Here is a 101,349-nt window from a genome sequence, read left to right on the forward strand (position 1 = left end):
CTAAGATAGATGAAGGATTTATTTGCTAAAATATACAAGGATAAAGGACCATTAGGAAAGTGGGCATCACAAGCAGAAGGATATTTTGTTTTTCCGAAATTAGAAGGAGAAATTTCTAATCGAATGAAGTTTCAAGGAAAAGATGTCATTACTTGGAGTATTAATGATTACTTAGGTTTAGCAAACAATCCAGAAGTTCGTAAAGTAGATGCGGAAGCTGCAGCAGCTTATGGTTCAGCATACCCAATGGGTGCACGTATGATGTCTGGTCACACAGATTTACACGAACAATTACAAAATGAATTGGCGGAATTTGTAGGGAAAGAAGCTTCTTACTTATTAAACTTTGGATATCAAGGAATGGTGTCTACGGTAGATGCTTTAGTGTCTAAAGATGACATTATTGTGTATGATGTAGATTCACACGCATGTATTATTGATGGAGTGCGTTTGCACATGGGAAAACGTTTTACCTTTAAGCACAACGATATTGAAAGTTTAGAGAAAAACTTAGAAAGAGCTACGAAAATGGCAGAACAAACTGGCGGAGGAATCTTAGTGATTTCTGAAGGAGTTTTTGGAATGCGTGGAGAGCAAGGAAAATTAAAAGAAATTGTAGCACTTAAGAAAAAATATAACTTCCGTTTATTTGTTGATGATGCACATGGTTTTGGAACACTTGGAGCAACAGGTGCTGGTGCAGGACAAGAACAAGGTGTACAAGACGAGATTGATGTGTACTTTGCAACGTTTGCAAAATCAATGGCGAGTACAGGAGCATTTATTGCAGCCGACAAAGAAATCATTGACTATTTAAAATATAACTTGCGTTCGCAAATGTTTGCAAAATCATTGCAAATGCAATTGGTAGTTGGAGCGTTAAAGCGTTTAGATATGTTACGCACCATGCCAGAATTAAAGCAAAATCTTTGGAAGATTGTAAATGCCTTACAAAGCGGATTAAAAGAACGTGGATTTGACATAGGAAGCACACAAAGTTGTGTGACCCCTGTATACTTAAAAGGAAGTATTCCAGAAGCAATGGCCTTGGTAAAAGACTTGCGTGAAAATCACGGAATTTTCTGTTCAATTGTAGTATATCCAGTAATTCCTAAAGGATTAATTTTATTAAGAATGATCCCTACGGCATCACACACTTTACAAGACGTGGAAGAAACATTAGAAGCATTCTCAGCAATTCGTACGCGCCTAGAAGACGGAACTTACAAAAGAGTTTCTGCGAAGTTGATGGAGTTGATGGGAGAGTAGTTTTTAACGAAATAGAAATATAAAAAACCGTAACTAATCATAAGTTACGGTTTTTTTGTGGAAATAAGTAGAAGTTCTATTCAACTCACAAAGCCTCTTCAACCGCCTTTGCATTCTCAAAAACAATAAACTTTACTACTTTTCCTTTTGAATCTTTCTCAAAATCAAAGCGTAAAGGAGCTTCTTTAATAAAAAGTATCGTTTCAGGTTCCGCGAATAACTTAGCATCCATTTTACCAGCTTTTATACGTAATATATTCTCCTTGCTATAAATAGTTACCATTCCTGTATTTGGCGCTTTATAGGTCCCAAAAAATGATTTGGCTAAAGTTTCTGACAGTCCAATTCCTGATTTTGAACTACTAGCGGAAGCTTTTTGATGATCATAACTCAACACGTGTGACATGCGCCATGTTCCATTTTCGTTTTTCCATACATGTTCGAATTTAGCAGCTTTTGTAAGTCTTTCTTTTTTCCCGTTTTCGGCTAAATATAAAAGATGCTCGCCAGTAATAATAGCTGTAATCTGTTAGTAAATATATCTTTATAGTTTCTTTAATTGCTTCTCTGCGTAGTTTGGTATTCGGATCTACGCAAAGCGAAATTTTTACCAATTCGATCAACTTCTTTGAAGTCTTTATAAGTCCACCTTCATGATGATAAAACTCCAAATCGTCTATCAAAAACTGTTTAAAATTATCGACAGTACAAGAATTGTAAGCGTTCCAAAATTTGACGTCTAAGGACAAAATTTGTTTTTAAGATTTTGAGTTGTAGTTTGACTAATTGTGTAATTAGAAAATAAAAACATTCCCAAAGACAGAATGACAGATGTAAAATTTTTCATTTGTATTTTATGTTAATTGATGAAAATGTATATCCTTGAAATGACTCAATAATAGTTCTGTATTAAATTGTTATTACTAAATAGGAGCGTTTAAAATGGGTTTTTACGAAGTATTCTATGGGATATAATATAGAAAATAGAATTTCGGGTAGTTGTAAAGTGCAGAAAATCAAGTAAATAAAATGTTATTTTTAATTTAACTAAGATTAATTCTAAATAAGCTTGCTCAATTCAAATCCACATAATATATTTGCTGAAAAATTAGCAATACAAAAAAAACATAATGATGAAAAAAGCATTTTTAGGATTATTAGCTCTTGCAGCTTTTACATTTACATCATGTTCAAGCGATGATGATGGAGGAAATGTAGTAGATAATGATGTAGTAGCACCAGCTACATATACATTTAGTAGAAATGGAGCTACAACAGTAGATTACAATGGACAAACGACTAGAATCCAAATGGGAGAAGAGCTTATCACAGCTCTTAAAAATAACACTGCAACAGAGGCGCAATTAGATGGAATGTTCGCACACGTTGAAGGAAATAATGACTTCAGTAATGCAGACTTAAATGCATCTGGTAAAAGTATTCGTAGCAAAACAGCTGCTTCTTCTGATTATTTTTCAGCAAACTCAACCGATGCAAATGCAATCAAAGCAGATTTTGATTCTTGGATTGCGTCACAAGTTTCTGAAGTATTTCCAGCTTGGACAAACAATGCAACAGCAGGAAATGCAGGGCAGTTGCAAGAAGCAGGTGGAGGTTCTACACGTTACATCAGTGCAAAAGGTTTAGAGTACAATCAAGCTGTAAACAAAGGATTAATTGGAGCTTTAATGGCAGACCAAATGCTGAACAACTACTTAAGTACTTCTGTATTAGATGCTGCAACAAATAGAGCTGATAACGATGCAGGAACAGTTGCTGATGGTAAAAATTACACAACCATGGAGCATAAATGGGATGAGGCTTTCGGTTATCTTTATGGGACTGACAATGCAACTGCTCCAACCTTAAACGAAGATAGCTTTTTAAATAAATACTTAGCTAGAGTAGAAGGTGATACAGATTTCGCAGGAATTGCATCTGATGTATACGAAGCATTTAAATTAGGTAGAGCAGCAATCGTAGCTAAAAACTATACTGTACGTGATCAACAAGCAGATATCATCAGAGAAAAAATCTCTACAGTCATTGCTGTGAGAGCGGTATACTACTTACAACAAGGAAAAAATAATTTGGCATCTGATAAGGCAAGTGCTTTTCACGATTTATCTGAAGGATTCGGGTTTATTTACAGTTTACAATTTACACGTAAGCCAGGAACAAATGCACCATACTTTACAAAAGCCCAAGTTGATGGATTTATCTCTCAGTTAATGACTGGAAACGGTTTCTGGGATGTAACACCTGCAACATTAGACGAAATTTCTGATACAATTTCAGCAGAATTCAGCTTTACAACTGCTCAAGCAGGAAGCTAAGAGAAATTATTTAGAATTAGTATAAAAAAGTAGCGAATGTATTAGGATAACACTCGCTGCTTTTTTATTTTTGCATTGTTTATTTAGAATAAATAGAAATAAGAAAAGATGAAGAAATTTTTTACAGTAGTATTAGCAGCCCTATTTGTTGCGGCTTGTAGTTCAAGTGATGATTCTACAGATACAAACGAAGGCGGAAATGGAACTGCTTTTGACAGAGCAGCAATGTTAAGTAATGTAGCAGATAACATTATCATTCCTTCATATGAAGCACTAAATACAGAGTTAGAAGCTTTAGTAACAGCAAAAAATAACTTTAATGCAATACCAAATCAAACAAATTTAGAAGCACTTCGTACAGCATGGTTAACAGCTTATAAAGCGTGGCAACATGTAGAAGCATTCAACATTGGACTAGCAGAGCAAACATTATATTACTTTCAAATGAATACATACCCTGTAAATACTACAGATGTTGAAAATAATGTTTCTAGTGGAAGTTACGATTTAACACATCCAAATAATAATGATGCAGTTGGTTTTCCAGCTTTAGATTACATGTTATATGGATTAGATTTGTCAGACACAGCTATCATTGCGAAGTATGATACAAATGCCGATTCAAGTAAATACAAAACATATCTCTCTGATTTAGTAAACCAAATGAAAACATTGACGCAATCTGTGTTAAGTGATTGGACCACAACGTACAGAGATACATTTGTTGCTAGAACGGCAAATACAGCAACGAGCGCAACAAATAAATTTGTTAATGACTTTATTTTCTATTACGAAAAAGGATTAAGAGCGAATAAAATTGGAATTCCAGCAGGAAACTTTTCTTCAACATCTTTGCCAGATAGAGTAGAAGCATTTTACAACAAAGAAGTATCTAGAGAATTAGCTCTAGAAGGATTACAAGCAGTACAAAATATTTTTAATGGAACTCACTTTGGTGGTTCTTCAAATGGAGAAAGCTTTAGAACATATTTAATCTCGTTAGATAGATCAGATCTAGCTACACAAATTATCAATCAGTTCAATACTGCTAGAGGAAAAATTCAAGAATTAAACACAAATTTTGTGACACAAATAAACACTGATAATACTAAAATGACAGAAGCGTATGATGCGCTACAAGCCGCTGTTGTTTTGTTAAAAGTTGATATGCTACAAGCATTCAATATCAACGTTGATTTTGTAGACGCAGATGGAGACTAAATAGCCAGATTATTCCTAAAGCTAAGGTTGTCGAATGAAGACAACCTTTTTTTGTATAAATGGTAAATGCTTCTGTTCTGTCCATGAAGTAAATAGAAGAAATAATTAAAAGCATTTCGATATAAATTTCGGAATATTCAAATCTCGATTATCGAGTGAGTCGTTTTCAAACATATTTGCAACAGCAAACTAATGCAGCGCCATTAGCTGTATTTCGTATTGGTTTTGGGTTGATGATGTGTTATGGAATGATTCGTTTTTGGGCAAATGGTTGGATAGAAAGTCTATATCTAGAACCAAAATTCCATTTTTCATACTATGGTTTCGAATGGGTAAAACCAGTAGGAAACTATACTTACCTCATCTTTATTATCTGTGGTTTGTCTGCATTTTTTGTTGCGCTAGGACTCAAATATCGATTGGCAATTATCACATTCTTTTTGAGTTTTACCTATATCGAATTGATGGATAAAACCACATATCTCAATCATTACTATTTTATTAGTATCTTGAGTTTTTTGATGATTTTCCTCCCTGCGAATGCCACTTTCTCAGTAGATAATTTATGGAGAAAAAGACGTTATGAAGCAATTCCAAAATGGACGATTAACGCAATACAACTATTATTAGGAATTGTGTATTTCTATGCAGGTTTGGCAAAACTTAATTCTGATTGGTTATTTAAAGCACAACCGCTAAAGATTTGGCTTCCGTCAAAATTTGACTTACCAATCATAGGAGAAACACTGATGCAGCAGGATTGGTTTCATTACGCTATGAGTTGGTCAGGAATGTTGTATGATTTATGTATTCCATTCTTATTACTCTACAAAAGAACGCGCATGTTTGCCTTTGCATTAGTCGTTTTTTTCCATGTATTTACGCGTGTATTATTTCCTATCGGAATGTTTCCTTTTGTAATGATTGTTGGAACACTTATTTTCTTTGATGCTGGTTTTCATCAAAAAATCATAGCATTTATAAAAAAAGCGATCAATCGTGTCATAAAAATCAAAACAGAAACCATACAAACGATCTCAAATTACAATTTCTCCAATAAAACCGTGGTCATTCCTATTGTAGTTACGTTCTTTGCAATCCAAATATTATTTCCGTTTCGATATCTGTTATATCCAGGCGAATTATTTTGGACAGAAGAAGGCTATCGTTTTTCATGGCGTGTCATGTTGATGGAAAAGGCAGGAATTTCAACCTTTAAAATTGTTGATGCAGAAACTGAAAACTTTTTTTATGTAAAGAATCGAGACTTTTTAACGGAGTTTCAAGAGAAACAGATGAGTTTTCAACCTGATTTTATTTTAGAATATGCACACTATTTAGGCGATCACTTTACGAGTCAAGGACATAAAAATGTACAAGTATTTGTAGAAAGTTATGTAGCACTCAATGGACGTTTAAGTAAACCCTATATAGATACAACTGTTGACTTATATCAGCAAAAAGAATCATTCAAACACAAACATTGGATTTTACCATTTAAAGATGATGACATTAAAGGATTTTAGTACACTTATGATCATTTGTTTGTTCAGCATTTCCCTAGCTGCACAACAAAAAATTTCTGGAACTGTAACTGCAACTGATACCCAAAAACCGATTGCGAATGTTGATATTTACGATCAATCTTCGGGGAAGTTAGCCACGACAAATGCAGCAGGTTATTATGAATTTACAACAGAGGAAAAGAAATTAACCCTTATCTTTTTTTCGTACGAATATAATGTTGTTGAAAAGTCGATTACTACAGATAAAAATGTAGTTTTTGATGTTTTATTACAACCTCTAGGAGAACAATTGTCAGAGGTTGAATTGAATGTTAGAAAAACAAAAATTTTCGCGTTAAAGCGACTAAAAGATGTAGAAGAAACGGCAATTTATGCAGGAAAGAAAACAGAAGTAGTTTTGGTTGAACAATCAATGGCAAATTTGGCTTCCAACAATGCACGCCAAATCTACAGTCAAGTTGTAGGCTTGAATATTTACCAAAATGACGATGCAGGATTGCAATTAAATATTGGAGGTCGCGGTTTGGACCCAAACAGAACAGCAAACTTTAATACACGTCAAAATGGCTATGACATTAGCGCGGATGTATTAGGATATCCAGAAAGTTACTATTCGCCTGCATCAGAAGGTTTACAGGAAATTCAAATTATTCGTGGAGCAGCTTCGTTGCAGTACGGAACACAATTTGGAGGTTTGGTTAATTTTGTCATGAAAAAACCAAATCAAGCAAAACCATTTGAATTTATCACAAGAAATACATTAGGAAGCAATAACTTATACACCAACTTTACCAGTGTAAGTGGAACAACTGGGAAATTTAGTTACTATTCGTTTTTTAACTATAAAAAAGGAGATGGATTTCGTCCAAATTCTGAATTCGAATCTAAAAATGCCTACGCACATGTTGGCTATCAATTCAATGAACGTACAAAGTTTGAAGCAGAAGTTACCTATTTACGTTACTTAGCAAAGCAAGCTGGTGGATTAACAGATGCGATGTTTAATGAAAATCCTTTTCAGAGTAACAGAGAGCGTAACTGGTTTCAAATTGATTGGTTGTTATATAACTTAAAATTTGCACATAAATTCTCAAAAGACACGAATTTTACCTTTAACTTTTTTGGATTAAATGCAGAGCGTAATGCATTAGGTTTTAGAACAAATCGTGTGAATCAAGTAGATCCAGGTGGCGAACGTGACTTGATAAAAGGTGACTTTAATAACTTCGGATTTGAAGCACGTTTGTTGAGTAAGTACGAAATCTTTGGGAAGAAATCGACCTTTTTAATTGGTTCTAAATTTTACAAAGCTGATAACACTAGTGCACAAGGTCCGGGAAGCTCAGGAAGCGATCCGAATTTTGAATTCCAAACAGCAGATTTTCCAAACTATCAAAATCAATCTGCTTATGATTATCCAAACTTGAATATGGCAATTTTTGGAGAGAATATTTTTTATCTAAATGATAAATTATCAATCACACCAGGTTTCCGATTTGAACATATCAAAACTGAGAGTGACGGATTCTTTAAGCGAATCAACTTAGATGGTGCTGGAAATGTTATTTTAAATGAAACGGTTGACAATAGCGAAACCCGTGAACGTTCATTTGTATTATTTGGACTAGGGGCAAGTTACAAACCGACAGATGCGGTGGAAATCTATGGAAATATATCACAAAACTATCGATCGGTGACGTTTACTGATATCAGTATCATCAATCCTGCGTTTGCCATTAGTCCAACCATTGACGACGAAAAAGGAATGACGATCGATTTTGGAGTTCGTGGAAACTACAAAAACTTCCTTTCCTACGATGTTGGTGCTTTTGGATTATTCTATAATGACCGAATTGGTTTTGTACAACGTGCTTTTACTGATGGAAGTGTAAAAAGTGAGCGCGGAAATATTGGTGATGCTGTCATGTACGGTTTTGAATCCTTATTAGATTTCAACCTGAATGAGCTTTTAATCAAAAACAATGATTTCAGTTTCAACTATTTCATCAATGCGGCTATTACAAATTCAGAATACACAAAATCAGATGAAAATGGTGTAGAAGGGAAGAAAGTTGAATTTGTGCCAAACGTAAACTTAAAAACAGGAGTTCGTTTTGGATATAAAAACTTCTTATCAAACATTCAGTACACGTATTTATCACAACAATTCACAGATGCTTCTAATGCGGTAGAAAGCAACTTAAGTGGTGTTATTGGTGAAATTCCTGCGTATGATATTTTAGATATATCGCTATCATATACGTATAAAAACTTCAAACTAGAAGCTGGAGTAAACAATGTATTGGACAACGAATATTTTACACGACGAGCGACAGGATATCCTGGTCCTGGAATTATTCCATCAAACAATAGAAATTTTTATACGACATTACAGATAAAATTTTAGTTTTCATCTAAATGCGGATTGCCGTAATTGATTAATATTTAGTGTTTTTTTTTTGATAAGAACATTAAATATTTATTATAGGAAAATTAGAATCGAACAAACTAGCTTTAAACAAAGAATTAATTATTAATCTTTAATCAAATAATATTGAAATAGATATGCTGAATTGTTCTTTAGGAAAGAAGACTCAATGTGGATGTCATTAAACAAGAAAAGCGAGCCTACAAACGGTTCGCTTTTGTTTCTTGTTAAAGAAGGTTTTTACTCAAGCTTTTTAAGCAACCCTCTCGCTTTTTCATATTTATAATTTTCAGAATCTTTTACCAATTCACGTAAAATCCCTATGGCTTTATCTTTATTTTTCATTTTAAGATAGATCATAGCTGTATACCAATTTCCTTTTGAACGCTCGTAAGGATCTTCAACATTAGCCAATTTTTGAAAAGTAGTGATGGCGTTATCATTTTCATCCAATAGATCATAAGCTGCTCCTAAGTATTCTAGGCTATGTATATAAAATTCATGCGATGGTGTAACTTGTTGAAAAAATGTAATGGCTTCTTTATAGTTTTCTTGTTTAAAAGCAGTTTCTCCGTGAGAAAAATTATTTTGATCTTGTCCCTTTTCCACAAAAGATGGCAACTCTGACCAGTTGATATACTGTTCATAATACGAACGATACGAAGAATTCATTTGCGTAAAATAAATTCCAAAAAATACAATAATGACAGCAGCTAAAGCGATATAACGATAGTATTTGCGCAAAGGGCTGACTTTTGTTTGTTCTTCTAAATATGCGTTTTCTGCATTACGAATACAGGCTGACAAACCCTGGTATTCCTGACTTCTAAGTTTAGATGTAAGTTCATTCATACGTTCTTTATATTCAGATCGCTGAACCGCATGCCATTCTTCTTTGCCAAGAATATCAAATAGTTGTTGTTGCAAACGTACTTCTTCCTGAAGTTCGGGTTCGTTTTGTAAACGCTTTTCAAAAGCTTCCTTTTCAGAAGTTGATAGTGTATCTTTCAAATAACCATCAATTTGTGCTAATAACTGCTCAGTAAGTTTTATTGCCATTTCTTTAGTTTTTGAAACAGTTTATCTTCCTTTATTAGTTTTATGAGTTTAGTTCTACATTTAAAAACACGTTGGCGTATCGTATTGATAGATGCATAAGCGTATTCTGTTAGAAGTTCCTCATAGCTTAATCCATTAAAATAACTACCTAGAATTTCTTTGCAATTTTCAGAGAGCAAATCAAACTTTTCAATATAAAAGTCAAACAATTCTTGTTCAACCACAAAAGTGCTCAATGCTGACTCTTTATCTTCTAGTGTCAAAGTGTCGGATTTTATTACCTTATTTTTTAACGTTTTTTTCCAAATATTTTTACAAACCACAAATAAATAGGCTTCAAAGGACTTTATTTCGCTTCTTTTTTCCTTTTGTGATACGATTATATACATGAGTCCATCGTGAAAAACATCAGAAGCATCTTGGGAATCTCCTCTATTTTTAAGTACAAATGATTTAATTTTCGGAAATAATTTGACGTAAATTTCTTTCGTAATTTTCTCATTTCCAGTAATAAGGGCGTTAATATATCTTTCACTATCTTTCATGAATATAACTAAGGTTAAAAATATTGGGTAATGTTTTTCGTGTTTCTACCCCTATATGTAAACGCAAAAATTAAATATTATGAGAAATATACAAAAACTTATTGCATTTGTATTTGCAATAACAATTTGTTCATGTACTTCAGATGATATTCTGAGAAACGAAATTATTGAACAAGTATCAGGTAAAGTTACAGGAGCCATAAACGTAACAAGTAAATCCAGTTTTTTTCCAATGTATTCAGATACTGAATTAGTAGTGCAATTTAAGGAAGGCACAACAGATTCTGAAAAAGATAATATAAGAACAATTAATGGTGTACAAAACTATGAAGTATGCCATTGTACAAATAAAGACATTGAGCTTTGGTTTTTTGGAGGTGCCATAAATATTGAACCTAAAAGAAGATCTATTAAAGATCAAGTAGATGAAGAAAGTGATACAGGAGTTAAAGCAGTTGATTACGAATTTATTTTTGGAGTAGATATTTCGAATCCATTTATAGGAACTGCTATGGATACTGGATATATCTCCTATATAAAAGAAGAAAACACAGGTATTACAATAGCTGTAGTTGATTCGGGAATTGCTACAGGATTAACGGTATTTAATACAGGTACAATGGCAAATAAATTTTTATATAATGCAGATGGTGCCGCTGTAGAAGATGAAAAATCTGGTTGGGATTTTGTTCATGAAGACCCAAATACTTTTGATGATAATGAAGGAAAACATGGAAGTATTATTTCGAATATGATAACTGATGCATTGACTACAAATATGATCGATCATCAAATATTACCCATAAAAGTTTCGAATGCTTTTGGACAAGCTAGTTATTTTGACTTCTTATGCGGAACATTGTATGCTGCTGAAAGAGCAGATATAGTAAGCATCAGTATGGGATGGTATTATGATGGTGATGCAGAGTCTTTAGAATCTATTTTTTCAAACATAGTTGCTGCTAATCCAAATGTAATTTTTGTTACTTCTGCAGGAAATTTGAGTAGCGATAATGATACGTTAAGACACTTTCCCTCATCGTATGAACAAGTAAATATTATAGCTGTTGCAGCAGCGAATGAAGTATTATCAAATATTTCAGATTTTTCTAATTATGGAGTGTATGGTGTTGATTTTTTTGCGCAAGGAGAGGGAATTCCTTTTTACGAGGTTTTTGTAGAAGGAACTTCATTTGCTACACCTAATGTGACTGTAGAAGTTGCTAACATATTTGATGAATTAGGAATATTAACTCCAGAAGTATTGATGGATGAATTATTGAATAGAGGAACGGAAGTGTCTGACTTATTTATTACTATAGGTGGAGAAGAAAGAAATACTAAGTACAATAAATTGATTATTCCATTTGATTAATAATTTATGCTTATTTTAGGGAAAAAATGATTTTCTCCTTAAGAATCATATTTATATTTTCAATTCTTATTCCAGGAACTAGTTATGCTCAAAATAGTGATTTGTTAGATCGTATTAAAAGCATCAATAAGATATTCAATGCTAAAGAACGTGTAAAGGAATTTGAGGTGTTGATTGCCAACATTGATGTTTCTGAAACTAAAAAAACAAAAGCTGCGCTTTTTCATGAAATAGCAAGAAGTTATAATAAAGCTAAAGATTATGAAAAAGCATTGCTTTATCTAACCAAGGCGATTCAAATTAAAAGTCAACTAAAAGGTCAAACTTCGCTTAACAAAAGTCTATTTCTAAAAGCTTCTGTACATCAAAAATTGAAACATATAACAGAAGCATATACTGTTTTATTGCAAATTACAAAAGCTAATGGAAATGATAAGTATACATGCAATGCATATCGAAAATTGGCAAATATTGAAAGTGATAGAGGTGATTTTTATAAAGCGTTATATCATTTAAATGCAGGTCTTTCCAATAAAAAAATATCAAAAAATGCAGATTTTAGAAGGCTATTGTCAGGTGCTATAATTGCAATATATTCAGTAATTTATGCAACTTCATTTGAGGAGAAAAAAGATATTTCAGATTTAGAAATTGTAAAACTCCATCAAAGAAACATTGAAGAGAATCTTTATTTATTTGAATCATCAAAGGATAGACTAGCCGCAGTTTATACCAATTTAGCGGTTGTTTATGATAGTTTTCAAGAGTTAGAAGATGCATTGAAATTTTATAAAGAAGCACAAAAAATATATAAAGAAATTGAGTATTTGTATGAAGAAAGAGAAGTAGCTCTTAACATTGGAATAGTATATTCTAGGCAAAAGAAACACCAACTAGCCAATGAACTGTATGAAAGAATTATTAAAGAATCTGATGATTATGCTCAAATAGCTAATGCATATAATAGCAAAGGCTATTTTTTACTTACAAAATCTGCTGTAGAAAAACTTCCATTTTTAGAAAAAGCAGTTACTTATGGCGCGGATATAAACGAACAACTAAAAACTAATTTTCGCTTACCAACTTTAGCAGAAATCAAGAACTCTGAGAATACATTAGATGTGTTGACATATTTGATCGATTTAGCAGATCATTATGTAAAAGTGTTCAAGGTAGATAATGAAAAAACACATTTGCTCAAAGCCAAAGATGCTGTACTACTAATTGATCAGCTGGTATCCTTGATTAGATACGATGTTAACTCTGAAGCTTCTAAGTTGTTTTGGATAGAGAAAGGAGTAAATAGTTATATGCTCGCTGTAGAAATCTGCTATCTTTTAAATGATGTAGAAAATGCTTTCTATTTTATGGAAAAGAATAAAGCGTTACTACTTCAAGAAAATATTAAAACACTACAGACAAAATTGGGGTTCAATATTCCAAAAGAATTGTCTGAACACGAATACAAGTTGAATTACGAAGTATTTAATTTACAAACACAATTTCAGCAAGAAATTGATAACGACTCCATACAACAAGCATTTGCAGACAAAAAGGAAGAATTTCAAATTTTTATAGATTCTTTAAAGCGTATGTATCCTGAGTACGTAAAAATAAAGGAGGAAGTTGAAATCGTTTCATTAGCACAAACGATAAAAAACTATAAAAAAGAAAATGCTGCTTTTGTAGAATATATTTTGCATGATAAACAAGGATATGGAATTTACTATGAAGGAAAAGGTTCGATTATTTTTAAAATATCCAATATTGAGAAGTTTCAAAAACAAATAGAAACATTACGTATACTTATGTCCGAACGGGATATGGATACTAAAGAAAGAAAAGAGTTTCAAACAATCGGATTTCAACTGTTTCAGCAATTGTTTCCATTTAAGAATGCTTTGCAACGTTTGCAAAACAAAAAAATCACCATCATTCCAGATCATACTTTACAGTATATTCCGTTTGAATTATTGACAACCACAAAAGAAGGGAAACTCTCAGAGGCCTATCTTGTCAATACCACAGAAATTTCATATTTGCAGTCGTTTTCACTTTTTAAGCAAATTCAAAAGAAGCAAAATAATCCCACAAAAAAATTGCTAGCAATCACGCCAATTGAGTTTAAAAACAAGGAATTACCCTTACTATCTGAAGCAACGGAAGTATTTACCTCTTTTGTAAAAGATACAACTTCAGTAGTATTGCAAAAAGATCAAGCAACCAAAGCAAATTTTTTAAAACATAGAAAAGACTTTGAAATTATTCACCTCAATACGCATGCTGGTTTAGACAGTATTTCAACGACTCCTTGGATAGCTTTTTATGATAGTAACTTAACACTTACAGAGCTTTTTGGGCTTGAAAATCAGGCAGAATTAGTGGTGCTAGATGCTTGCAAAACAAACGATGGAGTGAACCTTTCTGGTGAAGGCATCATCAATCTTTCCAGAGGTTTTTTCTATAACGGAACACAAAGTGTATTGGCTTCACAATGGAATGTAAATGAAAAAACAGGAAATGAAATATTACAAACATTTTACAGTAAATTAGAAAACGGGTATTCCAAATCAAAAGCATTACAGTTAGCCAAAAAAAAATACCTACAAACGCATGATGACGCTAAGCAAGTTGCACCATATTATTGGGCAGCATTTACACTTACAGGAAGTACAAAAGTTGTGATAGCGCAATCATGGTTCAATATTACAACAATAACTATTGTAAGTATTATGTTCGTTTTAGTACTATTCTTATGGAAAAGAAAGAAAATATTTAAATAGTATAAAGTTTTTATTTATAGTTTGTTAAGTCGGTTTTTAAAAAAAACTGACTTTTTTATGTCTTATCGGGTAATGAATCTCTAAAAACATCCCATATAAATGAAGATATAAAGGGAGAACTCGAAAACCTTTAAAAGAGTAGAGATCATTATATAACTACAAAACTCAGTAAACAATTATCATCTACTACTAACAATCAACAATGACATATCTACAATAGATATATTAAACTAATAAGGGAAATATGTATAATAGATACATCCTCAGACCAACTGAAAATTGTATCAAATTTTTGCGTTGATTATGCATATGAAGAAAGGCTTTCTGTAATGGAGAGCCTTTTGGATATTTATAGAAGTACATAGAATTTAAAAATAGTAAATGTGTTCCATAAATTATTTATACTTTTATGCGTTGAATATTTACGAAGTATATCTATGAAGATACTTATCACGGGAATTGCAGGTTTTATTGGTTCGCATGTAGCAGAACATTTACATGATTTAGGTCATGAACTAGTAGGAATCGATAACTTTTCAGATTATTATCCAATAGCATTAAAAAATAAAAATGCAGCCACTTTAGAAGCGAAAGGAATCAAAATACTGTTAGCTGATTTACGTGAAACAACTTCTATTGATAAACTTCCTGCGTCCATTGATTATATCTTTCATTTTGCAGCACAACCTGGCATAGCAGCTACCTCAACGTTTGAAGATTATTTGACCAATAATGTGATTGCAACTCAAAACTTGTTGACGTATGCATTGAAGCAAGATTCTTTGAAACTTTTTGTAAATATCGGAACTTCGTCTATTTATGGTTTAAATGCAACATTTCCTGAAAGCGTAGCGCCACAACCTGCGTCACATTATGGTGTCACAAAATTAGCTGCGGAACAATTAGTTTTATGCAACTCAAGGTTGAACAAACTCAAAGCTTGTTCATTGCGATTATACTCTGTTTACGGTTCGCGAGAACGTCCAGACAAGCTTTTTACGAAACTTTTAGACTGTGGATTGAACGCAAAGGCGTTTCCGTTATTTCAAGGAAGCTTATCGCATCTGAGAAGCTTTACGCACGTTAGTGATATCGTAAAAGGAATTGTAAGCGTAATTGGAAGAGAAGAGGTTTGTAATGGAGAAATCTTCAATATTGGAACAGAAGCCGAATATACTACACAACAAGGAGTAGATGCTGTTGAAAAACTACTCAATACTACAATTATCTTTGACGAATTGCCACCACGTTCTGGTGATCAACAGCGTACAAAAGCAAATATTGATAAAGCAAGAGAGCTTTTAAACTACAATCCAACCGTAACTTTAGAAGAAGGTGTAGCCGAACAATTGGCTTGGTTTCGAAATCTATAACAATTGATTTTTAGGGTAGATTTTAACTAATTGTAATACAATGATTTAAATGTCTTGTTGTTCAGAGAATCATCATTTGTGTTTCAAGTATTGTTGTAGTGCCTAAAGTACTTTTATGGCAATATTAATCAAAACTTCATCACAATGAAAAAAAGAAAATTAAAGGATTATCATTGAACAAAAACCAAATCTCAAAAGTGGACAACGTATCAGGAGGAAGGTCACCATACGGGTCATCAGATTGGAGTCCAACAGAAGGTTGTATTGAAGATCCAGAACAAACTCCGGAAACATTACATCATACAAAATGTAATTGTGGTTCTAATTTCACCATGACCTGTGGTTCCGTAATTGGACATTGTTAAAAGCAACGGCGGACTTCGGTCCGCTTTTCCAACACTCAACACCTAATTCTTCGCCACCAAATACATATCAGTACGCAAACGATCTTTGTACCCTTTCTTGGAATCGTCAATCGGATTTAAATCGAACGTTTCTATATAGGTAATTGTATGATTAGGAAATGCTTTTTCAAGACTCTTCTTTGCACCAATCATTACCAAAGCCTTAAACTTAGCTTCTTTTGGAGCTTCTAAGGCGTGACTATGAAGTAACGGAACTTTTCCACCATAATCCCATACTAATTCTGGCGATTGAATATTGAACATATACACAGGAATTTGCTCCGTAGCTGCTTTTTGCGATATTTCTTGTAATGAATTGTACTTCGGATTTTCTAAAAAAGAATTCATCAAAGGAAAACTAAACGTAGTTACAGACATTAAAAAGGCAATAATTAAGTAAAAAACCAATTGAATTTTTCGCTGATAGAGATATTTTAAAGTGAAAAAACCAATCAAAACCAATACAATAGAAGTTACGGCAAAAGGAGTGTAAAATCCAGTAAGATTGTCTTTTAAAAAGATATATCCTGCAATAGGAAAAGCTACTCCTACCAATCCAATCAAACCAAAATTCAAATACACAGGAATACGTTCATACTTGTTCATTTGTTCTTTAAAAGCTCTGAAAACATACATAAAAAAGAAACTGGTAGTGTATGCCAACGGAATTAGAACGGGTAATAAGTAACGCGATTTCTTTTCTGGAATTAACGATAGTAAAACAACAGATGCCAACGTCCAAAATAAACTGAATTTATAGGCTTTTAAATTTTCAACGCGTGTTTTTAAATATGGATATAATAAACTTACAAAAGCAACAACTGTCCACGCTCCTGATTGCATAAAGAAACTCCAGTAATAGTAAAATGGACGTACATTACGATTTTGCCAAGCAGTAGTTTCTTTATCTGCGATTGCTCTGGCAGTTTCACCATCCATGATACTAATATAATACGGCCACCAAACAGAAATGGCAGCAGTCACAAGAATTAAACCAACCAAAGGCAACCATTTTTTCTTAAAGTTAGAATATTTATATACAATACTATAGGCTATTAAAAATGGTAAAAACAGCGCAAAATGCGATACAGGGCCTTTACTCATAAAGGATAAACCAATAAAGGTTCCTGCGACTAAGGCATTTCGCCAAATTTTTTCATCACTAGAAAAGAATTGAAAAATATAATAAATTCCAATAATCATGAATCCGTGTGCAAAAATGTCCCAAGTTCCATTTCTACCAGCAAAAACCACATAAAAAGAAGTTGCTAGGATCAAACCATTGATAAAGGCTTGTTTTTTATCTTTTAAGAAATACACTCCAAAACGATAGGAAAAAAGTACCAAAATCAAGGTGATAATTGCAGAAGGAACTCGCAATGCAATTAAGTTTTTAAAACCAAATAACATGCCGCCAAAAGCAGCTAACCAAGTTGGTAATGGTGGTTTTTCATAGCGTGGTTCGCCATTCATTGTGGTAAGTAGCCAACTATCATCGGATACCATTTCACGTGCAGTGATAAAGTTTCTCGCTTCCATGATATTAGGATACAACACATCAAGATTCATAAAAAAGATAAAAAAACATACTATAACGAGTATCCAAACGTAATTTTTCTCTTGTATCAAATTCATGACTGATTTCTTAAAAGCATTATATTTCTAACATAAGTAACAATACCAAATACATGGCCGGCAATCAAAATTGGATCTTTTCTAAAAATGGCATACGTAAAAATTAAACTTGCCCCAAGTAAGCTTAACGCCCAAAAACCTAGTGGCAAACTCGATTCTTTTTTTCGCTCCGAATAAATCCATTGATATACAAAGCGTAAGGTAAAAATAATTTGAGAAATGATTCCTAAATACAATAACCAATCTGGAATATCTTCACTGTTGAGGAGATTGTAAATATCTTGTTTGTTATTGTTATACCCAATGGCAATAATGATTAATGGAAAGATGATAATAAAAATTCGAATCAACTGATGCATGCGGCTCCATTCTCCTTGTAATTGCATGTTTCTAACGTAAATAAAATACGTTAATACTTGCCCAAGCATAATGGCAAAATCGTTTCGTAAATAACCGTATACAAAGAGTAAGAAGGAAGCAATTAAACTCAGTTTCCAAAACAATGCTGGAGTCAATACTTTTTTATTACGTTCAGAAATAACCCATTGCAATAAGGTTCTTGCCGAAAATAATAGTTGTGCAAGTCCGCCAATTCCATAAATGAGCCAAGTCATCATCCTTTCTTAGCTATAGAATAGTTGATGTACTTTTTCTTCATCCAAACATAGGCAAAACAATCCATTAGTGGACCAAACAAACGATTCCATAAACCGTATTTAGCTTCTCCTGCAATACGAGGAAAATGTTGCACAGGAATTTGCTTAATCTTCCCTTCTTGTAATAAAATCATAGCAGGTAAAAAGCGATGCAGACCTTTAAACATAGGAATGCGCTTGGCGTAATCTGTTTTTATGATTTTTAACGGACAACCTGTATCGTCCATACCATCTTTGGTAAATGCTCTACGAATACCATTGGCGATTTTTGAAGACATATTTTTGACAAATGAATCTTTTCGGTTGGCACGAACGCCAGTTACCAAATCGTATTCACCAATATGTTCTAGGAGCAAGTCAAAATCAGAAGGAGCTGTTTGCAAATCGGAATCAATATATCCTACTAAGCTTGTTTCTGTATGATCAAATCCAGCTTTAATAGCAGCACTCAATCCACGGTTTTCAGAAAAGCAAATGAAATTAAAAACCGTGCTATCTGCACAAATATTTTCAATCATTTCCTGACTTTTATCTTTAGAGCCGTCGTTTACAAACAAAACTTTGACAGGAATTTTTGCGGCTGAGGCATAGTCGCCGAGCTCTTTTTCAACTCTTTCTAAATTATCTTCTTCATTATAAACAGGAACGACAATTGTAAGTTCTTTATCCATTGCTAAAACTTTGTTTCAATAAATAGCTTAAAAATTTGCGCCAAAGTTATAGTTTTTTTGCAATATCGACTGTATGAATATCATTTAATACAAATTTCTTGGAAGTGTTGGGTTTTGAATTATTGAAAGTCTTCTTATTTACAAGCAATTTATAGGATGCGGAAAACGGTATAATTATTGATTTTCTAGTTTCTGAAAAATTATAAAACCGATGATATCATGAAAAACAATTGCTATTATTTTCCTTGCTATGTGTTGTTTTAATATTTGCGTCACGTAGTAATAATGATGTTTCTTCTTCAATAGTATTAAGAATTGATAAAATTACGTTTAGTGAATTATCTGTTTTTGTTAGTGCAGGACCGAGTCCATCACTCTATGATTCTTTTACATTTTCAGTAAGACTTAGGAGTTCTGAAGGTGAATCTATAGAAAGAATAAATTTAAAAGATCATAACAATATATGATGAAGCAACTGGACTAATCAATGCGTTTGATCTAACGTTTTCAAAAGCTGATCGTACAGTAAATGCTACAGATATATTCACAGAAAACTATTTCGGGTCAGCGCAAAATGTAAATAGATATTCAGACTTTCAACAATTAGAAGCACTGGAATTATTTATTTAGATATTGAATCAGATAGTTTTCAAAATTCATACGAAATAGCGGCTAATTCATTATTTCAAAGACTTCTGGAGTTATAAGTATACTATTTATGGAACTGTAGTTTCAGAATAAACCGATGTGTTTTTTGATTAGTATTTTTAATACACATATAACGTATCATTTTACGATTCTTCAAATAATACGTTATATGTATATTATTTTCTTAGCAACAACCTGAACTCGGATCGCAACAACTATTCATTTGTGCCTGTAATTCAGAGAGTTTCACCTTTGGTTTTTCCGCAGGAATTCCACAATTATCTTTTGCTAAACAATCGGTTTGTTTTGTGGTTAATACAAAATGATTATCTTGAAAATCCAATCCATATTTTCCAATGGTTTCAGCTTGGTATTCTACCTCAATTTCCAAGTCCTCAATTCCCAATACATTTTCAGAAAGCTCAATAATGTGCATCAATTTCTTTGGCTCTAAACGATGATCTACATCATCTGCTGACCATAATTGAAAATTGACCACTTTTTCATTTCGAACTACGCCACCACAATCAATAAAATTTTTGGTAATCATACCGACTTCTGTGACATGAAAATGACTTTCTACTTTTTGAGAATTAGGTAAATAAAAATCTAACTGTTCTAAATGCTGCAAATGTTTTTTTACTTCTGATAATTTCATGAGCTTGTATATTAAATAATTAACATGTTTTTGAATGCGATAGGGAAGTAGTAATCGTATTGAAATACGCTAAAACTTCTTGCCATTTCTCTTGATTGATGCAGTAGCAAATATTTTTCCCTGTAATTTCTCCTTGAATCAATCCTACTTTTTTTAATTCTGATAAATGCCTAGAAATTGTAGGTTGTGCCAAGGGCAATTCCAAGACAATATCATTACAAATACAAGAAGGACTTTTTGCCAAAAAATGCATTATGGACAAGCGTGCTGGATGTCCAAGCGCTTTTAATGTTTCTGACATGGTATTTACTTCTTGTGAAAAGCCAATAGTTTTTGTTATTCCCATATTGCAATATTAGAATATGTTGCCTTAAAAAAATAATTTTGAGCGTTAAATTTTAAAAAAGTTTGATTTTGGAACAAAAAATAAGGGAGGCCCTACCATAAACCTCCCTCACTAAAAGTTGTATTTACATACAACTTGGTAAAAATTCGTTTCCGAATTTTTATTTGCTGTTTATTTTAAACTCTTGTATAATTTTTTCGGCTTTAAAATTATACAGGTATTTAAAAGTTGAATATTACATATGCTAAACGTAATCAGCTAGTGACATGTTCTGCGAGTAAAACTATTGAATATGAGAGACAAAAGCATAAAATTTGAAAGTTCTTTCTACAAACTTCACATTTTATCGACATACGCTATAAATTGTAGGAAATATCAATATGAAAAATATCATTTTTTTTAAGGTTTACAAGAAATAAATTCCGATACTTTACAAAACAAAAAGACCGTACCTTGATATTACAAGATACGGTTCTTTAAGTATCGTTATATACTAGTTACCTAAAAGGATAGTCAAATTTATAGAGTATGTGTTTTTTTATTTTCATTCATTAGAAAAAATACTTGTTAGTTTAAAGATAATATTCTTTTTCGCACAGCACTTGATGAGAGAAAATAACTCAATAAATGACTATCAATAAGTTCCTTCTATAAAAGAAGTAAGGGGAACTTTTATAAAGTTCCCCAGAGTATAGTGGATTCCCCTAAATCCCTAAAACTGTATTGCATGATTCAAATGTAGGCAGAAGTCTTAAGTATGGAATAAGGTCTCGTGTTATAAAAGCTACGGTAAAACCGTAAAAGCAATTTTTAGCGTACTTTTTTGCTATATTTTTAAGCAGTGAAGTAGTGCTTTATTTTCTGAAGATAAGGTTGTTGCGAACAAAAAATCAGTACCACCATCGGCAATTGTTAATTTTTTGCGAATTGAAGCAACTGACACTGGAAAATTGCGTGTTGTGATATTTGCTTTTGATATATGTACTTCTTTTTTAAAAATCTTTTTATTGAAAGGCACTATTTTTTGAATCTCAAAAAGCCTTCCAGGAAAATCGATGAGTACATCTGAGGTGTATAAATGTGAATGTGGATGTAATTTTTCAAGTTGAAACGCTTTTGCAATACTCAAAAATCCACCAGCTTTCATAATGGCAGCATTTGGTTCATACAAATATTTTTTAGGAAGTCCGTATTGTATTTGCTGATGCTTTTCTTCTTCCAATAAGAAATTAAAAGATTCTGTTTTTGTATGAGTCAGATTTACAGTTTTAATGACAACAGTTTGTGTTTCATGATTAGTGTCTATTAACCATAACAATTCTTTGACTTCATTTTGAACGGCAACTACATGAATCTCTTTTACGTTTTTTAAAGCGCGTAAACCATTCGTAATGTCTAATAAAGGAGATGTTTTGATTAGAATGGTTTTTGCATGTTTGGCAAGTAATTCTTGAAGCGTTACTACATCAGGTAAGCAATCTTCTAATAAAAAGACTTTTCCTTTGACATCATTTCTACGAGAAGGATCAACATAAATACAGTCATATATTAGAGAAGTTTGTTGCAAATATGCAATGCCGTCTTCTGCTACAGTTTGTATGTTAGCTACCTTGAGTTTTTTATAATTATGTGTGACGATCTTAGAGAGTTCTTCCGAAATTTCGCAATGTGTGACTTGTGAAAATTTTTTAGAAAAGGAATAACAATCCACTCCAAATCCACCAGTAAGATCAATTAACGAGTTTCCTTCCAACAATGTAGCTTTATAATTGGCTGTTGGCTCAGAGGAAGTTTGTTCAATATTGAGTTTGTTAGGATAATAAATATTTTCCGCAGAAAACCAAGTTGGCAATTTTTTTTCACATCTTGCTTTTGCCTGAATTTGTGTGATAATTTCAGTAAAAGCTACGCCAGAAACCTCTTTGTGCTTAAGCAAGAGTTTTGCAGGATCATCTTTTAGATGATCGTTTATGAATTGTTGAATTTCAGGTTGAAGTACTGCTAAGTTCAAGAATTAAATATCTTTAGTGATTGATTGTACAATTTTATTATCGGATAAAAATTCTTTCAAAATCACTTTAATAACTGTATACGATGGTACAGCGATTACCATTCCGATGATTCCAAATAAAATTCCCCAAATAATGATAACTAAGAAAATCTCTAACGGATGCGATTTTACAGAACTTGAGAATATGAGTGGTTGACTCAAAAAGTTATCAATCAATTGTCCCGCCAAGAAAAAGATCATGACACCAAGAGTATTTGGTAAAATTACATCGCTAAAATTGTCAATAATAATACCAGCATCATTCGTTTCTATACTACTTGTAACACATAGAATCATCATTAAAACACCACTAATCAATGGTCCTACATAAGGAATAAGATTCAGTAATGCACACAAAAATGCAATCACAATGGCATTATCTATTCCGAAAATTAAGAGTCCAATAGTATAAATGACAAACAAAATTAGAATTTGAAATAGCAATCCTACAAAGTACCTTGAAAGCAAATCTTTTATTTTCTCAAATGAACGCGCCCATCTTTCTTCTTTATTATTTGGAACCAAAACTAGGACACTATCTTGAAGCAATTTGCTGTCTTTCAATAAGAAAAAAGAAATAAAAAGTACAGAGAGTAATCCAATACTAAAACTTCCCAACCCACTAATCAAAGAATTGAAAAAACTTGGAATGAACGAAAAATCAAGGTTTGAAAAAAGTTTAGACTCTTCAATTGGTGGCACTACCGCATCTTTCCCATGAAAATACTTGTAACCTTCGGAATACATGTTTTCTACTTTTGATTCCAATTCGGCAATATCATACAAAGCTAGTTTTGTACCTTGATCTTCTATCAAAGGTATAAACATAGAAATGAGTCCGACAAATAGCCCAATCATAAGTACCATTGTAAAAATTGTAGCAAGTGTATTTCTAAATTTCAAGCGTTGCCTTAAAAAACGAACAATCGGTCTTCCAAGTAAAGATATCACTGCTGCAACGGTAATGTATACCAATACTGACTGAATTTTGTAAAAGAAATACAGTACTAAAAGTGCACCAATAATAATGGCTAAAGCTTTTAAAATTCCGTTGGCTATAGTGTTAGAATTCATATCTAAGGATTTGATACTAAAATTACTATTTAAAAATTAGTTTGCAAGATATTGCTTTGTAATTTCATACAGTACAATATTTGTAGCTTGTACAACATTCATACTACTATTTTGCCCATACATATCAATATGTGTCACTACATCTGATTCGTAAATGGTTTCGGGATTGATACCAAAATTTTCATCGCCAATCACTAAGGCTATCTTTTCAAACTTGGAAAAATCGAGAGTATGAACGGATTGGCTTTTTTCAGTAATTTCTAAGGAAATAATAGTATAACCTTCTTCTTTGAGCTTTGAAATTACAGGATGAATGTCTTCTTGAATTTCAAAAGGAACTACTTTTTCTGTAGCGCGTGACGTTTTTGTCATTTTTCTACCAAACACAGGAATATTTTCACCGCAAAACACAATTTTTTCTACGCCAAAAGCATCACAAATACGGAACAGTGAACCAATATTTGGCGCATTAGAAACCTGATCGGAAACTAAAGTGATTGGAAATCTACGTTTTTCAAAATTAGTTGTGTAATGTGTAAGTTGAGACATATTAATTACTAAGAATTTGAATGTAAATGATTGATGTAATTGGTAAGTAAACCTTCAATTTGTTTAGCTGCCACTGGATTTGCAGAATGCACGTAAAACTCAAAATTGATCAAATTTAAACCTGAATGATATACCAACCATTTTGCAGCTGCGTAACCATCTTCGGCAACTTCGCCAGCTACGTTTAGTCCTAAATCATTATCAAAACTAATATACTTTGGAAGTCCATTGGCTTCAATATATGCTACAAATTTTTCGAAGGTACGAACAATTACAAAATCATAATCATCTGGATTTCGATATACCATTTCGGGCACACGAATATCATCTAAAAACAAATTATAACTCATCTTAATGCTTAAAAGCGTAATTGACAATATTAGCGCCCATTTGCAGTGCTTTTAGACGAACCTCATCAGAATCGTTATGGATTTCTTTATTTTCCCAACCATCGCCTAAATCACTTTCAAAAGTAAACAGTAATACCAATCTATTTTCATAAAACAAACCTAAAGCTTGCGGACGCAAACCATCATGTTCATGTATTTTAGGCAATCCTTTTGGGAAAGAGTACGGTTGTTTAAAAATAGGATGCGTAGCTGGAATTTCGCGTAATTCTTGATTCGGAAAGACTTTTTTGAGTTCTTTACGAATGTATTGATTCATTCCGTAATTATCATCAATATGAACAAAACCACCAGAAGTCAAATACTTGCGTAGATTTTCGGCATCATCTTCTGAAAAAAACACATTTCCATGTCCTGTCATATGTACAATTGGAAACTGAAACAAATCTGTACTTCCAACTTCTACCGTTTGTGGTTTGGCTTTGATCGCTGTATTTATATTTTGATTGCAAAACTTGATCAAGTTTGGTAGCGCAGTCGGATTTGAATACCAATCGCCACCGCCAGAATACTTTAAAATGGCAATTTCTTGCGAGTATGTGAGCGAAAAACTCAATAAAAATAAAAATAACGTAAGCTTCTTCATGTAAAATCGTCTTATGTATTGCAAGGTAAACTTTAAGATTATGAAACGAAAATATTTAATAACACTTTCACTTTTTACACTCGTATTTTTAGCTTCTTTTACGAATTTGATCGATAAAAAACAGAAACCAGTAGTAGTTTTAGAACTATTTACGTCACAAGGATGTTCTAGCTGTCCTAGTGCAGATGTATTGTTAGAGAAAGTAGGAAAGGAGTTTGAAAATGATCAAGTATTTACCTTATCCTATCATGTTGATTATTGGAATTATATTGGTTGGACAGATCCATTTAGTCAAAAGGAATTTACCCAAAAACAACGTTCGTATGCTCGAAAATTTAGAGACAATCAAGTGTATACGCCAGCCGTTATTGTAAACGGACAGGAGCATTTTGTGGGTTCTAATCGTTCTAAAATGTATGCGAAAATTAAAGAATATAAAAACAAGTCTTCTCAATTTGATATTTCGTTTGGCGCGAAAGAACATACATCAAAAAAGATCAAATTTAATTATAAGATTGACGGAAACACTTCCAAAGCAAAAGCGCGAGTTATATTGGCAATCAAAGAACGTACGACAAACGTAAAGCGTGGAGAAAATGCCAAAAGAACCTTAAAAAATCACAATATTGTGGTAAATGAAAGTTATGTTTCAAATTTAACCGCAAACGGAAATTATAGCATTGATATACCAAAAATTGTAACTGAGAAAGATGAACTAAGTGTATTTTTTATCCTTGAAAATGATCAGAAAGATATAGTAAGTGCACAGCGGCTAGATTTTTAGAATGTTATATGTTTAGACCCGCTTTGCTTTTATTTAATAATCTATAGAAATATACGTCAAGCTGAACTTGATTCAACTTCACAGAACAAGAGAATTATTCTTGATTCAAAAACGCCACAGAATGACACGCCACAATTGCGGCTGTTTCAGTACGTAAACGCGTATCGCCTAAGGTTACAGGAACATAATTGTTATTTAATGCCAATTCAATCTCTTTTGAAGAAAAATCACCTTCAGGACCAATCAAAATGGTTACATCTTTATCGATTTCTAATGCTTGTTTCAACGATTGTTTTTGATTCACTTCGCAATGCGCAATAAACAATTGGTCGTTTGTATGTGAATTGATAAACTCTTTAAAAGAGGTCAAAGGGTTCAATTCAGGGAAATAGGGAGTTAAGGACTGTTTGGTTGCTGCTTGAATAATTTTTTCAAAACGTTCTGCTTTGATCACTTTTCGTTCCGATCTATCACAAATAATTGGTGTAATAGTATCAATTCCTATTTCGGTAGCTTTTTCTAAAAACCATTCGTAGCGATCGTTCATTTTTGTAGGCGCTACTGCCAAATGCAATCGATAGTTTTTCGATTTCTGAAATTCAAACGAAGTCACCTCAACAATGCAATTCTTTTGATCAGCTAACATAACCTTTGCTGAAAAAATATATCCTTTACCGTTTGTGATGTGAAGTATGTCATTTTCTTTTTTACGCAACACGCGTACAATATGTCTACTTTCTTCTTTAGAAAATGTATAGTGACTAGTTTCTGGAGTTAAATCGGGAGAGTAAAAAAGTTGCATGCGAAATCTTTAACTGTTTAATGCTGTATTTTGAGGGATAAATATAAAACTATTGAATCAATTTATGCTTGGCATGTTCCAATCAGAGTTCAATCCATTGTAGCAAAGCTAATTCGGTTTCAAAACCTTCTGAGTAAACATAAATAAACTCTTTCATCGGTTTTTTGGTAAAATCCATTGGACGAACAAAGTCTTTGGCAAGATTTTCTTCCATCTTTTCTAATTTTACACGTGCCATTAAATTGTTTTTGGCAATTCCAACGGTCATTTTTCCTTCATACAAAAAGCAAATCCCACCAAACATTTTCTTCTCAGTAAAAGTTTCTTTAAAAAAAGTAAGTTGTTCTCGAATACGATTTGCCAAACGCTCGTCAGATGCCATGTACTGTGTAGTCATGAATGTATTGTTTATATATTTTACGAAGATAGGCAATCCAATAAAATAGTCATTGAATTTATTGATAGTTACTTTAAACACTATGTTACATGAAAAAAGCGAACCGAAGTTCGCTTATATATTAAAATTCTGTAGCAAGGTCCCATTTCTCCTGGATCAGTTGTGTAACAAACAGGATATGATGGGCAATAGTCAGTGTAACATATTCTAGGATGTGTATCGCAATCAGGAAAAGCCATGATCCATCATTACCTCCAGAAAGATCTCCAATTTGAAATTTGGAAATAGACTTTCTGTTCAACTTTAAGGATTTAAGATCTCTTTTTTCATTGTAAAATAATTTTAAAAATTAGTAAAACAGAAAAGTAGAAAATATAATTCTCCAGACTTAACACTCGTAGTCGCGAAATAAATAGCGATAAATTTTCAAAAAAAAATCAGATCATATTTGACTGATTTCTAAAGTCAATACTATATATCTCGAGATATGGAGTAATGAAAAAGGTTAAATCTTAATTCGAGAATTCGCAGTTACAGCTTCGTCGGTAAAATCTTCTTTTAAATATTTTAAGTAACCCACAATTCCAATCATAGCAGCATTATCTGTCGTATAAGCAAACTTTGGAATATGTGTTGCCCAGCCATACTTAAACTCGCCATCTTTCAGGGCTTTTCGTATTGCAGAATTTGCAGAAACACCACCACCAATAGCAATGGTTTTAATGCCAGTTTGTTTAGATGCTTTTTTCAATTTGTCTAAAATAATATTCACAATGGTATATTGTATAGACGCACAAATATCGTTAAGATTCTCTTTAACAAAGTTTGGATTTTCTTTAGTTTGTCGCTGCACAAAATATAAAATAGCGGTTTTCAATCCTGAAAAACTAAAATTCAATCCTTCCACTTTCGGTTTTGGAAAAGGAAATGCTTTTGGATTGCCTTCATTTGCCAATTTATCAATAGCAGGTCCTGCAGGATAGTTCAAACCTAAAATTTTCCCACTCTTATCATACGCTTCTCCAACGGCGTCATCAATCGTTTCACCAATCACTTCCATGTCAAAATGATCTTTAACGACTACAATTTGTGTATGTCCACCAGAAATAGTCATTGCCAAAAAAGGAAACTCAGGAATTGTCTGCGCTTCATCTTCAATAAAGTGTGCTAAAATATGCGCTTGCATGTGATTTACTTCAATCAAAGGAATCGCCAAACCAAGTGCTAAAGACTTAGCAAAGGAAGTTCCAACGAGTAATGATCCCATCAATCCTGGTCCGCGCGTGAAAGCTATGGCATTTAGCTGTTTTTTATCGATATTTGCATTAGTTAGTGCTTGATGCACAACTGGAACAATATTTTGTTGATGTGCCCTTGAAGCCAATTCCGGAACAACGCCACCATAGGCTTCGTGAATTTTTTGATTGGCTATAACATTTGACAATACTTTTCCATTTTGTAATACAGCAGCAGAAGTATCATCACAAGACGATTCAATAGCTAGAATATATACATCTTTTGTGCTCATACGTTTTAAAAGGCATAAAAATTGTTATAAATTCACAAAGATATGCTAAACATCGTGTTTTGTAATATTTTTTTTGTGAATTTGCAGTGTCGTTAAGATGCATAACCTTTAATAAAAACTATCATTAAAAGAACCTGGAAAATAATCAAACGTGTATTATTAGCAATCATACTGCTATTCCTCTTGTTGTTGATTATTTTTTCGATTCCTGCAGTACAAACTGCAATTGGAAAAAAGGCAACCAATTGGCTAAACGAAAAGTACAATACCAATATCAATATTGAACGTATTGGGTTAAAGTGGAATGGCGATATTTCACTGAAAGATATTTATATTGAAGATTATCTAAAAGATACGTTAATACATATCAATGCCCTAGAAACCTCAATCTTAAGTTTTAATAATGCGTTGAATAATAAACTCGAGTTTGGTACTGTAAATATTGAAGGCTTAACGCTAAATATTAACACTGAAAAAGATTCTATTGATACTACGTTAGATGTTTTTATTGCCAAACTTGACTCAGAACCTTCCGACGGAACGCCTTCCAATTTCCTATTGACGAGTTCAAAGTTGAACCTGAGCAATAGTAAGTTTAGATACAAAGATCAAAATAATCAAACGCCAGATATGCTCGATTTTGAAGAGCTTTCAGGAAATGTTTATGACTTCAAAGTACAAGGTCCAAATGTATCAGGAGATGTTCAAGGTTTAACGTTTTTAGATACACACGGACTACGAGTCAATGAAATGAATACCATATTTCATTATACGTTGACACAAATGCGCTTTGATAATTTGCTCATAAAAACAGACAATTCTCAGTTAAATGGAGAAGTTGTGTTTGATTATGAACGAAAGGATTTTGCAAAGTTCTTAGACAAAGTAAAAATCTCTGCAAAGTTTACAGATTCAGAAATTGATTTCAGCGAACTTAATTATTTCTACGATGAGTTTGGGAATAAAAAAGGCAAGCTTAACACAGAAATAGTTGGTGTTTTAAATGATTTCACTACAAAAAACTTTGACTTTAGATCGCCAAGTACAGTGATAAAAGGTGATGTGCAGTATAAAAACCTATTCAATTCGAGTAGAATGTTTTACATGAAAGGTGAGTTTGACCGCTTTTCATCAAATAACTATCAGTTAACCACATTATTACCCAATATCTTAGGAGTCAATTTGCCAAAAAACTTAAATCGTTTAGGGCAATTCAACATGACAGGAATCACTGAAATTACTGAAAATATTATCAATGCTGATGTCCAGATAAACACAGACATAGGAAAAACGATATTAGATATTAATATTGTTGATGTCGGTGATCGAGAAAATGCTTTCTACAATGGAGGCATTAAGTTTGAAAACTTTAATTTGGGTATATACTTAAATGATCCAGTGTTAGGAACTATTTCATCGGACGCATTTGTAGATGGAAAAGGATTTACTGAGGAAAGTCTTAATACAGAAGTCATTGGAACGGTAAGTTCTATATTTTACAATGATTATATGTATAAAAATCTCAATGTTTCTGGAGTTTTAAAAGATCAGTTATTTGACGGAAGTTTAGTGTCAAAAGATCCAAATGCAGATTTTAACTTTGAAGGATTGGTGAATTTTGCTGGTACTGAAAATGAATTCCGATTTAGAGCTTCTATCAATACTTTAGATCTAAACAAGTTGAATTTTGTAGAGCGAGACAGAATCTCATTGTTAAAAGGTGATATGGTGTTTGATCTTGTTGGAAATACCATTGATGACATGGCAGGCGATATATTCTTTAAGAAAATGTCCTATACCAATCAAAATGCAACTTATGCATTTAAAAACTTTAGCGTACATTCTGAATTTGATAAAGACATCAGAAAGCTCAGTGTAGATTCGCCTGATATAATAACAGGAACACTTACTGGCCGCTTTTATTTTGATGAAGTTTTAGATTTAGTACAAAATTCTGTGGGAAGTATTTATGCTAATTACATACCGATTGAAGTACTTCCAAATCAATACTTAAACTTCAACTTTAAAATTTACAATAAAATTGTAGATTTATTTTTGCCAGGTGTAGAATTGTCCAAAAAAACATCACTTCGTGGAAGTATTAACGGTGACGATAATGAATTCAAACTTACCTTTAAAACACCACAAATCGTAGCTTATAAAAATACAATTGACAATGTGGAAATGATCATTGACAATAAAAATCCTGTATTCAATGCCTTTATAGATATTGCCAATATAAAGACTAAATGGTATGATGCTTCAGAGTTTAGTCTGATTAATAAAACGTTGAATGATACGTTGTTCTTTAAAACAGAATTTAAAGGAGGGAAAGGAGTTGATGATAATTATAATTTAAGTTTCTATCATACGATTGATAATACAAATAAATCGGTTGTAGGACTTAAAAAATCTGATGTTTCATTCCGCGGAAATAAATGGTTCATAAATGAACAAAATGATCGTAAAAACAGATTTATTTTTGACAAAGAATTTGACTCTATCTTCATAGAAAAAATTGTAATGAATCATAATGATGAAAAGATCGATTTGGAAGGACAACTTCTTGGCAAAAACAACAAAAGCATTAAACTTGGATTTCTAAATGTAGGATTAGAAAAAATAACACCATCCATTGATAGTATTCGCTTACGCGGAAAAGTCAATGGGAAACTTGATATCAAACAAATAAATGGCGGTTACATTCCAAAATCAAAACTTGGAATTGCATCTTTGGAAGTCAATGATAAACTATTGGGAGATTTAAATATTGACATCATAGGTGATGAACGTTTGGAACAATTTGGTGTAAATGCTAAACTGGTCAACGAAACGTTGGAGTCTCTCACGGCAGTAGGTTATATAAATGTAGCCAGTAATGTGAATATCATTAATGTAGATACCAAAATTACGAGATTTGATATATCACCATTTAGTGCACTCGGAGAAGACGTCATCACCGACATTCGCGGGTTAATATCAGGTGAAGCCAAAGTCATTGGAAACCTTAGTAATCCGGCCATCAATGGAGAGCTGAGTATGCTTGCAGGTGGATTGTACATTCCATACCTAAATGTAGATTTGGATTTAGCGAACAGTTCTATCATAAAACTATATGATCAAACTTTTGAATTCGATAATGTTACCATTTTAGATACACAAGATTATACCAAAGGTCAACTAAACGGGACTATCAAGCATACCTCTTTTGATAATTGGGAATTAGGATTAAGACTATCCACAGATCGCTTGCTGGTGTTGAATACGGAAGAAGACGAAGATGAAGAAATTTTATATTATGGAACAGGATATTTAAGAGGAGAAGCTTTCTTAACAGGCCCTACGGATCAGTTGGTGATCAAAGTCAATGGAACTACAGAAAAAGGGACATCTTTAAAAATACCAATTAGTGACGTTGCTTCTGTGGGAGATGCTTCTTTTATAAAGTTTGTAACTAAAGAAGATTTTTTTAATCCTAATATTGAAAGAATAAATTCTTTTGATGATTTTATGGGACTCGATCTGGAATTTAATTTAGATGTGACCCCTGATGCAGAGGTTGAAATAGTTGTAGATAAGAAAGCAGGAAGTAGTATCAAAGGAAGAGGATTTGGAAATTTGTTAATGCAAATTAATACCAACGGAAAATTCAATATGTTTGGAGATTTCATTACTGATACAGGAGAATACAACTTTAAATATCGTGGGATCATAAATAAGAAATTCACGCTAAAACCCTTAGGAACCATACGCTGGGAAGGAGATCCATTTAAAGCTCAGTTAAATGTAGAAGCTGTCTATAATTTACAGGCAAATCCTGATGTATTGTTAGATGCACCAACGTATAATAAAAAGATTCCGGTAGAGGTAGGAATCCGATTGACAGGTGATTTAATGAAACCTGATCCGTTATTTAATATTACATTTCCAACTACTCAAGGTGGCGCAAACTCCGAATTGATGGATTTCTTACTCAATGACGATGACAAACGTCGCTTGCAGGCTCTATCATTATTGTCACAAGGAAGGTTTGTAAATAATGTAAATATTAATCAAAATGTGTTAACAGGAAACTTGATAGAAACTGCGACAAGTATTGTAAATGACGCATTTGCTGGCGATGGTGATAACAAACTAAATTTTGCATTAAATTATAGTCAAGCTGATCGTTCGTTGAATTTAGAGACTGCCGATCAATTAGGATTGACCGTTTCGAGTCAAATTAGTGATAAGATTACCTTTAATGGACAGATTGGAGTTCCTGTTGGTGGTGTTACGCAAACTGCCATTGTTGGTGATGCTGAAATCGAAATCTCTTTAAATGAAGATCGTACGCTTACGGCAAAAATCTTCAATAGACAAAATCAAATTCAATATGTAGGCGAAATCGAAGGATTCACACAAGGAATTGGATTATCATACCAAGTAGATTTCGACACCTTAAAAGAATTGGTAGATAAAGTCTTCAAAGGGAAAAAGAAAATGGCTGAGGAAAAGAAGAAAAAAGAAGAAGAGAAAAACCAAGTAGGAGGAGGAGTTGTAACATTCACTACCAAAAAAGAATTTAAAAAAGAAACAAAAAAAGATTCCCAAAAGGAAGATACTAAAAAAGAGAAAGAGACTTCCAAAAAAGCTACTGAGAAATCTAAAAAAGCAGACAATAAAAAAGAAGAATAATTTCACGAGTATTTTCAATAAAACTCTTTCCTGTTTTTTATTAAAAATCTTTTTCAAAAAAACTTCATATTAAACTTTTTTAGGACCAAAAAAGAGCGTCAAATTAACGTTCATTTTTTTGTGAATTTTTAATCTAAAAATCAATTTCAAAAAAATAAAATCCTCTCATTTTCAAACTGGAAAAACTTGAAAATACTAGAAAAAACGTGGCGTAAAACGTTAAAATTCTGAGAACTTATTAACGAAAACGTTTGAAATTTTAAAACCATGTAAAATTCGTGTAAAGCGTACTTTGAAATCAAAATAAGTTTCCTAGCTTTACTATTCAAATCAAAGATTGCATGCAAAATAACATCAAAAAAATAGGCGTAATGACCTCTGGAGGAGATGCTCCGGGAATGAATGCTGCGATTAGAGCTGTAGCAAGAGCTTGTTCATATTATAATGTAAAATGTGTAGGCTATTTTAGAGGTTATCAAGGTATGATTGAAGCCGATAGTACGGAACTAACAGCACGTAGTGTAAAAAACATTGTTAGTGAAGGTGGAACGATTTTAAAATCGGCGCGTTCTATGGAATTCAAAACCAAAGAAGGACGAAAAAAAGCCTACGATAATTTAGTAGAAGAAGGCGTAGAAGCAATGGTATTAATTGGTGGTGATGGTACGTTTACAGGAGGAATGATTTTTAGCAAAGAATACGATATTCCTGTAATTGGTGTGCCAGGTACGATTGATAATGATATTTATGGTACAAAATTCACGATTGGATACGATACCGCATTAAATACAGTTGTAGAAGCGATTGATAAAATTCGAGATACGGCAAGTTCACATAACCGACTTTTCTTTGTAGAAGTTATGGGACGCGATGCTGGATTTATTGCCCTAAACGCAGGAGTTGGAGCAGGAGCAGAAGAAATCTTAATTCCAGAAGAAGATTTAGGTTTAGAACGGTTGCTTGAATCACTACAGCGTAGTCGTAGAAGCGGAAAATCATCAAGTATTGTTGTAGTATCTGAAGGAGATAAAATTGGTAAAAATGTTTTTGAATTGGCAGAATATGTCACTGAAAACTTACCTGATTATGAAGCGCGTGTCTCTGTATTAGGACACATGCAACGTGGAGGAAAACCCACGTGCTTTGACAGAGTATTGGCAAGTAGAATGGGCGTAAAAGCAGTAGAATTGATCTTAGACGGACAATCAAATGTAATGGTTGGAGTCTCAGACAATAAAATGCAAGTAACAAGTATTGAGAAAGCTGTAAAAGGCGAACATAATATTAACAAAGAATTATTGAGAATATCTGATATACTATCAGTATAAATAAAATAGTAAGCAAAAAGAAAACAAATGACAAAATTAGGAATAAACGGATTTGGAAGAATAGGAAGAATAGTGTTTAGGGCAACGTTGAAACGTGACAATGTAGATGTAGTTGCTATTAATGATTTGTTGGATGTAAATCACTTGGCATATTTATTAGAATACGATTCTGTACACGGACGTTTTGATGGAAAAATTGAAGTAAAAGATGGAAATCTTGTGGTAGATGGAAAAACAATTCGTGTAACTGCGGAAAGAGATCCGAAAAACTTAAAGTGGGATGAAGCCGGTGTTGATGTAGTAGCGGAATGTACAGGGATTTTCACAACCTTAGAAACGGCTGATTACCATATTCAAGCAGGAGCTAAAAAAGTTGTAATTTCTGCACCTTCTAAAGATGCGCCAATGTTTGTAATGGGTGTAAATCACGATGAGGTAAAAGCAAGTGATAAAATTGTTTCAAATGCTTCTTGTACAACAAACTGTTTAGCGCCAATTGCAAAAGTTTTAGATGACAACTTCGGAATTGATGAAGCATTAATGACCACAATTCACGCTGCAACCTCAACACAATACACAGTAGATTCTCCATCAAAGAAAAACTACAGATTAGGTCGTTCTGCTTTAAACAATATTATCCCAACAACTACGGGAGCTGCAAAAGCAGTAGGGAAAGTAATTCCTAAATTAAATGGGAAGCTAACAGGAATGGCATTCCGTGTACCAACGGTTGATGTTTCTGTAGTAGATTTAACGGTAAGACTTGAAAAAGAAACGTCTTATGAAGAAATCAAAAATGTATTCAAAGCAGCCTCAGAAGGTGAATTAAATGGAATTTTAGGATATACTGAAGAACCGGTTGTTTCTCAAGATTTCGTTAGTGATGATCGTACAAGTATCTTTGATGCTGGAGCAGGAATAGAATTAAGTTCAAAATTCTACAAGATTGTTTCTTGGTATGACAACGAATTTGGATATTCAAACAAGTTAGTAGATTTAGCATTACACGTAAATAACTCATAGTGAAAAACAACTAAGCAAAATTGACATTTTTGTACTCAATTGTGCTTATTTTGGTTGCATACTTCACGTAAAACATTCCTGAAAAATTGGGAATTTATTTTATATTCACACCATGATTTTATTAGTAGATAGTGGCTCCACAAAATGCGATTGGATTGCAGTGGACAAAGATGGAAATCAATTACTAGACAAGCTTCGAACAAAAGGATTAAATCCTGCGATTTTAGCTGAAAAAAAATTGAAAAAAACCATCAAAAAAAGCAAAGAACTTTCAGCACATCGTCATACGGTTACACATGTTTTCTTTTATGGCGCTGGTTGTGGAACAGAAAATCCACGTTTACTACTAAAAGGAGTTTTAGAAGACTTTTTCCCAAATGCTATAGTGAGTGTGAATGAAGATACGTTGGCAGCTGTATATGCAACAGTGAATCACAAAGCAGAAGCTGCAGTCGTTTGTATACAAGGAACTGGTTCTAATTGTAGTTATTATGATGGAGAAACCTTGCACCAGCGTGTAAATTCTCTGGGATATACCTTAATGGATGACGCCAGTGGAAATTATTATGGAAAGCTTTTAATTCGCGATTATTATTTTAACAAAATGCCACATGTCATTCGTGTAGCTTTTGAAGAAAGGTTCAACCTCGATAGTGATTACATAAAATACAACCTTTACAAGCAGCCAAATCCAAATGCTTACTTAGCAAGCTTTGCCGAATTTATGTTTTTACACAAAGATTCTGAATATATCATAGATTTGATTAAAAATGGATTCAGAGAATTTGCACAAAATATGATTATGCAATACGCAGAAGAGATTAAAACAGTTCCTGTACACTTTGCAGGCTCTATTGCATTTTTCTCAAAGGATGAAATCAAAGAAGTAGCCAAAGAGTTCGGATTTACCGTTGGAAACTTTACCAGAAGACCTATAGAAGGCTTGGTAGCCTTTCATACCAATGCACTAAAAGAAAATTCTTAATACCAGAAGTTTTTATTTGACACGTAAAAATGGAAAGGGAACATTGTAATAATGTTCCCTTTTTTATCTTTAAATAAGAGAGTTTTTTATACATAAATTCTATTTTCTTGCTCTGAAACACGAATAAAAGTAGTGCGCTTGGTTAACTCTTTCAATCGAGAAGCACCAACATATGTACACGTACTGCGAATTCCTCCCAAAATATCATGAACGGTATCAGAAACATGTCCTTTCAATGGAATTTCTACTGTTTTTCCTTCTGAAGCTCTATAATCTGCTACGCCACCAACATATTTTTCCATAGCCGTAGCTGAACTCATTCCATAAAATTGCTTGAATTTTTTACCATTTCGTTCAATCAATTCGCCACCACTTTCATGATGTCCAGAAAGCATTCCACCTAGCATAACAAAATCAGCTCCAGCTCCAAAAGCTTTTGCAATATCACCAGGTGTAGTACAACCACCGTCAGAAATAATATGTCCGCCCAAACCGTGTGCAGCATCAGCACATTCAATAATAGCAGAAAGTTGTGGGTATCCAACTCCTGTTTTTACACGAGTAGTACATACAGAACCTGGACCAATACCAACTTTTACAATATCTGCACCAGAAAGAATCAATTCTTCTACCATTTCGCCTGTAACTACATTTCCTGCAATAATAACCTTATCAGGGAATTGCGAGCGAGCTTGTTTAACAAAATCAACGAAATGTTGCGAATAGCCATTAGCTACGTCAATACAAATAAATTTAAGCTGTGGATGTATGGAAAAAATAGTATGTAGTTTTTCATTATCTTTTTCACCAATTCCTGCACTTACAGCAATATGTGGAATAACCGTATTTGGAGCAGTATTTATGAATGTATTCCATTCCTGAATCGAATAATGTTTATGAAGTACTGTAAATAGTTGTTTAGAAGCCAATACCTTTGCTATTTCAAAGGTTCCTACAGTATCCATGTTGGCAGCCATAACAGGAATGCCTGTCCATTCATAGGAATTGTGTAAAAACTTAAAAGTTCGTTCCAGAGAAACCTGCGAACGACTTTTTAATGTTGAACGTTTTGGACGAATCATAACATCTTTAAAGCCTAGCTTTAATCCACTTTCAATACGCATAATTTTAGGTAATTGGTTATAACTAAAAGTAGAAATTTATCTTAACATAACATGCTTCCAATCAGATGATTTTTTATACAGGTTATTAACAGTTTTAGAATAGTTTGTTTTTTCTATTTTTATATAAACTATTCCTAAAACGTACCATATTGAAACTTTCAAGAAAAGATTATAATACATGTAGACTTTATGTCTTTTTAATCGTGAGCATACTTGTAAAAACGACTGTGTTAGCCCAAGATAAAATAGAAATTACATGGGAAATTCCTGAAGAAATACAAGTAACTACTATTGAAGAAACTGTTCGAAGTTTTGATAGTATTATTCTTCAAACAAAAAATCATACCAAAAAAGCTAGTATCCTGCAACAAAGAGCACAAGTGTTGTTACAAGAACATCGTATCAAAGAAGCCAAAAAAATATATGAGTTAGCAATTCAAACAGCTAGTAAAAAAGCTTCTGATACGAGAATTAAAATCCTAGCAGGATTGGGGAAATAGTCGATTTAGAAATAATCAAGACAAAGCACTGTCTTACTTTTCAGAAGTTGACTAAAAAAGCAAAAGAATTAACGTCAATTGATAGATTGTTGTGGATTTTATATTGCAAAGGTGAAAACTCTATTAAACCATTTCTATTTTCTATAACAGAGCAAAAACATAATTATTAATAACTAGTATGGAAAGGCGAAAAAGACTACAGAGAAGTCAAAAAAACTGAAAGACATACAGGAAAGTCAAAACCAATTGGATCAATATTAATGTGCATCTAAAGATCATTTTGATGAGATGCATATTAACTTCTTTTTAATTATCGTAAACTACTTATTTTCTTTAGTAAGATTCACGACAATTTAGTAAAATAAAAATGATTTGATAACCAAAGAAATTGTTAGGACAATTAATACCATCATTTCCAATGATCAAATGACAGATCACCATTTTGAATTAAAATTACAACTCAGGGTTACAGTGATTTTGACTTGAGAACTCAGTAATGAGTGTAGCTGAGTGCTTCTTTAAAAGTTTTTATACGCTATTGAAGCAGGAATCTAAATAGGAATCAAGTAAAATTTAGAAATAAAGCTGTTTAAATCAATGAACTGACTTAGACAGCTTTTTTTATGATTACTTTGGACAAGGACCTTCATTTAATAAAATCCAACACCAAGAACCAGTACATCTTTGCGTTCCAGCTCCAACTACCTTTTTTTGTTCAAAATTTGAAATTGACTTTTTGTTAAGCTTCAAGTTTTTAATACTTCTTTTTTTCATGATTTTGGTATTTTGTGGTTAATAAAAAGTAAGATTTACAAGCGAAACTTTATTCAGGTTAGGTGAATACGTAATTGCTTTATAGTTAAATAGTTGATTGAGGTATTGAGTGAAATATTTTATTGCAGGCAAGCATTCCAAACAGGATCGTTAGGAAGTGGAGCAATAATTTCCAAAGGTTCTTTCTTTACAGGATGCGTAAAGACTAATTTTCTTGCGTGCAAATGAATACTCGCATCTTTATTACTACGATCAAAGCCATACTTTAAATCGCCTTTTATCTTACAGCCAATCGCAGAAAGTTGTGCTCTAATTTGATGATGTCTTCCAGTATGTAATGCAATTTCAAGTAACACATAACGATCTAATGTTTTCTTGACAGCATAGTCTAAAATAGCTTTCTTACTTCCTACAATCTCTTTCGTAAAAGCTGTTGATTTATTATTCTTAGGATTTTTTCGAAGCCAATGTGTTAAGGTGTCACTTTGTTTTGGCGGATGATTTTTAACTACTGCCCAATAGGTTTTCTTCGCTTTTTTTTCTGCAAAAAGTGCATTCAGTCTAGGTAATGCTTTGGAAGTTCTCGCAAAAACAACAATTCCGGTTGTTGGTCTGTCTAAGCGGTGTACAACACCCAAAAACACATTTCCAGGTTTATTATACTTCTCAGCAATGTATTCTTTTACAACGTCACTGAGTGGTTTATCGCCAGTTTTATCACCTTGTACAATATCTCCAGCACGCTTATTGACAATAATGATATGATTGTCCTCGTATAGTACGTGGAGATTATTTTTATTGGATAAAACTTTCAATGTATTTGCTGCTTTTTAAATATATAATTATTTGTGAATTAAAATCTGTGGTATTAAATTGTTACTCGATACAATTTTCTATAAATCTCGACTGCGCTCGATATGATAGAAAATCACTCGAAATGATGTTTTGTTATGATAAAGTAATGATATATATAACTCACAACTCACAACTTAGTATTGCTCCTTATCATTCGGAAAATCTACAGACTTTACATCGGCAGCATATTGTTCAAATGCGTTGGTCATTTCTTCATACATATTCAAATAGCGACGTAAAAATCGTGGGTTAAACTCATGTGTCATTCCTAACATATCATGCGTAACCAAAACTTGTCCATCAACCCCGTTCCCTGCACCAATTCCAATTACAGGAATCGTTAAGCTTTGGGCAACTTCTTTTGCCAATTTTGCAGGAACTTTTTCCAAAACAATAGCAAAACAACCTGCCTTTTCTAGCATTTTTGCATCTTCTTTCAATTTCTCAGCTTCCGCTTCTTCCTTGGCGCGAACAGTATACGTTCCAAATTTATAAATTGATTGAGGTGTCAATCCTAGATGTCCCATCACAGGAATTCCAGCATTCAAAATACGTTTAACAGATTCTTTGATTTCCTTTCCACCTTCTACCTTTACAGCATGTCCACCAGATTCTTTCATAATTCGAATCGCAGAACGCAAGGCTTCTTTGGGATCAGATTGGTAACTTCCAAAAGGAATATCAACCACAACCAAGGCTCTTTTTACGGCTCTAATTACAGAAGATGCATGATATATCATTTGATCCAAAGTAATAGGCAATGTAGTTTCATGTCCTGCCATTACATTACTAGCGGAATCACCTACAAGAATGACATCAATTCCGGCGCCATCTACAATCTTTGCCATGGTATAATCGTAAGCGGTCAACATGGAAATCTTTTCTCCATTGCTTTTCATCTCTACCACTGACTTTGTGGTCACTCTTTTGTACTGTTTCTTTGCGACTGACATATTATAATATTTTGTAAGACTGTAAAAATAATAATAAAAAGCAAGCAGAAAGCGAGTGCACTGTTTTTTATATGTTTCTTAGATAGAATCTTGTAAATAGACGATAAAATTATATTCATCTAAGTGATTTCTACTTGTTTTATAAACAGTTGTTTATGGTCTGAAATAACTATTTTTTTAGGAAAAAATCATTTATTTTAGAAAAGTCTTTTGTATAGATCATGTCTTTAACTTTATTTCCTTTTGCATCTATAATAACAAAGTATGGTTGTGCATTTGTCTTAAATTTTTCTACTTGCCATTTGTAATATTTTTGACCTACCGTTCTTTGTGTAATTTCATTGGTAACTAATTCATTTTTAGATAGTTTTTCTTTATTGTCAAGATGTAATGGCACAAATATGAAGTCACTTTTAAGCCGTTTAATTATAGCTTTATTTTGTCGTATATAATCTTCCATTCTTGAAGTACTTCTTGCAGAGTAAGCAGTGAAAAATAGCAATAGTGGTTTTTTTTCTTCAGCTGCCTGTGCTAACAAGTCGTCAAAATATACATTGCCTACTGGTTCAAAAATATTTCTATCGTTTGACAATCTGTTTTTATGTTGAGTCTTAGTAAAGCATCCAATAATTAACAGCATCGTGAAACAGGGTATAACTTTTTTTAAATATCTCATTTTACGATTCTTTCAAAAATGACCACTCTTCACAGGTTTTACTTGGAATAAATTCGGTAATCTTGTAGTCCGCTAAATCGTGGATTTTAAACGGATCTTTTTCTAGAATTGTAGCAAGCTGTAGTTTGTCTGTAATTTTTGATAAAATAATACCACCAGTTCTTGGAACTTTTCTTCCAGAAGCATGAAAATTGCCCAATTCGTATTGTAAATTCAAATAGGCAATATGATCTTCTAAATGTAGATCTACAATTTCTAGAGGAACTTTATAGGTTAAAGATATAATGTACATATTATGCGTTTTTTAATAAGTTTGCACACCAAATAGTTTCTTTATGACAAATATGATCTATTTTTTGTTCAAACGTAATTTGATCTATTCTAGTAATTCGATATTCAAATTGTAATTGAATTGATTGCATCAAAGCCATATGCGCTTGTTTGGCAATGGTTTTTATATCAGTATATATTTTTCCATGTTGTAATTGTTCACAAATTACTTGAAATTTATAATATACATGCGTATTTGCATCAGTTGTAACCAAGTCAACACCTTTGAGTTCTAATGTTGTTACGGGCGACAAATTCCCTTGATTTATGGAAGATTCAATAATTGCTTTTCCATTTCTTAAAATATATCTAAGTTCGTTTGGCCAGCAAGGTTCTGGATTATACCAAAGTAAGCCTCTATCTAAAACAGCATAAATAAAGTGTAATAATTTATCATTAGTACTACGCTCAATTAAAATGTCTAAATCTTGATGATTTTCTTCTTTAGAATAACAAAAATTATGGATGAGTTGAAGCTGTATCGGATTTATATTTTCACCAGTAAGTAGTTCGCTATGAGCTTCAGAAAATTCATGAATAGATTCATACGATACACAAAAATAAAATAATTGTCGAATATCATTTCTTACAGCCCAAGGTCGTATTTTATTTATTTCGATCATAGGAGAGCTAATCCAACTATAACGCTTTGCTAAGGTTTCTTTTTGAATATCTAGAAATTGCCAATTTTCTACAGTATATTTTTGTAATAATTCACCGATCATATTGTTCTAAAAAATATTAAAAGTGGCTATTTTACTTTTTAATCGGAATCCAAACTTCTTCTTCAGAATCTTCACTAGCGGGTTTATATTTATCGCCTAAAACTTCAAAATGCGGCCTGTTATCTAGTGCATATTCTGAATTTGGTAACCATTGACTAAAAATATAAGTTGCCATTTTTGCAAAATGCTGAGGCAATCCTTTGTAAATAAAAACGGCGTACAATCCAGCTTCGATAGTTAAGGTTTCCATATCTTCTGGAATTGTATCAAAACTAGAAACTTCAGTCATGGCGTACTTTGTGAATGCTGTTTGCGGATTGAAATTTCTAAAATATGAAATGTCATCATATACTTGAATTGAATACAAATCGGTTCCAATTGTATTCTTGACACTTTTTCTATGCTGCATAAAACTTTTCCAAAGTACTGGAGTTGTATTTTGAACTAAAGACATGCGAGCAGACTTCCCAATGAGTTTTTTCTGTGGAAGTGTTTGTATTGTCGGTTGTTTCATTATTGATCAATAGAATTATTTCTTCGACTACCAAAATACCACATTAAGATACTTCCTGTAATAAACATCCAAATAGAATACGCTACAATTGGAATTGCCATATCTAAATTGTTTAAAACTGTAGTCGCAATAACAATTGCAAGTGTCCCGTTTTGAATACCACTTTCCACGGTAATAGTAATGGAATCCTTTAAATTTAATTTAAATAAACGAGCAGTCAAATATCCAAGTGCCATCGTTGCTACATTTAGTAACAAGGTAACCAAACCAACTTGTTTCATTGCATCACCTAAAAACTTCCATTTAGCAACTACAATTGCAGCAAATATAAAGACAAAAATTACACTTGAAGCTGTTCGCATAGGATTTTCCATTCGTGTGGCGAATGCAGGCTTTTTACGACGCACAAACATTCCGATGGAAATTGGAATCACAATAATGACAAGTACTTGAAGTATAATATCAAAAACAGGTAACTCTTTTATAACATTTGAATCAGCACCAAAATAGTCAAGTGCATACGATAAAATCATTGGAATTGTTAAGATAGTAGCAAAACTGACAATAGCTGTCAAAGTTACAGATAGCGCAATATTTCCTCTACAAATTTGAGTGATTAAGTTACTAGTTGGTCCACCAGGCGCTGCGGCTAAAATCATCAATCCAATGGCCATCGTGGCATCCAATCCAAAGGCTATAGCTAAAGAAAATCCAATAATTGGTAAAAATACAAGCTGATTCATAATGCCGATAAATGCAGCTTTTGGATATTTTGTAATTCGTGTAAAATCTTTTGGAACTAAGGTCATTCCCATCCCAAACATAATAATGGCAAGCGATAAAGGAAGTAATACTTTGGTTAAAATGGTAACTATCATTGGTTGATTATTTTGAAAAACAATGTAGTAATAAAAAAGCTATTTGATTATAATAATATATTTTTTATTCATTAACATCTAATATAATAAGGAAAGAAGGATGGTAGTACATATTTGTATAATCCCAAGTAACAAGCATCTGTGTAAAAGTACCTACGACGAAAAAGAACAATCGAAACTTAAAAATATTTAGTTTTACTTTCAAATAATATTGGTTTGCTACTTCGAGTAAGATTCCGGTACAATATAAAATATTACTAATGATTCCCCATAAAATTACTCCAATAGCGTCTTCTACTCCAAAACGATGCGGAATAAAAGCAAGGATGGCAATAACTCCAGTAATTCCTACAAAAAAATTAAAAGCAATTCGTTTCTTTTCCCACCAAGAAATGGTGTTTTTAAGTATGATAGTATCAATTCGGGCATAAACTTTAAGGAAGTAAAGCTAGCTAAATTGTTTACAGTAATAATATTTTAAAATCTTAAAACTATTATAAATTTTAATTTTTTTAAGTTATTTTTTTGCAAAATCAACCAATTATGAAACGATATTTACTTTTAATAATCTTTGTCATAAGTGTTAGTGTAAATGCACAAACTGATGATGAAAAAGCAGCAAAACAAGCTGTCATCCAATTTTTTGAAGGCTTCCATGAAAAAGATTCTGTACTGATGCAACAAGTAGTCCATAAAGATATTATTCTACAAACTACATTTACGACCAAAGATGGCAAAGCAGTACTTAAAAATGGCAATGCAAACAATTTTATAAAAGCAGTTGTGAATAGAAGAGATAGTCCAACTTGGGACGAACGTATACAATCTTATAATGTACAAGTAGATGGAACCATGGCAAATGTATGGACACCTTATGAGTTTTGGCTTGATGGTAAGTTTCTACACTGTGGCGTGAATTCATTTCAATTATTTAAAGACAACGGACAATGGAAAATTATTTATTTAATTGATACGCGACGTAAAAAAAGTTGTCAAGAATAGTTAAAAATCGAACTTTTTGATGGAGGTTTGAAGGTAGCTTGTTTTTAGTGTTTTAAGAATAAATACAACATAAATGCTATTACTAAAGAAACAGATTGCCACTTCGCTATGCTTCTCGAAAAGACGTATCTAATATATCTAAAAGTCTAAAAACAAAGCAAGTCTTAAACTAACAGTCTGCTAAATTCACACCGATGGCCAATCCACCTTCGGACGTTTCTTTATACTTGGAATTCATATCTTTTGCAGTTTCCCACATGGTATTTACTACTTTATCCAGCGGAACTTTCACATCTTCTGGATTGGTTTCCATCGCTAATTCTGCAGCGTTAATTGCTTTGATAGCGCCCATGGAATTTCTTTCTATACACGGAACTTGTACCAAACCACCAATTGGATCGCAAGTCAGTCCCAAATGATGTTCCATGGCAATTTCAGCAGCAACCATTATTTGCTCTGGTGAACCTCCGTACAACTCTGTCAAAGCTCCAGCAGCCATGGCAGAAGAAACACCAATTTCAGCTTGGCAACCACCCATAGCAGCAGAAATAGTGGCACCTTTTTTGAAAATACTGCCAATTTCTCCAGCAACTAGTAAAAAACGTTTGATATGACTAAAATCTGCTTTATGATTTTCAATAACCATATAATACATTAAAACAGCTGGAATAACTCCAGCACTTCCATTGGTTGGAGCAGTAACAACACGACCTAAAGAAGCATTTACTTCATTTACCGCAAGCGCAAAACAACTTACCCATTTAAAAATTTGACGAAACCTTACTTTAGTCTTTCGAATTGTTTGCAACCATTCTTCAGGAGTAGAATATGGTAAATCCCCTTTCAACTTTTGATGAATATCATAGGCTCTGCGTTTCACATTTAATCCTCCAGGTAAAACACCAGTGGTATGACAGCCTGTATACATACATTCTAACATTGTTTTCCAAACGCGTTTTAGCTCAGCATCAATTTCTTCTGGAAAACGTAATAAAGTTTCATTCAAAAGGACAATCTCAGAGATTTTTTTCTGTTCCTTTTCGCAAAACTCAAGTAAATCCGTTGCTTTATCAATAGGAAATGGAAAAATACGAATAGGATGATCGGTATCATCATGTGTTTCATGCTCTTTAACTACAAATCCGCCGCCAATAGAATAAAAGGTAGAAGAATGAATTTTATGATTGACTATGGCGTGAAATGTAACGCCATTTGGATGAAACGGTAAAAAATTAGAATTGAATATAATATCTTTACTTGGCGTAAAAGGAATCTCTTTTTCTTGATTGAAAGCTAAACTATTTTCTTTGTTAATAGTTTCTACAATCGTCGGAATATCTTCAGTAGGAACAGTTTCAGGATCGGCACCATATAAACCCAATAAAACAGCTAAATCAGTAGCATGTCCTTTTCCCGTTAAGGATAAAGAACCGAATAAACTTACTTTAATAGAAGTAACATCATCAAAAAGGTTTGCAGCTTTTAGTTCTTTAATCCAGCTTTCAGCAGCTCTCCAAGGTCCTAAAGTATGGGAACTAGAAGGACCTACGCCAATTTTAAGCATATCAAAAACGCTGATATATTCCATAATAAGTTAGTTGTTTGTGGCAGTAAATATAATTGTATTGTTTGAAAATTAAATAAGATTTGAATTTTTTTCAAAGGTTTTCGTAAAATAACTTTTAGTGATACATTTTCAGAGGATTAACTAGATGTTCTCTATTTGTTTTTGATCACTCTAAACATTAGGAGTTTTAAAAATGAGAAGTTTGTACGGTTTATTCTTTCATACGTTTCATTACCCAAGTATGAGGAGCAGTAACAGCAAATAAGATTAAGAATAAAACCGTGTTAAAAAATTTGGTATCTAGTGCATAATAAGAGACAACCAATCCAACAATACTTAATATCCAATAAAAAAAAGCAGTTTGGAAGTATTTCGTGATGGAACGTTTGTCATTTGCGCCAAATAAATAATGTATTTGATCCGCTATGGAAGGAATACTATGCCAAAACACAAAATACACTGCAAATCCAAAAATTAAAGATCCTGTTTTAAATACTAAAAATAAAACTAGTAAATATAATACCTCTTTAAAGTAATTAAGAGCTAAGGTAATGTCCTTAAAATAAGAATATACAGGAAGTAAAAGTAAAACTGAAGATGAAACAATTAGGGTATATTTTACAAGTGTTAAATTAATTTCCACTGAAGTTAAGTTGGAAAGAATATTATTTACATCAGAAATATTTTCATGAAAAAGCAAAGAAAATATAAAGAGTCCGTATATGATGTATACCCATCTTTTTAGTTTACCAAGAGGAATTAATTTTTTCTCTAAATGCTGTTCTCCAAAATGATAAGCGCTCAGCAAAATAAAAATTAGCATAGCAGTAAAAGGAAAAATCCAATATATAACCATACAAAAAAGAATAATTAAAAGGTATGTAAAAAGCGACTTACCAAAGCGCTTCTTTTCGATTTTCTTTTTTTGTAATATAGTTAAGTCGTTGGCTCCATGGATAATTCCTAAACTCAATACAAAAACATAAGCAATAGTATCCTCTATTACTTCTCCAAATTGAATACTTATCCAGAATAAGAAAAATGTTATAATTATCATAAAATCTTGATAATCTGACTTCAAAAGGTGTTTCATAGTGTCAAATTTACAATATTTTTCATTTTGTGTAAAATATTTTTAAATGAGTTAAACAAAATTTTAGTATTTTTGTTTAAACATTCACTTTAAATAATAAACATAAACTTAAAAAATCATTTATTAATTAATCTATCTATAATTATGAATTATCTATTAAACTTACCTTTTGTTGCTAAAATGGCACCAAATGATTACGTAGGATTTACGTTTTTTGTAGGATGTATGGCTATGATGGCTGCATCAGTATTTTTCTTTTTATCAATGAATAATTTTGATAAAAAATGGCGAACATCGATTCTTGTATCGGGCCTCATTACTTTCATAGCTGCTGTTCATTATTGGTACATGCGTGATTATTGGGCTGATACAGGATCATCTCCGACATTTTTCCGTTATGTAGACTGGATTTTGACAGTACCGTTAATGTGTGTTGAATTCTACTTGATTCTAAAAGTAGCTGGAGCAAAAAAATCATTAATGTGGAAGTTGATTCTATTATCAACAGTAATGTTAGTAACTGGATACCTTGGAGAAGCAGTATTCAGAGATCAGGCTCAAATTTGGGGTCTTATTTCAGGGATCGCATATTTTGTAATCGTTTATGAAATTTGGCTTGGAAGTGCAAAGAAATTGGCAGTTGAAGCTGGTGGATACATTCTGAAAGCACATAAAACATTGTGTTGGTTTGTATTAGTTGGATGGGCAATTTATCCAATAGGATACATGGCTGGAACACCAGGATGGTATGATGGAATTTTTGGTGAGTTATCATTAGACGTAGTATACAACATAGGTGATGCGATTAACAAAATCGGTTTTGGTTTAGTAATATATAGTTTAGCAGTAAGTATGACAGCTAAAGAAAAAGCTTAAAAACTACTCTTACATATTTTTTAACACATGGAATCTTGGATCTTTTAGAAGTCCAAGATTTCTTTTTTTTTAAGATTAATATTTGAATGCTTCAAAAGTATTTCTGGACTCATTGACGGTTTTCTAACATATCGTCAGCTTTTTTTCGATTCTTTAGGACTATTTATGACAACCTGTCATTAATTTCACCATAAATTTACTGTTATCTGTCAAAATTTATTCATTTGTCTGTTGGCACAATCATTGACTATTCATACCCAAGTTAGAAAAGCAAACATTAAATAAAAGTATAACACAACACAATAGATAAAAGTTTAAAATAAGTTATGAGTAAAATTATTGGAATCGATTTAGGAACTACCAACTCATGTGTTTCTGTAATGGAAGGAAACGAGCCAGTTGTAATTGCAAATGCTGAGGGAAGACGTACAACTCCTTCTGTTATTGCTTTTGTTGAAGGTGGAGAAATTAAAGTTGGTGATCCTGCAAAAAGACAAGCAGTAACGAACCCTACTAAAACAGTTTATTCTATCAAGCGTTTTATGGGGAACAAATTTTCTGAATCTTCTAAAGAAGCAGGACGTGTTCCTTACAAAGTAGTAAAAGGTGACAACGATACACCAAGAGTAGATATCGATGGTCGTTTATATACACCACAAGAATTATCAGCAATGATTCTTCAAAAAATGAAGAAAACTGCAGAAGAATTCTTAGGACAAGATGTATCAGAAGCTGTTATTACAGTTCCTGCATACTTTAATGATGCACAACGTCAAGCTACAAAAGAAGCTGGTGAAATTGCAGGTTTAAAAGTTAGAAGAATTATCAATGAGCCAACTGCTGCGGCATTAGCTTATGGATTGGATAAAAAAGGTCAAGATCAGAAAATTGTGGTTTTTGACTTTGGAGGTGGAACACATGATGTTTCTATCTTAGAATTAGGAGACGGAGTTTTTGAAGTATTATCTACAGATGGAGATACACACTTAGGAGGAGATGACGTGGATGAAAAAATCATCAACTGGTTGGCTGAAGAGTTCAACAATGATGAAGGAATGGATTTACGTAAAGATGCAATGGCATTACAACGTTTAAAAGAAGCTGCTGAGAAAGCAAAGATTGAATTATCTAGTTCTACATCAACTGAAATCAACTTGCCTTATATTACAGCAACTGCTAGTGGACCAAAACACTTAGTACGTTCATTATCAAGGTCAAAGTTTGAGCAATTAATTGACGATTTAGTAAAAAGAACTATTGAGCCTTGCCAAACGGCACTTAAAAATGCAGGTTTATCTACAGGAGATATCGACGAAATTATCTTAGTTGGTGGATCAACTCGTATACCAGCAGTACAAGAAGCAGTTGAAAAATTCTTCGGTAAAAAACCAAGTAAAGGCGTAAATCCAGATGAGGTAGTTGCCGTAGGTGCAGCAATTCAAGGTGGAGTATTAACTGGAGATGTAAAAGACGTATTATTATTAGACGTAACACCACTTTCTCTGGGAATTGAGACAATGGGGAACGTAATGACAAAGTTGATTGAAGCAAACACTACAATTCCAACAAAAAAGTCACAAGTATTCTCAACTGCAGCTGACAATCAGCCATCTGTAGAAATTCACGTATTACAAGGTGAACGTCCAATGGCAGCACACAATAAAACAATTGGTCGTTTCCATTTAGATGGTATTCCACCAGCGCAAAGAGGAGTTCCGCAAATTGAAGTAACTTTTGATATTGACGCAAACGGAATTATCAATGTTTCGGCTAAAGATAAAGGAACAAACAAAGAGCAAAACATTCGTATCGAAGCTTCTTCAGGATTAACAGAAGAAGAAATTGCGAAAATGAAGCAAGAGGCAGAAGCAAATGCGGAAGCGGATAAGAAAGCTAAAGAAACAGCTGATAAGTTAAACAGTGCTGATTCTATGATTTTCCAAACAGAAAAGCAATTAAGCGAATTTGGTGATAAATTATCTGATGATAAGAAGAAACCAATTGAAGATGCTTTGGAAGAATTGAAGAAAGCTTATGAAACAAAAGATATCGCTGTAATCGACCCAGCTTTAGAGAAAATCAACGAAGCATGGAAAGTGGCAAGTGAAGAAATGTACAAAGCACAAGCTGAAGCCCAACAAGGTGGAGCAGCACAACCAGGACCAGATGCTTCTGCACAAGATGGAGCAGATCATAAAGATGGTGAAGACGTGCAAGACGTAGATTTCGAAGAAGTGAAGTAACTTGACTTTAAGAAAATTGAAAAGTAGACCTTTTTTAAAAATGAAGAAATTTCATTAGATTATATGAAAAAAGCAGCTCATTGAGCTGCTTTTTTATGCTTTAAAATAGATATAATTTCTAGAAAGAAGTCAAATGTAATTTTTTGTTTTTATGACGAAACACGGTTCCTTTTCCTTCTAATTTTTTGTCCTGTTCCGCTTCAATTTTCATGAATTTTTCATAATATTTGGAAACTTCTGCATTGCTAAGTATCGGTTTGCTACCATTGGTGATCGCTTCAGTAATATACGAATGTAATAAGCCTTGATAGGCATTCTTAAACAAATCATGTGTAGCAAAAATGTCGCAACCAATGACTTTATTCCCAGAAACGGCAATGACACCAACTGTAGAACTCTTATTAATGAATTTTCCTTTAAAATAATTCAGATACGAGTTTAAATCTTTTGTATAAGTTTTCGATTTTGCCAATTCAGCATAGGTTCCTGTGCTTGAAGAAGCTTGGTTTTTATTGGTAGTTTCAGCAACATTTGCCCATACTTTTAGTTGATTTTTCTCTACCAAAGCAGCTTTTCTTACATTTTGACTGGTTACATTAAAATATCCGTTAAAATTATTTCCCGATTCTTTTTGTTGCCATCGATTTTGCTCTACACAAAATGCAGGAATATTCTTTGTTTCTCCTGGTGCAATCACAACATCTTCTGCGACCAAACGATCTTGTTTTCCTCCTTTTACAACTTCTCCCGCGATGATATATACATTTACATTTGAATTATTAATGGCAATAAGTGTGTTCACAGATCCTGAATCGTTGATTTCAATTTTTCCAGATTCAATGGCTTTCTTTAAATTATCATACTTTCCAATATTTTGGTAGGCTTTTTTATAAGCAGTATTTGCTTTAATTGGAATAAGTTGTAAGTTTTTGAATACGCTTTTTTTCGTACTAATAATTTTTAAATTTTCACTATTCATCTGTGCTGATACAGATAAAAAGGAGCAGTAACACAATACTACTAACGTATACTTAAAATATGACATGATGTATTGATTTTTGATTTAGCAAGAAAAGTAATGTCAAATTTCAAGTAAAAAAATAGACAATTCGTCAAGCATCATTTTCAAAGTGTGAAATCAATGTATGGGTTAGGGAAGAAGAGTTTATTGTAGCAAAATAACTACTTATCAGTTCGAGCACAGTTGAAAATAGTTATAAAAAAGAGTTCCGCTTTTCATCTCAACTATGCTCGATTTGACAATTTTAGTTTCTATTTTAATTCTTAATAATTCGCTTCATAGCAATATTATTTGGAGTGTCTTGCAATCGTTCGAAATACATTCCTACAGCAAGGTTGAAAATAGAGAAGCGCCAGAAGCAAACCAGAAGTTACGATTGGTGTTAATATTCCGTCTTCGGTATCGTTAACAGTGACTCTATAATTCACAACGGCATCGCATTGTCCAGTTGTATTATTAACCGTAATATTAGCAGAACAAGTAATTACTGGCGAATCACCCATAGATTCAAACAGTTGTACATTTGCAATTTGGGTGATACTAGATGTACCACAAGTTCCAGTAAAATTTAATCGATAATAAGAATATGAATTTGTATTTGTAAATGAGAATATTCTGATAGAGAAACGTGTAGAAACACATGGAATGCTTCCCGTAGCAATACTTGTAAAAATTGTTCCATCGTTAGAACCAAAAATTTCATAATTGGCCGGATCTCTCTCAGGAGCATCGTTTGCCGTTACAATTTCCATCGCAATGGCTGTATGTGCTACACCTAATAAATCGACTTGAAAACCGATACCATCAAAGGCATTAAAATCTAGGTATTTTGTATTTGAATTTTGATCAATAACATTTTGAATAGCTTTGCCGCCAGGAGAATTCACACTTCCTAAAGTAGTTGCAGTATGTATGGAATCATCAAAAATTCCTTGGGCGTAATTGATCGTTATGCCCGCAATAAAAAGGAATAAAACGAGTAGTTTTTTTCATAATTGGGTTGGTTAAGGTTAATTAAATATTGAATTTGATAGGAAGTTAGCAGAATTTCGTTAGATTATGAAATTTTTCGTTTGATATGACTTAAAATGTAAAATTTTTAAAATCAGACAGATTGCTAAAAAAATACTATATGGGTAACAATAATAATGGTATTATTTTGCTTAAGTAACCAACTAGTTTATTGATTCAAAAAAAGGAAAAATATATTGAGTTAAGCTTTTTCGTCTTTTATAATAGCCAAACCAATACGTATGGTATTGTATGAAATCGCTTCTTGAAAATGTTCAAAATAGGGTTTTAAAGTTTCAGGATTTTCTAATTCTTCTTTTGCTTTTCGAATGCTTTCCAAATCGTGTTTGTCAATAAATTGATGTAAATCTATAATTTTGTCTGTGTTGTATAGCTTGAAAATATGTGAAAAAATAGTGCCGACAGCTAATTTTCGTTCTTCTGCAATTTCTTCAATAGATAAGCCTAATTGCAACAACTCTTTCGTTTTTTGTGTTGTATCTACTTTGCGTTTCTTTTTCTTCTCACTCGTAAAATTGATAATTTCTTTAATAAAAGCATGTCCATAATTCATCATTTTGACACGCCCAACACCGTTAATTTGTATAAATTCTTCGTCAGACATTGGGCGCTCGGCTTCCATCTCACGCAAAGCTGCATCACTGAAAATTTGGTATGCAGGAACATCTTCATCTCTGGAAATTTCCAAACGCAATGCTCGCAATCGTTCAAATAGTGAATTCTTTGTGGCTTTTGATTCCTTCTTTTTCTGTTTCTTTTTTACTACTTCGACTTCGACCAAGTCTGCAAGTGCTACTTTTTTACCGCTAAAAAGGACTTCTTTGGCAAATTCGGTAAGTTTTAATTTATTGTTTTCGTGAAAGGCAATTTCTAAATATCCTTGATTGATAAGTTGCGTAATGTACTGTTTCCAATCAAGCCAAGCGATATCTTTAGCAATTCCGTAGGTTTTTAACTCTTGATAACCTTTGTCAAAAATAGTAGTATTTTGTGCGCCACGTAATACGTCAATCACCGTACCAATCGGTTCTTGACCGTTTACACGTGCTACAGCAGATAATGCTTTTTGAGCAATAATGGTTCCGTCAAAAAACTGAGGCGGATTGGTACAAACATCACAATTTCCACAATCTTCACTGATCAATTCTCCAAAATAATTCAGCAAAATTTTTCGGCGACAACTCAAGTCGTCTGCATACTCTTTCATGCGATCGAGCTTCGCCAATTGCACTTCAACATTTCCAGAGCTTTCAGCAAACTTTTTCAATTGAATTTCATCTGCTTAACTGTGAAAAAGCAGTGTTTTAGATTGTAACCCTTCACGTCCAGCACGACCAATTTCTTGATAATAACCTTCTATGTTTTTTGGTAGATTATAATGAATAACCCAACGTACATTTGATTTATCGATTCCCATACCAAAAGCAATAGTAGCACAAATAACTTGGCATGTATCATTGATAAAATCTTCTTGCATTTTTGAACGAAATTCATGACCAATACCCGCGTGATATGCAACGGCATTGACGTGAGCGTTTTTGAGTTTTTCAGCAACTTTTTCAGTGGCTTTTCTACTCAAGCAATAAATTATTCCACTTTCATTTGGGCGATCGTTTATAAAATTGATGATTTGTTTGATACGATCATTGGCTGGACGAACTTCCAATTTTAAATTTTTTCGATCAAAAGAAGCAATATGTTGAGCAGCATCAGGAATATTCAACTGATTGGCAATATCTTCACGTGTAGCTTTATCGGCAGTAGCTGTCAAAGCAATTAATGGAACTTTTGGAAACCGTTTCTTTAAATAACCAAGATTGGTATACGCTGGTCGAAAGTCATGTCCCCAAGAAGAAATACAATGTGCTTCATCTATGGCGATAAGACTGATGGTTTGACGGTTAAAAATAGCATCCAAATAGGTTAGACTCTCTGGCGCAGTATACAGCAGTTTTATAGTGCCTTTTTCAATTTCAGTGTAAATTTCTTGTTGTTCGTTTTCGGTCTGACTACTGTTAATATAAGCTGCTGAAATTCCGTTAGTGGTCAATCCATCAACTTGGTCTTTCATTAAAGCAATCAAAGGAGATATCACAATCGTAAGTCCATCAAGTAGGATAGCTGGAAGTTGATAACAAATTGATTTTCCGCCACCTGTAGGCATAATAACTAAATTGTCATTCCCATTAAAAATGGAAGTAATAATTTCTTCTTGTAACGGTCTAAATTTATCGTATCCGAAGTATTCTTTTAAAGTTTTGGTAAGTATAGTTGGAGCTATCATAGCTTACAAAGAAACTAAAAAAAATGTGAGTATTATATTATTTTAAACCTTATACTATACTCTTTTACTAGTATAAAAATATATAAAATAAAGATGGGATATGACTAAAAAAGAATTGTTTATCTTCTTCTTAAGGTAATTTGTTCATTATTAGTAAAATAAAAATGCATGACCTGAGGAATCATGCATTTTTTTGGTTGGTTGATTGGTTATTATAGATGTGACTGAGCTACTTTAGGTTTTTTAGGAAAACTAAAATTACCGCTCAGTGATATTTTAATATTATAAAATTACATAGAAAACGCAAAATGGTATTACGTGATCGCCTTACTAAAGATACGTAAGTCCGTTACATTTTATAATTTTTTTAACATTTTTAATGCCGCTCTTGAGACTTTGTGCGTACCTTCGTATGTTTTAAAAGTGTAATTCTTACCGAAGAGTAATTGCATTTTGTCATGCTCTTGATGCATACGTTCTTCAGTGAAATAATCGTCTTGTAAACCTACAATGTTTAGAATTTTTGTGTTATCTGGATTGATGAATGCAAAATCTTCAGAAGTTAACTCTGTAGGAATGCTTCCTGCATAAATGATCAGTTTGTCACAAAGAATTTGATAACGCGCTACCCAACGCATGGCTATGGAAACACCTTGAGAGAAACCAAGGACGTAAAAATTAACATGTTCAGGAATTTGTTCTGCTTGATAAATAGCATTCAAATTAGCCATAACATTTTTAATCTCAGCTTGCGTGTTTTCACGAGTTAACCAGCTTGCTCCAACATGTTTGTATTCGTTTCCTAAATAGTATTTTGAAGAGGCTTGTGGAGCAATAATATAATTTTCTTCTGGATTCAGTGCGTCAAAATATTTTATAAAATAACGACTCAAAAAACCAATACCATGACATACCAACCAAACATTCTTTGTTTTGTTGGTCAACGTGTTCATGGTTGAGTATGTGTTTGTGATTTTATACGTAATTTCTTTTTCTTCCATTCCTAATATATTCTGCTAGGGTTTCGTATTTTTGTATTTCAAAAATAGTCGATAAATTTTCATAAATATATCAAATGAATCTTAATAAAGAAGCAATTTTAGGACAACTCAATGCAATTGTACCAAATACCTTGTTAGAAACACTAAAAATTTCCTACACAGATGTTGGAGATGATTTTTTAACTGCAAAGATGCCTGTAAACTCAAGTGTACATCAACCACAAGGATTATTACACGGTGGTGCTACTGTGGCATTAGCAGAAACAGTTGGTAGCACAGCTTCTCATTTGTTTATCGACACTGCAAAGTATAAAATTAAAGGTCTAGAAATTTCTGCCAATCACTTAAAAAGTAAAAGTGAAGGAGAAGTTTTTGCCACTGCACGTCCAATTCATAAAGGAAGAACAACGCATCTATGGGAAATTAGAGTAGAAGATGAAGAAGGTGCGCTGATTTCTCTTTGTAAATTAACGACCATCGTATTGGCGAAATAATTTTATAGAAATGCTATCCGAACTATCAGAACAATATCAAAAACAACTTCCTTTTGTAGCTTTTAGAAGACCAAAAGGGAAAACTGTAAAAGCAATTTTTCAGCATACAGACGAATTGTACACTGTTACTGATTTTACAGAAAGTGGATTTGTATTTGCACCTTTTGATAATACGGAAAAGGCAATTTTGATTCCATTTGATGGAATACGTATGTCGCCAATAGAGAAAGTGGACTCTAATGCGATGAAAACTGAAATTCCAACTCCTTCAGAAGCAGCACACAAACAACATCTGAAATTGGTAGAAAAAGCCGTGACAACCATTCAAAATTCAGCAATTGAAAAAATTGTATTGTCACGCAAAGAAGAAATCAACACCACTACTGATCCCTTTTTATTATTTGAACGTTTGCGAGAGCATTACTCAAACGCTTTTGTGTATTTATGGTATCATCCAAAAGTGGGCATGTGGGCAGGTGCAACTCCAGAAACTTTAGTCAATGCCAGAAGAAACGGCATTAGTACAATGTCTTTGGCAGGAACACAGAAGTTTCAAGAACATGCTGAGATTACTTGGAATCAAAAAGAGGAAGAGGAACAACAAATTGTGACAGATTATATCGCAAACCGCTTGCAACCTATTACAACTAACTTGTCAGTGAGTAAAGCAGAAACGCACCGTGCAGGCAGTTTGGTACATTTATGTGCTATGATTACTGCAAGAATGGCTGCAAATGTAAATATCGGAGATGTAATTAAAGCACTGCATCCAACTCCTGCAATTTGTGGTTTTCCTACTGAAGCTGCAAAATCATTTATTCTTCAAGAAGAAAAGTATGAACGAAAGTTTTATACTGGATATTTAGGAGAGTTGAATATAATAGAAGAAACTTCTCGAAACCGCAATCGTAAAAATCAAGAAAACAGTGCATACAAAACAATTCGCAGCTATTCTGAGTTGTATGTAAATCTACGTTGTATGGAACTAACTGACACTAAAAGAATTCTTTGTGTAGGAGGAGGAATTACCAAAGATTCTGATCCTGAATCCGAATGGCAGGAAACATTGGCCAAATCGCAAATAATGAAGCGAGTATTATAAAAAATGCGCTGAAAACCGTACTTTTGTAACTCGAATGAAGTACTCAAAAATCCCACTAGCACAAACATTAGTTTCGCTTTGTATTGCCAAAGGTATCAACCATGTTGTGATTTCCCCAGGATCGCGAAATGCACCATTAACATTAAGTTTTTCTCAGCACCCTAACATTCATGCGTACAGTATTGTAGACGAACGTTGTGCCGCTTTTTTTGCATTGGGAATGGCGCAACAATTACACAAACCTGTAGCGGTAATTTGTACATCGGGTTCGGCTGTTTTAAATTATTATCCCGCTATTGCGGAAGCGTATTACAGCAATGTTCCTGTGGTTGTAATCTCTGCAGACAGACCTGAATATTTGATTGATGTTGGTGATGGACAAACAATTCGGCAGAAACATGTTTTTAAAGGGCACATCAATTATGAGGCAAATTTAAAACAAGACATTACACATAAAACGACCATTTTAGCAGAAACACATCAATTATCTCCAGAAATGGAACGCGAACTGCAAAAAAATATTCAAACCCATAACGAAAACGAAATCAATTTGGCATTGAATACTGCTGTTGAAAAAAACGGTCCTGTGCATATTAATGCACCTTTTGATGAACCTTTGTATGAAATGCAAGCTGAACCATCAGTGTTTCCAGTTGTACAGGCGTTAGAATTGAAAGAGAATATTGAGTATGAAAAAATAGCAAATGCAGCTTCCATTTGGAGCAATGCTACACGAAAAATGGTGTTAGTAGGAACCTTACCACCAGATACGATTTCTAAAAAATATTGGGAGCTTTTGGCAAATGATCCTTCTGTGATGGTCTTTACGGAAACGACTTCTAATTTGCGCGATGATAAATTCTTCAATAAAATCGATCAAATGATTTTGCCCATAGAGAAGAATGAAGCCATGTTAGACGAATTTCAGCCAGAAGTTTTGGTAACCCTAGGAGGAATGATTGTTTCTAAGAAAATAAAAGCGATTCTTAGAAAGCGTCAACCAAAACATCATTGGCACATTCATGAAAACAGAGTATTTGATACATTTTTCTGTTTGGAGCACTTCTTTCAAATCAATCCGAATCATTTCTTTGAATTATTCTTTGATCAAACAATAGCTATTGAAAGCTCGTATAAATCATTTTGGAAGACAATCAAACAAGAACGTCAACAACGACATGAAATCTATTTAAAGCAAATCAATTTTACAGATTTAAAGGCTTTTGAAGCGATTTTAGGAACGTTACCTCAAGATATTATTCTGCATTTAGGAAACAGTTCTACAGTTCGGTATGCACAATTGTTTGAAATTGATGCAAGCATCGAATTGTTTTGCAATCGCGGAACAAGCGGAATAGACGGAAGTACTTCTACAGCAATTGGAACTGCCGTAGTCGCTGAAAAGCAAACACTATTAATTACTGGAGACTTAAGTTTCTTTTACGATAGCAATGCTCTGTGGAATAATTACATCCCAAAAAACTTCCGAATTATTTTAGTGAATAATAGTGGTGGCGGAATTTTTAGAATTCTTCCTGGAAATAAAAATACTGAGAACTTTGATACGTATTTTGAAACCATTCATCCACATACAGCAAAGCAATTAGCAGAAATGTATCACTTTGATTATACTACAGCTTCTGATGAAATATCACTTCAAACTGCACTAAAAACATTTTATCACGAAAGTGAAAAACCAAAGCTTTTAGAGGTTTTTACGCCAAGAACTGAAAATGATAGTGCGTTAATCGATTATTTTAAGTTTTTCAACGAAAATAAATAACGAGCACTTTCTGCAAAGTAAGAATATCTTTCAATCACATACTTTTGATCCCAGATATTATTAGTCAAATTTTTACAACTATAAATAAAACACAATTATGAGCAAGAGAGACGAGCTAATTACAAAGTACGCAGCTGATTTAAAAGACAAATGTGGAGTAACTCCAGATATGGATTTATTAAGAAAAGTGACTATTGGATGTGGACCAGCTATCTACAACAAAGATGCGTCAACTGTTTCAGGAACTGATGAATCAGAATTAGCAACCGTAAAAAATAATTTCTTAATCAAAAAATTAGGATTGGCTGACAGCGCAGATTTAGATAAAGCTATTGATGGTGTAATGGATCAGTACGGTCGTTCTAACAAATCAAAATATAGAGCTGTTGTATATTACTTATTAGCAGTTCATTTCGGAAAAGAAGCAATCTACAACTAATATCAGATTGTATTTTAATACTATTATTAAAATCTCTTTTGAAAACACCATCTTTGTCAGGATGGTGTTTTTTTATGGTTAAGAATAAGATAAAACGTACCTTTGACCGAAATTTAGAAATATGATTCACATAGGACAACATAATACATTAGAGATTTTACGAGAAACGCCTCCAGGACTTTTTTTAGGGGATGAAGAAGGAAATGAAATTTTGTTGCCAAATAAATATGTGCCAAGTTCTTTTGAAATAGGAGATAAGCTTACTGTTTTTGCGTATTTGGATAGTCATGAACGTCCCGTAACAACTACCTTAAAACCTTATATGAAAGTTAACGAATTTGCGTTACTTCGTGTAACTGCTCTGAGTGATTATGGTGCATTTTTAGATTGGGGATTAGAGAAAGATTTATTTGTGCCATTCAAAGAACAAGCACGTGATATGCTAGAGGGAAAATGGTATGTTGTATATTGTTATTTGGATGAAGAAACGAATCGTTTGGTAGCTTCAAGCAAAACAAATAAGTTTTTGAGTAATGAAGAATTGACCGTGGAACGTTTTGATGAGGTCGATTTAATGGTTTCTCGTTTTACCGAATTAGGAGTCGAAATGATTATCAATCAACAACACAAAGGTTTGGTATATCAGGATGAGATTTTCAGAGAATTAAAACTTGGTGAAAAGCTAAAAGGAGTTGTTAAAAAAATTAGAGAAGACAATAAAGTTGATCTTTCGTTACAACAGATTGGCTATAAAAATATAGAACCTTCTGCGCAAACAGTTTTAGATGCTTTACAAGAAAATGGTGGAAGTTTACCATTGCATGATAAAAGTGATCCAGAAGAAATAAAGAAGCGTTTAAAAATGAGTAAAAAGAGCTTCAAGAAAGCGATTGGTAGCTTGTATAAACAAAAGCAAATTATTATAAATCCAGACGGAATTGAATTGAAATAATTTGTGTTACTTCTGCATGGTAACAAATATATAAGGCGCGTTTACATAACGCGCCTTTGCTTTTAATATAATGTTAATGTAATTATTGTCCGTATAAATACGATACAAATTCTGTTGATTTTGCTGAGCTATAAATTCGGATATCATCGATACTTCCACTGAAAGGATTTTTACCCGATCCATCGTTTCCAATTAATAATGGAAGTGTAGAAGTAGAAATTTCTCCTTTAATATATTTCATTAATGCAGGTTTTCCGTTTATATATAAGTACATCGTATCTCCTTTTAAAGTACAGGTAATCATGTACCAAGTATCTTTTTCATAATTAAACTTTCGCAATTCATGCATAATTCCATACGGCGCAATTGTAAAAATGATGTCATTGGTGATAACTTTTTCATCTTCAAATGGAGCATAACCTATAGAAATTCCGTAAGCAGCCTTTGTTTGTTTAGCATCGGAAACATTTTTATACAATACTTGTTGCAAATGCGTAACGTCCGTTTTTAACCATAAATTGATCGTAAACTCATCTGTAAAATTTAAATGTTCATTAGCAGGAATACGAAGGTAATCATCAATACCATCAAACTTATATGCAAAATCTGCATTTCCAAAACGATCAAAAGTTTCACGAGCGCCACTCCTTTGAGCATTTACTCGGTAAGGACTCAAATCATTTGTATTTCCGTCAAGTGGATAATACGCAACAAGACTCTCATTAAGATCAAACTGTGGTTCGTCTTCGTCTATACTGCAACTGCTAAAGGTGAAAATAACTGCTAAACAGCTAATTAGATACGTGTTTTTCATGTTGAATTGGTTTTTGTTGACTGATGATGTTATGTCTCAAGAAGCTACAAAAATGATACCAAACAATGAATTATTCTATTGGATATTTAAATTCAGGAAACTCTTTTACATAATTTACAGATTCTGGTGAAGGTGGAATTAATGGAGGTACATTATCCGAAGTTAGATATTCTACGAATGAATGTTTGTATATTTTGCTTTGTGCTAGAACATATTTAACATCATTAATTTGTCTTATGATAGTCTCAAAAGGATTATCATAACGACCTCTATGATTAGATAGCGCATCTTTAAATATATATTTCCGCAATTGATATTGTAGAGTCTGATTTTCGTCTTCATTCTCTTCTCTCGCTGTAATAGAAAACATGTGGTACTCATATAAAATATCAAGCAATTCTTTTGTTTCCTGAGTATTTGGAGAAACTAATTTAAGTTGACGATACACATCCATAGGATTAGGATAATACTGTATACCATATCCTACAAAATGGGCAGCTTTAAAATTGTGAATCAGAATTTTTTGAAGAATAATGTCTTTTAATGCAATCTTTTTTCGTGTCTCAAATTTTTGCTTCGTTTCTAATAGTAAGCGTTGCAATTCATGCGTGTTTAAAGATTTTAACGTTACAATAGTTTTATCAGTATATACAATTCCATAGTTTTTTTTGCAAGAGCAATTTCATTGTTTAAATATAGCAGGTCTTTTTTGTAAATTTTCTCAAAATTAATTTCGCTATAACGGAAATTAGAAACATTGATAAAACTAAGTGATAAAACACAAAACAAACTAATCACTAGCGCTATTGATTGCCATTTCTGCGCTCTAAAATAGCGAATAAGTTTAGTCCAAGAATTTAAAAATAAATAGATTGGAATCGCATATAAAAAGATTCCATGATATTCATATATAAGTGAACCAATTAATGCATGACTTGAAATTAAATGTCGTAAATATTCCATCAGCATATACCAACATAAAAATTCTATAAATAATGAATAATTGGAAACGCGAAGTGCAATTTGTTTTCGTGTTTTATGAAAATTAAATGTAGGTTGCATCATCCAATAACGCACCATTGCATGATTTCCCATAGCAACAGAAATTGCTAGCGACAATGTATGCTCAAATGCTAATGCTTCTATTGATTGAAGTGGAATATCAAAAGATAAAGCTACACGAATAAGGTTGATGATTTCTAAAAAACAAAAAACAAAACTATAAAATATGAAGGCATAACATATACCGAAAAAAATCCCAGTCCAAAATCGAGTTTTCCCAATATTGGATATTGTAAGATGTGGTTTGTGTTGAATTCTTTTTTTAGATTTCATACTATATTCGTATAAAACCTATACAAAACGTTACAGCCCTAATTTTTTACGCAATGCTTTTGGTAACGAGTCTTTGTGTACCATTACAGAGATTGTTTTCAATCTAAAAAAAGCTTCACTCATGTTTATGTGTCCATCATTAGGTACACGTGCCGTATTGCTTCCCCAAGAATTTTTTACACGAAAATACTCGTTTCCGTTTTGATCTGTTGTTAAACCAGTAATATGCATTAAGTGATCGTCTGTAGTAGTGTAATTTTCAAATTCTTGTTGGCGATATCTTTCTGAAATTGACTTTTCTTTTCTCACTTTTGCTGAAAAATCACTTTTACTTACAGCTTCCTCAGGAACGATTGCAATTCCATATTTTGCTGAAAATGTAGGTTCCGATACATCACAATCTAATTCTACAGTATATCCAGTTTTTAAAGCATTTTTAGTAGTAGCTACTAATTCATCTAACGTAATATTGTAGAAACTTCCATTAGAAAAATTATCAGGAATATTTAAAATAAATGGTTTGTAATATGGTTGATGCGTAAATGAAGTTAAAGTCACATAATCATCAGGATTAATCTTTGTCATCGCTAAGAAAGATTGTGGCGTATATGTTTTTCCATCATACACAAAAGAAGCTGGACGTTCTCCTAAATAAATATCCAAAACACTTTCAATAGCACGTTTCCAGTTCAATGATAGTTTTTTTCCAGGATTTTTGATGTATGCATTTAACATTGCCTTTAAAACTGATACCATTTCAGCATGGTTATGCGTTTCTTGTAAAATTTGTAAACCAGAATACGCACTGTTCGGAACCAAACCATGTGATTTTACGGCATTCATAACATCATGCGCCAAACCACCTTCACTAAATTGCGCTTTCCCTTGTCGCATTACATAATTCCATGCTTTTTTCGGATAGGTATTACGTACGTTAAACATTTCTGAAATATTAATCTGCTTTCCTGTCAATCGTATAATTTCAGATTCTATAAAAGAAGAAGCCGAAAAACTCCAACAAGTTCCAGTACGCCCTTGACTGATTACAGGTGTTGCTTCCAAGTCAACAGTAGTTTTGAATTGATAATCTTGTGCAAATGCCACGAATGCGAAACAGCTTAAAAAAGCAGATAATAGTATTTTTTTCATGAGAAATTTTAGTATTTACGAGCAAGAATTTGAACAGCTAAATTCTTGCTAACTGTATAAAATGAATTATTTTTACGCAAAATAGTAAAAATATGAGTAAACCAGATTGGAAAACGGCAAAAGAGTACGATGATATTACCTATAAAAAAGCAGATGGTGTAGCAAGAATCGCTTTTAACAGACCTGATGTTAGAAATGCATTTAGACCACATACTACTAGCGAACTGTTAGATGCTTTTAAAGATGCACATGAAGATGTAAATATTGGTGTTGTTTTGCTTTCGGCAGAAGGTCCATCGTCAAAAGATGGTGTGTATTCTTTCTGTAGTGGAGGCGATCAAAAAGCACGTGGACATCAAGGGTATGTCGGACAAGATGGTTACCATAGATTGAATATTTTAGAAGTACAACGTTTGATTCGTTTTATGCCAAAAGCAGTTATTTGCGTAGTGCCAGGTTGGGCAGTTGGTGGTGGACACAGTTTGCATGTAGTTTGCGATTTAACGTTGGCAAGTAAAGAACATGCAATCTTTAAGCAAACAGATGCGGATGTTACAAGTTTTGATGCAGGTTATGGTTCTGCTTATTTGGCTAAAATGGTAGGACAGAAAAAAGCACGTGAAATCTTTTTCTTGGGAAGAAACTACTCGGCACAAGAAGCATACGAAATGGGTATGGTCAATGCTGTCATTCCGCATGACGAATTGGAAGATACTGCTTTTGAATGGGCACAAGAAATTTTGGCAAAATCGCCAACTTCTATAAAAATGTTGAAGTTCGCCATGAATTTAACAGATGATGGAATGGTGGGACAGCAAGTATTTGCAGGAGAAGCGACACGTTTAGCATATATGACAGACGAAGCCAAAGAAGGACGTGATGCATTCTTAGAAAAACGCAAGCCGAACTTTGAGAAAAAGTGGATTCCTTAATTTAGGTATTAGTGCTTTTGTTTGACCTAAATAAAAGCTTCTTATCTTTGATTTATTATTCTTATGTTGAGAGGATTATATCTTAAGTAATTTAGATTTTTCAATATTTTCTGAATACCTGCGTTTGTAGTGTATATACTAATCGACTTATAAAATGAAAAAGCTTGCTGTTTCTTTGTTTTTGCTTTGTTTCTATATGGGAATTGGGCAAAATACAGATCGTAAATTTGAACTCGGATTGCATTATCCATTATCTACGGGAGATAACTTTATGGTATTTGCCTACGATGGTTTGGTAGGGTTGGATTTTAGATATCAATTTGCGGATACTGAACTCATTTCTGCAAAACTGGCATTTTCTGTAGATTATTTCAATTATAACTTTATAGACAATATTAATGGCCATGCTTTTGTGTTGAAACCAAAACTTATCGGAGAATTCAACTTGAACAGTCTACCACAATTCAAACCGTATGTTTCAGTTGGCTATAGCGTTTTTACAACTTCTGTAGATGCAGCAAATGGCAATTTGATTTTTGTTGATACTGATGCTTCTTTTCAACTAAATGGTGATCGATTTACAGATTCACAAAGTGGTATCAACTGGGGATTTGGCGCAGCGTATGATCTTACGGGAACATTTTTTGTTGAGGTTTCTGCTGATTTTATCAAGTTAGATTTAGATGGAAATACTTCTGGAAACCGATATAACGAAAACATTCACACGGTCAATATGGGTGTTGGATTGCGATTTTAATCTTTGATATATTTTTAATTTAAAATTTGCCCTTACAAAAGGGATTAGTTGCTATTAAATTTATGACTTGTTAAGCACTGTTCTATTTGTGCTTTTCAACCCAAGATTGTATCAAACGGATAAACCTAGGATAATCATCTTGATAGACAAAATGTCCACAATTTTCAAATATTTCAAGTTCGCTATTAGGCATTCTATCATTTAAATTGATGCCATTTTCTTTATGTAAAATAGCTTCGTATTCGCCCCAAAATACTTTTGTAGGGATTTGTATATTCTTTAGGTTTTTGTAAATATCCTTCAAAGCTTCAGGATACTTTTTGAACCATTTCATAGCATTTGCTACTTTTCCTTTATATGACTTTTTATAGTCTGATATTTCATATTTATTAGGAACATATTGTACATTACCTAAATTCTTAGCAGATTCAATTAATGCACCACTTCCAGCAATTATAAACATAGTTCTCCAAAACCCAGAATGTACCATTTTTTTCATGATACTAGGTTCGGAAGTAGGCAAAGCAGCAGGGCCATCGCCAATCATCAAAGATTTTATGTTATTTTGATGGTTAATAACATAAGATAAAGCACTTGCCATACCTACATCAGGGGCAACTACATGAGATTTCTTAATATCAAAATGACTTAAAAATGAGTTCAAGAAATTGCCTTGGAAATCAAACGACATGTATTCAGATTTTGTTTCACTTGCTCCGAATCCTGGTAAATCATAAGCATAAAGATTATATTCTTTTTTTAATGCTTCCCAAATTGGTGAATAAGCAATAATACTATGCGGAAAGGCAGATAACAATACAATGATTTCTTTGCTTTCAGCTCCCATCAAAGATTTTGCCATTCGTATATTTACACCATTAATAGAAATAAATTCCAACGGCATATCAAACGGTTGTGCTAAGGTAGGTTGCTTTGAGTAAGCATTTTGTTTTCTAATTTTATTCAGCTCAGACATTTCTGGTGTAATAATACTCACAAAAGCTGCATTAAGCTTATCATATAAATTGATTTTGGTTAACCTTTTCTGTGTTGTCATTCGATTTTTTTATTTTTGCTATTAAAATAATAGCAAAAATAATAATTGCTATTGAAATGATAGTAATAAATGAAAAATAATTTCCGTTCTGGTTGCCCAATTGCTTCTACATTAGATGTTGTGGGTGATAAATGGTCTCTACTTATTGTACGAGACATGCTGTTACATCATAAAATGACTTTTAAGGAATTTTCAGCATCAGACGAGCAGATTGCTCCAAGTATTCTGTCCGCTCGTTTAAAATTGCTTACTTCTTATGGTTTAGTAACTAAGCAAAAATTAGCAAATAACAAAAAGGAAAATATTTATATTCTTTCTGATAAGATGATTGAACTGGCATCTTTACTTGTAGATATAAGTGTTTGGGGAACTAAGCATTTGAAAGAATTTAATCAGATAGACAAAATAGAAGGTTTGGATTTGGATAGGTCTTTAATTATTTCTACTATCAAAGAAAGATACTATTCTATGATTCAAAGAAAAATACCAACATACAAAAAGTAAAGCGTCCCAAAGGTAAAGCTAAAAGCGCTAATGTGCGCTCTAACAGCGATGGCGAATCTAACACTAGCGTGTCTAATAATCTAATAATAAGTCTAAAATAATATGCTTCACAATGAGTGAAGTAGAAGTGAAAATCTATTTCTTTTTCTTCACTACGAAGGTTTCCCAACCATCATAATTTCCATTCATTTCTTTGGCAAGATTGATAAGTTCTGTTGTGAATTTCATGGTATTATCTAAGGTTACTGAATTATCACGATAAAATTTGACTTCGTGTGGAAATTTATCGTTTTTGATTATCTTTTTGTACGCTACCGTATAGGAAAGTTTTTCAACAGCATCTGCAAATAAATTCATTTCATTGATCGTTGAAAATGTAGCATAATGCTCAATTTTTCTTGGTTTTACAACATCGTCTCCAGCATTTTTTAATTGAATCACGGTATCACGATTGGACATAAAGTTTCTGATTTCGTCATTTGGATACAAAAAGTTGACGTACAAATCCCATGCAGGATCCGACTTTACATAGACTTCATATTTTTCGCCACGAAACTTATTTCTAAATAATTTGTCAATGTGACGTTCAATATCAGAAGCGTCTTTTACATAATAATACTCAAAGCGACTGCCATCATACATAAATGACCCTACATAATAGCTCTCAGAAACTGATTGCATCTTATCGTATATTTCATCTTTGATTCTGTATAACTTCTTTAATTTATTCCCAATAGGAAAGTCACTTTCTTTCGTTACTCTATACTTTATTTTTATATAAAAAAGGAAGTCATATCCATTGATAGGAGCTTTTTCTATCAAATCCATTCGCAAATTAGTAGAACTCACGCCTTGCTCTTGCTTGGCTTGATAGGTGTTCCATATTTGCGGTTCTTGTGCATGAGTAAAACTCACTACGAAGAAGAATAAAAAGATTCGAAATGCTAATTTCATAAACTTAAAAGTTAACTACCTTGGAGTAAACCCAAAAGACATTTATATGCTATCCTGTAAACAAATGAGGCAAGCCTCAAAATGGTTACATCTCGATTATCGAGTAAAACTTGCTGCAATGTAAGTAAAACTCAGAATTGCACATAAAAAATTAATAGAATATTATGATTCAAACTATCGCAAAAACAATACCAAGAGTTTTTCATATACTTTTTAAAAGTTATCTTTACAAAAATTAATTATACATGGTAAAAGCATGGCTAGCAGCCGCTCGATTACGAACCTTACCTTTATCAATCTCAGGAGTTATTGTAGGTTGTTCGTTAGGAAATGAGTACAGTTTATTAAATGAGCCTGGAGTCTTTAATTGTTGTTTCGGCTGTCCATTTGTATGGCAATCATTACTGTTTTGGTTATGCATATTGACTACTGTAGGTTTTCAAGTGCTTTCAAACTTTGCGAATGATTACGGTGATGGAATTCGCGGAACGGACGATGATAGGGAAGGAGAGCAACGTATGGTAGCTTTGGGAATTATTTCGCCTAAGCAAATGAAAAATGCCATGATTCTTACGGCGATTATCACGCTAATCTTAGCATTAGGGGTTATTTATGTAGCTTTTGGAAGTGAAAACTTTAGCTATTCCATTCTCTTTTTATTTTTAGGAATATCCTCAATTATAGCTGCTGTTAAATATACAGTTGGAAAAAGCGCTTACGGGTATTCAGGTTTAGGAGATATCTTTGTATTTCTATTTTTTGGCTGGCTCAGTGTAGTTGGAAGCTATTTTTTGTATACGAAATCATTGAATTTTGACATTTTCTTGCCAGCGACTGCTATTGGATTATTAAGCGCAGCCGTATTGAACCTAAATAACATGCGCGATCGTATCAAAGACAAATTTCATGGAAAAAAAACCTTGGTTGTAAAAATAGGAAGTCAGAATGCAAAACGCTATCACTATACATTAATTATTGGTGCTTTGGCCTGTTCTTTGGTTTATGTGAATCTACAAGGAAACCATTCCTATAAGAATTATATATTCTTAATCGCTTTTGTACCTTTAATCATGAACATGATTGTAGTGGGTAAAAATATCATTCAAAAAGAATTAGATCCAGAATTAAAGAAAGTTGCCTTGAGTACTTTTCTTTACGCAATATTATTCTCAATACTCAACTAAAAACAAAAAAAATGAAAATAACGTATTTAGGACATGCTTCGTTACATATTCAATTTGACGAAACTTCTATCATTGTCGACCCTTTTATCACAGGAAATCCATTAGCCTCAGATATTGACATAAATAGCTTGAAAGCAGATTATATTTTGATAACCCATGCCCACCAAGATCATATATTAGATGTAGAAGCAATTGCTAAAAATAATCTAGGAACAACGATTGTTTCTAATTATGAAATAGCAATGCATTATGGCGGATAAAGTTTTAAAACATTTGCTATGAATCATGGCGGAACCTACAAAACAGATACATTTTCAGTAAAGTATGTAAATGCTATTCATACATCATCGTTTCCAGATGGTTCGTATGGCGGACAACCAGGCGGATTTGTTCTGACAGCCAATGGAAAATCAATTTACATCGCTGGAGATACTGCATTAACTTACGATATGAAGTTGATTCCGATGCAAACAAAATTAGATCTAGCTATTTTACCAATCGGAGATACGTTTACAATGGGCGTTGATGATGCTATTATGGCAAGTGATTTTGTAGAATGCGATATTGTTTTGGGATATCATTACGATTCTTTTCCTCCAATTGCAATTGATCAAGCAGAAGCAAAACAAAAATTTTCAGATAGACACAAAGAACTAATTTTACTTGGAATAGGAGAATCTTTGAATGTTTAGTATACTTTGACTCCGTTCAGTATACTGAGTATTCAATTAAAGAAGATTTAGCCAACAGTAGATTGAGCGGAGTCGAAATATACGTGTTCAAAACAAAACCATAATCAAAAAGTCTAAGAAGTCTAATGATCTAAGAAGTTTATGAATCCCAAATGAAAGCAACCTATCACAAACATATTTTAGATTTTAAACGCCCAAGCGGTACGTCTCGTGGTGTATTGAAACAAAAAGAAACATGGTTTATTCATATTGTTTCTGATGAAAAACATGGAATAGGAGAGTGCGGTATTTTACGAGGTCTAAGTATTGATGATGTGTCAGATTATGAAGAAAAATTGCGTTGGACTTGCGAAAATATTACACTAGGAGAAGAAGCATTATTACAGGCGTTACTAGCATTTCCATCAATTCAATTTGGTGTAGAACAAGCGTTTCGTTCATTGCGTTCAACATCACCATATTTACTGCATCCATCTGCATTTACCCAAGGCAAAGAAGCGATTGATATCAATGGTCTTATTTGGATGGGAGATGAGGTATTTATGAAGTCGCAAATCAAAGAAAAATTGGCAGCAGGTTTTACCTGTATCAAAATGAAGATAGGCGCGATTGATTTTGAAACAGAATTCAAACTCTTGCAAAGTATTCGAAAAGAATATTCCGTCAATGATATTGAATTACGCGTAGATGCTAACGGAGCTTTTACGCCAACTAACGCCTTAGAAAAGCTGAAACGTTTATCGGAATTGGATTTACATTCCATAGAACAACCTATCAAACAAGGACAACGGGAAGAAATGGCAAAACTTTGCGAAATCACACCCTTACCAATTGCGTTGGACGAAGAATTGATCGGTGTCTTTCAATTAGCAGAAAAGAAAAAGCTCATTGAAGTCATTCAGCCACAATTTATTATCTTAAAACCAAGTTTAGTTGGCGGTTATGCAGGAAGTAGCGAATGGGTTTCATTGGCAGCTCAGCACAATATCGATTGGTGGATTACAAGTGCATTGGAAAGCAATATTGGCTTAAATGCTATTGCACAATGGACATATAGCTTACAAAGTAACTTGCCACAAGGATTGGGAACTGGAGGTTTATATACCAACAATTTTGATTCACCACTACACATACAAAACGGTACATTGCGTTACGCTCCTGAAATGTCGTGGAACGTACCATATTTATAAAAACAAAAACATGTTTATACAACAAGCGTACAAAGGCGATAACGCCAATTGGAAAGTAATTCTCACTAGCATATTGATGCTTGCCATTTTTGTGGCTAACATCATTTATGTATTATTTGGAGATGTTGACACTGCAAAAGAAATGGAACAAATGTACCAACAAGTTTCTAGCAAAAACTTTTGGTTCGTGGCAAACTTATCCTTTTTTGTATTTCTCTTACTGATGCTTTTCGGTTTGGTAATTTATTTGCACAAAAGAAGTTTAATATCTCTAACCACAGCGCGTAACAAAGTTGATTTAAAGCGTATAGCATTCTCCTTTGGATTGGTTTTGTTCATAGGAATTGCTGCTTTTGCTGTAGAATGTTATCTATATCCAGGAATGGTTGTATTGGACTTTAAACCAGTGAGTTTCTTTATTTTAATTATATTGAGTTTGCTGCTTTTTCCTTTTCAAATAGGTTTTGAAGAATATCTATTCAGAGGATATTTTATGCAACAACTGGGAATCATCGCAAAAAATAGATGGTTTCCTTTAATTCTTACATCAGTTTCGTTTGGGTTGTTACATTCCGCAAATCCTGAAGTAGCAACTATGGGAGGAATTACCATGATATTCTATGTAGGAACAGGCTTGCTTTTAGGAATCATGACCTTAATGGATGAAGGTTTGGAATTGGCATTAGGATTTCATTTTGCCAATAATTTTCTAGCTGCAACATTAGCAACTGCCGAATATTCTGCCTTACGAACAGATTCTTTGTTTAAATATGTAGAAACTCAAGAAAGTACTACATCGTTTTTTCAGATTTTGATTCCAATTTTGATTATGTATCCAATCATTTTGATCATTTTTGCAAAAAAATACAAATGGAACAACTGGAAAGAAAAACTATTTGGTCGTGTACCAAGTGCGTCAGAAACAAGGATTGTAACTGAAGCTCCATCGTAAGTTTTTTATATATAATGTAACATTTAGCAAGAAAAAATGTCTTATTGAATGAAAAATTAACTAACTAAAACTTCACTAATATTTTATGGACGCAATTTTTTTTCTTTTTTCCTTTCTGATTTTAGGTTTCATAATTCATACCTTATACAAAGGAATAATTGAAAAGAAAAAGAATGATAAAGCTCCAATACTTCGAATTCCTGTCGTTGTTGTTGAAAAACGTGTTATAACGAGTACAAGTACTAATAGAGACAATTAATCTTCAACTTGGCATACGTACAAAATTACTTTTGAGCATTCACAGAATGGAATTCGGCATACATTTACTGTGAATGAATCAAAGTTTGATAAAATTATAGAAGATGATATCGGTTATTTAACTTATCAAAGAAAGCGTTATCATTTTTTTGAACGAGATGAAAGTGCAGCTGAATTTGAAGATAGTACTTCATCAACAAATAATTTTCAATTTAGAATGGAATAGTAGTACAATTTTCAATAACCAAATATCAATACTCCATGGAAAATACACAGTTCGATGCAATTTTTGTAATTATGATCATAGTAATAGTTGTATCTGTTGCTTTTTCTGTTTTCAAGAATGTTAATGAAAGCATACAGAACAATAAAGCTCCTATACTTGAAATTCCTGTAAGAGTTATGGAAAAAAGAGTGCAAAGACGTAAGCGGAATAAAAACTTTTCAAGGAATGTATTTAAAGTAATTTTTGAAGATTTAGACACCTTAGAACGGCACACATTTACGGTGGATGAACTCGAATTTGATCAAATTGTAGAAGGCGATATTGGGTATTTAAAATATCAGCGAAAGCGTTACCATGCTTTTCAACGCGATGCACTTGCGGCAGAATTTGAAGAGGATACTACTTCTAATACAGATACACAGTTTAAAATTGAAGATTAACATAAGAATTTAGGAGACGCACTTAAAAATTGAAAAGATGAGTTTTTTTGGAAAGCCTTTTAACAAAGATAAAACACAATGTCCAAGATGTTTAGGAAAAGGACATGTAGATCGGTAAGATATCAAACGTCTTGACAAAGAATTGAAATGGATTCCGGTTCTTGTACTTATTGCAATGGGAAAGGAACTGTAAAAGCAGATTTACAATCGCAAATAGCGGTAGATGCAACGTATTTGACAATCGATTTATCTGCGGAAGAACGAAGAAAACTTATCGCACGTGATGAAACCATGTTGCAAAGAGCTGAGTATCATGAAATACATACTTGATAATTTTATTGCAGAGGTTGAGTTTTTACATTTTACTGGAAACATGGATGTTGATACATTTGCGTAATTTGATTTACTCCACCAAACAAAAATTGATATAGTAGATAAAGCTGAATTGCTTGATTATATCAATAGAATCATAGAACATAAAAAATAAAACCCAAAAGCGCTTGAGAAAACTGCTGATACTTTTTTTGATAGGAAGTTTACTTTCCTGTACTACGAATACCAAGCTAGAAACGGTTGAGGTTCACTTTTATCCATCGTTTTTACATCCTACCAAGTTTACAATTGATCTAGAAAAGAAAACACTCGAGCAATACACGTATCAAGATCATTATAATGTTGAAGAAAAAACAGAAGATGATACGTATGTAATTCATCAAAAAGATACTCTAATCGTTCATTATCAAAAAACGTTTCCAATTGATGACGAAGTATTACAACATTTTTTAAGATCAATAGAATCTAATGAATTCAACGAAACAATAGAAAATTACAAGCCTGTACTTGATGGTATCGGATTTGGGTTTAAAAAAATAAATACAAAGAATGATTCCATTTCTTTATCAAGTAACATAACAAATAGAAGAGAAGCCACTATTGAATATAAGCTATTAGAACCATTTTTTGAGTTGGCATACACATCTATTGATGATTATGAAGGCATTTCAGGAGTAGAAAATATTCAAGATTATTTTGCGTATGGTTTAAGAATTAAAAAAGCAGCTGATAATCCACTTGAATATCGAATTTGGGGCTCAATCAGAGGTTGTAGAGAAGATCAACAAGAATTACTAACTTTTTTAGAAAATCTTCCAGATAATGAACCTGTACTGTTTGATCTCAGAAATGGAAGTTTTTCATATTGCTTGGATGAAGTTCTTGAAGAATTTGTTCAAAAAAAAACATTGTATATCTATGGCAATAAATATGCTACAAAAGCAAAAAAATAATGGATGAAATACAATTTGCACAGAAAAATGGTAAAATGTTATCTACATCCGAAATGAATGAATACGAATATAGCAAAGAGGTTTACAATAGATGGAAATACCATCCGGTAATTCCCTATTTTTTGACAAAAGACCAAGCATTACAAGCCATTGCAAATAAAAAGTAACTCATACTCAATTCACATCAAACTGAAATAGCGTACTGCCTAGCAATCCGTTTCCGTTAGTTCCTTCAAGCTTCCCTAAAAAAGTGGTTTGTACATCCGAAGTATAGAAACTAACTTCAATAATACCATTTTCATCAGAAACTAAATTAGGCGCCCAAAACAGTGTTTTCCTATTATCAGGAAATAAGGCTTCATCAGGATTTTTATCGTATTGTGGACTGTAAAATTCTTTCTCAGGATAGATTCCGCGAACTTTGATAAATTGTTCATTAGCAGGATTTTCTCCGTCTTTTTTTGGTGCTATATAGGTAACATAGCTTCCATCATTAAGACGATAGGTCGTGCCTTCTTTAGGTATCCGTCCATCTGGATGATTTCTACAATTTAAGATGTTATACTGACATACGTAATCTCCATGATTGTCTCCATATCTTCCTCTACTACCACGATTCCTATTGCGTCCATTAAAAGAATCTAAGTTTACTTCATCCAAAAAATTAGTTTCTGTAAAGCTAAATTCGGTGTTGTAAGAGGATTGCTTTTTTTTGTGAATAACAATGTTATTTTCAGGAAAAATATGCGTGCATTTTTTCGTTATATCTTTTATACTTTTAAAAGGATCATCAATTTTAATAATTGCTTTATCGTCTTCAAAAGGAATAAAAACTATTTCGGAGCCTTGGGCTTGTTTATATGCTGAAAGTGGAAGTTCAAAGGTTGCTTTCCTATCAGCTTTTATTCCTTCAGTATATGTTGGATATGAAACATTGATAGTAGCTTCTGGAATATTTGTTAATGCCCCATTTTTAAGTATTTTATAGACTTTTCCTTTAATGAAAGGATTAAAATTTACAGTACTTCGATAGTTTTTTAACTGCTTTTTATTCCAGACGTAATTGCGCCAACCATGGGTCAATAATAATACATCTAAATGCTGTGCTCTTTTTTTATTTTTTGGATCAAAATAATATCCTGCATCATACACATGCCCTTTCAATTCGGAAAAAATATAATAATGCGGAAGTAGCGCATAATCATTAGTTTTGTTTGTATATAAATGATCGTGTACACTCATGCTAAAATTGGCAATGGCAGGATTTTTATCTTGATCTTTCACCTCAAATTTCATAGTAACTTTGTCTTTTTGTGTGAATGAACTCCGAGAGATTTCTTTGAGGGTTATATTCAGTTTTTGATCTAAATTTGTATACACCAATCGTTCTGCTAATGGTTGAAAGTACTCATTAAAAATGGTAACTTCTGCAATTCCTTGCGGGAATTTGTTTAGAGGCAATTTAAAACGAACGCGTTCTTTTTCCAAAGAAGCTGTCGCCATCCAATAGACCAATCCACGGTTTTGTGCTCGTATATATACTTTCTGATTCGGAATAGTAACTGACTTCGTAATGCTAAAATGTATGCTCTTTTTAGAACTTCGGTCTACTTGTAATTTAATGCCTTCTGGTAAAATTTGAGGTAATTGAAAAATACTATCTATTTTAGGTTCTGTGAGTTGTACTGTATAAGATTGATTGGTTTGTGGATTAAAACTAAACTTTCCCATTCCGTTGTGTATAGCTGAGAAAGATTGTATTTTTTTTCCGTTTTCATACAAAAAACCTTTTACAGGGACTGGTCTTCCACTTGGATCTAAAGCTTTAAAAGCGACAGTGTTTGGCAAGTTTTCTACTAAATTTCCACCTTCTGGATACATGCCAAATTGAATCTCGCTGATACTTTTAAAAGGAATTTCAATACGATGTATTACTTCTTGTTTTTTATATTTTACACGAAGTTTGATAAACTTGGCTTTGTTGCTTTTTTCAGCAGGAAAATTAATAGTAACAATTCCTTCTTCATTTGTTTTAGTACGCGTTCGCGCTAATCTTTTTGATCCGTTATATAACTGTGCTATCACAGTTGCATTTACGTATGGAGCTCTTCCTCTTGAAAACACAGCAATTTCAGCAGCAATGTCTTCAGTGCGGTCATATTCTCTTTCGGAAAACTCAGCATCTATTAACATTGTAGGAATGACACTTTCTTTGATTTGAATTTCCTTTACAGCGAGTAATTTTCTTGAAGAACTTTCTACAGTATTTTTGGTATGAACGGTTATGCGATAACGTCCAGTTTCTATGGTTTCTTCTAAAAACAGATGTCCATTAGCAAAACCATTGGCAGCTTCATATTTTTCTCTTAGGATGTTTGTGTTGCCATCTGAATGTAGTTTTGTTAATTCAACAAAAATAATCTTCGTCTTGGTAGAGAGTTTTAGTGTATTTCCATTTAGTAAATAGGTTTTAAACCAAACATCTTCACCAGGTTCGTAAATGTCTTTATCAGTGTGAATGTAAATGTTTTCTTTGAATTGTTGAATCGCAAAATATTCAGGATATTTTACCAGAGAATCATTGGCGACATCATCTAATAATTGTGCGTAAGAAAACCAGCAACTTAGCAAACATAAGTAGCATATTATGGTTTGAGAATTCATAGCTTTAGTGGTATTTAATCGGTTCTTCTAAAGATACAAATTTTTAACTTTCAAAAATACTAATGTAAGGAGTAAAATAATAAACTAAAGTCTACTTCCATTTTATCCTTTTCTGGTAGAGAACGTGGCTTCATAACAGACCAGATCGAAAGTGTTTCGAGTGTGACAAACCCATTTACAGGTATCAAAATTATCAAAAGTCTTACATGTTGTTTTTCGAGGCTCATCGTTATGTACTCCACCTTTTAGTAAAAGAGGATGTAGATTTGAAATAAACGCTTTGTTTAATTTAAGAGCTTTTAAGTTCTTTTTTTTCATCGTAAAAATATTAAGTTTCTATGAAATCAAATATAAATTATTTTATAATCAGTTATTTACGGTGTAGCCTTAATTCTTAAGGAGGTAATACATATAAAAAAAGCTAGTTAATATTGATAGACGTAATTTTTATAGGATTATTTTTAGCTACTGTCAGATAAATCAGATTCTTCAATTCAACAACAAGGACCATTTTTACAAACAACAGTAGGCAAGTCCCGATCAGTCTGGTCTGTAAAAACAGCTGTCAAACATAAAAAAATCAAATTCTAGGTATGATTTAACTTTTAAACTGTTGTTTTTTCATGATTTTTGATTTTTAATTAATCATGATTAAAATGACAAAAAGCTAAGAGTTTTAAAAGATAAGAAGTGTGTAATTAAAATAAGTCTTTAAGATTTACAAATTAAAGAGAAAATTATTTTTTACAATTTATATATTTGAAAATCAATTATATAAATAAAATTAGAGTTAGGTTAACGATGAGGTGGAATTGGGTAATAAATTTATCTGACAAGATTTTTTAATGGATTGTGAAATGAAAAAAAGGTTGCTTGACAAATTAGTTCTTCAAACAACCTTTCTTAAGTTTATATAGTTTATGTGTAAGTGTATTACTCCTTCGGATTCATCAAAATAGCAGCTTTATTAAAGTCTGAGGCCGCATTAATAACTTCACGGAAACCTTCGTATTCGGCAATTTCATATTCAAATTCTTTGTAGAATTCTTCAATAGTGATGACAATCTTGTTTCCTTCCAATTTGTAGTTGGATTCAAATTTACATTTTTGCTCGCCTTTGTCATCCAATAATTCTTTTTTAATGATCAATGATTCCAGACCTTCTGCTTCATAATCAGTCGGTATAGTAACTACAATTTGATAATTGTAGCGGTTTGGATATTGCATCTGAATTGGATTGACACGCTTAGTTTCTTGGTACAATTCACTTTGCGTTCCAATCACTTTTCCAACCTGAAAAATATAACTGTCACCAGCTTCTTCCAATAAGGATTCAGAAGTAATCGTACTGCTTACCAAAAATGGTTTGTTGTATTCTAACTGCATCATTTCCTTGTTTTCAGTTTCGTATTTTTTAACCACTTTGTCTTCAATTCCTGAACCTGTTAAATAGTCTTCAAATTCTTTGATAGCTTGCTCTGGAGCTAAGTTTAAATACGCTCTGTTGTTCATTGCCCAATGTCCAAAATACTTTTGATTCTGATCAATTTTCACATATTCCATATCATCTTCAAAAGAAATGTTCATATTGCGTTCAACGCGGCTGTAATCTGGATCTTTTTGTGGAATTTTATAAAAACTGAATTGCTTCTTATTGTTTACAAAAATTCCTGTATTTCCAAGAATATTTGGTGGAATCTCGCTTAAGCGGTAATCCACACGGTTTGGTGTAATGTAATTGTAAGCTTTTGGAATGTAAATTAAAAATTCGCGCAAAGCAGTAGGATTAAAAAATTCTGAATCAAACTTATGCTCGTATACATCAGAAGTAATCACAGGCATATATTCCACTTTAGCAGCTTCTAGCAAATGAGAATATACTTTGATGATTCCTAAGTCACTTGCCGATTTATTTTTGATAATATAATCAATTTCAGAAAGTTGTGCATTGTTGTTTTTTACAATCGTATAATTCTTCTTCACATAATCATCAATCAAATAGGCTTTTGTATAATCGTCTGTTTTTTGATCTTTTAAAATTCCAGTGACAATTTTTGTAATTTCAGGATGCACTTTTTCAGGAAACATTCCTTCTGTAATATTGGTCACGACATTGCTCCACAACATATCATCTGTTACATTGGTTCCAGGACCAAAACATTGAAAAGCTACATAGATTTTATTAGAATTTGGCGTAGCATATTCTTCTTCAATCATAGGTACAATATCTTCCAATATTAGTTGTTTCCCTTGTCTTTTGTTGTAGATGCGATCATCAAAATCTGTAAAAGCGTTATAGACTTTGGCACGTCCAGGCATTTTTCCATAAATAAAATCATACTCTAGCTTTTTAATCGGATAGCTTTTCTGTAAGGTTTCGCGTCCAAAAGCAGAATACTCTTTTTCCAAAGTATACAAGACTTCAATTTCTGAATCTTTTTCTGCACCTTCGATGGCGAAGATTTTAAAATCACCGTATTCTTCTACATTTTTGACTTCTTTGATATTGTCTTTATTCAACAATGTCACTTTCCCGTCAGGTGTAATGGTACGTGCTTTAATATCCACAATATTGATAACATCGTACATAGAAATATATACAGTATTGTGTGTTTTTATTCCTTTTTCGTCATGTACACGTGCAATTGTATGTGTGGTTTCAAACTTTTGTAAATTGTTACCAAAGTCAGGTATAACGTATTCCACCATGTATTTTTCCATGATAGCAATGGAAGATTCATTGGCTTCCTTATCGGATAACTTATGCAATTTAGGTTTCTTTGCCCAATCGTATTCTTTGTAGAATTGAGAAAATGCTTGTGTTGTACATAAACACAAAAGGATGACAATAATTGATCTCATAGATGTGATTTTACTTTTCAATGATAATGCTTTTTTTGTAGGCTTTTATTAATTTTTTCACAAAACTATTCCATGCTTCAAAATCTTCTTTTTCTACACGTAAAGTGTTGATGTAAATGGTTTTATGTTGAATAACTTTTCCGTCTTTTTGCTCATAATTGATGTCAAAGCCATACGCTTTTCCGTCATATTTGATTGGTTTTGGAACCGAAGTCACTTTATATCCTTTAGGAACAATGAATGTAGTTGTATATTTTTTTTGAAATTGATGATCAATCTTTTTGGCGTATTTACGTACTTCTATATCAATCTTTTGCTTTGATAACACACGGTCAATGTTGAGGTTCAAAATCGTCTTTGAACCAATGGTTTTTGCGTAACTTTCAATCAGCAAATCAAATGTTAGGGTCAATGTTTTATGTTTAGATTCTAAAGGCGAAACTTCAATATTTTGATACTTGGTTTTGTTATTTCCAAGTGCCAAGGTTGTATTTAAAAACTCTTCTTCTGTGTTGTCTTTTTTCTTGTACAAATAATCTGTGACAAAATCGACTCTTTCATAACCTGTCATGGTTCTTTTTTCAGATGCTTTGATGTTGCCATTTTCAAATGTAATCGTCGTATTGATGGAAGTTTTACTTTTCTCAGAAGGTTGAACTGGCACTTTTTTCAAGACGAATTTTTCTGGAGAAATTCCAATCAAAGCTTCTTTGGTTTGTGTAAAGGAACTTGGCATTCCAAAATTGACATAACTATCGGTTCCATCAATAAAAATAGTATCCTTATCAATTACTGTAGCTGTGATCATGTGGTTGTCTACCATTGGCGTTGGTACTTCGTCATATAAATACGGACGATCACGCGTACCAATCCACGTTCTATATGAAGGAATTCCAACATGATTCAACATGACGTATAGCAAATTTGCCATGTCTTTACAGTCGCCATATCTGTTTTTACAAACACTTGCCGCACCACGAGGAATAAATCCACCTAAACCATCTTCAAAAGCCACATAGGTAATATTCTCTTGTACCCAATTGTAAATCGCTTCTGCTTTTTCACGATCTGTTGTATATTTTTTTGCAATGTCTTCCGCAATCTTGTACACTTTTTTCAAATCACTTTCGTCTACTTGTTTGGCGAGTGATGCATACCAACTATATAAATCCTTTACATTATTTAAAATCGGAACAGTTTTGTTGTCTTCGGTATAATTTTTAATGTGTAAAATAATATGAGGTAAGTGATACAGGGCAGCTTCAGCATCATCTTCGGACATAAATTTTGCGACATTTTCTGTAGTCCATGTATAAATGTTGCTATTTTTCGTTTCCTCTTTTTTGAAATCTATAGTAATGTTTTCTGTGTGAAACTCTTTATAGCCAATTTCTACATTCTTCGGGAACTCAATACGCAATATTGCTTTTTGTGTTGGCGCATAGGTTCCAAATCGGAACAAACCTAAAAAATGTGGTTCACTGATAATCTCTTTATATTTTAAATCGGTAATTGCGCCTTTGGTTACACCCGGAAACGTAAAGTTTTTTGTTTGTTGATCGCTGTAGAAAATCCCATCATCAAATTCGTGCTTGGTTTCTATATAATCGACTTCTAGTGTTTTTCCAGAAACAGGCAAATACGTAGTAGCTTCAATATCTTGTAGTTTGGTAAAACTGTCAAAGTGAAGCACTTCATTTGCAAAGTACAATTTGTTGGCAGTTACATATTCAGCTTTCTCGTGAATACTTTTAACAATATTGAAAGTACCTTTTTTCAAATTGATCTTAATGTCCTCGGTACGTTCTAGGAAACGGAAATCTTCGTTCGTATTTTTCTGCGCCAAGCAAATGTTTGCCACAAAAAATAGTAGCAATACAGGGAATTTCATATGAGATATTGTCATAAATTAGAATTTAGAATTGTTGAGGGATAAAACTACTTTATCACTAACAATACTTCTTAAAAAATATTGTAGGTTGAAAAATAGGCACTAACCACTAAATTACTAAAAACTCTGCAAGAAATCGCTGATTTCTCATTGTGAATTTTTAATTTTATGGAACAATTAACAAAAATGATTTCAAGCTTTAAAAATATTCATCTAAAGTTCAAATTAGATGGCAATTACTTTGATAGAGAAGCCTTAAAAGAAGTCGCTTATAGTTTTGTAAAAGAAGGAAAACCATACGAACAAACTATGGGAGACTTTTTAATCGATTGGTTGGATGAGAAAACTTATGTTATTGTATCTACTTCAGGTTCTACAGGAAAACCCAAACAAATTCTTTTAGACAAACAATCCATGGTACATTCTGCGTTGGCTACAGGTGATTTTTTTGGAATCAAATCTGGTGATACAGCTTTGCAGTGTTTGCCTTCCAATTTTATTGCTGGAAAAATGATGTTGGTTCGCGCCATGATATTGGGATTGTCATTAGATTTAGTTGCACCAACATCTAATCCATTAAAAAACCTTCAGAAAAAATATGATTTTTGTGCAATGGTGCCATTACAAGTTGAAAATTCACTGGAAAGTTTGCATCAAATCAACACTTTAATTGTGGGTGGAGCACCAGCTTCTTCCGCTTTAATTGAACGTTTGCAAACGGTTTCTACTAAGATATTTGCTACGTATGGAATGACAGAAACCATCACACATATTGCGGCAAAACCATTAAATCATCTTTCGAAAGAGAAAACTGTAAATTATCAGACTTTACCAAATATTCATATAGATACTGACGACAGAAATTGTTTGATAATTGATGCACCAAGACTTGCTAAAGAAAAAATAATAACCAATGATGTAGTGGAAATTATCTCACAAACGGAATTTAATTGGTTGGGAAGACATGACAATGTTATTAATAGTGGAGGCATCAAACTACATCCTGAACAAATAGAAGAGAAGTTGAGTCCATTCATCAATGCACGATATTTTGTGACTGCAATTGACGATGCGCAGTTAGGCAAAAAACTGATTCTACTAGTGGAAGATACAACGCAAAGTATAGATACGACTCAACTTTTAAAAACGATTAAAGATGCTGGAAAATTCTCCAAATTCGAAATTCCCAAAACTATTTTTACACTAGAGAATTTCACTGAAACAAATACAGGAAAAGTACAACGTACAAAGACTTTGGCTAGTTTGAGGGTATGATCTTTTACTACTCGTAATTATAAAAATACGACTATTATCAATTTGAAAATAAGCATATCTGCCCTACATTTTGGGTAATGTTTAATTTAAATTCACTAGTTATGAAGAAAAAAAGAAGCCTAAAAAAGTTGGCACTGAATAAAAAAGCGATTTCTATGTTACAGTCCAATCACATAATTTATGGAGGAGATGCAACAGAGGCAATATCATGGTTGTTTTGGGGATGTGATACACATCCTAGAATTTGTTCAGGTGAACTAACACTAGGAGATGCTTGTCTCAATTTAACAGAAAGACCTGTTTGCGATGGAGATACAGGATTGGCAACGCCGTGTCAAGAAACTGTGGCTGGATGTGCTTAATACAATTTAGACATATTAGCATTTTATTCAAAATGAATTAGAAATTGCTGCTTAATATAAAAACTTCACATATTCGTGGAGTTTTTTTGTTTGTAATTTTCAAAATGCGTTCCCTAAGCCAAACCATCACTTTACTCAATTCCAGTTTTTTAACATACTGTTGATACTTAGTTTCGTGAAGAACTTTTAAAACAATATGTGATGAAAAAACTCTTAACACTATGTATATTCTTGATGGTAAGTCAAGTTTGGGCACAAAAAATAGAAGTCAGTGGAATCGTAACAGATGAATCAGGGTTACCATTACCTGGCGCTTCTGTACAAGTAAAAAATACCAAGAAATGTGTGACTACCGATTTTGATGGAAAGTATAAACTACAAACCAATGTAGGCGTAATTTTGGTGTTTTCTTATGTTGGATATGCCACGCAAGAAGTAGTGGTGAGCCAAAAAACGATGAATATTCAGATGAAGCAAGATGGTACACTAGATGAGGTTGTAGTTACTGCATATGGAGGGAAAACAAATTCTGCCAAAGTAGCATCGGCAGTTTCAACTGTAAGGGTTGAAGAAGCACTTCGTGGTAGTGCAGCTGGAGTTCGTGTTAATACTGGTAGTGGACAACCAAATCTAAGTAACAGAATAATTATAAGAGGACAGTCGTCCATACAAGGTGTTACCAATATGGGATATCATAATCCTCAATACCAAACTTCTAACGAATCGTATAAAGAAATCAATGAAAATACCTTTAAAAGAGCTACGCTAACACCATTATCAACCTTTTCCATTGATGTGGATAAAGCCGCATATAGCAATATAAGACGTATGATTAATATTGGCGCAACAATTCCTGCAGACGCTGTGAAAATTGAAGAAATGATCAATTATTTTGAATATGATTATAAACAACCAAAAGGGAGACATCCATTAGCTATTCATACAGAAGTTGGCACAACACCTTGGAATAAAGATACAAAGTTGTTAAAAGTTGCTTTGAAAGGAAAAGAAATTCCATTACATAAAATTCCACCATCAAATTTTACATTTTTGATAGACGTTTCAGGATCTATGTCGTCACAAAATAAATTACCATTATTAAAATCAGCTTTCAAATTAATGGTTGATAAAATGAGAAAAGAAGATAAAGTTGCTATTGTAGTTTATGCAGGAGCTGCTGGAATGGTATTAGAACCAACTTCAGGAGATAATAAAGAGAAAATTATTGCAGCTTTGGATAAATTAAATGCTGGCGGATCAACCGCTGGCGGTGCTGGAATTGAATTGGCGTACAAAATTGCAGCAGAAAACTTTATAAAAAAAGGAAACAATCGTGTGATTTTAGCAACCGATGGAGACTTTAATGTAGGACAAACGAGTAGAGATTCCATGAAGAAATTGATTGAAGCAAAACGTGAAACGGGTGTGTATTTATCAGTCTTAGGTTTTGGAATGGGAAATTACAAAGACGATCTTTTGGAGTTGTTGGCAGATAAAGGAAACGGAAATCACGCGTATATTGATACGATGCAAGAAGCACATAAAATCTTCGGAAAAGAATTTGGTGGAACTTTATATACCATTGCCAAGGATGTAAAATTGCAATTAGAGTTCAATCCGAATACGGTGCAAGCGTATCGCTTAATTGGCTATGAAAATAGATTGTTGAATGATGAAGATTTTAAAGATGATACAAAAGATGCTGGTGAACTAGGCGCGGGACATACCGTAACGGCTTTATATGAAATTATTCCTGTTGGTGTAAAAACAGAATATTTGAAAGATGTTGACGATTTAAAGTACACAAGCCAAGATATAGCGAAAAAATCATATTCAAGTGAATTGCTAACTGTAAAAATTCGCTACAAAAAGCCCAACAAAAAAAGAAGCATTCAGTTAAAAACAGTTGTTAAAAATAAAGTAGCTAAAAGAGCTTCAGATGATTTTAATTTTACGGCAGCAGTTGCGCTATTTGGAATGCAATTGAGAGATTCTGAATATCATAACAATTCAAAAGTAGAAGATGTAGTAGCTTTAGCAGAATTAGGTAGAGGAGAAGATAAAAACGGATACAGAGCAGAATTTATCCGATTGGTTAAATCAACTCCAATGCCAACTAAGTAAATGCATGACTTTACTCATCAATATAGTATGTTTGCTCAATATAGCTTTAAAAATCAAAAGTACCGTAGTACTTTTAATATAGAATAAACGAAAGGTTGGTTGTTTAGTTGTTTTTGAAAAACCTAATACATATAATTTCATGGAAATCTTTGAAGTATATATCAAGAATTCACTAAAAAAATATCAGGGCAAAACTCAGATATTATAAATCTCAATTATTGAGTAAAATTCTGATTTATTAGGTTTTTCTTTTTTGTTAAATTATTCATAAAAATTATGTAGAATGGCATAGAATTTGTGAATTTTATAAAAGCAAATCTTTGCTTTCAAACGAAATAAAGATAAGGTTATTTTAGGTTTTTTAGGGGGAAAAGGTCTGGTAATTAAGTTACTAGGCCTTTTTTTATTATTGTTGTTTTCTAAAGAACTTTTTTACAATCATGGAAGGTTTTTCATAAAAATCTGTGTTTTTTTCTAAATTTTAAGAAAAATAAAAATAAAATTTTCCAATTTAGAAGCACAAAAGTAAGATCTGAGGCGCTTAAAGACCAATTTAAAATAAAGCAATTAAAGGTCAATTACACACCACAAAAAGTGTGATATCAAATAACAACTCCCAATACCAAGATATCTAGAGCAATAACGATCTAAAAGTCTAACGACCTAAAAGGAGGAGTGGTATCTATACCTGAATCACTCCCAAATTAAAAGGCTTTTCAATAGGCGCTTGATTCGCTGCTTCAATTCCCATAGATATCCAAGTACGTGTATCTAGCGGATTAATGATAGCATCGGTCCATAAACGAGCCGCAGCATAATATGGAGAAATCTGCTTGTCGTAACGCGACTTAATCTTATTGAATAATTCCGCTTCTTTCTCTTTAGTGATTTCTTCTCCTTGCTTCTTCAACGATGCCGTTTCAATCTGTAATAAAACCTTAGCGGCAGAATTTCCACTCATCACAGCCAATTCAGCACTTGGCCAGGCAGCAATTAATCGTGGATCATATGCTTTTCCACACATGGCATAATTTCCAGCTCCATACGAGTTTCCAATAACAATTGTAAACTTAGGAACCACACTATTACTCACAGCATTTACCATTTTAGCACCATCTTTAATAATACCACCATGTTCTGATTTACTTCCTACCATAAATCCAGTCACATCTTGTAAAAATACCAACGGAATTTTCTTTTGATTACAATTTGCAATAAATCGTGTGGCTTTATCAGCAGAATCAGAATAAATAACACCACCAAACTGCATTTCTCCTTTCTTATTCTTTACCAATTTACGTTGATTGGCTACAATTCCAACTGCCCAACCATCAATACGAGCGTATGCAGTAATAATACTTTTTCCGTAGCCTTCCTTATATTCATCAAACTCAGAATTATCTACCAAACGCTTTATGATTTCTTTCATATCATACTGTTCATGGCGTGCTTTTGGAAGAATTCCGAAAATATCATCTGGATTCTCTTTAGGTTTTGCAGCTTTCGCACGATTGTAACCTGTTGGCGTATAATCACCAATCTTGCTTACAATATTTTGAATAGTAGTGAGCGCATCTTTATCATCTTTCGACTTATAATCTGTTACACCCGAAATTTCGCAATGCGTAGTAGCGCCTCCCAAAGTCTCATTGTCAATACTTTCGCCAATTGCTGCTTTAACCAAATAACTTCCTGCCAAGAAAATACTTCCTGTTTTATCTACAATAAGTGCTTCATCACTCATAATAGGTAAATACGCGCCACCAGCTACACAACTTCCCATCACAGCAGCAATTTGGGTAATTCCCATACTACTCATCACAGCATTATTTCTAAAAATACGTCCAAAATGTTCTTTATCTGGGAAAATTTCATCTTGCATTGGTAAATACACACCAGCGCTATCAACCAAATAAATAATTGGCAATCTATTTTCTATAGAAATTTCTTGTGCGCGTAAATTCTTCTTCGCGGTAATAGGAAACCAAGCACCAGCTTTTACAGTGGCATCATTAGCAACAACAATACATTGTTTTCCTTTCACGTATCCTATCTTAACGACAACGCCTCCAGAAGGGCAACCTCCATGTTCTTCATACATTTCATCTCCAACAAAAGCACCAATCTCAATAGAAGGTTTTTTATCATCTAACAGAAAATCAATACGTTCACGAGCAGTCATTTTTCCTTTGCTGTGAAGTTTATCAATACGTTTCTGTCCGCCTCCTAAAGCTACTTTGGCTAATCGTTGACGTAATTCTGATGCTAAAAGTCTGTTGTGATCTTCGTTCTTGTTGAAGTTAATGTCCATGGTTGTATAATTTTCGTCCGTAAAAATACGAAACAATTATCGCTATTGAAAATGACAAGGTTTGAAAATTTTCTTAAAAACCTTTAAATATTTTACAAGGAAATAGTTTCCTTGGAAAATAAAATTATTTTATGTAGATTTGTAAAGAATTTAAAGACTAACAAACATGAAAACTCATAAAATAATTTATTTTGTTGCAACAGGATTATTTACTGCATTAATGTTATTTTCGGTAGGAATGTATTTTTTTAAAAATGCAGATATTGTATTAGGATTTAAAAGTTTTGGATATCCAACATATTTGATTTATCCATTAGCCATTGCTAAACTTTTAGGATTGATTACAATTTGGCAAACAAAATACAAAACCATTAAGGAATGGGCATATGCAGGTTTCTTCTTTAATGTAGTCCTAGCATTTTTTGCACACATTATGATTAATGATGGGGAACAAATGGGCGCAATCATAGGTTTAGTCCTTTTGCCATTATCTTATTCTTTTGGAAAGAAAATTAGGCGTATTTAATTAAATTAACACAATAAAAAATAAAACATGGAAAAAATAGTAGCATTTGCAGGAAGCGACAGTAAAACATCGATTAATAAACAATTAGCAGCGTATGCAGCAAGTTTAGTTACAAATGCAGAAGTAAACGTATTAGACTTAAACGATTATGAATTGCCATTATATGGAATTGATAAAGAAATGGAAATTGGAATTCCAGAAAATGCACAAGCATTCTTAAAGGAGATTCAAGCTGCCGACGGAATTATTTTATCCTTAGCAGAGCACAATGGAGCGTATGCAACGGTGTTTAAAAACATATTTGATTGGATGTCGCGCATTGATGGAAAATTATGGGGGAATGTTCCAATGTTATTAATGGCAACGTCTCCAGGCGGAAGAGGCGGACAAACCGTATTAGAGATAGCCAAAGGACGATTCCCGTATATGGGAGGAAATATTGTAGCTGATTTTTCATTGCCTTACTTCAATGATAACTTTAAAGATGGAGCCATAGTGAATGAGGAATTGCTTGGAAACCTACAAATAGAAGTAGCGAAACTCAAAATGTCACTGAATGACGCTTAGATTTTCGTATCTTTAAAAGACATTTAAAAAATTAAAAAAACTAGCAATCATGGCAGAAAAAGAAACCATCAAAGAATACAGTAATGAAGATATTACGGTGGTTTGGAAACCTAAAACATGTACACATTCCAAAAATTGTTGGAAAGGATTATTGCAGGTCTTTAATCCGCAAAACAGACCTTGGGTGAACATGGATGGCGCTAGTACAAACCGTATCAAAAAACAAATAGCAGCATGTCCTTCAGGTGCATTGTCGTATAGAAGTAACAAAGAAGATGATCAGGAAGAAGTGTATATGGAAACAAAAGTGGAAGCCATGGAAAATGGACCGCTAATTGTATACGGAACGTTAAACATTACAAATTCTGACGGAACCAAAGAAAAGCGAAATAAAACAACCGCTTTTTGCAGATGTGGTGCTTCCAACAATAAACCGTATTGTGATGGGGCGCATATTGAAGCAGGTTTTAAAGGATAATTTTAAAAAAGAAAATCACGCATGGGAGACATTGCAAAAGACATACAATCAACATTTCCATCTGAAAGAGTGAAAGCGTTCATCAATATAAAGTATACCGCAAATTGGATTACAAGTTTAGAAAATGAATTTTTTAAACCTTTTGGAATCTCTCCACAACAATTCAATATATTACGGATATTAAGAGGAGCTGGAAAAGCAATTAAAGTGCAAGAAATAAAAGATAGAATGATAGAAAGAGCACCTAATGCCACAAGATTGATGGATAAATTATGCAGCAAAAACCTCATAGAACGTATTCGCTGTCCCAAAGATAGGAGAGTAGTACATATTGCCATCACCGATGCCGGATTAAACTTATTGACAGAAATTGACAAAATAGGAGAAAAAAGAAGTATTCTCGACAAACTAACGGAAGGAGAAGCCAAACAATTGAGTGATCTTTTGGATAAAGTTCGTTAGTAAATACCATAAAACAGGCTATAAAATGATAGCCTGTTTTTTAAATCAAATATTTTCCATGGAAAATATTGCAAACACAATTAAAAAAGAAAGAGTAGAAATCATGAAAACACTACGAAGCATAGCATACAAAGGAAAAAGTGACTATGTAAATATGGGCGGAAACTTAATTCGCCAACCATTACCAACCCAAGAACTCGATCAAGTAGATCCGTTCTTACTGTTGCATCATTACAAATATGATGTCGGACCATATAGTCCAGGCTTATCATTATCACCGCATCCACATCGCGGATTTGAACCAGTAACGTTTATCTTTCAAGGCGAGCAATTGCACCGCGATTCACTCGGAAACGAAGGTGTCTTAAAAGCTGGCGATGTACAATGGATGACTGCTGGAAGTGGCGTTATTCACGATGAAGGACCAAGTAAAGACTTTGTAGGTACGATGGAAGGAATTCAACTTTGGGTAAATCTTCCAAGTAAGTACAAAATGACAACTCCAAAATACCAAGATGTCAAATCAGAAAGTATGCCAGTTGTTCCTCTAACTAATGGAAATGGAGGCATCAAAATAGTCGCAGGAGAACTTCATGGGCAAAAAGGAGCGACAAGTACGTTTACGGAAATTAATGCGTTTATTGTCAACTTGGAAGCAAATGACAAAACTACAATTTCGTTGCCAACACATCACGATGCGTTAGTATACTTAATAAAAGGAGAAACGCGTATAAACGATGATCAAACTTTAAAGTTAAATCAATTACAAATGCTTACGTTCCATAAAGATGGAGAAGCTATTGAACTAGAAGCAAATCAAAACAGTACTTTGTTGATCCTTTCGGGAGAACCAATTGAAGAAAAAGTAGCTTCTTGGGGACCGTATGTAATGAACACACAAACGGAAATCATGGAAGCCTTGCGTGACTATCAACAAGGAAAAATGGGACATCTTTATTAGGAACTAGGTTTTTGGGTATTAGGTATTAGTATTTTTATTAAAAAGTAAATTCTAAAGTAAACTAATTGAAGAATAATCAATTTAGCAAAATTATTTGGGCGTAACTCCCGAAAAATCGCGAGTCGCGCTTTCGAGAGTCGCTCTCTGCGAGGAGCTCCAACAAATCTCTCTATCGCTTACGCCAGTTCAAAGAAATGAGATGCTAGTATGGAGTATGGAGAAGTTTCAAAGTACAATCTGAGGCATTCGAGAAAACAAACAAATCGATAAAAAAGCAAATCGACAAATAAACAGAAAAAATAATGAAAACAATATATCACAAAGGAAACACAAGAGGAAAAGCAGATCATGGATGGCTGAAAAGTTATCACAGTTTCAGTTTTGCAAACTATTACGATCCTGAACGTATGGGATTCGGACAATTACGTGTCTTAAATGACGATATTGTAAAACCAAAAATGGGCTTCGGAACACATCCGCATCAAAATATGGAAATCATTTCTATTCCATTAAGTGGCGCATTGACTCATAAAGATAGTATGGACAACAAAAGAGCAATTACGGTTGGCGAAGTACAAGTCATGTCAGCAGGAACTGGATTGCAACATTCAGAATTCAATGATAGTAAAACGGATGAGGTGAACTTCTTACAACTATGGATTCAACCAGAAGAAATTGGAGTAACACCGCGTTATGAACAAAAACATTTTGATCTAGAAAAACGCGAAAATCAATTCCAAACAGTCGTAGCACCAAAAGACAAAATAGTCGATGAAGCACTTTGGATTCATCAACAAGCATACATTTCCATAGGAAACTTTGATCCATCTCAAACAATTGACTTTAAACTAAATGATCATACACACGGAGTCTATGTATTCGTATTAGAAGGAACAATCACTATTGGAGGAGAAACACTAACAACAAAAGATGCTTTAGGTATTTGGGACACAGAAAGTGTAGAAATAGAAGTGAAAGAAACTTCAAAAATTCTAGTGATAGAAGTCCCAATGAAGTAAAAAATCACATAAAAGTTATAGTAAAAAAGACGATCTGTAAATAAAACTACAGATCGTCTTTTTTTTCCCAAAGGTGTTAAAACACACATAACAGCTGGAGATTGCATTTTTATGCGTACCTTTTTACAAAACAACCACCATGAGTAACACAAATTCATTATTTGGCGGAAGCGATATGATGGGCGTATGTTATGCTCCCTACCACCAAGTCGTTTCTGTACCAAAATCATCTTACACCAAAGCAAATGTAGATGCCGATTTAAAAATTATCAGTGATTTCAGTATGACATTTATTCGTACCTACACCGTATAAGGATGTCAACAACACCTACCAGAACTTTGTAAAAAGCACAATATAGGCATTGCTTTAGGAGCATGGATTTTTCAAGGCGATAGTGCAAGCACACATGCAGAAATAGATACAGCACTTACCAAAGCAAATGCATATCCAGATATGGTAAAAGTCATTGTCATTGGTAATGAAGTAGATCTGGCTTCAAATAACTATACGCTTGCAGAAGTGGAGTCAGCTTTTAATTACGCAAAAACACAATTAGCCAGCTACCCAAAAATCAGTAATGTTCCTTTAACTATTTGTATGACAGGTGCTGGTCCAATGAGTCCTACTTGGTCAACATTACTGAGTATTATGCAAGACTATGCGTTTCTTACCATTTATCCTTGGTATGGACAAAAAGGGAATCACGAAAAAAATCCTAGTCAATTTCCAATGACTCCAGGTAATATTACAGGAAACATGCAGTATTCTTATGATAACGGTATGGTACAAGCCATAAATGCTGGATTGGAAGTCGTCATAGCAGAAATTGGTTGGCCTAGCGCTGGTGATGATAATGCAGACACAAATTGGAAAGCTGAAGTCACCAATTTTAATGCTACCTGTAAATGGATAAACGGTTCAAATATATATAACAAATCTTTCATTACCATGTGGTTTGAAATGTTTGACGAACCATGGAAAACAATAGAAGGCGCTTGGGGACCATATTGGGGAATATATGGTTCAGGTACTACTCCTAAAATAAAAACCGATAGTTCCAAAACAAAATTTACGAAGTGTAGTTGATTCAATAATTACTACGTAAACTTACAATTAATAAAGCCTGAGTAAAAACTTAGGCTTTTTCTTTTCAAACAACTGCAATTCCCGAGCAATCACCGAAAAATATTCGCCACTTGTCAAAAAATAGCTATATTGCATGATATTATGCGTGCATAATAAAAAGAATAATTCATTTTAATAGAATTGTTTTATCTTTAATAGTACCAATAAACCATCAGCATACATGAAGTATAAACATATATTTGAGCCGTTAGATTTAGGATTTACAACACTTAAAAACAGAGTGTTAATGGGATCTATGCATACAGGATTAGAAGAAGCAAAAAACGGATTTGAACGATTGGCTGCATTTTATGGTGAACGCGCAAAAGGAGGTGTAGGATTAATTGTTACTGGTGGAATGGCACCAAGTGTACGAGGTTGGTTATCGCCTTTTGGATCGCGAATGAGTACAAAAAAACATGCTAAAAAGCATAAAGTAATTACAGAAGCAGTTCATAAAAATGGTGGAAAAATATGCATGCAAATTCTACACGCAGGCCGTTATGGATACCATCCATTAAATGTAGCGCCTTCAGCTATTCAATCACCAATTACACCTTTTAAGCCTAAAAAGCTAAGTGTTAATGGAGTAAAGAGAACGATTAAGAGCTTTGCTAAGTCAGCCGAATTGGCAAAATTAGCAGGTTATGATGGTGTGGAAATTATGGGCTCTGAAGGATATCTAATCAATCAATTTATTGTTGAACATACAAACAAACGCTCTGATGAATGGGGAGGAAGTTATGCCAAACGAATGAAATTTGCTGTAGAAATAGTAAAAGCTGCTCGTGAAGCTGTTGGAAAAGAATTCATCATTATTTATCGTTTGTCCATGCTTGATTTGGTAGATAAAGGAAGCAGTTGGGAAGAAGTAGTACAATTGGCAAAAGCGATTGAAAAAGCTGGTGCAACAATCATCAATACAGGAATTGGTTGGCATGAAGCTAGAATTCCAACGATTGCCACATCTGTTCCTAGAGCTGCTTTTACATGGATTACTGAACGTATGAAGAAAGAAGTAGGCATTCCTTTAATAACTTCAAACAGAATCAACATGCCAAGTGTTGCTGAAAAAGTACTGGCAGATGGACATGCAGACATGATTTCAATGGCACGACCATTTTTAGCAGATGCTGATTGGGTAAACAAAGCTGCAGAAGAAAAAGACCAAGAAATAAACACCTGCATTGCTTGCAATCAAGCATGTTTGGATCATATATTCAGTAAAAAAATAGCAAGTTGTTTGGTAAATCCTAGAGCTTGTCATGAAACGGAATTCGATTATAAACCTGCAAGTATTAAAAAGAAATTAGCCGTTATTGGAGCTGGTCCAGCAGGGCTGGCGGCTGCGACTATTGCAGCACAACGTGGACATGAAGTTACACTATTTGATGATAATGCTGAGGTTGGTGGACAATTTAATATTGCAAAGCAAATTCCAGGAAAAGAAGAGTTTTACGAAACCATCCGTTATTTCAACAAGCAAATTGATTTGCACAATGTAGAACTGCAGTTAAACAAACGTGTTACTGCTGAAGAACTATCAAAAGGAAATTTTGAAGAAATTATTCTAGCAACGGGAATTAAACCAAGAACTCCAAAAATAGAAGGTATTGAGCACAAAAAAGTACTAAATTATTTAGATGTATTAAAACATAAAAAGCCTGTTGGAAAACGTGTCGCAGTGATTGGAGCAGGAGGAATAGGTTTTGATGTTTCTGAATATTTATCGCATGAAGGAGAAGCAACTTCGCAAAACATTGATGCGTGGTTGAAAGAATGGGGAATTGATCAAACTTTAGAAGCACGAGGTGGAATTGAAAATATGAAACCTGACTTTCATGGCTCGCCAAGAGAAATTTTTATGTTGAAACGAAGCAAAGGAAAATTCGGCGGAAACTTAGGAAAAACGACAGGTTGGATTCACAGAACGAATCTAAAAAAGAAGAAAGTCAACTTTATAGGAGAAGTTCAGTATACCAAAATTGACGATCAAGGATTGCACTACACACAAAATGAAGAAGCTAAAGTATTAGAAGTGGATAATATAGTGATCTGTGCAGGACAAACACCTTTAAAAGAATTATTAGAGCCGCTTGAAGCCAAAGGAATGAAAGTACATGTCATTGGTGGGGCAGACATTGCAGCTGAATTAGACGCTAAGCGCGCAATTGATCAAGGAAGTCGATTGGCCGCGAAGTTGTAGATAATGGATTTCGATTTCAATTTTGGATCTAGAGAACATCACGCAAAAAATGCGCTATGGTATGGAATTGGTTGTATCTTTTCTGCATTCTACTTTTTTGCTCCTACATTATTAACTTCCGAAACATCCTTGGTTGAACAAAAAGGAGAAGTCATTTATGTAAAAACTAGATATATTCCTGTTGAATCCAGAGGCGCAAAAAGTACCAAAGCTCGATTAGCAATTCGACTAGAAAATGATCCGAAATTTTATAGAATTCATAAAAATATAGGAAGTGATCGTTCTTATAAACTTTATGAGGATATTGAAAGAAGGCTTAAAAAATCAGGAAAAGCAAGTATTTGGATTCGAAAAAGTGAATTGAATGAAACAACACCTAAAGTATTTCAAATTGCCACAGGAATTGGAAATATTGTGTATGATATGGATGATGTAAAGTTTGAACTGCGATTGCTGTTTCCACTTTCATTGTTGTGTGGACTTGTCTGCATAGGAGTGTATTTAAACTACAAGCGCCCTGAATTATTCCGTAAACTGAAAGAAATATGGAACGAATAAATTAGAAGAATAAAAATCCGCAACGTTCAAAAAAGCATTGCGGATTTTTTTTATGATTTCGTTCTCAATTGCGAAGCAAAAAATCTAATATCTAAATTAATAAACTGGCTCCACTGTATATCCTTGTTTTCTCAACAAATTAATCACACCTTGTTCACCAGGTAAATGTAAGGCTCCAACACCAATAAATGCAGGTGCTTCTTTCGTAATATTTTCAATCAATGGAATCCAATTACGATTGCGTTGATCTACTAAACTTTCTTGAAAATCAGCTTCCAAACCTTGTTCTGTCATCACAGATAACAAACCTTCTAGGTCTTCGGCATTATAATATTTTGTCATTTCCTCAAAGCTTTTTTTACTTTCTTCCATTCCAGTTGTTGCCATTTCTACTAATCATTTTAACTGTTCTTCATACGGAATTTTATCAAACACATTCATTTGATCTTCAATTGTTTCCAAGCCAATCACATCTTCTTCTTGTTCCTTGGCAATTTTCATAAACTCAGTCTCGTATGCAGTTCCATTATCACAAACAGCCATTTTTGAAGTCAAAGTTGCTGTAATTGCAAATGGTTTCATTGTGTTGAACATTTTTAAATTGATTCCAACTTGTTCTTTAAAAAAGTCAGAAAGTGTTTGGTAATCTTCTTCATTCATTAAACCTTGAATGGTTTTGCCTTCTTTCATAAAGATAAGCTTCATCATATTGGCTTGTAGTTTTGGGTCAGTCATATCAATTTCTAACACCAAACGATCGGTTTCATCAAATGCTTTTTTGAGTTTGTCAGTGTATTTATAATCACAGGTTAAGTGAATGGTTCCGTATAAATACGACGGTTTTTCAATACCATTTCCAGAAATTTTCCAGAGTAGTGAGTTTTCTAATTTTGGTGCTGCAGTACTCTTGCTTGCAGATTTGCTAGAATTACAACTACTGACAAATAATACTAGTACAGAAAGTACTAAAAGGGAAAGTTTTTTATTCATAAATTAAGTTTAATGCGTACAAGAACGCTCTTTTTTTGTAAAGATACTAAAAATATATGCGTAGGGTTTGAGACAACACAGGAAGTCAATTAGAAATGCTTGTATTAATTTTTTTTAGTATTTTAGATTAAAAATTCGATATTTGTAACTCACAAAAGCACAAAGCATAGAGGCATTGTTGAAGCTCTTCTTACAGAGCGACTGCCGAAAGCTTTACCTTTCACTTTTTTAAAAACAAATATAAAAAATAGCTGCAACGTCAGTATTTGTAAGTGTTTTTCTTATTTTGAAAACACAAATAGAATAATAGTAATTTTAAGACAGTTTGACTTTATCACAAAATTAGAAATGACATTAGTAGTAGGAAGAATTACACAAAGGGAAATTAGAGTAGATAGTGATTCTAAGATAACCACCCCAAATATTACTTCCTATCGGATTAGTATTTTTTTCTGGATTACTTAAAATGAAATTGCTACATTTGATTGGACATACTACATGAGTTTATTTCATAACAGTGATTTGTTTGGCTCGCATAATATAATATACTCACAAAATAAGTTTGCAATAGTTTTATATAGAAACGATTACAAAAAAAATAGCATGGATTTACCCATGCTATTTTTTATATCCGTTAGTATTATGTAACGAAAGCTAGTATTTGATAAATTTAAAATTCTTAATTCCTGTATCGGTATTAATTTTTAAAATATAAGTTCCTTGTTGAAGTTGACTATATTGATATTTAAAGAAATTGTGTCATCATTTTTTGTCAAAATTTGTTGTCCAACAATACTGTATATTGAAAGTTGTTTGATTTCTCTTTGTTCAATATTCTTTAGTAGTATACGCTCAGAATCATCGTCATATACCAATAGTATATCATTTAATGATTCTTCTGCGACACTCAGTGTTCCAGATTCTTGAAATACAATACTAAATCTTGTATCATCTACTGCTGCATCAAGCCAAATAGAAGCTTCTGAATTTGATAAATTATAATACGTGTCATTATGAATATCTTTCAAGTATACAGTGACATCACTTGGGACATTCTCCATGTCATCAATACTAAATTCATACATTCCAGTATCCGTCACTTTGACTCCTAATGGAAGCTCTTGTGTATTATCAAATTGTGGAAGTGCTTGTATACTTAATTTGTCATTATTTAGTATCCAATATAACTCGTTTCTTTGATCTTCATAGGCTTTTGCATCATAACCTTTGTCGTAGGCTGTTGTTGTATTAGGATCATATCCCAAACCAATAATTCGCGTATGTTCTGCTGGTTCTTTAAAAGACAACCAAATCTTCATTCGATCATCTTCTGTTTCAGTAGTTGTTATATTTTTGGCAGCATTGCTTCTATAGAAAATAGTTGTACTATCAGATTCCTTAGAAAAAATTCTTTGTGCATTATTAAATACCAATGAACCACCATTATCAATAGTCACAAAGAATCCTTGACCAATGGTTATGTTTTTTGTAGGTCTGTCTTTACTCGCTACTCCATTTCCACTCGTGAGCCCTGAATTATCTGCAATGGCAGGAAGTGACATCATTAAATTATAAGTTGCATAACCGCCTTCATAATCAACTAAATTATGACTACTGTTAGAAGTAAAATGTTCCCAAAAATATAATGTTCCATCTATCACAGATAAATTATCATTAATAAATTCGTCAGCATCTATTGCTGACGGATATGGATTTCCTACTAAGAAATCATTATTAGCTGTTACGGTGTATGTGTAATTCCCATCATTTGGAATCCCTTTAAAAATGTATTCTTGCTCAGCACTTGCAATTCCAGACCCTTTCATAGTATATCCTCTACCTGGGCTTAAATTATCTGTTGGAGATAAAAAGTTCCATCCAGAATACTCTCCAGAAACAGAATTAAAATCGTACAACCATCGATTACTTAATGTAATTGGCGTAGTAGATGGATTTGCATCTAAAGAAGTCGTGAAATTCACAACGCCGTTTGGCTCTTCCAAATAGCCTATTTGCCAATTTCCACCTCTGTTTACAGGTGAACTCCAATAGTTGTAATTATATAAATTTACAGTTCCTTGTTGTCTTACTCGCAATTCGCCAATACCAGCATTGGAAGTTGTATTTGAATGATTTTGGATTAATTGTGCTTCTCCAAACAAATCAATAACTCCATCGACTACTACTTGGTCTTCTATCTCTAGTAAAATGCCATCAGAAACAATAACAGTTCCACCATTTTCAACTTCTATTTCTCGTACATGTGCGTCAAAAGTTAATACACTAATAGCACCTGGTTTTACTGTAAACTTTAGACATTCATTAGTATCGTTAGGAGCATTTGCAGCACCAGAACCATTAAAAAAGGAAGTACCGTCCCACACAATTTGATCCAAATAACGCAATGTAAAATAATCTCCATCTGTGAATGTTACACCTGTTATTGTAGCTGTATTGCCTACTAAAGTTGCATCGTAGGTCGTTGGAGAACTGAAATCACTATTATTATCCACGGCTAATTGTAAAGGTTGGCAACTTTGTTTTCCTGATAAATCAACTCCTGTAATATCAAAAGTAACAGTAACAGTTCCCAAATCATTAATTTTACTTACACGCCATTTTGAATTTAACTCTTCATAATAGCTTGTTGTATTTGTTGTAAAATCATACGTAGGATCTTTGGTTTCCTCTCCCCAAAATAAGAAGTCTCCACTAGAAAGAGTAGAAGGTGAGCTAATACGTACAATTCCTGTACCTCTAGAATCTGTATGATTTGTTCCGTCAGATGCTTGACCGATTCCAGCAACATCGTGATCAAAATTTCCGTTTCCAGAATTATCTTGTGTATAAAAATCGTTGTTTGTAAGTCCAACATTATACTTCGCAGATAAATAGTTTGAAACAATGATGTGTTGTGCAGTATTGATGGTTTCCCCAAAAACGATAAATTCTGTAATAGAACCATTCCAGAATTCATTATATGTTTTTCCAAAATCACGATCTGTAACATTTCCAATAGTTAAGAAGCTTTCTCCATTCCCATTCCCGTTTGCGGCATTATTAATGATTAAATTCCCATTAAACCAGCCTGAAAAAGAAGAATTGGTATATTGCGCATTTACAATAAAATCTGAATTCACGCTTGGACTTACAAAACAGTTAACACCACCTCCAAAATAGTGAAAGCTTGTAGCGCCGCATCTCGTATCAAAACCAATTGCTCTGTCATATCCAGAGTCATCATGCCCAAATAACTTTGAAAACGGACTGTTGGTCGCAGTATTGTGATCTGCAACAGCAATTACAGTAATGTTTGGATGAACATTTGGACTGATATCATAAGCAACACGTAATTCATCATCACCCGAAAACTCTAACGTAGGATAGCTGTTTTTCAGATTGGTATTGAATTGTGGCTTTCTGTTATTAACTATTTGTATTGCATGGTTGTTATTTCCAGAAGCATCATTCCATTGTTGCAACACACTTCCAGAAGTGGAAACAGTGCTTCCCGCATCAGAAAAGTGATTAATATCTCTTAACCAAATATCTAATGTTGAAGATCCATCATTTGTACCAACACCTCCAGGTCCAGTTTGAGCAAAACAATTGAAGCTCATAGTAAAAAATATAAAAAAAAGTATTGGTAATAGATTTTTCATTTCTATAGTTTTTACATATAAAATTAATAGAATAATATTTACTTTTTTTTATGAAGATTGATTTTCAATAAAAAATCGATAAAATACAATTTATTACCGATAAAATACTGTTCTAATCATTTATAATACAGAATAAACCTTCAGCTTTGCCAGGGTGTAAGCTTCCCCATTTTTCAGACAGTTTAAAAATCAACTATTTTTGAATTATAAAGAAAAGCAGATTTAGTGAAGCTC

At 33.1% G+C, this 101,349-nt stretch carries 89 protein-coding genes and 4 pseudogenes; 49 read left to right on the forward strand and 44 right to left on the reverse strand.

Going from position 1 to position 101,349, the window contains the following annotated elements:
• Window positions 1-9 precede the first annotated feature (9 nt).
• Window positions 10-1,269, forward strand: a complete 1,260-nt coding sequence (locus tag MK119_RS07320) for an aminotransferase class I/II-fold pyridoxal phosphate-dependent enzyme (RefSeq protein WP_290672380.1) — start codon at window positions 10-12, stop codon at window positions 1,267-1,269.
• An 85-nt stretch (window positions 1,270-1,354) separates the two neighbouring features.
• On the opposite strand, the gene MK119_RS07325 is transcribed toward MK119_RS07320, so the two are convergent.
• On the reverse strand, window positions 1,355-1,675 hold the full coding sequence (locus MK119_RS07325; protein WP_290672383.1) for a hypothetical protein: 321 nt from the start codon (window positions 1,673-1,675) through the stop codon (window positions 1,355-1,357).
• 727 nt (window positions 1,676-2,402) lie between these two features.
• Between MK119_RS07325 and MK119_RS07330 the strand changes: the two genes are divergently transcribed.
• The 4 genes from MK119_RS07330 to MK119_RS07345 all read left to right on the forward strand — a co-directional run bounded on the left by MK119_RS07330 (window position 2,403) and on the right by MK119_RS07345 (window position 8,759).
• Window positions 2,403-3,605 (forward strand): DUF4856 domain-containing protein, encoded by a 1,203-nt coding sequence (locus MK119_RS07330; protein WP_290672629.1) that lies wholly within the window; start codon window positions 2,403-2,405, stop codon window positions 3,603-3,605.
• Between the two features lie 108 nt (window positions 3,606-3,713).
• Complete coding sequence (locus tag MK119_RS07335) at window positions 3,714-4,826, forward strand: imelysin family protein (RefSeq protein WP_290672386.1); 1,113 nt, start codon at window positions 3,714-3,716, stop codon at window positions 4,824-4,826.
• 155 nt (window positions 4,827-4,981) lie between these two features.
• Window positions 4,982-6,352, forward strand: coding sequence for an HTTM domain-containing protein (locus MK119_RS07340; protein WP_290672389.1), 1,371 nt, complete (start codon window positions 4,982-4,984; stop codon window positions 6,350-6,352).
• Window positions 6,333-8,759, forward strand: coding sequence for a TonB-dependent receptor (locus MK119_RS07345; protein WP_290672632.1), 2,427 nt, complete (start codon window positions 6,333-6,335; stop codon window positions 8,757-8,759). Before MK119_RS07340 ends, MK119_RS07345 begins: the two co-directional genes overlap by 20 nt.
• A 261-nt stretch (window positions 8,760-9,020) precedes the next feature.
• Here MK119_RS07345 and MK119_RS07350 read toward each other — a convergent pair whose 3' ends face one another.
• Both MK119_RS07350 and MK119_RS07355 read right to left on the reverse strand, forming a co-directional pair.
• Window positions 9,021-9,839 carry a tetratricopeptide repeat protein gene (locus MK119_RS07350; RefSeq protein WP_290672391.1) on the reverse strand — a complete coding sequence of 273 codons (819 nt, stop codon included), beginning with the start codon at window positions 9,837-9,839 and terminating at the stop codon, window positions 9,021-9,023.
• Window positions 9,830-10,384, reverse strand: a complete 555-nt coding sequence (locus tag MK119_RS07355; protein ID WP_290672394.1) for a sigma-70 family RNA polymerase sigma factor — start codon at window positions 10,382-10,384, stop codon at window positions 9,830-9,832. The genes MK119_RS07350 and MK119_RS07355 overlap by 10 nt, the downstream gene beginning before the upstream one ends.
• Window positions 10,385-10,463: 79 nt before the next feature.
• Between MK119_RS07355 and MK119_RS07360 the strand changes: the two genes are divergently transcribed.
• From MK119_RS07360 to MK119_RS07375, 4 genes are all read left to right on the forward strand, one after another.
• Entirely contained in the window at window positions 10,464-11,759 is a 1,296-nt protein-coding gene (locus MK119_RS07360; protein WP_290672397.1) for a S8 family serine peptidase, read from the forward strand.
• Between the two features lie 26 nt (window positions 11,760-11,785).
• On the forward strand, window positions 11,786-14,542 hold the full coding sequence (locus MK119_RS07365) for a CHAT domain-containing protein (RefSeq protein WP_290672400.1): 2,757 nt from the start codon (window positions 11,786-11,788) through the stop codon (window positions 14,540-14,542).
• 437 nt (window positions 14,543-14,979) lie between these two features.
• Entirely contained in the window at window positions 14,980-15,915 is a 936-nt protein-coding gene (locus MK119_RS07370; protein WP_290672403.1) for an NAD-dependent epimerase/dehydratase family protein, read from the forward strand.
• A 197-nt stretch (window positions 15,916-16,112) separates the two neighbouring features.
• Window positions 16,113-16,280, forward strand: a complete 168-nt coding sequence (locus MK119_RS07375) for a hypothetical protein (RefSeq protein ID WP_290672406.1) — start codon at window positions 16,113-16,115, stop codon at window positions 16,278-16,280.
• 42 nt (window positions 16,281-16,322) lie between these two features.
• On the opposite strand, the gene MK119_RS07380 is transcribed toward MK119_RS07375, so the two are convergent.
• From MK119_RS07380 to MK119_RS07425, 10 genes are all read right to left on the reverse strand, one after another.
• Complete coding sequence (locus MK119_RS07380) at window positions 16,323-17,858, reverse strand: glycosyltransferase family 39 protein (RefSeq protein WP_290672409.1); 1,536 nt, start codon at window positions 17,856-17,858, stop codon at window positions 16,323-16,325.
• Between the two features lie 92 nt (window positions 17,859-17,950).
• Window positions 17,951-18,571, reverse strand: a complete 621-nt coding sequence (locus MK119_RS07385; RefSeq protein ID WP_290672412.1) for a lipid-A-disaccharide synthase N-terminal domain-containing protein — start codon at window positions 18,569-18,571, stop codon at window positions 17,951-17,953.
• Window positions 18,568-19,281: a glycosyltransferase gene (locus tag MK119_RS07390; RefSeq protein WP_290672415.1), complete on the reverse strand. Its 714-nt coding sequence runs from the start codon at window positions 19,279-19,281 to the stop codon at window positions 18,568-18,570. The genes MK119_RS07385 and MK119_RS07390 overlap by 4 nt, the downstream gene beginning before the upstream one ends.
• Before the next feature lie 832 nt (window positions 19,282-20,113).
• Window positions 20,114-20,587 (reverse strand): DUF6428 family protein, encoded by a 474-nt coding sequence (locus MK119_RS07395; protein WP_290672418.1) that lies wholly within the window; start codon window positions 20,585-20,587, stop codon window positions 20,114-20,116.
• A gap of 19 nt (window positions 20,588-20,606) precedes the next feature.
• Window positions 20,607-20,933, reverse strand: a complete 327-nt coding sequence (locus MK119_RS07400) for a metalloregulator ArsR/SmtB family transcription factor (protein ID WP_290672422.1) — start codon at window positions 20,931-20,933, stop codon at window positions 20,607-20,609.
• Window positions 20,934-21,759: 826 nt separating this feature from the next.
• Window positions 21,760-22,944 (reverse strand): class I SAM-dependent methyltransferase, encoded by a 1,185-nt coding sequence (locus tag MK119_RS07405; RefSeq protein ID WP_290672425.1) that lies wholly within the window; start codon window positions 22,942-22,944, stop codon window positions 21,760-21,762.
• Between the two features lie 3 nt (window positions 22,945-22,947).
• Window positions 22,948-24,057 (reverse strand): AI-2E family transporter, encoded by a 1,110-nt coding sequence (locus tag MK119_RS07410; protein WP_290672428.1) that lies wholly within the window; start codon window positions 24,055-24,057, stop codon window positions 22,948-22,950.
• A gap of 36 nt (window positions 24,058-24,093) precedes the next feature.
• Window positions 24,094-24,606: a TrmH family RNA methyltransferase gene (locus MK119_RS07415; RefSeq protein WP_290672431.1), complete on the reverse strand. Its 513-nt coding sequence runs from the start codon at window positions 24,604-24,606 to the stop codon at window positions 24,094-24,096.
• Between the two features lie 8 nt (window positions 24,607-24,614).
• Window positions 24,615-24,956, reverse strand: coding sequence for a cyclic-phosphate processing receiver domain-containing protein (locus MK119_RS07420; RefSeq protein ID WP_290672434.1), 342 nt, complete (start codon window positions 24,954-24,956; stop codon window positions 24,615-24,617).
• Between the two features lies 1 nt (window position 24,957).
• On the reverse strand, window positions 24,958-25,599 hold the full coding sequence (locus MK119_RS07425; protein ID WP_290672436.1) for a DUF4159 domain-containing protein: 642 nt from the start codon (window positions 25,597-25,599) through the stop codon (window positions 24,958-24,960).
• Between the two features lie 40 nt (window positions 25,600-25,639).
• On the opposite strand from MK119_RS07425, the gene MK119_RS07430 reads away from it, so the two are divergent.
• On the forward strand, window positions 25,640-26,383 hold the full coding sequence (locus tag MK119_RS07430) for a thioredoxin family protein (RefSeq protein WP_290672439.1): 744 nt from the start codon (window positions 25,640-25,642) through the stop codon (window positions 26,381-26,383).
• Between the two features lie 94 nt (window positions 26,384-26,477).
• On the opposite strand, the gene MK119_RS07435 is transcribed toward MK119_RS07430, so the two are convergent.
• The 3 genes from MK119_RS07435 to tsaD all read right to left on the reverse strand — a co-directional run bounded on the left by MK119_RS07435 (window position 26,478) and on the right by tsaD (window position 29,110).
• Entirely contained in the window at window positions 26,478-27,185 is a 708-nt protein-coding gene (locus MK119_RS07435; protein ID WP_290672442.1) for a 16S rRNA (uracil(1498)-N(3))-methyltransferase, read from the reverse strand.
• An 82-nt stretch (window positions 27,186-27,267) separates the two neighbouring features.
• Window positions 27,268-27,582 (reverse strand): TfoX/Sxy family protein, encoded by a 315-nt coding sequence (locus tag MK119_RS07440; protein ID WP_290672445.1) that lies wholly within the window; start codon window positions 27,580-27,582, stop codon window positions 27,268-27,270.
• Between the two features lie 505 nt (window positions 27,583-28,087).
• Window positions 28,088-29,110 carry a tRNA (adenosine(37)-N6)-threonylcarbamoyltransferase complex transferase subunit TsaD gene (tsaD, locus tag MK119_RS07445; RefSeq protein ID WP_290672447.1) on the reverse strand — a complete coding sequence of 341 codons (1,023 nt, stop codon included), beginning with the start codon at window positions 29,108-29,110 and terminating at the stop codon, window positions 28,088-28,090.
• Between the two features lie 189 nt (window positions 29,111-29,299).
• On the opposite strand from tsaD, the gene MK119_RS07450 reads away from it, so the two are divergent.
• From MK119_RS07450 to MK119_RS07465, 4 genes are all read left to right on the forward strand, one after another.
• A complete protein-coding gene (locus MK119_RS07450) occupies window positions 29,300-33,787 on the forward strand; it encodes a translocation/assembly module TamB (RefSeq protein ID WP_290672450.1) in 4,488 nt (1,495 codons plus the stop codon).
• 341 nt (window positions 33,788-34,128) lie between these two features.
• Entirely contained in the window at window positions 34,129-35,115 is a 987-nt protein-coding gene (gene pfkA, locus MK119_RS07455) for a 6-phosphofructokinase (RefSeq protein WP_290672453.1), read from the forward strand.
• 27 nt (window positions 35,116-35,142) lie between these two features.
• Complete coding sequence (gap, locus tag MK119_RS07460; protein ID WP_290672455.1) at window positions 35,143-36,138, forward strand: type I glyceraldehyde-3-phosphate dehydrogenase; 996 nt, start codon at window positions 35,143-35,145, stop codon at window positions 36,136-36,138.
• A gap of 112 nt (window positions 36,139-36,250) precedes the next feature.
• Window positions 36,251-37,123: an N-acetylglucosamine kinase gene (locus tag MK119_RS07465; RefSeq protein WP_290672458.1), complete on the forward strand. Its 873-nt coding sequence runs from the start codon at window positions 36,251-36,253 to the stop codon at window positions 37,121-37,123.
• Between the two features lie 86 nt (window positions 37,124-37,209).
• Here the strand turns inward: MK119_RS07465 and MK119_RS07470 are convergent, their stop codons facing one another.
• Window positions 37,210-38,247 (reverse strand): GMP reductase, encoded by a 1,038-nt coding sequence (locus MK119_RS07470; protein ID WP_290672461.1) that lies wholly within the window; start codon window positions 38,245-38,247, stop codon window positions 37,210-37,212.
• A 203-nt stretch (window positions 38,248-38,450) separates the two neighbouring features.
• On the opposite strand from MK119_RS07470, the gene MK119_RS07475 reads away from it, so the two are divergent.
• Window positions 38,451-38,747 (forward strand): hypothetical protein, encoded by a 297-nt coding sequence (locus MK119_RS07475; RefSeq protein WP_290672464.1) that lies wholly within the window; start codon window positions 38,451-38,453, stop codon window positions 38,745-38,747.
• A gap of 627 nt (window positions 38,748-39,374) precedes the next feature.
• On the opposite strand, the gene MK119_RS07480 is transcribed toward MK119_RS07475, so the two are convergent.
• From MK119_RS07480 to MK119_RS07515, 8 genes are all read right to left on the reverse strand, one after another.
• Window positions 39,375-39,521: a hypothetical protein gene (locus tag MK119_RS07480; protein WP_290672467.1), complete on the reverse strand. Its 147-nt coding sequence runs from the start codon at window positions 39,519-39,521 to the stop codon at window positions 39,375-39,377.
• A 119-nt stretch (window positions 39,522-39,640) separates the two neighbouring features.
• Window positions 39,641-40,336, reverse strand: a complete 696-nt coding sequence (locus MK119_RS07485) for an RluA family pseudouridine synthase (RefSeq protein WP_290672470.1) — start codon at window positions 40,334-40,336, stop codon at window positions 39,641-39,643.
• Between the two features lie 174 nt (window positions 40,337-40,510).
• Window positions 40,511-41,329, reverse strand: a complete 819-nt coding sequence (gene panB, locus MK119_RS07490) for a 3-methyl-2-oxobutanoate hydroxymethyltransferase (protein WP_290672473.1) — start codon at window positions 41,327-41,329, stop codon at window positions 40,511-40,513.
• A 169-nt stretch (window positions 41,330-41,498) separates the two neighbouring features.
• Window positions 41,499-42,005: a hypothetical protein gene (locus MK119_RS07495; RefSeq protein WP_290672476.1), complete on the reverse strand. Its 507-nt coding sequence runs from the start codon at window positions 42,003-42,005 to the stop codon at window positions 41,499-41,501.
• Window position 42,006: 1 nt separating this feature from the next.
• Entirely contained in the window at window positions 42,007-42,297 is a 291-nt protein-coding gene (locus MK119_RS07500; RefSeq protein WP_290672479.1) for a YciI family protein, read from the reverse strand.
• A 1-nt stretch (window position 42,298) separates the two neighbouring features.
• Entirely contained in the window at window positions 42,299-43,060 is a 762-nt protein-coding gene (locus MK119_RS07505) for a hypothetical protein (RefSeq protein WP_290672482.1), read from the reverse strand.
• 31 nt (window positions 43,061-43,091) lie between these two features.
• Window positions 43,092-43,574 carry a GyrI-like domain-containing protein gene (locus tag MK119_RS07510; RefSeq protein WP_290672485.1) on the reverse strand — a complete coding sequence of 161 codons (483 nt, stop codon included), beginning with the start codon at window positions 43,572-43,574 and terminating at the stop codon, window positions 43,092-43,094.
• Window positions 43,574-44,452 (reverse strand): bile acid:sodium symporter family protein, encoded by an 879-nt coding sequence (locus MK119_RS07515; protein WP_290672488.1) that lies wholly within the window; start codon window positions 44,450-44,452, stop codon window positions 43,574-43,576. Before MK119_RS07515 ends, MK119_RS07510 begins: the two co-directional genes overlap by 1 nt.
• Before the next feature lie 260 nt (window positions 44,453-44,712).
• On the opposite strand from MK119_RS07515, the gene MK119_RS07520 reads away from it, so the two are divergent.
• Together MK119_RS07520 and MK119_RS07525 are read left to right on the forward strand one after the other, a co-directional pair.
• Complete coding sequence (locus MK119_RS07520; RefSeq protein WP_290672491.1) at window positions 44,713-44,883, forward strand: hypothetical protein; 171 nt, start codon at window positions 44,713-44,715, stop codon at window positions 44,881-44,883.
• Between the two features lie 112 nt (window positions 44,884-44,995).
• Window positions 44,996-45,454 carry a nuclear transport factor 2 family protein gene (locus MK119_RS07525; RefSeq protein WP_290672494.1) on the forward strand — a complete coding sequence of 153 codons (459 nt, stop codon included), beginning with the start codon at window positions 44,996-44,998 and terminating at the stop codon, window positions 45,452-45,454.
• 169 nt (window positions 45,455-45,623) lie between these two features.
• Here the strand turns inward: MK119_RS07525 and MK119_RS07530 are convergent, their stop codons facing one another.
• Both MK119_RS07530 and MK119_RS07535 read right to left on the reverse strand, forming a co-directional pair.
• Window positions 45,624-47,042: an L-serine ammonia-lyase gene (locus tag MK119_RS07530; RefSeq protein WP_290672496.1), complete on the reverse strand. Its 1,419-nt coding sequence runs from the start codon at window positions 47,040-47,042 to the stop codon at window positions 45,624-45,626.
• A 190-nt stretch (window positions 47,043-47,232) separates the two neighbouring features.
• The gene (locus MK119_RS07535; protein ID WP_290672499.1) at window positions 47,233-48,114 is read right to left on the reverse strand and encodes a Brp/Blh family beta-carotene 15,15'-dioxygenase; all 882 of its coding nucleotides are present in this window, start codon (window positions 48,112-48,114) and stop codon (window positions 47,233-47,235) included.
• Between the two features lie 144 nt (window positions 48,115-48,258).
• Here MK119_RS07535 and MK119_RS07540 point away from each other — a divergent pair, with 144 nt between their 5' ends.
• Both MK119_RS07540 and dnaK read left to right on the forward strand, forming a co-directional pair.
• The gene (locus MK119_RS07540; RefSeq protein ID WP_290672502.1) at window positions 48,259-48,990 is read left to right on the forward strand and encodes a bacteriorhodopsin-like; all 732 of its coding nucleotides are present in this window, start codon (window positions 48,259-48,261) and stop codon (window positions 48,988-48,990) included.
• A 326-nt stretch (window positions 48,991-49,316) separates the two neighbouring features.
• Entirely contained in the window at window positions 49,317-51,233 is a 1,917-nt protein-coding gene (dnaK, locus tag MK119_RS07545) for a molecular chaperone DnaK (protein WP_290672505.1), read from the forward strand.
• 118 nt (window positions 51,234-51,351) lie between these two features.
• Here the strand turns inward: dnaK and MK119_RS07550 are convergent, their stop codons facing one another.
• The 4 genes and pseudogenes from MK119_RS07550 to MK119_RS07565 all read right to left on the reverse strand — a co-directional run bounded on the left by MK119_RS07550 (window position 51,352) and on the right by MK119_RS07565 (window position 56,571).
• Window positions 51,352-52,212, reverse strand: coding sequence for a DUF6569 family protein (locus MK119_RS07550; RefSeq protein WP_290672508.1), 861 nt, complete (start codon window positions 52,210-52,212; stop codon window positions 51,352-51,354).
• Window positions 52,213-52,541: 329 nt separating this feature from the next.
• Window positions 52,542-53,141 (reverse strand): discoidin domain-containing protein, encoded by a 600-nt coding sequence (locus MK119_RS07555; protein WP_290672511.1) that lies wholly within the window; start codon window positions 53,139-53,141, stop codon window positions 52,542-52,544.
• A 326-nt stretch (window positions 53,142-53,467) separates the two neighbouring features.
• Window positions 53,468-55,570, reverse strand: a pseudogene (gene recQ / locus MK119_RS07560) (DNA helicase RecQ).
• 356 nt (window positions 55,571-55,926) lie between these two features.
• Complete coding sequence (locus MK119_RS07565) at window positions 55,927-56,571, reverse strand: esterase (protein ID WP_290672514.1); 645 nt, start codon at window positions 56,569-56,571, stop codon at window positions 55,927-55,929.
• 74 nt (window positions 56,572-56,645) lie between these two features.
• Here MK119_RS07565 and MK119_RS07570 point away from each other — a divergent pair, with 74 nt between their 5' ends.
• The 5 genes from MK119_RS07570 (at window position 56,646) to MK119_RS07590 (ending at window position 61,341) form a co-directional block, all read left to right on the forward strand.
• Complete coding sequence (locus MK119_RS07570; protein WP_290672516.1) at window positions 56,646-57,065, forward strand: hotdog fold thioesterase; 420 nt, start codon at window positions 56,646-56,648, stop codon at window positions 57,063-57,065.
• Between the two features lie 10 nt (window positions 57,066-57,075).
• Window positions 57,076-58,167, forward strand: coding sequence for a chorismate-binding protein (locus tag MK119_RS07575; RefSeq protein WP_290672520.1), 1,092 nt, complete (start codon window positions 57,076-57,078; stop codon window positions 58,165-58,167).
• 34 nt (window positions 58,168-58,201) lie between these two features.
• Complete coding sequence (gene menD / locus MK119_RS07580) at window positions 58,202-59,950, forward strand: 2-succinyl-5-enolpyruvyl-6-hydroxy-3-cyclohexene-1-carboxylic-acid synthase (protein WP_290672523.1); 1,749 nt, start codon at window positions 58,202-58,204, stop codon at window positions 59,948-59,950.
• Between the two features lie 97 nt (window positions 59,951-60,047).
• Entirely contained in the window at window positions 60,048-60,389 is a 342-nt protein-coding gene (locus MK119_RS07585) for a DUF2853 family protein (RefSeq protein ID WP_290672526.1), read from the forward strand.
• A gap of 121 nt (window positions 60,390-60,510) precedes the next feature.
• On the forward strand, window positions 60,511-61,341 hold the full coding sequence (locus MK119_RS07590; protein ID WP_290672529.1) for a S1-like domain-containing RNA-binding protein: 831 nt from the start codon (window positions 60,511-60,513) through the stop codon (window positions 61,339-61,341).
• An 82-nt stretch (window positions 61,342-61,423) separates the two neighbouring features.
• Here MK119_RS07590 and MK119_RS07595 read toward each other — a convergent pair whose 3' ends face one another.
• From MK119_RS07595 to MK119_RS07610, 4 genes are all read right to left on the reverse strand, one after another.
• On the reverse strand, window positions 61,424-62,155 hold the full coding sequence (locus MK119_RS07595) for a LamG domain-containing protein (protein ID WP_290672532.1): 732 nt from the start codon (window positions 62,153-62,155) through the stop codon (window positions 61,424-61,426).
• Between the two features lie 70 nt (window positions 62,156-62,225).
• Window positions 62,226-62,756 carry a hypothetical protein gene (locus MK119_RS07600; RefSeq protein ID WP_290672535.1) on the reverse strand — a complete coding sequence of 177 codons (531 nt, stop codon included), beginning with the start codon at window positions 62,754-62,756 and terminating at the stop codon, window positions 62,226-62,228.
• A 26-nt stretch (window positions 62,757-62,782) separates the two neighbouring features.
• Window positions 62,783-63,490 (reverse strand): hypothetical protein, encoded by a 708-nt coding sequence (locus MK119_RS07605; protein ID WP_290672538.1) that lies wholly within the window; start codon window positions 63,488-63,490, stop codon window positions 62,783-62,785.
• Window positions 63,491-63,520: 30 nt separating this feature from the next.
• Entirely contained in the window at window positions 63,521-64,639 is a 1,119-nt protein-coding gene (locus MK119_RS07610) for a C1 family peptidase (protein ID WP_290672541.1), read from the reverse strand.
• Window positions 64,640-64,731: 92 nt separating this feature from the next.
• Between MK119_RS07610 and MK119_RS07615 the strand changes: the two genes are divergently transcribed.
• Window positions 64,732-65,571 (forward strand): 1,4-dihydroxy-2-naphthoyl-CoA synthase, encoded by an 840-nt coding sequence (locus MK119_RS07615; protein ID WP_290672544.1) that lies wholly within the window; start codon window positions 64,732-64,734, stop codon window positions 65,569-65,571.
• Between the two features lie 154 nt (window positions 65,572-65,725).
• Window positions 65,726-66,328: an outer membrane beta-barrel protein gene (locus MK119_RS07620; RefSeq protein ID WP_290672547.1), complete on the forward strand. Its 603-nt coding sequence runs from the start codon at window positions 65,726-65,728 to the stop codon at window positions 66,326-66,328.
• 82 nt (window positions 66,329-66,410) lie between these two features.
• On the opposite strand, the gene MK119_RS07625 is transcribed toward MK119_RS07620, so the two are convergent.
• Window positions 66,411-67,385 (reverse strand): alpha/beta hydrolase, encoded by a 975-nt coding sequence (locus MK119_RS07625; protein ID WP_290672550.1) that lies wholly within the window; start codon window positions 67,383-67,385, stop codon window positions 66,411-66,413.
• Between the two features lie 69 nt (window positions 67,386-67,454).
• On the opposite strand from MK119_RS07625, the gene MK119_RS07630 reads away from it, so the two are divergent.
• Complete coding sequence (locus MK119_RS07630) at window positions 67,455-67,889, forward strand: helix-turn-helix domain-containing protein (RefSeq protein WP_290672553.1); 435 nt, start codon at window positions 67,455-67,457, stop codon at window positions 67,887-67,889.
• A gap of 135 nt (window positions 67,890-68,024) precedes the next feature.
• On the opposite strand, the gene MK119_RS07635 is transcribed toward MK119_RS07630, so the two are convergent.
• Window positions 68,025-68,843, reverse strand: a complete 819-nt coding sequence (locus MK119_RS07635) for a DUF695 domain-containing protein (RefSeq protein ID WP_290672556.1) — start codon at window positions 68,841-68,843, stop codon at window positions 68,025-68,027.
• Between the two features lie 245 nt (window positions 68,844-69,088).
• Here MK119_RS07635 and menA point away from each other — a divergent pair, with 245 nt between their 5' ends.
• From menA to MK119_RS07675, 9 genes and pseudogenes are all read left to right on the forward strand, one after another.
• Complete coding sequence (gene menA, locus MK119_RS07640) at window positions 69,089-70,027, forward strand: 1,4-dihydroxy-2-naphthoate octaprenyltransferase (protein ID WP_290672559.1); 939 nt, start codon at window positions 69,089-69,091, stop codon at window positions 70,025-70,027.
• A gap of 11 nt (window positions 70,028-70,038) precedes the next feature.
• Window positions 70,039-70,719: pseudogene (locus MK119_RS07645) on the forward strand (metal-dependent hydrolase).
• Between the two features lie 152 nt (window positions 70,720-70,871).
• Entirely contained in the window at window positions 70,872-71,909 is a 1,038-nt protein-coding gene (locus MK119_RS07650; RefSeq protein ID WP_290672562.1) for an o-succinylbenzoate synthase, read from the forward strand.
• A 10-nt stretch (window positions 71,910-71,919) separates the two neighbouring features.
• Window positions 71,920-72,861 (forward strand): CPBP family intramembrane glutamic endopeptidase, encoded by a 942-nt coding sequence (locus tag MK119_RS07655; RefSeq protein WP_290672565.1) that lies wholly within the window; start codon window positions 71,920-71,922, stop codon window positions 72,859-72,861.
• A 274-nt stretch (window positions 72,862-73,135) separates the two neighbouring features.
• Window positions 73,136-73,345, forward strand: a pseudogene (locus tag MK119_RS24255) (DUF2500 family protein); the annotation flags it as partial.
• Window positions 73,346-73,380: 35 nt separating this feature from the next.
• Window positions 73,381-73,785: a DUF2500 family protein gene (locus MK119_RS07660; RefSeq protein ID WP_290672568.1), complete on the forward strand. Its 405-nt coding sequence runs from the start codon at window positions 73,381-73,383 to the stop codon at window positions 73,783-73,785.
• A 147-nt stretch (window positions 73,786-73,932) separates the two neighbouring features.
• Complete coding sequence (locus tag MK119_RS07665) at window positions 73,933-74,115, forward strand: hypothetical protein (RefSeq protein WP_290672571.1); 183 nt, start codon at window positions 73,933-73,935, stop codon at window positions 74,113-74,115.
• A 170-nt stretch (window positions 74,116-74,285) separates the two neighbouring features.
• Entirely contained in the window at window positions 74,286-75,071 is a 786-nt protein-coding gene (locus tag MK119_RS07670; RefSeq protein WP_290672574.1) for a hypothetical protein, read from the forward strand.
• Window positions 75,071-75,238, forward strand: coding sequence for a hypothetical protein (locus tag MK119_RS07675; RefSeq protein WP_290672577.1), 168 nt, complete (start codon window positions 75,071-75,073; stop codon window positions 75,236-75,238). The genes MK119_RS07670 and MK119_RS07675 overlap by 1 nt, the downstream gene beginning before the upstream one ends.
• A 7-nt stretch (window positions 75,239-75,245) precedes the next feature.
• Here the strand turns inward: MK119_RS07675 and MK119_RS07680 are convergent, their stop codons facing one another.
• The 3 genes from MK119_RS07680 to MK119_RS07690 form a co-directional block, all read right to left on the reverse strand.
• Window positions 75,246-77,735, reverse strand: a complete 2,490-nt coding sequence (locus MK119_RS07680; protein WP_290672580.1) for an MG2 domain-containing protein — start codon at window positions 77,733-77,735, stop codon at window positions 75,246-75,248.
• A gap of 933 nt (window positions 77,736-78,668) precedes the next feature.
• Window positions 78,669-80,597, reverse strand: a complete 1,929-nt coding sequence (locus tag MK119_RS07685) for a hypothetical protein (RefSeq protein ID WP_290672583.1) — start codon at window positions 80,595-80,597, stop codon at window positions 78,669-78,671.
• A 10-nt stretch (window positions 80,598-80,607) separates the two neighbouring features.
• Window positions 80,608-82,503, reverse strand: a complete 1,896-nt coding sequence (locus MK119_RS07690; RefSeq protein ID WP_290672586.1) for a DUF3857 domain-containing protein — start codon at window positions 82,501-82,503, stop codon at window positions 80,608-80,610.
• A 153-nt stretch (window positions 82,504-82,656) separates the two neighbouring features.
• On the opposite strand from MK119_RS07690, the gene MK119_RS07695 reads away from it, so the two are divergent.
• From MK119_RS07695 to MK119_RS07705, 3 genes are all read left to right on the forward strand, one after another.
• Window positions 82,657-83,763 (forward strand): AMP-binding protein, encoded by a 1,107-nt coding sequence (locus tag MK119_RS07695; protein ID WP_290672589.1) that lies wholly within the window; start codon window positions 82,657-82,659, stop codon window positions 83,761-83,763.
• A 101-nt stretch (window positions 83,764-83,864) separates the two neighbouring features.
• On the forward strand, window positions 83,865-84,125 hold the full coding sequence (locus tag MK119_RS07700; protein ID WP_290672592.1) for a hypothetical protein: 261 nt from the start codon (window positions 83,865-83,867) through the stop codon (window positions 84,123-84,125).
• A gap of 201 nt (window positions 84,126-84,326) precedes the next feature.
• Window positions 84,327-86,249, forward strand: a complete 1,923-nt coding sequence (locus MK119_RS07705; RefSeq protein ID WP_290672594.1) for a von Willebrand factor type A domain-containing protein — start codon at window positions 84,327-84,329, stop codon at window positions 86,247-86,249.
• A gap of 682 nt (window positions 86,250-86,931) precedes the next feature.
• Here the strand turns inward: MK119_RS07705 and MK119_RS07710 are convergent.
• The gene (locus MK119_RS07710; RefSeq protein WP_290672596.1) at window positions 86,932-88,560 is read right to left on the reverse strand and encodes a carboxyl transferase domain-containing protein; all 1,629 of its coding nucleotides are present in this window, start codon (window positions 88,558-88,560) and stop codon (window positions 86,932-86,934) included.
• Window positions 88,561-88,726: 166 nt separating this feature from the next.
• On the opposite strand from MK119_RS07710, the gene MK119_RS07715 reads away from it, so the two are divergent.
• The 10 genes from MK119_RS07715 to MK119_RS07760 all read left to right on the forward strand — a co-directional run bounded on the left by MK119_RS07715 (window position 88,727) and on the right by MK119_RS07760 (window position 96,463).
• Window positions 88,727-89,086 (forward strand): DoxX family protein, encoded by a 360-nt coding sequence (locus MK119_RS07715; protein ID WP_290672599.1) that lies wholly within the window; start codon window positions 88,727-88,729, stop codon window positions 89,084-89,086.
• A gap of 27 nt (window positions 89,087-89,113) precedes the next feature.
• Window positions 89,114-89,653 carry an NAD(P)H-dependent oxidoreductase gene (locus MK119_RS07720; protein ID WP_290672602.1) on the forward strand — a complete coding sequence of 180 codons (540 nt, stop codon included), beginning with the start codon at window positions 89,114-89,116 and terminating at the stop codon, window positions 89,651-89,653.
• Window positions 89,654-89,702: 49 nt separating this feature from the next.
• Window positions 89,703-90,131, forward strand: a complete 429-nt coding sequence (locus tag MK119_RS07725; protein ID WP_290672605.1) for a (4Fe-4S)-binding protein — start codon at window positions 89,703-89,705, stop codon at window positions 90,129-90,131.
• 21 nt (window positions 90,132-90,152) lie between these two features.
• The gene (locus MK119_RS07730; protein ID WP_290672608.1) at window positions 90,153-90,593 is read left to right on the forward strand and encodes a MarR family transcriptional regulator; all 441 of its coding nucleotides are present in this window, start codon (window positions 90,153-90,155) and stop codon (window positions 90,591-90,593) included.
• Window positions 90,594-90,651: 58 nt separating this feature from the next.
• Window positions 90,652-91,554 (forward strand): pirin family protein, encoded by a 903-nt coding sequence (locus tag MK119_RS07735; RefSeq protein ID WP_290672611.1) that lies wholly within the window; start codon window positions 90,652-90,654, stop codon window positions 91,552-91,554.
• A gap of 302 nt (window positions 91,555-91,856) precedes the next feature.
• The gene (locus tag MK119_RS07740) at window positions 91,857-92,573 is read left to right on the forward strand and encodes a pirin family protein (RefSeq protein ID WP_290672614.1); all 717 of its coding nucleotides are present in this window, start codon (window positions 91,857-91,859) and stop codon (window positions 92,571-92,573) included.
• Between the two features lie 139 nt (window positions 92,574-92,712).
• Window positions 92,713-92,886, forward strand: coding sequence for a hypothetical protein (locus tag MK119_RS07745; RefSeq protein WP_290672616.1), 174 nt, complete (start codon window positions 92,713-92,715; stop codon window positions 92,884-92,886).
• 141 nt (window positions 92,887-93,027) lie between these two features.
• On the forward strand, window positions 93,028-93,660 hold the full coding sequence (locus MK119_RS07750) for a glycosyl hydrolase family 17 protein (protein WP_290672618.1): 633 nt from the start codon (window positions 93,028-93,030) through the stop codon (window positions 93,658-93,660).
• A 220-nt stretch (window positions 93,661-93,880) separates the two neighbouring features.
• A complete protein-coding gene (locus MK119_RS07755; RefSeq protein ID WP_290672620.1) occupies window positions 93,881-95,905 on the forward strand; it encodes an NADPH-dependent 2,4-dienoyl-CoA reductase in 2,025 nt (674 codons plus the stop codon).
• 3 nt (window positions 95,906-95,908) lie between these two features.
• A complete protein-coding gene (locus MK119_RS07760; RefSeq protein ID WP_290672623.1) occupies window positions 95,909-96,463 on the forward strand; it encodes a hypothetical protein in 555 nt (184 codons plus the stop codon).
• Between the two features lie 96 nt (window positions 96,464-96,559).
• On the opposite strand, the pseudogene MK119_RS07765 reads toward MK119_RS07760, so the two are convergent.
• The 3 genes and pseudogenes from MK119_RS07765 to MK119_RS07770 all read right to left on the reverse strand — a co-directional run bounded on the left by MK119_RS07765 (window position 96,560) and on the right by MK119_RS07770 (window position 101,073).
• A pseudogene (locus MK119_RS07765) lies at window positions 96,560-97,453 on the reverse strand (TraB/GumN family protein).
• Between the two features lie 654 nt (window positions 97,454-98,107).
• Complete coding sequence (locus MK119_RS24260; protein WP_366512782.1) at window positions 98,108-98,164, reverse strand: hypothetical protein; 57 nt, start codon at window positions 98,162-98,164, stop codon at window positions 98,108-98,110.
• A complete protein-coding gene (locus MK119_RS07770; protein ID WP_290672626.1) occupies window positions 98,158-101,073 on the reverse strand; it encodes a hypothetical protein in 2,916 nt (971 codons plus the stop codon). The genes MK119_RS24260 and MK119_RS07770 overlap by 7 nt, the downstream gene beginning before the upstream one ends.
• Between the last annotated feature and the right edge of the window lie 276 nt (window positions 101,074-101,349).

It is taken from the genome of Kordia sp., assembly GCF_022447245.1.
Classification (GTDB): Bacteria; Bacteroidota; Bacteroidia; order Flavobacteriales; family Flavobacteriaceae; genus Kordia.

Coding starts and splice junctions, on each gene's coding strand:
- MK119_RS07535 (WP_290672499.1), bottom strand. CDS start 48,114: ATGAAACACCTTTTGAAGTCAGATTATCAAGATTTTATGATAATTATA.
- MK119_RS07400 (WP_290672422.1), bottom strand. CDS start 20,933: ATGGGAATAACAAAAACTATTGGCTTTTCACAAGAAGTAAATACCATG.
- MK119_RS07635 (WP_290672556.1), bottom strand. CDS start 68,843: ATGAAATTAGCATTTCGAATCTTTTTATTCTTCTTCGTAGTGAGTTTT.
- MK119_RS07470 (WP_290672461.1), bottom strand. CDS start 38,247: ATGCGTATTGAAAGTGGATTAAAGCTAGGCTTTAAAGATGTTATGATT.
- MK119_RS07660 (WP_290672568.1), top strand. CDS start 73,381: ATGGAAAATACACAGTTCGATGCAATTTTTGTAATTATGATCATAGTA.
- MK119_RS07505 (WP_290672482.1), bottom strand. CDS start 43,060: ATGATCGGTGAATTATTACAAAAATATACTGTAGAAAATTGGCAATTT.
- MK119_RS07625 (WP_290672550.1), bottom strand. CDS start 67,385: ATGACAACACAGAAAAGGTTAACCAAAATCAATTTATATGATAAGCTT.
- MK119_RS07565 (WP_290672514.1), bottom strand. CDS start 56,571: ATGGAAGAAAAAGAAATTACGTATAAAATCACAAACACATACTCAACC.
- MK119_RS07495 (WP_290672476.1), bottom strand. CDS start 42,005: ATGAGATATTTAAAAAAAGTTATACCCTGTTTCACGATGCTGTTAATT.
- panB (WP_290672473.1), bottom strand. CDS start 41,329: ATGTCAGTCGCAAAGAAACAGTACAAAAGAGTGACCACAAAGTCAGTG.
- MK119_RS07695 (WP_290672589.1), top strand. CDS start 82,657: ATGGAACAATTAACAAAAATGATTTCAAGCTTTAAAAATATTCATCTA.
- MK119_RS07540 (WP_290672502.1), top strand. CDS start 48,259: ATGAATTATCTATTAAACTTACCTTTTGTTGCTAAAATGGCACCAAAT.
- MK119_RS07550 (WP_290672508.1), bottom strand. CDS start 52,212: ATGAATAGTGAAAATTTAAAAATTATTAGTACGAAAAAAAGCGTATTC.
- menD (WP_290672523.1), top strand. CDS start 58,202: ATGAAGTACTCAAAAATCCCACTAGCACAAACATTAGTTTCGCTTTGT.
- MK119_RS07620 (WP_290672547.1), top strand. CDS start 65,726: ATGAAAAAGCTTGCTGTTTCTTTGTTTTTGCTTTGTTTCTATATGGGA.
- MK119_RS07615 (WP_290672544.1), top strand. CDS start 64,732: ATGAGTAAACCAGATTGGAAAACGGCAAAAGAGTACGATGATATTACC.
- MK119_RS07390 (WP_290672415.1), bottom strand. CDS start 19,281: ATGGATAAAGAACTTACAATTGTCGTTCCTGTTTATAATGAAGAAGAT.
- MK119_RS07735 (WP_290672611.1), top strand. CDS start 90,652: ATGGAAAATATTGCAAACACAATTAAAAAAGAAAGAGTAGAAATCATG.
- MK119_RS07680 (WP_290672580.1), bottom strand. CDS start 77,735: ATGAATTCTCAAACCATAATATGCTACTTATGTTTGCTAAGTTGCTGG.
- MK119_RS07440 (WP_290672445.1), bottom strand. CDS start 27,582: ATGACTACACAGTACATGGCATCTGACGAGCGTTTGGCAAATCGTATT.
- MK119_RS07610 (WP_290672541.1), bottom strand. CDS start 64,639: ATGAAAAAAATACTATTATCTGCTTTTTTAAGCTGTTTCGCATTCGTG.
- MK119_RS07325 (WP_290672383.1), bottom strand. CDS start 1,675: ATGTCACACGTGTTGAGTTATGATCATCAAAAAGCTTCCGCTAGTAGT.
- MK119_RS07480 (WP_290672467.1), bottom strand. CDS start 39,521: ATGAAAAAAAGAAGTATTAAAAACTTGAAGCTTAACAAAAAGTCAATT.
- MK119_RS07395 (WP_290672418.1), bottom strand. CDS start 20,587: ATGAAATTATCAGAAGTAAAAAAACATTTGCAGCATTTAGAACAGTTA.
- MK119_RS07360 (WP_290672397.1), top strand. CDS start 10,464: ATGAGAAATATACAAAAACTTATTGCATTTGTATTTGCAATAACAATT.
- MK119_RS07715 (WP_290672599.1), top strand. CDS start 88,727: ATGAAAACTCATAAAATAATTTATTTTGTTGCAACAGGATTATTTACT.
- MK119_RS07755 (WP_290672620.1), top strand. CDS start 93,881: ATGAAGTATAAACATATATTTGAGCCGTTAGATTTAGGATTTACAACA.
- MK119_RS07320 (WP_290672380.1), top strand. CDS start 10: ATGAAGGATTTATTTGCTAAAATATACAAGGATAAAGGACCATTAGGA.
- MK119_RS07530 (WP_290672496.1), bottom strand. CDS start 47,042: ATGGAATATATCAGCGTTTTTGATATGCTTAAAATTGGCGTAGGTCCT.
- MK119_RS07515 (WP_290672488.1), bottom strand. CDS start 44,452: ATGATAGTTACCATTTTAACCAAAGTATTACTTCCTTTATCGCTTGCC.
- MK119_RS07575 (WP_290672520.1), top strand. CDS start 57,076: ATGCTATCCGAACTATCAGAACAATATCAAAAACAACTTCCTTTTGTA.
- MK119_RS07745 (WP_290672616.1), top strand. CDS start 92,713: ATGAGTAACACAAATTCATTATTTGGCGGAAGCGATATGATGGGCGTA.
- MK119_RS07370 (WP_290672403.1), top strand. CDS start 14,980: ATGAAGATACTTATCACGGGAATTGCAGGTTTTATTGGTTCGCATGTA.
- MK119_RS07465 (WP_290672458.1), top strand. CDS start 36,251: ATGATTTTATTAGTAGATAGTGGCTCCACAAAATGCGATTGGATTGCA.
- MK119_RS07380 (WP_290672409.1), bottom strand. CDS start 17,858: ATGGAAGCGAGAAACTTTATCACTGCACGTGAAATGGTATCCGATGAT.
- MK119_RS07365 (WP_290672400.1), top strand. CDS start 11,786: ATGATTTTCTCCTTAAGAATCATATTTATATTTTCAATTCTTATTCCA.
- MK119_RS07335 (WP_290672386.1), top strand. CDS start 3,714: ATGAAGAAATTTTTTACAGTAGTATTAGCAGCCCTATTTGTTGCGGCT.
- MK119_RS07430 (WP_290672439.1), top strand. CDS start 25,640: ATGAAACGAAAATATTTAATAACACTTTCACTTTTTACACTCGTATTT.
- MK119_RS07760 (WP_290672623.1), top strand. CDS start 95,909: ATGGATTTCGATTTCAATTTTGGATCTAGAGAACATCACGCAAAAAAT.
- MK119_RS07685 (WP_290672583.1), bottom strand. CDS start 80,597: ATGAGATCAATTATTGTCATCCTTTTGTGTTTATGTACAACACAAGCA.
- MK119_RS07415 (WP_290672431.1), bottom strand. CDS start 24,606: ATGTCTCAACTTACACATTACACAACTAATTTTGAAAAACGTAGATTT.
- MK119_RS07435 (WP_290672442.1), bottom strand. CDS start 27,185: ATGCAACTTTTTTACTCTCCCGATTTAACTCCAGAAACTAGTCACTAT.
- MK119_RS07420 (WP_290672434.1), bottom strand. CDS start 24,956: ATGAGTTATAATTTGTTTTTAGATGATATTCGTGTGCCCGAAATGGTA.
- MK119_RS07585 (WP_290672526.1), top strand. CDS start 60,048: ATGAGCAAGAGAGACGAGCTAATTACAAAGTACGCAGCTGATTTAAAA.
- gap (WP_290672455.1), top strand. CDS start 35,143: ATGACAAAATTAGGAATAAACGGATTTGGAAGAATAGGAAGAATAGTG.
- MK119_RS07520 (WP_290672491.1), top strand. CDS start 44,713: ATGATTCCCCATAAAATTACTCCAATAGCGTCTTCTACTCCAAAACGA.
- MK119_RS07525 (WP_290672494.1), top strand. CDS start 44,996: ATGAAACGATATTTACTTTTAATAATCTTTGTCATAAGTGTTAGTGTA.
- MK119_RS07330 (WP_290672629.1), top strand. CDS start 2,403: ATGAAAAAAGCATTTTTAGGATTATTAGCTCTTGCAGCTTTTACATTT.
- MK119_RS07500 (WP_290672479.1), bottom strand. CDS start 42,297: ATGTACATTATATCTTTAACCTATAAAGTTCCTCTAGAAATTGTAGAT.
- MK119_RS07605 (WP_290672538.1), bottom strand. CDS start 63,490: ATGAAATCTAAAAAAAGAATTCAACACAAACCACATCTTACAATATCC.
- MK119_RS07740 (WP_290672614.1), top strand. CDS start 91,857: ATGAAAACAATATATCACAAAGGAAACACAAGAGGAAAAGCAGATCAT.
- MK119_RS07705 (WP_290672594.1), top strand. CDS start 84,327: ATGAAAAAACTCTTAACACTATGTATATTCTTGATGGTAAGTCAAGTT.
- MK119_RS07410 (WP_290672428.1), bottom strand. CDS start 24,057: ATGAATTCTAACACTATAGCCAACGGAATTTTAAAAGCTTTAGCCATT.
- tsaD (WP_290672447.1), bottom strand. CDS start 29,110: ATGAGCACAAAAGATGTATATATTCTAGCTATTGAATCGTCTTGTGAT.
- MK119_RS07725 (WP_290672605.1), top strand. CDS start 89,703: ATGGCAGAAAAAGAAACCATCAAAGAATACAGTAATGAAGATATTACG.
- pfkA (WP_290672453.1), top strand. CDS start 34,129: ATGCAAAATAACATCAAAAAAATAGGCGTAATGACCTCTGGAGGAGAT.
- MK119_RS07730 (WP_290672608.1), top strand. CDS start 90,153: ATGGGAGACATTGCAAAAGACATACAATCAACATTTCCATCTGAAAGA.
- MK119_RS07345 (WP_290672632.1), top strand. CDS start 6,333: ATGACATTAAAGGATTTTAGTACACTTATGATCATTTGTTTGTTCAGC.
- menA (WP_290672559.1), top strand. CDS start 69,089: ATGGTAAAAGCATGGCTAGCAGCCGCTCGATTACGAACCTTACCTTTA.
- dnaK (WP_290672505.1), top strand. CDS start 49,317: ATGAGTAAAATTATTGGAATCGATTTAGGAACTACCAACTCATGTGTT.
- MK119_RS07570 (WP_290672516.1), top strand. CDS start 56,646: ATGAATCTTAATAAAGAAGCAATTTTAGGACAACTCAATGCAATTGTA.
- MK119_RS07750 (WP_290672618.1), top strand. CDS start 93,028: ATGGTAAAAGTCATTGTCATTGGTAATGAAGTAGATCTGGCTTCAAAT.
- MK119_RS07630 (WP_290672553.1), top strand. CDS start 67,455: ATGAAAAATAATTTCCGTTCTGGTTGCCCAATTGCTTCTACATTAGAT.
- MK119_RS07710 (WP_290672596.1), bottom strand. CDS start 88,560: ATGGACATTAACTTCAACAAGAACGAAGATCACAACAGACTTTTAGCA.
- MK119_RS07770 (WP_290672626.1), bottom strand. CDS start 101,073: ATGAGCTTCAATTGTTTTGCTCAAACTGGACCTGGAGGTGTTGGTACA.
- MK119_RS07385 (WP_290672412.1), bottom strand. CDS start 18,571: ATGATGACTTGGCTCATTTATGGAATTGGCGGACTTGCACAACTATTA.
- MK119_RS07650 (WP_290672562.1), top strand. CDS start 70,872: ATGAAAGCAACCTATCACAAACATATTTTAGATTTTAAACGCCCAAGC.
- MK119_RS07675 (WP_290672577.1), top strand. CDS start 75,071: ATGGATGAAATACAATTTGCACAGAAAAATGGTAAAATGTTATCTACA.
- MK119_RS07510 (WP_290672485.1), bottom strand. CDS start 43,574: ATGAAACAACCGACAATACAAACACTTCCACAGAAAAAACTCATTGGG.
- MK119_RS07595 (WP_290672532.1), bottom strand. CDS start 62,155: ATGAAAAACACGTATCTAATTAGCTGTTTAGCAGTTATTTTCACCTTT.
- MK119_RS07425 (WP_290672436.1), bottom strand. CDS start 25,599: ATGAAGAAGCTTACGTTATTTTTATTTTTATTGAGTTTTTCGCTCACA.
- MK119_RS07350 (WP_290672391.1), bottom strand. CDS start 9,839: ATGGCAATAAAACTTACTGAGCAGTTATTAGCACAAATTGATGGTTAT.
- MK119_RS07720 (WP_290672602.1), top strand. CDS start 89,114: ATGGAAAAAATAGTAGCATTTGCAGGAAGCGACAGTAAAACATCGATT.
- MK119_RS07665 (WP_290672571.1), top strand. CDS start 73,933: ATGGATTCCGGTTCTTGTACTTATTGCAATGGGAAAGGAACTGTAAAA.
- MK119_RS07355 (WP_290672394.1), bottom strand. CDS start 10,384: ATGAAAGATAGTGAAAGATATATTAACGCCCTTATTACTGGAAATGAG.
- MK119_RS07590 (WP_290672529.1), top strand. CDS start 60,511: ATGATTCACATAGGACAACATAATACATTAGAGATTTTACGAGAAACG.
- MK119_RS07700 (WP_290672592.1), top strand. CDS start 83,865: ATGAAGAAAAAAAGAAGCCTAAAAAAGTTGGCACTGAATAAAAAAGCG.
- MK119_RS07655 (WP_290672565.1), top strand. CDS start 71,920: ATGTTTATACAACAAGCGTACAAAGGCGATAACGCCAATTGGAAAGTA.
- MK119_RS07690 (WP_290672586.1), bottom strand. CDS start 82,503: ATGACAATATCTCATATGAAATTCCCTGTATTGCTACTATTTTTTGTG.